Below are 111546 nucleotides of genomic sequence, written 5' to 3'. Positions count from 1 at the left end.
CCGAAGATGGCAGGCGGGATGCCGGCCAGGCCTTTGGGCAGGGCAACCAGGCCAGCGCCCAGTTCTTCATTGATGCGCAGCGGCAGGCGCAGGGCCATACCGGCAACGTTAAGGCTCAGCAGGGCGCCGTCGTTGACACCCAGGCGGTCGGCTTCGGACTTGGCCAGGGCCACGTAGGCGGCCGGGATGCGCTCCTGCACCGGGGTGGCGCGCGAGGAGGTCTCTTCGCTGCCGAACAGGTGGAAGAACGGCACTGCAGTCCAGCTGCCACGGGCCGGGTTGAAGGCGCCCGGGATGGCGTTGAACCAGTTCAGGCGATCGCCTTGCGATTCGATCAGGCGCACGCCTGGGTCACCGGCACGCAGGTGGCCACCGACCTCGTCCTGGAACTTGTTCCAGGCTTGCGGCGAGTTCCAGCCCGGCGACCAGGCGAACGGCACCTGCTGGCGCGGTTCGGCCGAACCCGAGTAGCCTTCCATGGAGAAGGCGAACGCGGTGTCCTTGTCCTGCGGGGTACGTGGCTCGTGCACGCTGATGTTGGCGCGCATGGCGGTACGGCCGGAGTAGCGCAGCGGCTCACGGGCCAGCTTCATGCCCTTGATGCGGAATGCGGCGCTTGGTGCGGCGTTGACGATGCCAGCCAGTTGCGGGGCAGCTTCGGCGCAGGCGCTGGTGACGTGGTCCAGTTGGGTCCAGTCGACCGGCTTGTTGAGCAGGGTGGCACGCAGGGCGTGCATCCAGCGCCAGCCTTCGTGCACCAGGATGCTGCTGTCCAGGTACTGCGGGTCGAACACCTGGAAGAAGCGCTGGGCGCGGCCTTCCTGGCTGACCAGGGTACCGTCGCCTTCGGCGAACGAGGCGGCCGGCAGCACCAGGTGGGCGCGGTCGACAGTGGCGGTCTTGGAGTGGTCGGCGACGATCACCACCTTGGCCGCGGCCAGGGCTGCGTCGACCTTGGCGGCCGCTACGCGGGCGTACAGGTCGTTTTCCAGCACGACGATGGCGTCGGCCTTGCCGCTGATGACGGCGTCCAGTGCGGCATCGACCGACTCGCCACCCAGCATGGCCAGGCCGAGGCTGTTGGCCTCAGGCACCACCAGGCTCAGCGAACCGTTCTTCTCGCGCAGCTTGAGGGCCTTGGCGATGTTGGCGGCGGCTTCGATCAGCGCCGGGTCGGCCAGCGAGGTACCGGCGATCACCAGTGGGCGTTTGGCGGCGACCAGGGCGTCGGCGATGCGCTGGGCCAGGGCCTTGGCTTCGTCGTCCAGGCCGGCGACTGCCGGTGCGCTCGGGTCGATGGCGTGGGCCACGGCGAAACCGATGCGGGCCAGGTCGGCGGGGGCCGCGTGCACGCATTCTTCGGCAACGTCGTCCAGCTTGGTTTCAGCCAGCGAGGCGATGAACAGCGGGTACAGCGCGTGCTGGCCGATGTTCTTCACGGCGGCATCGAGCCACGGTTGCACCTTCATGGCTTCGGCCATGGCCTCGGCCTTGCCTTTGGTGGACTGGCGCACGGCCAGGGCCACACGGGCAGCGGTCTGGGTCAGGTCTTCACCGAGCACGAACACGGCGTCGTGGTCTTCGATGTCGCGCAGGGTCGGCACTGGCAACGGGCTGTTGTTCAGCACGTTCAGGGCCAGGCGCACGCGGGCCAGTTCGCCAGCTTCCATGCCGGAGTAGAAGTAGTCGGCGCCGACCAGCTCACGCAGGCCGTAGTTGCTTTCGAGGCTGGCGCGTGGCGAGCCGATACCGACGATGGTGCGGCCGCGCAGCAGGTCGGCGGCCTTGTCCAGGGCGGCGTCCAGGCTCAGCTTGGTGCCGTCGGCCAGGTGTGGCTGGCGCGGGCGGTCCTTGCGGTTGACGTAGCCGTAGCCGAAGCGGCCGCGGTCACACAGGAAGTACTGGTTGACCGAACCGTTGAAGCGGTTCTCGATGCGACGCAGTTCGCCATAGCGCTCGCCCGGGCTGATGTTGCAGCCGCTGGAGCAACCGTGGCAGATGCTTGGGGCAAACTGCATGTCCCACTTGCGGTTGTAGCGCTCGGAGTGGGTCTTGTCGGTGAACACGCCGGTCGGGCAGACCTCGGTCAGGTTGCCGGAGAACTCGCTTTCCAGCACGCCGTCTTCGACGCGGCCGAAGTACACGTTGTCGTGGGCGCCGTACACGCCCAGGTCGGTACCACCGGCATAATCCTTGTAGTAGCGCACGCAGCGGTAGCAGGCGATGCAGCGGTTCATCTCATGGGCGATGAACGGGCCGAGGTCCTGGTTCTGGTGGGTACGCTTGGTGAAACGGTAGCGGCGCTCGTTGTGGCCGGTCATTACCGTCATGTCCTGCAGGTGGCAGTGACCGCCTTCCTCGCACACCGGGCAGTCGTGCGGGTGGTTGGTCATCAGCCATTCGACGACGCTGGCGCGGAACGCCTTGGACTCGTCATCGTCGATGGAGATCCAGGTGCCGTCGGAGGCAGGGGTCATGCAGGACATGACGATACGACCACGGGTGTCGTTCTCGTCGGTGTACTGCTTGACCGCACACTGCCGGCAGGCGCCGACGCTACCGAGCGCCGGGTGCCAGCAGAAATAAGGGATGTCGAGGCCGAGTGACAGACACGCCTGTAACAGGTTGTCCGCACCGTTGACTTCGAGCGCTTTGCCGTCTACGTGGATAGTGGCCATTGTTCAAAGTTCTTCGTTGGCCCGCGTGAGCGGGCGTGGCTAATGGAAATCGGTGAGCTTGCGACACGCCACGATCGCTCGGGCCTGCCGGCAAGCTGGCGAGTGGCACGGGCCACTCGCCTAATCATCTTGTTATGCGCCGACCACGATCGGCTTCGCCAGGTTCGGGCGCAAAGCATCACCAGCACCCGCTGGAGCGACACCTGCCTCGAACTCCGAGCGGAAGTATTTGATGGCACTGCCCAATGGCTCGACGGCACCCGGTGCGTGAGCACAGAAGGTACGGCCTGGGCCGAGGAAGTTGACCAGCCCCAGCAGCGTCTCGATGTCTTCTGCGCGGCCCTGGCCTTTCTCCAGTGCGCGCAGCATCTTCACGCTCCACGGCAGGCCGTCACGGCATGGCGTGCACCAGCCGCACGACTCGCGGGCAAAGAACTCTTCCATGTTGCGCAGCAGTGAGACCATGTTGATGCTGTCGTCGACCGCCATGGCCAAACCGGTACCCATACGGGTGCCGACCTTGGCGATGCCACCGGCGTACATCTGTGCGTCGAGGTGCTCGGGCAGCAGGAAGCCGGTACCGGCGCCGCCTGGCTGCCAGCACTTGAGCTTGAAGCCGTCGCGCATGCCACCGGCGTAGTCTTCGAACAGCTCACGGGCGGTGACGCCGAACGGCAGTTCCCACAGGCCCGGGTTCTTCACCTTGCCGGAGAAGCCCATCAGCTTGGTGCCGTGGTCTTCGCTGCCTTCACGGGCCAGCGACTTGTACCAGTCGTTGCCGTTGGCGACGATGGCCGGAACGTTGCACAGGGTTTCGACGTTGTTCACGCAAGTCGGCTTGCCCCAGACGCCAACGGCGGCAGGGAAGGGCGGCTTGGAGCGCGGGTTGGCGCGACGGCCTTCCAGCGAGTTGATCAGTGCGGTTTCTTCACCGCAGATGTAGCGCCCGGCACCGGTGTGCACGAACAGCTCGAAATCAAAGCCGCTGCCGAGGATGTTCTTGCCCAGCAGGCCGGCGGCCTTGGCTTCGTCGATGGCGCGGTTGAGGTTCTTCGCCGCGGTGGTGTATTCGCCACGCAGGAAGATGTAGCCACGGTAGGCCTTCAGGGCGCGGGCGCTGATCAGCATGCCCTCGACCAGCAGATGGGGCTGTTGCTCCATCAGCATGCGGTCCTTCCAGGTGTTCGGCTCCATTTCGTCCGCGTTGCACAGCAGGTAGCGGATGTTCATGGATTCGTCTTTGGGCATCAGGCCCCACTTCACGCCAGTGGGGAAGCCTGCGCCACCACGGCCCTTGAGGCCGGAGTCCTTGACGCTTTGCACGATGTCGTCGGCGGACATGTCGGCCAGTGCCTTGCGGGCAGCGGCGTAGCCGTTCTTCGACTGGTACTCGGCCAGCCAGACCGGCTCGCCGTCGTCACGCAGGCGCCAGGTCAGCGGGTGGGTTTCGGCCGAACGCGCGATGCGGTTGGCCGGGCCGAAGGAAGTAATGGTCATACGTAACCCTCCAGCAGTTTGGAAACGCCAGCCGGCTGCACGTCACCGAAGGTGTCGTCGTCGATCATCAGCGCCGGGGCCTTGTCGCAGTTGCCCAGGCAGCACACCGGCAGCAGGGTGAAACGCCCGTCTGCGGTGGTCTGGCCGAGGCCGATGCCCAGTTCGCTCTGGATCTGGCTGACCACCGATTCGTGGCCGCCGATGTAGCAGACCATGCTGTCGCACACGCGGATGATGTGGCGGCCAACCGGCTGACGGAAGATCTGGCTGTAGAAGGTGGCCACACCCTCGACATCGCTGGCCGGGATGCCCAGCACTTCGCCGATGGCGTGGATGGCGCCGTCCGGCACCCAGCCACGTTCCTTCTGGACGATCTTCAGGGCTTCGATGGACGCCGCGCGCGGGTCCTCGTAGTGATGCATTTCGTGCTCGATGGCCGAGCGCTCGGTTTCGCTCAGGGCGAAACGGTCTGTCTGGATAAGCGTGCTGTTCATGCTTAGCGGTCCACGTCAGCCATAACGAAGTCGATACTGCCCAGGTACGCAATGAGGTCGGCGACCATGCTGCCTTTGATCACCGAAGGGATCTGCTGCAGGTGCGGGTAGCTCGGGGTACGGATCCGGGTGCGGTAGCTCATGGTGCCGCCATCGCTCGTCAGGTAGTAACTGTTGATGCCCTTGGTCGCCTCGATCATCTGGAACGACTCGTTGGCCGGCATGACCGGGCCCCACGAGACTTGCAGGAAGTGCGTGATCAGGGTCTCGATGTGCTGCAGGGTGCGCTCTTTCGGCGGCGGCGTGGTCAGCGGGTGATCCGCCTTGTACGGGCCTTCCGGCATGTTGCGCAGGCACTGGTCGATGATGCGGATACTCTGGCGCATCTCCTCGACACGGACCATGCAGCGATCGTAGGCATCGCCGTTGTGGGCCAGCGGTACTTCGAACTCGAAGTTCTCGTAGCCGGAGTAGGGGCGGGCTTTACGCAGGTCGAAGTCGCAACCGGTGGCGCGCAGGCCGGCACCGGTGGTGCCCCATTCCAGGGCTTCCTTGGTGTTGTACGCGGCAACGCCAATGGTACGGCCCTTGAGGATGCTGTTCTGCAGGGCAGCCTTGGTGTATTCGTCGAGGCGCTTGGGCAGCCATTCGACGAAGTCCTTGACCAGCTTGTCCCAGCCGCGGGGCAGGTCGTGGGCGACGCCACCGATGCGGTACCAGGCCGGGTGCAGGCGGAAGCCGGTGATCGCTTCGATCACGGTGTAGGCGCGCTGGCGGTCGGTGAAGGTGAAGAACACCGGGGTCATGGCGCCGACGTCCTGGATGTAGGTACCCAGGAACAGCAGGTGGCTGGTGATGCGGAAGAACTCGGCCAGCATGATGCGAATCACGTCGACCTTCTGTGGCACCTGAATGCCGGCCAGCTTCTCGACCGCGAGCACGTACGGCAGGTTGTTCATCACCCCGCCGAGGTAGTCGATACGGTCGGTGTAGGGGATGAAGCTGTGCCAGGACTGGCGCTCGGCCATTTTTTCGGCACCACGGTGGTGGTAGCCGATGTCCGGTACGCAATCGACGATCTCTTCACCGTCCAGCTGCAGGACGATACGGAAGGCACCGTGGGCCGAAGGGTGGTTCGGGCCGAGGTTGAGGAACATGTAGTCCTCGTTGGCGCCCTGACGCTTCATGCCCCAGGCTTCCGGGTTGAAACGCGCCGATTCCTCTTCAAGCTGCTGCTTGGCCAGGGTCAGGCTGTAGGGGTCGAACTCGGTGGCGCGGGCAGGGTAGTCCTTGCGCAGCGGGTGACCTTCCCAGGTCGGCGGCATCATGATGCGGCTGAGGTGCGGGTGGCCGGCAAAGTCGATGCCGAACATGTCCCAGACTTCGCGCTCGTACCAGTTGGCGTTTGGCCAGATGCCGGTGACGGTTGGCAGGTTCAGGTCGCCTTCGCTGAGCGACACCTTGATCATCACGTCGCTGTTACGCTCGACCGACAGCAGGTGGTAGAACACGCTGAAATCGGCAGCTGGCAGGCCACGGCGCTGGGTGCGCAGGCGCTCGTCGACGCCGTGCAGGTCGTACAGCATGCTGTACGGTTTGGCCACGCCGCGCAGGAAGCTGAGCACTTCCTTTAGCAGGGCGCGCTTGACCCACAGCACGGGCATACCGGTGCGGGTTTCCTGGGCGACGAATGCGTCGGCGCCAAAACGGTTGTGCAGTTCGACGACCACATCCTGGTCGTCAGCCTTGTAGGGCGGAATGAAAATAGCGTTGTCCGCTGTCATGGTCTCGGTCGCTTTGGGTCAGCGTTAAGAATGAAGCCAGGCCGCCGGCTCCTTCGGGAGCGGGCGGCAGGTCGCTGGATCAGACTTCGTCGGGGCTGCGCAGGTTGGTTACCGCAATGCGCTGTTCACGACGCAAGTCTTTCTGGGCTGGCATCTCGGCACGGTAAATGCCTTGATCACCAACCACCCAGGAAAGCGGGCGTCGTTCTTGGCCGATCGACTCCTGCAGCAGCATCAAGCCTTGCAGGAAAGCCTCAGGGCGTGGCGGGCAGCCAGGCACATAGACGTCCACGGGGAGGAACTTGTCGACCCCCTGAACGACCGAGTAGATGTCGTACATGCCACCGGAGTTGGCGCACGAACCCATGGAGATGACCCACTTCGGCTCGAGCATCTGCTCGTACAGGCGCTGGATGATCGGCGCCATTTTGACGAAGCAGGTACCGGCGATGACCATGAAGTCGGCCTGACGCGGCGAGGCCCGGATGACTTCGGCGCCGAAGCGGGCGATGTCGTGGGGTGCCGTGAAGGCCGTGGTCATTTCCACGTAGCAGCAGGACAGGCCGAAGTTGTACGGCCAGAGGGAGTTCTTGCGACCCCAGTTGACCGCGCCACGCATCACATCTTCAAGCTTGCCCATGAAGATGTTCTTGTGGACCTGGTCCTCGAGCAGCTGGTCGGTGACGGTTTCCCGATCACCTACCGGGTATTGCTCGTTGGGCGCATCCGGATCGATTCTGGTGAGATTGTATTGCATTGCCAAAGCCTCATTGTTTCAGCTTCGCTTGCCGCTTGCGGCGACCTTCGGGTGCCCAGTCAAGAGCTCCGACGCGCCATAGGTAGACAAGACCAGCCAACAGAATTGCTATGAAAACGAGTGCTTCGACGAATCCGGTCCAGCCACTTTCGCGGACGGACACAGACCATGCATACAGGAATAGGGCTTCGATATCGAAGATCACGAACAGCATCGCGACCAGATAGAATTTGGCGGACAGGCGCAGGCGGGCGCTACCGACGGGCAGCATGCCGGATTCGAAGGGTTCGTTCTTGGCGCGGCCCCAGGCCTTGCTACCGAGCAGGCTGGAGAGGCCGAGCATGAAGGCACACAGGCCGACGACACCCAGAAGGAAGATGGCAAAGCCCCAGTTGTGGGCGATGAGTCCTGCCGAATCGGACATGCTAGAAATCCTTATACAGAGACCCAGCTCTGCAGTCTGAAATAAGTAGAGCGGCGACGTGGTGTCGCAGGTGCAGTGACCAAATGTCGCAGCTGAATCAATCGCGCTGATTTTATGGGTAAACCCGGTGCAAGTAAAATTTCCGTTGCAAATTTATTCGTAGGATTTAGAACAATACCCGCTCCTAACTGGCTGAAAGCCTTGAGATTCGGGCATTGCATGCGGTTTTGTTAATTATGTTTCTTGCGACTGGTAACGAATTACAAGCTTCGTAATGATAATTAATATCATTTGATCTGATGCCTCTGAATTTGGCTGTTCTGTGCCTTGTAAAGTTCATCTGCAGATGCCCCCTACTTGTAAATGCGAAAGACTCGTGTTCTAGCAGCTTCCGACGCCGCGCGCACCGCTCTGGGTCAATACTTTATCGGTTGCGCGATGACGGGCTGACGAAGCGATCGCCCACTGGCCGAGCCAGTAGGCGAGGATGATCAGGTACGGCGCGGCAGCGAACGGGCTGACGAAGCGGTCGATGCCGATCAGGCTGTCGGAGAACACGAACAGGCAGGCGCCCAATGCGGCAACACCGCCGCAGGCCAGGGCGCGCCAGAGCATGGCGCTGATCGCCAGTGCGTAGACCGACACCGGGAGCAGCAGCGGGCCAAGGCCGTGGCTGGCAAGCACGCCGAACAGGGTGATGCCGGTGATGGCGCTCAACAGCAGTGCGGGCAGGGCGAGGCGCGTGGTCTTGCCGCAATAGGCGCGCAGGTAGGCCAGGTGGGCACAGAGGAAGGCGGCCAGGCCGAATACGAACAGGTCGGCAGGGATGGCCAGGAGGATGTCGCCGAGTACCGAAAAGGCCAGGCCAAGGGTGATCCAGCGGCGATAGGGGGTGACGGGGGCTGTGTATAGCCAGGCCATCAACGCCATGACTGGAATGGGCTTGGCCAACAGGCCGAGCAGGGCGTTGTCGCTGGCCAGTGCATATATATAGAGGGCAGCGGCGGCCAGGGCGAGCATCATCAGGTGGCTTGGACGGGGCATGGGCGGTCCTTGCTGCTGGGCTGCCAGAAGCATAGCCCTTATCGCGAATTCTGCTTTGTCTATAGCCGCGAAAGGGCCGGTACAGCAAAAACAAAGGCCCGGGGCTTTCGCAAGCCCCGGGCCTCGGTCAGCAGCCCACTATCAGTGGAACTGCTCTTCCTCGGTCGAACCGGTCAGCGCAGTCACCGACGAAGCGCCACCCTGAATCACAGTGGTCATGTCGTCGAAGTAACCGGTGCCCACTTCCTGCTGGTGCGCCACGAAGGTGTAGCCCTTGCTGGCGTCAGCGAATTCCTGCTCCTGCAGCTTCACATAGGCGGTCATGTCGTTGCGGGCGTAGTCGTGCGCCAGGTTGAACATGCCGTGCCACATGTTGTGGATGCCGGCCAGGGTGATGAACTGGTGCTTGTAGCCCATCGCCGAAAGCTCGCGCTGGAACTTGGCGATGGTCGCGTCGTCCAGGTTCTTCTTCCAGTTGAACGAAGGCGAGCAGTTGTAAGACAGGATCTGGTCCGGATATTCCTTCTTGATCGCTTCGGCGAAGCGACGGGCTTCGTCGAGGTCCGGCTTGGCCGTCTCGCACCAGATCAGGTCGGCGTACGGGGCGTAGGCCAGGCCGCGGGCGATGGCCTGGTCGAGGCCGGCACGTACCTTGTAGAAGCCTTCACGGGTACGCTCGCCGATCACGAACGGCTGGTCGTACGGGTCGCAGTCGCTGGTCAGCAGGTCAGCGGCGTTGGCGTCGGTGCGGGCCAGGATGATGGTTGGCACACCCGAGACGTCGGCTGCCAGGCGCGCGGCCACCAGCTTCTGCACGGCTTCCTGGGTCGGCACCAGTACTTTGCCACCCATGTGGCCACATTTTTTCACCGAGGCCAGCTGGTCTTCGAAGTGCACGCCGGCGGCGCCCGCTTCGATCATGTTCTTCATCAGTTCGTAGGCGTTCAGCACACCACCGAAACCGGCTTCGGCGTCGGCCACGATCGGTGCGAAGTAGTCGATGTAGCCTTCATCGCCTGGGTTCTTGCCCGCTTTCCACTGGATCTGGTCGGCGCGGCGGAACGCGTTGTTGATGCGCTTGACCACGGTCGGTACCGAGTCGACCGGGTACAGCGACTGGTCAGGGTACATGGACTCGGCCGAGTTGTTGTCGGCGGCCACCTGCCAGCCAGACAGGTAGATGGCCTGGATGCCGGCCTTGACCTGCTGCACTGCCTGGCCACCGGTCAGGGCGCCCATGCAGTTGACGAAATCTTTTTCTGGGCGGAAGGACGGGTGGGCACCTTCGGTGACCAGCTTCCACAGTTTTTCTGCACCCTGGCGGGCAAAGGTGTGCTCAGGTTGCACGGAGCCACGCAGGCGAACGACATCAGCGGCGGTGTAGGTACGGGTCACGCCTTTCCAGCGCGGGTTCTCGGCCCAGTCTTTCTCGAGGGCTGCAATTTGCTGTTCGCGTGTCAGTGCCATGGAAATAAACCTCGTCGCATCGATCTTGGGTTAATTGTGCTGATGCTCGGGGCCGATCAGGGACCTGGCGGCTGTCCTGTCCGGGGGAAGGCGGCGGCGAACGCGAAGGCTCGAAGGGGAAGGTGGTGCAGGTCAGGCGCAAGTGTGCTCCGGCAGGTCGGCTCGTGGTTGCCTTGCTGCGGTGCTACGCGATTCCCAGAACTGCGGTGATGCGCTTCCGTCCCTCGGGACAACTTCTTCGTTGCAGTCGCAATCCCGTCGAACCGCCTTGTGGGCCGTATAGACACGAGGTGCCTCCAGGGGTGGCAGGAGTACGCCTCGAAGGCCCTTGCCAGGGCCCCTGATTAGCGGGAGCGAGGCCATCATGCCCTTGGGAAAAAGACCCTGTCAATTGGTTTGTAGTGCTTTTTTTCACTTACTACATCTTTGGTCTAATGCGACTTGGCGGTCAGTTTCAAGGCCTTTGGTCGAGGCCTTGAATTGCCTGGGATCAGTCCAGAAGGTCGACTTTGACGCGCAAAGTCATGTTTTCACCCCGTTGCGTGCTGTAAGTGCGGCTAGAGGGGTTGCGGTCGGCTTGGCTCTGCTGGTTGTAGCCGGCCAGGGTGATCCACTCGCCGAGCCTGCCAGTGATTGTCGTGTCGGTACTTTGCACTTTCACTACATCAGCACGTTCCTGGCTCATTCGGTCATTATTGGTGCTTATTTGCAGACGAACCGTGTCACCGCTCAGGCTTGGCGTAACGTAGAAACCCTGGGTCACATTGCGGTACTCGGTGTCGCTCTGGATGCGCCCGTAGCCGTCGGTGCTGGTACTGGTGATCGGGATGCTCTGGCCGATCTGGATCAGTGCCGGTTGACCTTCGCTGGCCTGGATTTGCTGCAAACCGCCGTCGCGGTTGCTGGTGCCGTAGCGGATGACCTGGCCGTTGCCGCGGTTGTCCTGGTAATTGCTGTCGTTGTTGTCGACGCTGATCAGCAGGCGCTTGGGCGCGGTGTCCAGCTGTTGCAGCAGGGTGCGCAGGTCATCGATGCGCTCGGGGCTGGCATTGACGATCAGCTTGTTCTCGAAGGCGCTGACCGTGCCGTCGCGGCCGATGAAGGCCTGGGCGGCGGGCAACAGTTCGGCGCTGCTGCGATGCTGCAGGGGCACCACCTCGGTGGCGGCCTGGGCAGTGAGGCTGGCGGCCAGCAGCAGGGCAGTGAAGAGGGGGCGTAGCGGCATGTCCATGATCTCCGCAGATGGAATCAACATGATGGCAAATTTGTCAGGTGTTTGCCGGGCCTGGATCACAGCTGTCCGTATGCATGGCTGCCATGGAAGGGGGAGAGGGGTGTTTTATCTCATTTTATCTTGTAGGCTATAAATTATAGTTGTGAAGATAATTTAGGATAATGGCATGTCACCCTCCCGTCCGCTGCTGCGTCGCGATCAGTTGGCCAAAGCCCTGGCCCAGGACCTCGCCGGCGAGTCGTTGGTCGATTACAGCTCGGGTATGTTCCTGGCTGCACCTCGGCGTACCGGCAAGAGCACCTTCCTCAACAACGACTTCATCCCCGAGTGCGTGCAGCGTGGCTGGCTGCCGGTGTATGTCGACCTGTGGTCGGACCGCGACGCCGCTCCGGCCGACCTGATCAGCGGCGCGATCGGCACAGCCCTGGGTAGTTTCCAGAGTGCGCTGGCCAAGGCCGCGAAGAAGGCCGGCATCGACAAGATCAACCTGCTGCGCACCCTCAGCTGGGACTTCACTCGCCCGCAACTGCCCGCCGGCACCACCCTGGCCCAGGCGCTGGCGGTGCTGCACCAGGTATCAGGGCAGATGGTGGTATTGATCATCGATGAAGCACAGCACGCGCTCAACAGCGAAGACGGCCTCAATGCGATGTTCGCCCTCAAGGCGGCGCGCGACCAACTCAATCGGGGTGCCGGCCCGGACGGCTTGCGCCTGGTGTTCACCGGCTCGAGCCGTGACAAGCTCGCCAACCTGGTGCTCAAGAGCAAGCAGCCATTCTTCGGGGCCAGCATCACGCCGTTCCCGTTGCTCGGTCGCGAGTATGTCAGTTTCATCACCGAACTATGGAACCGTCGCCTGGCCGAGAGCAACCAGTTCAAGGCCGAGGATCTGGAATATGCCTTCGAACTGGTAGGCCGGCGCCCGGAAATGCTCAACAAGTTGCTCGCCGAGGTCAGTGTCGGCTTGGGCGAGGCGGCCAACCTGGGTGAGTTGCTACGCACCGGGGCGCTCAACCACCAGGCCGGGGTGTGGAGCGACTACGAGAGTGCCTGGAACGAGCTGTCGCCCTTGCAACAGGCGGTGCTCGAAGTCATGGCCGAGCGTGCACAGGGCCGCCAGCCGTTCTCGCCGTTCACCGAGCAGACCTTGATCGATGTCGCGCGCAAGCTGGAGCAGGCCGGGGCCGACGTCAACGCCAGCACGCCCAATGTGCAGAAGGCCCTGGATGCCCTGCGCGACAAGGAACTGGTATGGAAGGCCAACCGAGGCGAGTATGCCCTGGAGGACGCGTCCATGGCGCAGTGGCTGACCCGCGCAGGCCGATGACACGCCTTTCTGTGGCCGCTGTCAGACAATTTCCGTAACATCGCGCCCCTTGTTTTTGTACCGTCCGCCCGGACAGCACCACAGGATGCCCATGAAACCCGCCCGACTACGTGCCGACCTGCTCGCCGGCCTGACCACTTCGTTCGCCCTGGTGCCCGAGTGCATCGCCTTCGCCCTGGTGGCCCACCTCAATCCATTGATGGGCCTGTATGGCGCCTTCATCATCTGCACCCTGACGGCGCTGTTCGGCGGCCGCCCAGGGATGATTTCCGGTGCTGCGGGCTCCATGGCGGTGGTGATCGTTGCCTTGGTGGTGCAGCACGGTGTGCAATACCTGCTGGCCACAGTCCTGTTGGGCGGGGTGGTGATGATCCTGTTCGGCCTGCTGCGTTTGGGCAAACTGGTGCGGCTGGTGCCGTACCCGGTGATGCTCGGCTTCGTCAACGGCCTGGCGATCGTCATCGCCCTGGCCCAGCTCGAGCACTTCAAGGACGGTGGGCACTGGCTCAGTGGCGCACCGCTGTACCTGATGATCGGCCTGGTGGCGCTGACCATGCTGGTGGTCTACGTGTTGCCCAAACTGACCCGTGCGGTGCCGCCGGCGCTGGTGGCGATTCTCGGGGTTGGCGTGCTGGTGTATATGCTCGACCTGCCGACCCGCACCCTCGGTGACATGGCGCACATTGCCGGTGGCCTGCCGCAGCTGGCGCTGCCAGCGGTGCCGTGGAACCTGGAAACCCTGAAGATCATCGCCCCGTACGCGGTGCTGATGGCCATGGTCGGCCTGCTGGAAACCCTGCTGACCCTCAACCTCACCGATGAAATCACCGAAAGCCGCGGCTACCCGGACCGCGAATGCGTGGCCCTGGGTGCCGCCAACATGATTTCCGGCCTGTGCGGTGGCATGGGCGGCTGCGCGATGATCGGCCAGACTGTGATCAACCTCAGCTCCAATGGCCGTGGCCGGTTGTCGGGGGTAGTGGCCGGGGTGATGATCCTGCTGTTCGTACTGTTCCTGTCACCGCTGATCGAGCGCATTCCGCTGGCGGCACTGGTTGGGGTGATGTTCGTGGTGGCCCAGCAGACCTTTGCCTGGGCTTCGTTGCGGGTGTTGCACAAGGTGCCGGTGAGCGATGTGCTGGCGATCATCGCAGTGACCGTGGTGACGGTGTTCACCGACCTGGCTGCGGCGGTGCTGTTCGGTATCGTCATCGCGGCCGTGAACTTTGCCTGGCAGCATGCCCGCGAGCTGTATGCCGACAGCCACGAGGACGGCGAAGGCGGCAAGCGTTACCAGGTGCATGGCACGCTGTTCTTCGCCTCGACCATGCCGTTTCTCAATCAGTTCGACCCGGCCAATGACCCGGCCAAGGTTACCCTCGATTGCCAGCATTTGAGCTTTGTCGATTATTCGGCGATTGCAGCGTTGAAGACATTGCGTGAGCGTTATGCCAAGGCGGGCAAGCACTTGCGCGTGGTGCACCTGTCGGAGCGTTGCAAGAAGCTGCTCAAGCGGGCTGGTGAGCAGCACTGAAGATGTGTGCTGCCTGTGTCGGCCTCTTCGCGGCTTTAGCCGCGAAGAGGCCGGCACAATAGAACCTCATTCCCCGCGGTTCTTCTTCACGATGGCATCAGCAATGCTCGCCGGTGCCTCGGCATAGCGGGTGAACTCCATCGAAAAGCTCGCCCGCCCCTGGGTCATCGAGCGCATCGAAGTGGCATAGCCGAACATCTCGCCCAGCGGCACTTCGGCGCGGATCACCTTGCCCGCCGGTGTTTCATCACCGTCCTGGATCATCCCGCGACGCCGGCTCAAGTCGCCGAGAATATCGCCCTGATACTCCTCCGGCGTCACCACCTCGACCTTCATCACCGGCTCCAGCAACACCGCGCCGCCTTTCTGCGACAGCTGCTTGGTGGCCATCGACGCTGCGATCTTGTACGCCATCTCGTTGGAGTCGACGTCATGGTAAGACCCGTCGAACACGGCGGCCTTGAGGTTGATCAGCGGATAACCGGCCAGCACGCCGTTCTTCATCTGCTCCTCGATGCCTTTCTGGATCGCCGGGATGTACTCGCGTGGCACCACGCCACCGACGATCTCGTTGACGAACTCCAGGCCTTCCTTGCCTTCATCGCCAGGGGCGAAGCGGATCCAGCAGTGGCCATACTGGCCGCGCCCGCCGGATTGGCGAACGAAACGGCCCTCGATTTCGCAGGTGTTGCGGATCTTTTCGCGGTAGGCCACCTGCGGCTTGCCGATGTTGGCGTCGACATTGAACTCGCGTTTCATGCGGTCGACGATGATGTCCAGGTGCAGTTCGCCCATGCCGGAGATGATGGTCTGGCCGGTTTCTTCATCGGTGCGCACACGGAACGACGGGTCCTCCTGGGCCAGCTTGCCCAGGGCGATGCCCATCTTCTCCTGGTCGCCCTTGGTCTTCGGCTCCACCGCCACCGAGATCACCGGGTCGGGGAAGTCCATGCGTTCGAGGATGATCGGCTTGTCCATGTCGCACAGGGTGTCGCCAGTGGTGACGTCCTTCATGCCGATCAGCGCGGCGATGTCACCCGCGCACACGTCCTTGATCTCGGCACGCTGGTTGGCGTGCATCTGCACCATGCGGCCAATGCGCTCCTTTTTGCCTTTCACCGAATTGAGCACGGCGTTGCCTGAGCTGAGCACGCCGGAATACACCCGGGCGAAGGTCAGGGTGCCGACGAAGGGGTCGGTTGCGATCTTGAAGGCCAGGGCGGAGAAGGGCTCCTTGTCGTCGGCGTGACGCTCCAGGTGCTTTTCTTCGTCGTCCGGGTCGGTGCCCTTGATCGCCGGGATTTCCGAGGGCGCAGGCAGGTAGTCGATCACCGCGTCGAGCATCAGCGGCACGCCCTTGTTCTTGAACGACGAGCCGAGAATGGTCGGGACGATTTCATTGGCGATGGTGCGCTGGCGCAAGGCAGCCTTGATTTCATCGATGCTCAGCTCCTCGCCTTCGAGAAACTTCATGGTCAGCTCATCATTGGCTTCGGCGGCGGCCTCGATCATGTGCGCGCGCCATTCGTCGGCCATCGCCTGCAGTTCGGCGGGAATGTCTTCTTCGCGGTAACTGGTGCCCTGATCGTTGTCGTTCCAGTAGATCGCCTTCATCTTCACCAGGTCGATCTGGCCGATGAAGTTCTCTTCACTGCCGATGGCCAGCTGAATGGGCACCGGGTGGTGGCCCAGGCGCTGGTCGATCTGCTTGACCACGCGCAGGAAGTCGGCGCCCTGGCGGTCCATCTTGTTGATGTAGGCCAAGCGCGGCACGTGGTACTTGTTGGCCTGGCGCCAGACTGTCTCGGACTGCGGCTCGACGCCGTCGGCGCCGCTGAACACCACCACCGCGCCATCGAGCACGCGCAGCGAACGCTCCACCTCGATGGTGAAGTCGACGTGGCCGGGGGTGTCGATGATGTTGAAGCGGTACTTGTCGGCAAACTGCTTGGTCGAGCCTTGCCAGAAGGCCGTGGTCGCCGCCGAGGTGATGGTGATGCCGCGTTCCTGTTCCTGGGCCATCCAGTCCATGGTCGCGGCGCCATCGTGCACCTCACCCATCTTGTGGTTGACCCCGGTGTAGAACAGGATGCGTTCGGTAGTCGTGGTCTTGCCGGCGTCGACGTGGGCGACGATGCCGATATTGCGGTACAGCTCGATGGGCGTTGTACGGGCCATGGCGGACTACCTGCGGATGGGCGGATTCCCCCACGGTAGCAGAGCGGGGGAATCCTGCCTGACCGCCGGGCCGTCAGTCAGCCTGGGCTTGCAGCATCCATTGGCCGTCGATTTCGCGGGCCAGGCCGCTGGCCGGCAGCAGGGCCAGCAGGCGCTCGTGCAGGGCGGCTTCGGTAAAGGTCTTGAGGGTGGCCAGGTCCAGCACGCCGATCAGTGCAAGGTCGGCCTTGGTGTACGACAGCCACGCCTTTTTAAGCACCTGGGCGACGTCGCTGCCGGCGGTGCTGGCAAAGCGGCGGTGCCACGGGCGGCCTTCGAAGGTGAAGTTGTGCGCGTGGCTGTAGCTGCTTTGGTCGCTGCCTTCGGCGCAGCGGTAGCAGTGGCACGGGCCTTCGCCGAAGGCGTTGCGCAGGTAGCTGTTGAAATCCACGACGGGCTTGAGGGTCAGGCGTTTGTCGACCTCGAACAGGTCGGCGATCAGGGGTTGTTCGGCGCTCACTCAGGTGTCCTCGTGTGGTGTGGCGTGCATCGGCGGGCACCCTAACAGATCGGGGCATCTTTTGCAGGCCCGGCCTCTTGCGCGTACTCTACGCGCCCATCTACCCAGACACCCTTTTGAGGTAACCCCGCTTGAGCATCAAGTACCCTTACACCGCCACCGTGACAATCAGCGCCGAAGACCGCGGGGGTGACACCGAAGCTTCGGAAAACCCGGGCATGCGCGTCGGTCTGGAAGCGGTGACCGAAACCCTGAAAAAGGTGCATTTCGTCGGTACGCTCGCGGCCCCCGAAAAAAACGCCACGCACATCTGCGTGACCCTGGAGAACGGCCTGACCTACTACGGCCCGATCGTCAACGGCCACGCCGAACTCGAAGGCGGCTGGATCGCCTTCGAGTCCGACATGCTCACCCCTGAAGAACTGGGCCTGTAAGCCTCAGTTCAGTTCAGCCAGGCACTGCTCGAGGATATCCAGCCCTTCCTCGAGCACCTCGGCCTCGATGGTCAGCGGTGCCAGCAGGCGAATGATGTGCCGCGCCTTGCCGCTGGGCATCAGCAGCAGCCCCTTGGCCCGCGCCGCTTCCATCACCTTGGCCAACTGGGCTGGCGCCGGGCTGCCGTCGGCGTTGACGAACTCGATGCCGCGCATGGCCCCGGTACCGGTCAGGCGGCCGATGTACGGGCTCAGGCCAGAGGCCTTCCAGCGGGCGTGGCGGCCAACGATCGCTTGCTCCTGGCGCTCACCCCAGGTGGCGACGTTCTCGTCGGTCATCTGTGCCAGGCTCGCCAGCGCCGCCGCGCAGGCGATCGGGTTGCCCGAATAGGTGCCCCCCAGGCCGCCCTTGGGCAGTGCCGCCATCAAGTCCTGACGCCCGACCACGGCGCCCAGCGGCATGCCGCCGGCGATGCTCTTTGCCAGCAACAGCAGGTCCGGTTCGATCCCCAGGCGCGGGAAGGCGAAGCGCTGGCCGGTGCGGCCAAAGCCGGACTGGATCTCGTCGATGATGATCAGGATCCCGCGCTCGTCGCAGAAGCGCCGCAGCGCCTGGGCAAACGCGGGGTCTAGGGCGAGGAAGCCGCCTTCGCCTTGCACCGGCTCGAAGATGAACGCTGCCACGTCCTCCACCGCCAATTCGACGCTGAACAGACGCTCCATGGCCTTGAGCGCCTGCTCGCAAGTCACGCCGGTATCGGCGCTGGGGTAGGGCAGGTGGTACACCGGCCCCGGCAATTCGCCGACCCGCTGCTTGTACGGCGCGACCTTGCCGTTGAGGTTCAGGGTGGCCAGGGTGCGGCCGTGGAAGCCGCCGTCGAAGGCGATGATGGCGCGTTTGCCGGTGGCGCCGCGGGCAACTTTCAGGGCGTTTTCTGCCGCTTCCGCGCCGCTGTTGGTGAGCATGCCGGCCAGCGGGTAGCTGACCGGGACGAACTGGCGCAGGCGCTCCATCAGCTCCAGGTAGGGGCCATGGGGCGCGGCGTTGAAGGCGTAGTGGGTCAGGCGGCTGGCCTGGGCCTGGATCGCTTCGACCACGGCCGGGTTGCAGTGGCCCAGGTTGAGCACGCCGATACCGCCGACAAAGTCGATGTAACGTTTGCCGTCGGTGTCCCAGACTTCGGCATTGCGGCCATGGGAAAGTGTGATCGGATGAACGATGGCGATGGATTGGCTGATACTTTCCAGATTCATGGGCACGCAGACCTTGTTCGAGTTTCTTACTATCCAAGCGCGCCGCGGTATTATTCCGCAAGCGAATTATTCGATTGCGGTCATTCCCTGGATTCGTGAACTCTACCGATCTTCCTCAGCCACCCGCTCGCGAATCCACTGCACGAAGGCCTTGACCTTGGGGACTTCGGCGGCATGTTCGGCATGGGCGATGAAATGCCGGCCATTGCTCGCCACCGGGTGGTCCCAGGCCACCACCAGCTTGCCTTCGCTCAATTCTTCGGCCACCAGGTAGCGCGGAATCAGGGCAATGCCACAGCCGGCGATGGCCGCGCGGATACACAGGTAGAACGTGTCGAAACGCGGCCCGTGGTAGCTGTTCTGGCTGTGCAGGCCCAAGCCCAGGAACCACTCGTGCCACGCCTCCGGCCGTGATGCGCACTGCAGCAGCCGGTGTTCGGTGAGCGCCTCGGCGCTGTCGAATCGGTGCCGGGCCAGCAACTCGGGCGCACACACCGGCACCACTTCCTCGCTGAACAGCTCGATGCAGGTGGCCCCCGGCCAGGTGCCCTGGCCGAAGAAGAACGCGATATCAGCCTTGGCCTGCACCAGGTCGAACGGTTCCAGTTCGTTGCGGATGTCCAGGTGGATGCGCGGGTGGCGGTCGCCAAAGCCCTTGAGCCTGGGCACCAGCCAGCGCGCGCCAAAGGTCGGCTGGGTAGCGATGCGCAGCACCTCGGTCTCGTCGCCGTAGCTGAGGATGTAGCGGCTGGAAATGTCGATCTGGGTAAGGATCTTGTTCACTTCGGCGAGGTACAGCGCCCCTGCCGGGGTCAGGTGCAGGCGCCGGCGAATGCGCTGGAACAGCGAATGCGACAGCATGTCCTCGAGCTGCGCAACCTGCTTGCTGACGGCGCTCTGGGTCAGGTGCAGCTCCTGTGCCGCACGGGTGAAGCTCAGGTGCCGGGCGGCGGCTTCGAAGCACTGCAGGGCGGTGGTCGAGGGCATCAGGCGTTTGGACATGGCAGGCGCGTACCGAGCAAAAAAGGATGGAGTTCATTCCGTACTGGAATCATGTGCTTCGAAAAGGTCGTTTGTTGACCTCGCCCTATAGATTAATACTGACCTCGATCAACGTTTACAACCGGTACGGCGAAGAGGAGGTAACAGCGCGACCGGCGATATAAAAAAACAAAAAACAGCACCACGACCTACAAGAATTCTGCTCCAACTTTTCAGCCGACTACGGCACGCCAGCCGCACGCCGGCCGACCCATTCGAGGGTTCTCCATGGCTTCGCTACACAACAACAAACAGCGTTCCTTGCAGCACGGCCTGACCTCGCGTCAGGTGTCCATGATTTCCATAGCCGGCATCATCGGTGCCGGCTTGTTCATCGGTTCTTCCAACGCCATCGCCACTGCGGGCCCGGCCATTCTCATCTCCTATGCCATGACCGGCCTGCTGGTGCTGCTGGTGATGCGCATGCTGGGTGAAATGGCCATCGCCAACCCTAACAGCGGTTCGTTCTCTACCTACGCCTCCGAGGCCATCGGCCCCTGGGCCGGCTTCACCATCGGCTGGTTGTACTGGTGGTTCTGGGTGCTGATCATTCCGGTCGAGGCCATCGCCGGTGCAGACATCCTGCATGCCTACTTCCCGGGTGTGCCGTCCTGGCTGTTCGCCTTCCTGATCATGGTCGTGCTGTCGGGCAGCAACCTGGTCAGCGTGAAGAACTTCGGCGCGTTCGAGTACTGGTTCGCGCTGGTCAAGGTGGTCGCGATCATCGCCTTCATCGCGGTCTGCAGCCTGGCCGTGTTCGGCTTCTGGCCGCTGGCCGAGGTGTCCGGCATCAGCCGCCTGTGGGACAGCGGCGGGTTCATGCCCAATGGCTTCGGCACCGTGCTCGGTGGCGTGCTGATCACCATCTTCTCGTTCTTCGGTGCCGAGATCGTCACCATTGCCGCTGACGAAACCGCCAACCCGAAAGACAAGATCCGCCGTGCCACCAACCTGGTGGTGTACCGCATCGCGATCTTCTACCTGGCCTCGATCTTCCTGGTGGTGTCGCTGGTGGCCTGGAACGACCCAAGCCTGAAAGCGGTGGGCTCGTTCCAGCGTGTGCTGGAAGTGCTCAACGTGCCGGGCGCCAAGTTGCTGGTCGACCTGGTGGTGCTGGTGGCGGTGACCAGTTGCATGAACTCCGGCCTCTACACGGCTTCGCGGATGCTCTATTCGCTGGGTGCCCGCGGCCAGGCGCTGAGCATGACCAAGCGCATTTCCGGTGCTGGCGTGCCGACCGTGGCGGTGATCCTCTCGACCCTGGCCGGCTTCGTCGGTTGCTTCGTCAACTATGTGCTGCCGGGCAAGGTGTTCGGTTTCCTGCTGTCCACCACTGGCGCCATCGCCTTGCTGGTGTACCTGGTGATCGCCGTGTCGCAACTGCGCATGCGCGCCCGGGCCGAACGTGAGGGGCGCCCGCTGGAACTGAAGATGTGGCTGTTCCCGTGGCTGACCTGGCTGGTGATCGGCACCATCGTCATGGTCCTGGGCTACATGCTGTTCAGCGATGCCTACCGCTACGAGACGCTGATGACCGCTGGTGTGACCCTGTTCATCCTGCTGGTGTCGCTGACCCAGAAGGGCGGCAAGGTGGTTGCCCAGCCGGCTTGAGGTTTCTGCTTTAATGGGGGCGTTTCGCGCCCCCATTCCAACAACCACAGGCAGCGTATGAACGATTACCCCCTTTCCCTCCAGGCCCTCGCCGCCCCCGAAGGCACTTGCTTCGGCTGCGGTTGTTCCCACCCCTCCGGCCTGCACCTGCAAAGCCACTGGGACGCCGACGGTATCCACCTGCTGTGCCGGCACTCACCCGACAGCACCTACATCGGCTGGCCCGGCCTGGTCTATGGCGGCCTGCTGGCGATGCTGGTCGACTGCCATTCCAACTGGACCGCGATGGCCTACCACTACCGCGCCGAAGGCCGCGAAGCGGGCAGCCTGCCGCGTATTGATTGTGTCACCGGCAGCCTCGGGCTGAATTACCTCAAACCCACCCCAATGGGCGTCGAGTTGCTGCTCAAGGCGCGCGTGGAAGGTGAAGTCGGGCGCAAGACCCGGGTCATCTGCGAGGTCTGGGCGGGCGATGTACTGACGGTCAGCGCCGACTCGGTGTTCGTGCGGGTGGACACCGAAAAGCTCAAGCTCAAGGCGCATGGCCAGGCCAGCTGATCAACGGTGGGTGATGGTCAGCCAGCCGGGATGTCTCTAGAGTGACAGGTTCCCATCCAAGCCCAAGGTTGACCATGACCGATCTGAGCGCTTTCCCCATCACCCGTAAATGGCCCGCGAAGCATCCCGAGCGCCTGCAACTCTACTCGCTGCCCACGCCCAATGGCGTCAAGGTCTCGATCATGCTGGAGGAGATCGGCCTGGCCTACGAGCCGCACAAGGTCAGCTTCGACAACGATGACCAGCTGAGTCCCGAATTCATCTCGCTCAGTGCCAACAACAAGATCCCGGCGATCCTCGACCCCAACGGCCCGGGTGGCCAAGCGCTGGCGCTGTTCGAATCGGGGGCGATCCTGCAGTACCTGGCGGAGAAGAGCGGGCGGCTACTGAGCCAGGACCCGGCCCAGCGCTACCAGACGCTGCAGTGGCTGATGTTCCAGATGGGCGGCATCGGGCCGATGTTCGGCCAGGTCGGCTTCTTCCATTTCTTTGCCGGCAAGGAATACGAAGACAAGCGCCCGCGTGACCGTTACGTCAACGAATCGAAGCGCCTGCTGGGTGTGCTGGACCGGCACCTGAAGGGGCGTGAGTGGATGGTCGATGAATACAGCATCGCCGACATCGCCATCTTCCCTTGGGTGCGCAACCTGGTGGAGCGCTACAACGCTCGCGAGCTGGTGGGCTTCGATGCGTTCAAGGACGTGCAGCGAGTGCTGGCGAAATTCCTCGAGCGGCCAGCGGTGCAACGTGGCCTGAAAATCCCCGGCTGATCAGAAAATCTGGCTCAGCAGCCAGTACAGGCTTCCGGCCAACAGCATCGCCGCCGGCAAGGTCAGCACCCAGGCCATCAGCAGGTTGATCAGCGTGCGCTTCTGAATCCCCGAACCGTTGGCGACCATGGCACCCGCCACCCCCGAGCTCAGCACGTGGGTGGTCGACACCGGCAGCCCGAACATGTCCGCCGCACCGATGGTGCACATGGCGACCACTTCCGCCGAAGCCCCCTGGGCATAGCTCAGGTGGGTCTTGCCGATTTTCTCGCCCACCGTCACCACGATACGTTTCCAGCCGACCATGGTCCCCAGGCCCAGGGCGATGGCCACGGCCACCTTGACCCACAGCGGGATGTAGCGGGTAGCGTCGTCCAACTGGGTCTTGAACAACAGCACCTGGCTGCGGGTATCGGCGTCGAACGCCACCAACTGTTTCTTCTCGATCAGGCGGATGGTTTCGCTGGTCAGGTACATGTCGTTGCGCACGTTGGCCATGGCTTCGGCCGGCACGCGCTTCAGTGAGCCGTAGCCTTTGACCTGGTCACCGATCATGCCGGTGAGCGCGGCCAGTGCCGGCACCAGTTGGGGAGTGGCCTTGGGCTCGGCGATGAATGCAGTCAGCGCCTGGCGCGGGTCGCCGGGGGCCGGCCCAGGTGCCGTGTGCACCAATGCCTGGCGGGTCACTTCGGCAACGGCGGAGAACTGCAGCGCCTGCTCGCTGGGCATGGTCTTGTTCAGTGCATAGGCCATCGGCAGGGTGCCGACCAGAATCAGCATGATCAGGCCCATGCCTTTCTGCCCGTCGTTGGAACCATGGGCGAATGACACGCCGGTGCAAGTCAGGATCAGAATCCCGCGGATCCACCACGGGGGCGGCGTGCAGCCTTCCGGCGCCTGGTACAACGCCTTGCGCTTGACCAGTGCGCGCAGCGCCAGCAGCAACAAGGCGGCACAGGCAAAGCCGATCAGCGGTGAGAACAGCAGGGCATAGCCGACCTTGCTGGCCTGGGCCCAGTCGACCCCGCTGGTGCCATCACGCCCATGCATCAGCGCGTTGGCCACGCCAACGCCGATGATCGAGCCGATCAAGGTGTGCGACGAGGACGCCGGCAACCCCAGCCACCAGGTACCGAGGTTCCAGATGATCGCCGCCAGCAGCAAGGCGAAGACCATGGCGAAGCCAGCCGTGGAGCCGACCTGTAGAATCAGCTCTGCGGGCAGCAGGGCGATGATGCCGAACGCCACTGCGCCGCTGGAAAGCAGCACGCCCAGGAAGTTGCACAAGCCGGACCAGACTACCGCCACCGGTGCCGGCAGCGAGTGGGTGTAGATCACCGTGGCCACCGCGTTGGCGGTGTCATGGAAACCGTTGACGAATTCGAAGCCCAAGGCAATCAGCAGCGCCAGGCCCAGCAGCAGGAACGGCGTGACGGTGGTCATCACCGTGCCGCTGGCGGTCACGTCCTGCTTGAGGCTCCAGGCGGTGTAGGTGATGCCGGCCAGCAGCAGGCCGAAGAACAGCACGAGGGTGGCGCGCCCGGGTTTGTGTGAAAGCTGCGGGCGAGCATCGCTGTGGACCAGTGGCTGCTGGCTGGCCAGGGACGGGGTTGCCATGGGGGCTCCGATTGGCGTCGGCGAAAGTGGCTCTGAGCATAGAAACAATTCCTCGCATGGATATGACCTTGATCAAGGAATCACCTAGTCTCGAGACAGACGGTAAGGGCAGGAGAACCCCATGATTCGTTGCAAGCGCGTCTACGACGCGCCAGAGCAGCAAGATGGCCAGCGCGTGCTGGTCGACCGCCTGTGGCCGCGCAACAAACGCAAGGACGAACTGCATGCCGAGTGGTTTCGCGACGTGGCACCATCCCCTGATTTGCGCAAGGCGTTCCACCAGGGCGAGGTGGATTTCGCCGGGTTTACCCAGCGTTATCAGCAGGAGCTGGCGGCGCATCCTGAGCACTGGTATCCGCTGTTGGACCTTGCAGCCAAAGGCAACCTCACCCTGCTGTATGCGGGCAAGGACAGGGAACATAACAATGCACGCGTGCTAGCGGACTGGCTTGAAGGTGAGGCGGATCGAAAGGAGGTGGGAAGTTCGCCGGTGTGTTACCTGCGTTACGAGTAATAGAGAGGAGGGGGTAGCTGTAAGGCCCCCCCCGCGGAGTGGAGCTGCGACGTTCCAAGGCGCGTAGAACCTGTGGAATTGCGTTTTAATCTCTGTGAAAAGGCGCTTTCAGCGGGACACTGTGAGGGTGTCGACTTGGAATGATATGGCGGCAATCCACTGGCTGCTTTCAAATGCACACTGGGCCGTGGCTATTACGCCATTGTCGTCGCGTGCAACGCATTTAAGTTTACCCTTGACAGCTTCCTGTTCTGCCTTGTCAGTCTGAGCGCTTGGGTGAATCAACAGGGCTTTGATATCTATAGGGCCTTCAGGAAATTCATATTCAACATCCACGGGGATCAGTCGGGGCATTTTGAATGCCAGGCTCAGAGACTGCTCGCTCTTTTTTGCATCGTCTTTAACTGTGAAAGTCACGCCGAAATACAATACTTGTTGTTTTGGATCGTCTGGGCCAAGAAGATACAGTGCCCCTTTCGTGGCATTGAATTCTTTTTTCTGTTGGCCTTTTATTTCATAAGTTCCGCTGGCTTTCGCACCGTTGTTCAGGAACTCGCTATTCTTTAAATGTGCCGTGGTGTTTTTCATGATTTCTTCCTGCGTGGGAAATTGCGGGCACACTTATCTTTATCGCATCGCGCGTTTTCCGAAACTGGCAAAAGTGATAGTTTTGCACCCTGGCTCAGGTAGCAGAGGGCTGCACCATGCGTGTCGAGCTAGTTCCCGCGGAGGCTACAAGCCTGGCGTTTGCCCGCGACCTCACCCGCCGTGCCATGCTGCCGTACTACCGCGAATACGGCCTGCTGTGGATCGAGGAAGCGTTCGATGAAGCCTGGGGTTGGCGTGAACAGTGGCTGATCAAGGAAGGCGAAACCGTGCTGGGTTTCTGCAGCCTGAGCCAGGATCGGCAGGCGTTGTTCATTCGTGAGTTGCACCTGGTGCCGGAACAGCGTGGGCGCGGGGTGGGCAGCCAGGTGCTGGAGACGCTGGCTGACTGGGCGGCGCAGCGGCGGCTGCCGCTGTTGAGGCTGATGGTGTTCAAGAGCAACCCGGCGCGGCAACTGTACCTGCGCCACGGGTTTGTCGAGATGGGTGAGGATGATTGTTTTGTGAGGATGCAGCGGGTTATCGGTTGACCTGTGCCGGCCTCTTCGCGGGTTTACCCGCGAAGAGGCCGGTTCAGTTAAAGCAAATGCTGGATCACTGCTGCCTCACCCGCACAGTCTCACCCTGGCGAACCGTGGCCTCGAGCAACTGGCCCTGCAACGGCAACAAATCCCCGATCAACAGGTTCTGCAACAACGGCTTGCCGTCGAAGCTATTGCCGCCCAGCACCACATCCCGCACACCCTCCACCCGCACCAGTGCCTTGCCGACCTGGCCCAGGCGGTTGCCGCTGAGCACCAGCGGCCCGGCCAGTGGCGTGGCATTGCGCACGCTGATCGCATATTCCGTGGTGTTGCCGATGCGGTTGTCGAGCAGCGCCAAGGCGCCCACCTCGCTGGCATCCACCGCGCTGCCCTGGCTGCTGGCCAGCAGGTTGTCGTCGATCACCAGCGGCGCTGCCACGGTAGGTGCCAGGTTACGCAGCTGGATGCCATTGCCGCGGCTGTCGCCTATGCGGTTGCCTGCCAGCAGTACCGCGCCCTGTTGCTCGCTGATTTCGATGGCGGCCTTGGTCGCGCCGAGGATCAGGTTGCCTTCGACCAGAGCGCGGGTCTGGCCACGCAGGCGCACGCCGCTGTTGTTGTCGATGCCGCGCAGCTGGTTACCCTGCAGCTTGACCTGACTGTTCTGCACATCGATGGCGAATTGCTGCGACTGCTCGAACTGGCTGCCGGTGATGGTCGCCTGGCTGTGCTGCAGCTCCACCGCGCTGGACATCTCGCTGAACTGGCTGTTGCGGATGATCACCGTGGCCGGGCGCGTGCTGGCCGCCTGCTGGGTGCTCAAGGCGGTGCTCAGGCCACGGGAAAGGTTGGCGTTGTAGCCCAGGCGCTTGAGCGTTGAGCCGATCACCTGGGTATGGCTGCCGGCCCAGGCCACCACGAACGGGCGCCAGGCGCGATCGGTGCTGCCCGGCGTGTCGCCGGCCATGCTCTCCAGGCTGGACTGGTTGAGCCCAAGCCAGCCCTGGTTGATCAGCGCCGTGCCAGAGAGACTCGACAGGTACAGGCTGGTGCCTTCCAGTACCAGCCCGGCGTCGCCGGCGATCATCAGCGGGTAGCTGAGCAGGTAGCCATCCTTGTAGCGCTTGAGGATGCGCGGGTCGCTCAGTGCGTCGTGCAACTGCGCCAGGGTGATGCTGCCACCGCGCAGCATCACCACCTGCGGGTGGTGTGCCTGGTAACCGGCGATGGCGCGGAACAGGCCATTATTGACGAAGGGCTCGAACGGCCAGCTGCCGGCCTGGGACGAGAACATCGGCTGCAGGCTGACGCTGGCGCGCCCGGCCGGGCGTTGCCGTTCAGCCTGCTGGAAGGCCACGGCCTGGCGTACCTGCTGGCGCAACTGGTCGGCCTTGAGCTGGCGTTGCTCACGGGGCAGGGTGTCCACGGTCTGGTTGACCGGCAGCGATTGGCTGGCGGCCTGGGCCGCGCCGGCCAGGCACAAGGCGGCCAGGCAGGTAAGGGAAAAGCGGGCGAGGGCAGCCATGGGTCAGCTCCTTGATCCGGGCAGTGGGGGATAGAACGGTTTGATCGGGCCACCGAGCTGGCTGTAGTTGTCCACCTCGCCGTCTTCGCTGTCGTACAGCTGGCGCGCCAGGGCATGGCCGGGGTTGCGTTGCAGGAACGGGATCAGCCAGGCCAGTTTGTAGGGCGCGACCTCCACCTGGGCGTTGCCGCCGAGTTCGGGCAGCTCATCGGGGGCGAGCACGCTGCGGGCGGCGAAGTTGGCCAGCAGGTCGAGGGTCTGCTGATCGTCGGCGCTCCATGGCAGGCCATTGGCGCGAGCCGATTCCGCCAGCAGCACCAGTGGTACCAACGCGTACTGGCTGTAGGTGGCGGCCAGTTTGCTGCGCTCCACTTCCAGCGGCAGATAGGCGTAGCTGGCATCACCGGAGCGCACGGCCTGGGCCAGGCCGCGGCGCAGGTTGCCGTCGGCCCACTGGATGAAGTCGTCGCGGTCGAGCAGCATGCCGGTGGCGGCTACGGCCCAGGCCGCCCAGTAGTCGTGATTGTTGAATTTGATTCCGGCAGCACCGCGGCGTGGGTCATATTCGGCGATCACCTGCTCACCCAGGCGGGTGAACCAGCTGCGCTGCGCTGCGCTCAGTTGCAGCTTGCCGTCGGCGGCGGACTGGGTCAGCAGCACGCTGCCAGCCATGGCTGCCAGGGCCCACTTGCGGGCAGCCCTGCCGGTGCCGCTGGCATCGGGGTTGAGCAGCGCACCGGCTTCGGCCCACGCCTGCAGCCATTGATCCTGGCAGGCCAGGGCCAGGTTGGCGTCCTGCGGCTTCTTCGCCCGCTGGAAGCGCTTGCTGGCGTAGATCAGGCCGCCGACGAACTGCTTGACCTGCTTTGCGACCTCTTCGCTGTTGGCATCGGGGATGCTGCGCAGGGTCGACTTGCTGGCGTCACGCTGGTCGTACTTGCTTTCCAGGCGCAGGCTACCGATGTAGGGCGCCGGCGGTTCCTGGGGGCAGGCCAGGGTCCGGTAGTCGGCGATCATGGCCGATTGTGGGGTGCTGTGGGCGGGCCAGATGGACTGGGCTGCCTGGGCCTGGGGGGTTGATAGCCCCAGGGCGAGCAGCCCCAGGCATGGCAATACAGTCTTCACAGGCACAGGCGAGTCTCCACATCGGTCGCCGCAGTTCCTGGCTTGGTCGGCTCCATGAATACCGACAACAGGTTGGCCCCGGCAAACTCCGGTGCCTTGCTCAGCTCCAGGTAGTACTGCCCACCGGTCACCACCGCGTCACGGCGGAACCACACCTTGTCCCGTGCACCGTTGTCGTAGTAGACGATGATGTAGAAGTCCTTGACGTTCTTGTCGCTCAAGCGAATGTCGAGGAAGCCCTTTGACAGCGCCTGGCGACCACTGCCGGCATTGCTCAGCAGCTCGATGCGCTCACCCACCTTCAACGCCGGGCGCTGCAGTTTCGCGCCGAGCACTTCCCGGCTTGCCGAACAACCACCCTGGACCGCCGGCACCAGCTGGCGATACATCAACGGCGAGTCGAGCCGGTAGTTGGCCGGCAGCTCCCAGACGATCAGCTTGGGCGGCGCCTTGGGCTTGTAGTCGCTCGACAACAGGTATTCCAGCAGCGAGCCATCCTCGCCCACCCCAGGCAGGGCGTAGTTGAGGATGTCGACGTTCAGGTACTGCTTCAGGTAGCCATCGAAGTTGAACTGCTTGCTCTCGTCCTCACGGGCCGCGGCGTTACTGTCGCCCACCAGGATCACTTGCGGGTCCGGCGCCTCGTCGAACAGCGCATCGGCGCTGGCAGCCGCCGGAATGGTCTGGTAGCCGCGCACATACTGGAAACCGTAGTTGTTGCCGCAGATGCTGCTCATCGCCAGGTTCAGGGTGCCGTCCTTGGGCACCATCACGCCCGGCTCGGTGCGGTACTCCTTCTTGGTCAGCCCGGCATAGAACGGCTGGCGGCGGATTTCCTCGGCCATCAGTTTCGCCGTGGCCTCGGCGCCGGCAGGCGTCCAGTGGTGGTCGCGGCGGAAGAAGTACTCGCCCTTCGGCGGTTGCTGCACCAGCTGCATCATCGGCGCCACCACTGCGCCGCCCTGGCGCAACTGGCCAAGGTAGGCACTGAGGCTGTTGCTGGCGCGGGCATAGTCGAAGCCATGCAACTGGTCGGCGAACAGCTTGTCGCGGTGCATCAGCCCGCGGGTCGGCTGGATCGCCATGGCCACATGAATGCCCTGGCGTTCGAAGGCCTGCATCAGGCGGGCGAACTCCGGGCGCATCGGCGCGGGGATGCCGAAGTCATTGGTCAGGTCGACGGCCGAACGGAACAGCCAGCGGTCCTTGCCAGGCACGATCTCGCGCATCAGTTTCATGCGCCCTTCGGCATAGCGTTGCGGGTCGCTCAAGGCCGGGCAAACCATGCACTGCAGGTTCTCGCAGCCAGGCTTGGTCGCTTGGGCCGGCTGCGCGGCCTGGCCGGGCAGGCTGAGCAAGGCCAGGGCAGCGCTCAGGCCAAAAGGTACAAGGGTCTTCATGTGCCATTCATCCTTGCAGGGCATTCATCACTCGGTCGGGTCGATGCTGTTGGCCAGGGTCATGCTGCGGTTGCCGGGCAGCAGCACGTAGCTGTATGAGCGGCCCTTCTTGAGGAACTGCTCGTCGAAGCTGGCGACCTTGGTGTCCTGTTGGTAGGCAGCGAAGTCGATCTTGATCTCGTTGACCATGCGCGTGCCGGTCTCGCCGTTGCCGAGGGCTTCGACGACTTCGTGCTTGCCATCGGCGGTCTTCAGCGCGGTCTGGTTGGTGGTCAGGTTGTAGAAGGCGATCTGCGCCTTCTTCGGCTCGTTGACGTACTTGTCGCTGATCAGTTTCAACTGCTTGCCGTCGTAGACCACGGTGCTGGCCGCATTGGCCTTGAGCTGGGGTTCGATCGACTTGCCGCCGACGGCGATCTTGTGCAGGCCGGCAGGGGTGAAGCGGTAGCCGCTGAGCTGGCCGGCGGCCACCCGCTGCGGGTTGACCTTGCCGCTGAGGCTGACGTCGATGTTGCTGTCGGACAGGTTCAGCACGCGGACGAACGCCGAGTCGGCCGGGGCCACGGCATCGTACAGGTCGGCGTTGCCTTCGGCGGCCAGGGCGGCATGGCTGGCAGCGGCCAGGGCGATGGCGGTGAACAGCTGGGTAAGTTTCATCAGGCTCTCCTTGAATGGTCAGAAATGCTGGGGCGCAGCGCTGCGGCTGAGCGAGCCGGGGCGGTGGGCGAGCAGGGTGCGCAGGGGGAATTCCCAGACCACGGTGTCGATCTGCGTGTTGGCCAGCTGGTCGCTGGCAAGGAACTGGTTCATCGCCTCGAACGGGCCGCGGGCTTCCACGGCAATGCTCAGCAGGTCGCGGTTGAGGGCCTCCTTGAGGAAGCCGACGAAGTTCCAGTCGTCGATCTTGCTGTAGCTGGTGCCGACCAGCAGCAGGCTCTGGTTTTCCTCGGCGAACAGGTCGTCGGCGCCTTGCGTGGCCTTGAGGGTTTCGTACAGGGCGATCGGGTTGGGGCCAAACTGTGGCGCCAGGCGCGCATGGTCGAACTGGATGTAGTTCATCAGGTCGCCCTTGATGTTCTTCTCACCGGCCTTGTGCGACACATACACCTGGTCACCCAGCAGTTGCGGGCGCTGGCGCGCCAGTTCGTAGGCCGACAGCCGTGCGCCTTCCGGGCTCCAGTGGGTGTCCGACTTGAGGAACAGCTGCGGGCCTTCGAGGTTGGCGAGGAACGCCGCGCGCAACGGCACCACGTCCAGCTGGCGGTTTTGCAGCTCACCGACGAAGTGGTCGTAGAGGCTGGTCACCCGCGGGTCGAAGGCATGCTGGGCATGCGCCGCGTACACATCCAGCTTCATCGGCAGTGGCAGGATCACCAGCTGCTTGCCGTGCTCGGCCAGTTGCGTGCGGACCTTGGCAATCTGCTCCAGCTGGCTCGCCACATTGGCCTCAAGGTCGTTGGGCACGCGGTATTCCTGGTTGGTGTAGAGCCAGCCATCCTTGCCCAGCACCACACCCTTGGTGCCTTCGCCGAACAGGTGGAACTGGGCATCGGCCCACATCTGCACCGACGGCTCGCGCAGGAAGAAGCGCTTGTCGTAGGCCTGCTCGAACTTGCGCAGCAGCTTGCCGTCGACGAACAGATTCCAGGTGTCGGTCGAGGTGCGGGCAAAGCTGAACACCGGCGGCAGCGAATAGACGAACATCGCCGCCAGCACCACCACGAACAGAATGCCATTGGCCTTGCTGGCCGAATTCATCACCGGGTACATGGCACGCTCCTAGAACTGGAAATACAGGAAGGGTGAGAACGAGTTGGCCGCCAGGCTGCTCAGCGCCAGCAGGAAACCGCCCCACAGCAGCACGCTGTGCAGCGTGCCGACATGGCGCATGAAGTAGCCTTCCTTGTTGCCGGCGTAGAAGCGCACGTTGTTGATCCCGGCCAGCACCAGCCAGGCCAGCGCCACCAGGGCGAAGGCCATGGCCATCTTCGAGGCGCCGAGCACGTACAGCTCCAATGAGCCGAAACCGTTGAAGCCGAACAGCGCCTTGTAGATGTCGATGCTGTGGCGCAGGTCCATGGTGAAGAACAGCGGCATGCTCAGCAGGATCAGCACCCCGGTGCGCAGGTTGCGGCCCAGGTGGTAGGGCGTGGTGACCTTGGTCGCCAGGTTGAACTTGCGCTCGATGACCATGCCCACGCCGAAGAACAGGCCCCAGCAGATGAAGGCGAAGCTCGCGCCGTGCCACAGGCCCGACAGCAGCATGGTCCAGATCAGCGCGGGCAGGGCGCCGGCCACGCGTTTACGCACCAGCGGCATGTACACGTAGTCGCGCAGGAAATGCGCCAGGGTCATGTGCCAGCGTGCCCAGAACTCGGTGATGCTTTGCGCCACGTAGGGCTGGTTGAAGTTCTCCGGGAAGCGGAAGCCCATCATCAACGCCAGGCCCAGGGCCATGTGGCTATAGCCGGCGAAGTCGAAGTACAGCTGCAGGGTCGAGATCACCAGGCCGAACCAGGCGTCGCTGAACTGCAGCGCGCCTTCGCTGACGAACAGCATGTTGATCGGCGCCAGGCGGTCGGCGATCAGCACCTTCATGATGAAGCCGAGCATGAAGCGGCACACGCCCAGCGAGAACAGCTCCAGCGAATGGGTGCGTTCGCGCAGCTGCGGCGCCAGCTGGCTGTAGCGCAGGATCGGCCCGGCCACCAGGTGCGGGAACAGCGCGACGAAGGCGGCGAAGTCGATGAAGTTGCGCGTGGGCGTAGCGTCCTTGCGGTAGATGTCGACGATGTAGCTCAGGGCATGGAACACGTAGAACGAAATGCCCAGCGGCAGGAAGATGTTCTCCAGCGTCCAGGTGTTGATGCCCAGCGGCGCCAGCAGCATGGCCAGCACCTCGGCGCCGAAGTTGGCGTACTTGAAGTAGCCCAGGGTCGACAGGTTGCCGGCCACGCCGATCCACAGAAGGCGCAGGGCCAGGCGCTTGTCGCCAGCATCCAGGCGTGCCTTGATACGCAGGCCGAACCAGTAGTTCCAGTAGGTGATGCCGACGAACAGCAGCAGGAAGTCCGGCCGCCACCAGGCGTAGAAGATGTAGCTGGCGGCCACGATCACCGTCGAGCGCCACTGCGCCTTGGCCAGGAAATACACGGCCAGGAACAGCGGCAGATAAAGGAACAGGAACACATTGGAGGCGAAGATCATGGCACGGCCCTTCCTTAGTAACTGATCACCACGCCGACGCTCAGCTGGTAGTCATCGCCGGTTTCCAATGCACTGCCGGCATTGAGGTAACTGGCGCTGACCAGCGCGTTGACATCCAGGTGCTTGCCATCGATAGCCACCGGAAACATCTTCCAGTAGTAGTTGAGGTCGATCATCTGCCCGACGTTGCGCCCGTTGCCGTTGGTGCCCTGGTTGATGGCGCGGTTGCGCGCTGAGCGCTGGTCGCCGTTCATGCGGATCGGCAGGGTGCCGTCGGCGTCGCGCAATTCAAGCTGGGTTACCCGCAGGTCCAGCGCGCTGCGCGGGGTGGGGCGGGTCTCCACGGCAAAGCCGTAGTAGCTCAGGTTGCGCAGGTCGAGGGCGACGAACGAACTGGTCAGGCGGGTGCTGTAGGAGCCGGTGCGGGTGATGCGGTCGGACTGGATGGCGTTCAGGCGGAAGCCATCATTCTCGTCGCTGGGCTTGTCGGTCAGGCCGCCGCGCAGCGCCACGCGCGGGGTCCACGCCAGGCTGTCGAAGCGCTTGCCGACTTCGCCCAGCACTGCCCAGCCGTTGCTGCTGTGGCCGGTGGTGGTGACGCCGTTGCCGTCGGTGTTGTCCATCTTGCCGTCCAGCGCCGCCAGTTCCAGGTGGTAGTCGCTGAGCACCGGGTAGGCGAGGTTGTCACCCTTGAAGAACAGCCCGTAGCGCATGCCCTTGAAGTCGTAACGGTCGCCGGCGTCGTGGCCGCTGTGGTCGTTCTCGTGCATCAGGCGCACACCGACCTGGTTGTTCTGGCTCCAGCGGTAGGCGTACTGGCCCATCAGGTAGGTGGTGCGTTCTTCGCTGTCGGCCAGGCGATTGACGTCGGTGTTGTAGTTGTGGAACTTCTGGCCGACGGCGAAGAACGCCTCGCTGAAGGTGTCCTGGTAGTTGAAGCGCAGCGACTCGAGGCTGTCATCCCACCAGATGCCGTAGTCGTCATAGAAGCGCTGGCGGCCGAACGAGGCGGAGAAGCGCGGGTCGTCGCCGATCAGGTTGCGCTTGACGTACAGCTCGCGCAGTTCGGCGTACCAGCCTTCGGGCTGCTCGCGTTCGTTGGCGTTGGACGCTTCGTTGGTCAGGTTGCTCGATTGGCTGGAATCGTAGTTCAACCACAGGCGGCCGTAGACCATCCATTTGGCCCAGCGCTTTTCCGGCGAGTACCAGGCGAACGACGGCTCGTAGCGCAGGCTGTAGAACATCTCACGGTCGCTGCCGACCTGCGAGTCCTCGGGGCCGTAGCCGGTCTGCACGGTGAGCTTGTTGAACACTTCCGAGGTGATCACCGGCTCGCTGCCATCCAGTGCGGCGACGCGCACCGGTGCGTTGCTGTCGGCTTCGGGGCCGGTGATTTCTTCTGCGGCGAGGGCCGCTGGCAGCGGCGCCAGGGCCAGCAGGGCGCCGAACAGAGGGTGATGCGCTTTCACAGGGTGGCCTCCTTGAATAGCCCGTTGCGAGCGGCCAGGGCGCGCTCGATGTCATCCTTTGGCAGGGTCTTTTCCAGGCGCTTGATCAGGCTGCGCGCGCTGCGTTCGCCCAGGTCGAGGGCGACGCGGGCGTAGGTGTAGGCCTTGACCGGGTCGTGGCACAGGGCACGGCCATAGGCGTGCAGGGTGGCCATGCGGTACCAGGCGGCGGTGTTGCCCTTGTCGGCTTCGGCCTGGAACAGCGCCAGGGCCTTTTCCTGGTCAGGTTGGTCTTCCACGCCCTTGCTGTAGTACTCGCCCAGCAGCAGGCCGGCACCGGGGTAGCCGCTGGCACGCAGCTCGTCGATCAAGGCGCGGGCCTTGTCCGGGTCCATCGTCAGCCAGTTGTTGACCATGTAGAACTGCGCTTGCAGGGCCTTGGCCCGGGTCGGTTCGCGCTCGCGCACATGGTCGATCAGCGCCTGGGTTTCCTCGGCGTTGTGCTCGGTCGGGTTGGAGATCATGTAGTTGGCCTTGGACACCATGGCCGGCACGAAGCCACGGGCCACGGCCACATCGCGCCAGCGCTGGACGCGGGCAGTGGCCAGGTTCAGCGCGTCGTCCTGGGCTTTTTCGCGGGCCAGTTGCTCGGGTGTTGGCGGCAGCTTTTCGGCAGCCGGTGCAGCGGCCTGGTTCTCGTAGCGGTCGGCGTCCAGTTCGGCGCGCTGCACGTTGGTGATGCTGTCGAGCAGCGCGGCGACGCGGTGGATGATCTCCACCGGCAACTGCTCGCGCTCAGGTTCGAGCTGGTCGGCGAAGGGCGGGAACAGGCGGTCCTGCTGCTCGCCGAGGAAGGCGTAGTAGCGGTCCAGGGCGCGCACGTCCACGCGCACGGCCTGGCGATACCAGCGCTCGGCGCTGGCGCGGTCGCCCTGGCGTTCGGCAAGCACGGCGTGGTACAGCTCGGGACGGCAGTTGAGCAGGCAGGCCTGTTCGTACAGGGCCAGCAGTTGGGTCGCCTGGGCGGTGTCGACCAGCTCCGGGTAGGTCAGGAACACTTCCAGCGTGGTGCTGGTGTTGCGTGGGTCGAGGTTGGCCGGGTAGCGCGTCAGTGCCTGCGCCATCCACGGCCGCTGCGCCTCGCGCAGGTTCGGGGTGCGGTCGATCAGGCGGGCCAGCGAAGCCAGTGCCGGGACCATGCCATGGCCGTCGGCAAAGGCCTTCTGGTACAGCGCCACCACTTCCGCGCGGCTGGCATCTTCGCGCCCGGCCAGTACATCGCCAAGCAGCAGGGTACTGGCCAGGTCGCCACGGGCAGCCAGTTCGCGCAGGTCGGTGGTGACCTCGGCCGACGGGTCCTTGTACAGCGCGTAGCGGATCTGCTCCAGGCTCTGCCCGGCACTGGCCGTGCTGGCGCAGGCCAGGGCCAGGCCGGCCAGCAGCAGGCGGGGGGGCATATTGGCGGTCATGGCGTCATCGTCCTCGGCCGTTTAGCGCGCTGCGCCGAACGGCAGGCCCATGAACAGGTCGACTGCCACCGCTTTCTGGTAGGCCGCGGCCGGCAGTGGGCTGTCAGGCTGGATGGTCAGCGCCAGGTTGCGGTTGACCTCGTCGACTCGGGCGTCGACCACCTTGCCGCTGTAATGCTGGTCGAGGCCGAACACCTGCATGTCCACCGACTTCACCCGGTCGACATCGGCGAGCTTGTCGAACGGCACGTTGGCGCGCACGAACAGGCCCTGGTCCTTGGGCAGCAGGTGCAGCAGCGGGGCGTCCTTGTAGCCGTAGCCATCCAGGCGCTGGCTCGGGTAGTAGACCGTGCAGTCGCACGGGCTGTTGATCACCGTCTCGATGGTGGCGCGGCCGAGCAGGGTTTGCAGGTCACCCGGCGACAGGTCGGCAACCGCCTTCATGTCGGCCGGGCTGGTGAAGCTGGTGGCCAGCTGCGTGGAGATGCTGGCCAGCGGCTGGCCGGCCTGCACTTCGGTGGCGCCGGCGGGCAGCAGGTACTTCACATAGCCGTTGTCGGGCATGCTGATGACCTGGGCGTTGGTCGCCACCTGGGCCTGCAGCGCCGGGATGCGGAAGAACAGCAGGTAGCCCTTGTAGCCGACGAAGGCCAGTGCGGCGACGCCGGCGGCGGTGTACAGCAAGGTGCCGGTCAGGGCCTTGAGGCGGGCGCCCGGGGTACGTGCGCTGACGTGCTTGTGCTTGCGCTCCTTGATGTAGTTCTCGCGCTGCATGACATTGAACAGGCCATTGATGTCGGCGATCTCGCCGGACATGTAGGCACTGATCAGGTAGCGCAGGATGTCGCGCTTCTGTGCATCGAGCTCGACGAACTGCGCCCCCACTTCGCTGCCACGCTGGGAGACGATGCGGATCTTGCTGTCGATGTTCAGGTCGACCTGGTTCAGGCGCAGGCGGATCGAGGCGTCGTACAGCGTGCCGACTTTCAGCGGTGCGTCGTGGGTCAGGCCCAGGCCACCCAGCGAAATGTCCTGCAGGGCCACTTCGAACGGGGCCTGGCCGGCACTGGACAGGCGCACCCTTGCGTTCATCCGGGTGCGCACGTACTGGCGCTCGTCGACCGCCTCGTGGACGATGTTGGCCGCTGTCTTGCCCGGGGCCGCGGGAATGTTCGTGGTACTCATGTGCAGGCGCCTTTCCTTAACGTTGCGAGAGTTCTAGAAGAACGGTGATGACCCCGAAGAAGATCGCAATCGACGAGCACAGCATCGCCTTCGAGGACCAGCGGTTGAGGCTGGCGTCGAAGTCGACGCTGCCAGTGGCCAGGGTGGTCTTCTGCCGCGTCCAGCTTTGCTGGTCCATGTGGAACATCGCGTAGACCTTCATCAGCGAACCGACGATCTGGTTGTAATAAAGAACGAAGGGGTACATCGGGCTGACCGGGTGGCCGGCGAAGACGAACAGCACCGTCACCAGGCTGCGCGAGATCAGTACCCAGAACAGGTACACCAGCAGGTACTGGATGCCGAACACCAGGCCAGCCACCACCGAGGCGGTCAGGCCCATCAGGCAGGTCCACATCGATACGCGCTGGTCGAGCAGCACGTACAGGGTGAACAGCCCCAGGCGGGCGCGGCCGAGCAGGGCGGTGGCGCGGAAGTTCTGCCGCAGCGAGTTGCCATACCAGCGGAACATCAGCTGGCGGGTGGCGACCAGGAAGCTGTCGCTGGGCGGGTGCTCGACGGTCAGGGTGTGGCTGTCGGGCACGTAGAAGGTGTTCCAGCCGGCGCGCATCAGGCTCAGCCAGCTCGACTTGTCGTCGCCGGTGAGGAACTGGAAGCGGCCCAGGCGCCAGTGTTCGAGGAAGTCGGCCTCGACGTCGCGGATGAATTCGGGGTCGGTCATCACCTCGGCGCGGAAGAACGACAGCCGCCCGGTCAGGGTCAGCACCCGGTGCGACAGCGCCATCGAGCACATGTTGATGTGGCGCTGGACGAAGCGCATCGAGTGCCACTGGCGCATCCAGCGGCTGCCTTCGACTTCGCAGAATTCGTTGGTGGTCAGGCCGCCCACGTCCGGCAGCACGGCGAACAGCTTGACCGCACGCTCGACGCAGCCAGGCAGCATCATGGTGTCGCCGTCGACCACGCCGACCACTGCGTCATTCAGCGGCATCTGCCGCGACAGCGCGCGGAAGGCATGGGCCAGGCCGTCACGCTTGCCGGTGCCCCGGGCGCGGACGATCACCAGCTTGATGTCGTCGCGGTCCTTGACCTCGTTGCGCATGATGTCCTTGATGAACGTCTCGTCGCCTTTCTCGACGATCGAGGCGATCACCGTGCACGGCACTTTCAGTCGCTGTACTTCCTGGAACACCGACTGGTAGACCTTGAACGTGGTCGTGGTGGGGATGCGGAAGCTGGTCACCACCATGAACATGTGCGAGGGCAGCGCGGCATCGCCCAGGCGCTCGACCTGCCGGCGCAGTCGCGGGAATTTCCAGTGCAGGAAGTACATGCCGCGCAGGTAGTGGACAATGGCGTTGCCATAACGCCACATGCCCAGCGTGCCGATGATGAAGATGAACAGGTGGTGGTTCGGGTCCAGGTACTGCGGCGCGACCATCTCCGACGCCAGCGCGATCAGCCCGGCGAGGCATGCCCAGCCGAAGAAGCTGGCGGCTGCGCGCAGGTAGCCGGGTGCCACGAAGGGTGGTTGCTGTCGATCCATGTCGGCTTGACTCCTGTTTTTGCGGTGCCCGCGCGCCACACCGCCCAGGCGTGAGCCTGTGGCGGGTGGAGCGCGGTGGGTGCCGGGTCGGTTACCAGCAGATGCCTTGGGTGCGGCTGTCGCTCAGGCCGGGCATGAAGCCGACCAGGTCGATCACCTGTTTGCCGTGGCCGGCTTGCAGGGCGCTGGCGAAGCGCGGGTCGTTGTTGCCCAGGACGATCACCTCGGCGTCATCGATCACCTGCTGCAGGTCGCTGTGCAGCAGCGACGAAACGTGCGGGATCTTCGCTTCGATGTATTCCTTGTTGGCCCCGTGCACGCGGGCGTACTCGACGTTCTCGTCGAAGATGTTCAGCTGGTAGCCCTTGCCGATCAGGCGTTCGGCCAGTTCCACCAGCGGGCTTTCGCGCAGGTCGTCGGTGCCGGCCTTGAAGGCAAGGCCGAGCAGGGCGATCTTGCGTTTGTCCTGGCGCTCGATGAGGTCGAAGGCGTTCTGCACCTGCGAGACGTTGCTGGCCATCAGCGAGTCGAGCAGCGGCGCCTTCACATCCAGGCTGGCGGCGCGGTAGGTGAGGGCACGCACGTCCTTGGGCAAGCACGAGCCGCCGAAGGCGAACCCCGGGCGCAGGTAGTAGCGCGACAGGTTGAGCTTGTGGTCCTGGCAGACCACATCCATCACCTCGCGGCCATCGACGCCGGCAGCCTTGGCGATGTTGCCGATCTCGTTGGCGAAGGTGACCTTGGTCGCGTGCCAGACGTTGCAGGTGTACTTGATCATCTCGGCGACTTCGATCGACTTGCGGATCACCGGGGCATCAAGGCCGTTGTACAGCGACTCGAGCAGGTCGCCGGACTGGCTGTCCAGTTCGCCGATCACGGTCATGGCCGGGAAGTCGTAGTCCTGGATCGCCGTGCTTTCGCGCAGGAATTCCGGGTTGACCGCCACGCCGAAGTCGACGCCAGCCTGTTTGCCCGAGTACTGCTCAAGGATCGGCACCACCACGTTCTTTACCGTGCCTGGCAGCACGGTGCTGCGCACCACCACGGTGTGACGGTTGCCCTTGTCGCGCAGGGCGGTGCCGATTTCCCGGCAGACCGCTTCCATGTACACCAGGTCCAGGTCGCCGTTCTTCTTGCTCGGGGTGCCGACGCACAGCAGCGACAGGTCGGTGGCGAGGATCGCCGCCTGCACGTCGGTGGTGCCGCGCAGGCGGCCCATGCTGACGCCTTCCTGCAGCAGCTGCTCCAGGCCCGGTTCGACGATCGGCGACTTGCCTTGGTTGATCAGGTCGATTTTGGCCGGGGAAATGTCCACCCCCAGCACATTGTGGCCGCGGGCCGACAGGCAGCCCGCGCAGACTGCGCCAACATAGCCAAGTCCAAAGATACTGATGTTCATAGGTCCCTCTCCCTGGGGCACGGCAAAGCCGGCCGAGATACATCGTTCATGAAGTTGTCAAAATGGCAGACGCGCAGAAGTAAGCCGCGCTCGGAAGTGGCGTTGCAGGCTGTTTCTAGTTGGTCTTTTTACAGCCTAATGGCGTTCTTATTTTTATTGCAAGCTTTGATATTCGCTGGTTTGAAAATAACTTGCATGTTCTCTGTGAAAGTTTAAAAACCGTTACAAATCAACGACTTAAAGTTGTTGTTAGTTGGGCGTCAAAAAAATGATAACCCTGCGACTGGCAATAAAGTGGCGCCAAAGGTGTGGCGCCATGCGGGTTTTCCCCTTGCGCTGTTGGGCCTCAGTGGCGCGGCTGGGGCGTATAAAACCCCTGTAAATCAAGGCCTCGCAGGTAGGGTGATGGCGCAATACTGGCTTGCGACGCTGGCCGCCGATGGGCATAGTGACCGCACAGTCTGCAACTGCTCACAGGATTGTGAGCAGCCCCCATGACGGCAAAGGAACCAGGAGAAACGTCATATGAAAGGACTCGGTCCACGGCTGCGCGAAGAGCGTGAACGGCTGGGCATGACCCAGCGGGTATTTGGTGATATCGGCGGCGTCGAACCCAACGCCCAGGGCAAATACGAAAGTGGTGAGCGTACGCCTCGGGCGGATTACCTGGCGGCGTTGGCGAGCAAGGGCGTGGATGCGCTGTATGTGCTCAGCGGTGAGCGCACGCCGCCAGCGCTGGAAAGCCTGTCGGCGGATGAAACCGGTCTGCTGGGCGCGTTTCGGCGTTTGCCGGCGGCCGACAAGGCGGCTTTGTGGCATCTGCTGGGGCGCCTGGTGGGTGAGGGCAGCGGGGGTGAATTGGCACGGCAGCCCCACCATGAGCGTCAGACGTTTCTGAAGGAAGTTTTACGCTAGGTCCGCCATGAAAAATTTTGTTAAGGTGGCGGGATCCAATCGCCCCTGTTGACGAGGTGTCTGCTTGATTAGGGTCCTAGTGGTCGACGATCACGATCTGGTTCGAACCGGTATTACTCGCATGCTGGCCGATATCGACGGCCTGCAGGTGGTGGGTGAGGCGGATTCGGGCGAGTCGGCGCTGAAACTCGCCCGGGAACTGAAGCCTGACGTCGTGCTGATGGACGTGAAGATGCCTGGGATCGGCGGCCTGGAAGCCACCCGCAAGCTGCTGCGCAGCCACCCCGACATCAAGGTGGTGGCGGTTACCGTATGTGAAGAAGACCCGTTCCCCACCCGCCTGATGCAGGCCGGCGCCGCCGGTTACCTGACCAAGGGCGCCGGGCTGGACGAAATGGTCCAGGCCATTCGCCTGGCTTTTGCCGGCCAACGCTATATCAGCCCGCAGATCGCCCAGCAGCTGGCGCTCAAGTCGTTCCAGCCGCAAGCGTCGCCGTTCGATGCGCTGTCGGAGCGGGAAATCCAGATCGCCCTGATGATTGTCGGCTGCCAGAAAGTGCAGATCATCTCCGACAAGTTGTGTCTGTCGCCCAAGACCGTCAATACTTATCGTTATCGGATCTTCGAAAAACTCTCGGTCACCAGCGACGTCGAACTGACCTTGCTGGCCGTTCGCCACGGTATGGTTGACGCAAGCCTGTAAACCCTCATGTCACAAGTCTTTGATGCCAGCGCGTTCCTGGCGACCTGCAGTGGTCGCCCGGGCGTATACCGGATGTTCGACGCCGAGGCGCGGCTGCTCTATGTGGGCAAGGCCAAGAACCTCAAGAAGCGCTTGGCCAGCTATTTCCGCAAGACCGGCCTGGCGCCGAAAACCGCCGCGCTGGTGGGGCGCATCGCCCAGGTCGAAACCACCATCACCGCCAACGAGACCGAGGCGCTGCTGCTGGAGCAGAACCTGATCAAGCAGTGGCGCCCGCCGTACAACATTCTGTTGCGCGACGATAAGTCCTACCCGTACGTGTTCCTGTCGGACGGCGAATTCCCGCGCCTGGGCATTCACCGGGGGGCGAAGAAAGCCAAGGGGCGTTACTTCGGGCCGTACCCCAGTGCGGGCGCCATTCGCGAGAGCCTCAGCCTGCTGCAGAAGGCTTTTTCCGTGCGCCAGTGCGAAGACAGCTACTTCGCCAACCGCACCCGGCCGTGCCTGCAATACCAGATCAAGCGCTGCAAAGGCCCATGCACCCTGTTGGTCACCGCCGAAGAGTATGCCGAGGACGTGCGTCACTCGGTGATGTTTCTGGAGGGCCGCAGCCAGCAGTTGGGCAACGAGCTCAACGAAGCCATGGAAAAGGCGGCGATGGCCCTCAACTTCGAGAAGGCCGCCGAGCTGCGTGACCAGATTGCCCTGTTGCGCCGGGTCCAGGACCAGCAGTACATCGAAGGTGGCTCCGGCGACGTCGATGTGGTGGCCGCCTTCGTCAACCCGGGTGGTGCCTGCGTGCACCTGATCAGCGTGCGCGGCGGCCGGGTGCTGGGCAGCAAGAACTTCTTCCCGCAGGTGGGCATCGAGGAGGAGGTGGCCGAAGTCATGGCCGCGTTCCTGTCGCAGTACTACCTGGGCAATGCCGAGCGCGAACTGCCTGGCGAGCTGATCGTCAATGTGGTGCACGAAGACTTCGAGGCCATCACCGAAGCGGTGCAGAGCCTGCGTGGCCGCGAGCTGACCATCAGCCACCGCGTGCGCGGCACCCGTGCGCGCTGGCAGCAACTGGCGGTGACCAATGCCGAACAGGCACTCAATGCCCGCCTGGCCAACCGCCAGCACATGGCTGCACGCTTCGAGGCCCTGGCCGAAGTGCTCGGCCTGGATGAAGTGCCGCAGCGCCTGGAATGCTATGACATCAGCCACTCCAGCGGCGAAGCCACGGTCGCCAGCTGCGTGGTGTTCGGCCCGGAGGGCCCGATCAAGTCGGATTACCGCCGCTTCAACATCGAAGGCGTCACCGCGGGCGACGATTATGCTGCCATGCACCAGGCCCTGACCCGTCGCTACGGGCGGATCAAGGACGGCGAGGGCAAGTTGCCCGATGTGTTGCTGGTGGACGGTGGCAAGGGCCAGCTGAACATGGCCCGCGAAGTGATGCAGGAGCTGGCCTTCACCGACCTGACCCTGCTCGGCGTGGCCAAGGGTGTGACCCGCAAGGCCGGCTTCGAGACCCTTTACCTCAACGACGTGGCCCACGAGTTCACCCTCAAGGGCGACAACCCGGCGCTGCACCTGATCCAGCAGATCCGCGACGAAGCCCACCGCTTTGCCATTACCGGCCACCGTGCCCGGCGCGGCAAGGCCCGCCGCACATCAAGCCTGGAAGACGTCGCCGGGGTAGGGCCCAAGCGCCGCCGCGACCTGCTGAAACACTTCGGCGGCCTGCAGGAGCTCAACCGCGCCAGCATCGATGAGATCGCCAAAGCCCCCGGCATCAGTAAAAAGCTTGCCGAGTCGATTTATGCCAGCCTGCATAGCGAGTAGAATGCCGGGCTCAACCCGCAGCCAGTCGTACCGATGAATATTCCAAACCTGCTCACCGTTCTACGCGTCCTGCTCATCCCGATCTTCATCCTGCTGTTCTATGTGCCCTATCACTGGAGCTACATGGCCGCCAGCACGGTGTTCGCCATCGCTGCCGCCACCGACTGGCTGGACGGCTACCTGGCGCGTCGCCTGCAGCAGAGCACCCCGTTCGGCGCCTTCCTCGACCCGGTGGCCGACAAGCTGATGGTGGCCGTGGCCCTGGTGCTGCTGGTGCAGGTGCACGCCAACTTCTGGCTGACCCTGCCGGCGGCAGTGATCATCGGCCGTGAAATCGTCGTGTCGGCGCTGCGCGAGTGGATGGCCGAACTGGGCGCGCGGGCGCATGTGGCGGTGTCCAGCCTGGGCAAGTGGAAGACTGCGGCGCAGATGCTGGCACTGGTGATCCTGCTGGCCAACCCGCCGGTGGTGAGCTTCTGGGTGGTGCTGGGCTACGGCCTGCTGCTGGTGGCGGCTGCGCTGACCCTGTGGTCGATGGTGCACTACCTGCTGGCCGCCTGGCCGCACCTGCGCGAAGGCTCCGAGCAAAAATAAAAGTTTTTTTGAATCAAGGGGTTGACGCCGTTTCAGATATCGCTAGAATGGCACCCATCACGACGCGGGAATAGCTCAGTTGGTAGAGCACGACCTTGCCAAGGTCGGGGTCGCGAGTTCGAGTCTCGTTTCCCGCTCCAAATTGGCCTTATCGAATACTTTCGGCAAGGCAAGAAAGAAGGCCCTTAGGGGCCTTTTTTCGTTTCTGTCATATGCCCATTGGCCTCCGCCGCCACGCCTGTCTGCTTGACCGAGCCCATGCTAAGATTTGGGGGTGAATGGAGACCTGAGATGACCCGATCTTCTGATGTCAGTGTTGCCACTGAAGTACGAAAGCTGGCCAAAAAGCACAACGTTACCGCCGAGCGTGACGGGGTGAGTGGCATGGCTGTGACTATTAGTCGTCTAGCTGGCGATATGATCAACTTGGACGTTGTCGAACAGTTGCTGGTGAACCTTAAAAGAAAAGGCGTGCTCAGCAAGGTTGAGATCATGACACTTCAAGGGCGCTATCTCGCTGAAAAACGGCGTACCAGCAAACCGATCAGCGCATGACCTTCGACCCGTTCGGAGATTTCGAGACGGCAGGTTATCTGCAGAACGCGCTGCAGCTAAAAGATCCTATCGAGGTTAAAGAGTCGGAGCATTTGTCGTTCGAGGCCAGTATCGAAGATGCGCTCGCGTTTCTCCAGAATGAGCCTTTGATCGACTATGGCGCTGTGCTCAAGGTCCATGAAATTCTCTTTTCAGCCTTTTACCACTGGGCGGGTAGAGACCGGAACGAACTGGTGCCGCATCTTGCCGTTTTCAAAGGCATGCATGGTGATCCCGGCAGTACGGTATTTGAGCATCCTGCACAGGTTAGGCGGGCTGTGGATTACGCGCTCCAATTGGCGGGCAATAGTGGACGCTTTCGGGACCGCCCTGGCGAGGTCATGGGGCAACTGGCATTTGCTCACCCATTTCTGGACGGTAATGGGCGCACTATCTTGCTGGTGTTCATGGAGCTCTCGTTCCGAGCAGGTTTTGCCATCGATTGGTCGAAAACACAGAAAGACCTGTACCTGCGTGCTCTCAGTGACGAAATTCGCGAGCCGTCGACCGGCCATCTTGATCGCTATCTGCAGCCGTATGTGATCGACATTTGCAGCCGGGATGAGTGGCCGGGGGGCATCAGTGATATCAAAGGGCTGGATGGAATGGACAAAGAGGGGATTACGTACGAAAGCCTCGATGATCCAGAAGTTCAGCAGATCTACAAAACCTATCGTACAGCTGCACACGCCCCTATGACGGGTGAACCGAAAACCGAAATTGAGCCGTGAGTTCGAGTCTCGTTTCCCTCTCCAAATTGGCCTTGCCGAAGTATTTCGGCAAGGCAAGTAAGAAGGCCCTTCGGGGCCTTTTTTCGTTTCTGCGAAAAATTTCTGCAATCCGCACATTCCAAGCTGTTCAGGTCGATTCGGCAGGCGTGGCCGAGGACGACGGCGACGCGCCGGGGTGGGTTTCCGGCAGCGCCACCAGCACCAGCACGAAGGCGACTGCGGCAATTGCCGCCAAGGCAAGAAACGCAGCATCGTAGCCAGCGGCCTGCAGCACCAGCCCAGCGAGACCAGGGCTCAGCGCCGCGCCCAGCCCGAACATCGTCGTCAACGCGCCGAGGCTGACATTGAAGCGCCCGCTGCCTTCGGTCAGATCCTTGACCACGATCGGTAACAGGGCACCGAAAATGCCGGCGCCGATGCCGTCGAGCAATTGCACGCCGACCAGCCAGAACGGGTTGTCGGAAACCACGTAGAGCGCACCCCGTATCGGCAGGATGAGAAAGCCGGCCAGCAGGAACGGCTTGCGCCCCCACTGCTCGGCCTTGGCCCCCACCAGCATGGCCATCGGTACCATCACCAACTGCGCCGCGACGATGCAGGCAGAGGTAAGCGGTGTGGCCAGGCGCAGGTCGATCTGTGACAGCTTCTGGCTGACCAGCGGCAGCATCGCCGCGTTGGCAAGGTGAAACAACGCGCAGCACACTGCGAATATCAATAGGGTGCGGTTGTGCAGCAGCACCCTCAGCCCGGCAGGGTGGTCAGCCGCCATCGGGCCATGGCCAAGGCCGCGAGCCAGCTGGTGGTCGATGGCCGCAGCGGGTACCCGGACCGTGGCCACGATGCTGGCCACGGTCATGACCGCCATCAGGTAGAACACCACCACCGGGCCGAACAGGTACGCCAGGCCGCCGGCCAGCAGCGCCGAGCAGGCATTGCCGGCATGGTTGAACGTTTCGTTGCGGCCGACCCGGCGGGTGAATGCCTTGGGGCCGGTGATGCCGAGCGATATGGCGGCAATCGCTGGCGCGAACACCGAGCCTGCCAGGGCCGCGACCGTCTGGGTCAAGGCTACCCCGGCGAACGACGAGATCCACGGTAGCAGCAGGCAACTGCCGGTCACCAGCAGGGCGGCGATCACCACCACCGCGCGCTTGGCCCTGGTGCTGTCGATCAGCGCTCCGGCCGGCGTTTGCGCCAGCAGCGCGACGATGCCCGCCAGGCTCATCACCAGGCCGATGCTCGCTGGTTGCCACTGGTGCACGGCAAGCAGGTAGATGGCCAGGTACGGCCCCAGGCCGTCGCGTACGTCGGCGAGGAAGAAATTCAGCCAGTCCAGGGCACGGTGATGTGAGGCGAGGGGCTTTGAAGAGGTCAAGGATGCAATCTCGTAAACGCCATGGGGTGCAATCAGCAGCCGGCATGCGGGGCGTGGCCCGCTCTGGTTAAAGGACTGCCAGGGTGGGCGATAGGTTCCTGGCCCAGGCGCTCGTACCTCGCCGGGCACAAGTCAGGGCTGGCGACCGCTCGCCCTGGCACGGCCTGCGGCCTGATGCTTTACGGGGCATGCGTATCAGGCCCCGACGCTGGCGCGCACCATCGCGTAAGCCTGGCGCACCAGCGGGTTGGCACTGTTGGCCCGCACCCACAGGTAGTAAGTCACGTCAGGCAGCGCCGGCAGGCCATCGCTTTGTCCGAGCACGCGCATGTCGGGGCCGACCATTTCCTGGCTGCGCGCAGTAATGCCCAGGCCGGCACGCACCGCTGCCTTGACGCCGATCAGATTGGATGCCAGGTAGGTCTGGCGCCAGGCGATGCCGGCGTGCTCCAGCGCTTCGAGCGCCAGCTTGCGGTACAGGCTGGGTTCGTCCACCAGCACCAGTGGCAAGGGCTCCCCTGGCAGGTGCTGATAGTGGGCCGCACATATCCACCACACCGGCGAGGCACGCAGTGCGAAGCCTTCCAGGCCCGGCGCGGTACGGGTGGAGATGACCATGTCGACTTTGCCGCGCTGCAGGTCATCCATCAGGAACGGGCTGCGGCCAACGTCGATCTCCAGGCGCAGGTTGGGCGCCGAGCGGGCGATGTGGCTGAGCAGCGGAGGCAGGATGGTGTCGGCGATGTCGTGGGGCGAGCCGATACGCAGCACGCCGCTCAGGCTGTCGTGACGCAGGCCGGCCAGTGCCTCGTCGTTGAGCGCGAGCATCTGCCGGGCGTGGCGTAGCAACTGACGGCCTGCATCGGTAAGGGATTTCTGCCGGCCCTGCTTGCGCAGCAGCGCCACGCCCACCTGCTGCTCCAGGCGCTGCATGTGCTGGGTCACCGAGGCCTGGGTGCGGCCCAGATGGCGGCCGGCCTCGGCGAAGCTTGTGTGGTCGGCGATGGCGACGAAGGTGCGCAGCAGGTCGAGGTCCAGAGCAGGTGTGGTCATGGGCAGGCATCTTTGCATCAAGGGCTGACGAAAAAAGATAAAGAATCATTATGTTTAGAGTGCCAGGGATAGAAGTGCTCGTCTACAGGAGCCCGTATTTACTGGCTTATTCCATTTTTTAAGCGTTTCTATATCGTCTGAGTTATAAGGATAGTCAATATTTGAATTTCCCCTCACCTCGGCAACTTCCTAGCATGCGCCCTCACTGGCCGGGCGTTCCGGCTGCCGGGATGAGGAGCTCCACCATGTCGCTGTCCACCGTCGCCCGTCGCGGGTTGTTTGCATCATTGCTGGCCACTGCCACCCTGGCCGCCAGCGGCATGGCCCAGGCCGACGCCACCCTGGACAAGATACAGCAACGCCACAAGCTGTCGGTGGGGGTGGTGCTGTCCGGGGGCCCGTTTGGTGCCATCGACCCGGTCAGCCGCCAGCCCATCGGCTTCAGTGTCGACCTGGCTCGCGACCTGGCTCGCCAGCTGGGCGTCGAAGTGGACCTGGTGGCCGTACAGCCAGCCAACCGCGTGCAGTTCCTGCAGCAGGGCAAGGTCGACCTGCTGATCGCCAACATGGAATGGACTGCCGAGCGCGACAAGCTGCTGGGCCACGTGCCCACCCCCTTCTACCGCGTCGGCGGCACCGCCGTGCTGGCCGACGGCAGCCCGGTCAAGGCCTGGGCCGACCTCAAGGGCCAGCCGGTGTGCACCAGCCAGGGCAGCAGCTACACCCAGGCCCTGGTAAACCTGGGCGCCGACATCAAGGCCTTCAAGACCTCCGCCGAATCGCTGCTGGCCCTGCGCGGCAACAATTGCGTGGCCGCCGTGCACGACGCCACGCTGATCAACCCGCTGCTGGCCAAGGGCGGTGAATGGAGCGGCTACCGAGCCCTCACCCCCGAGCTCAACCCGGCGCCTTCGGTGATCTGGACACGCCTGGGCGAGACCGATACCCAGCAGCGCCTGGACCCTTTCGTCAAGCAGTGGCACCGCAGCGGCTGGCTGATCGAGCGTGAGCAGGCCAACCACATTACCCCGGCTTCGCCCGCGCTGGTGGAACTGCGCGCCAAGCTGCAGGGTGAAGGCGCTTGATGAGCGATGTCCTGCACTGGCTGGTCGGGCAGCTTGCCCGACTTGGTCTGGACTACAGCTTTGTGTTCGACGCCTACGCCAGCGGCAAGTTGCTGGATGGCGCGCTGACCACGCTGTGGCTGTGCCTGTGCGGCATCGCCGGCAGCCTGCTGGTGGGTGTGCTGCTGGCTGCGGCGGTGACCACCGGACGCCGCTGGCTGGCCTGGCCGGCGCGGGCCTTCATCGAGGTCACCCGCAACACCCCGACCCTGGTGCAGCTGTACTGCGCCTTCCTGGTGCTGAACATGCTGATCAACCAAAGCCTGGGCAGCGCCAACCCCATGACGCCATTCGCCTGGGTGGTGCTGGTGATCTCGCTGCACAAAGGTGCCTTCCATGCCGAGGCCCTGCGTGCCGGCATTGAGGCTGTGCCGGTGGTGACCCTGGAGGCGGCCTGCTCGCTGGCCTTCAGCCGCCGCCAGCAACTGCTGCAGGTGCAATTGCCGCTGGCGCTGCGCTTTGCCTTGCCGGCGTTGGTCAACAACCTCATCGACCTGGTGAAGATGACCGCCGTGGCTTCAGCCATCGCCGTCAACGACATCACCTACGCCGCGATCATGATCTGGACCCAAGGTGACAATGTCATCGAGCTGATGATCCTGATCCTGGCCTTCTTCGGGCTGCTGAGCCTTGCAGTCAACTGTGCCGGCCGCGCCCTGGAGGCGCGCCTGAGGATGCCTGGCTATGGCCATTGAGAACCTTGCCACCCTGTGGCACTGGTCGCCGACCCTGGGCGCAGGGCTTGTGCAGAATATCCAGATCAGCGTCGGTGCCATCGGCCTAGGCACGTTGCTGGGGCTGGTGGTGGGCACCTTGCTGCTGTCGCCCTTGGCACCGTTGCGTGTGCTGGCGCGGCTTTGGGTGCAAGTGTTTCGCAACGCGCCCTGGCTGGTGCTGATCTATTTCACCTCTTATGTATTCCCCTTCGACATTCAGGTGGCTGGCACCTGGGTGGCATTTCCCGACTGGCTGAAGGTCACCGTCGGTCTGGCCCTGCCGGCCAGCGCCAACGTGGCCGAGATCTTCCGCGGCGCGGTCGCGTCGATCCCGGGCACCCAGTGGGAGGCGGCGCGCTCGCTGGCCTTCAGCCGCGGGCAGATTTTTCGTTCGATCATCCTGCCGCAGTGCCTGCGGCGCATGCTGCCGCCGTGGATGAACCTGTATGCGGTGGTAACCATGGGCACCGCGCTGGCTTCGCTGGTGGGGGTGCGCGACCTGATCGACAGCGCGCAGATTGCCGCCAACACGGTCAACCGCAGCGGTTTTACGGTGCTGGTTTACTTCAGCGTGCTGGCGCTGTTCTTCGCCTATTGCTACCCGATTGCCCGCCTGACCCAACGCCTGGAGCGCCGTTATGCCTTCTGAACCCCTGATCCAGTTGCGTGACGTGCACCTGGCTTTTGCCGACACCCCGGTACTGCGGGGCATCGACCTGGACGTGCAGGCCGGCCAGGCGGTGTCGATCATCGGCCCGTCCGGCTCTGGCAAGTCGACCATCCTGCGCTGCATGACGGGCCTGCTGCGGCCCCAGCACGGCAGCATCCGCATCGGCGGCACCCAGGTCGAGCGACTGCGCGGCGAGGCCGGGCTGATTGCCCTGCGCAAGCAGGTGGGCTTCGTCTTCCAGCAATACAACCTGTTCCCGCACCTGAGCGTGCTGGACAACCTGATGATCGCGCCGACCAAGGTACTTGGCCGTGACCGCGCGCTGGCCCGCGAACAGGCCCTGGCGCTGCTCGAGAAGGTGCGCCTGGGGCACAAGGCTGCTACCTTCCCGGGCGAGCTGTCGGGCGGGCAGCAGCAGCGGGTGGCCATTGCCCGCGCCCTGGCCATGCGTCCCAGGCTGATCCTGTTCGACGAGGTGACCTCGGCGCTGGACCCGGAGATGGTCGGCGAGGTGCTGGCAGTGATTCGCGAGCTGACCGAGGAGGGCATGGCCTGCGTGCTGGTCACCCATGAAATGCGGTTTGCCGAGGAGATCAGCGACCAGGTGTATTTCACCGAGCACGGTCGCATTGTCGAGCATGGCAGCGCAGAGCAGGTGTTTCGCGCCCCCACCCACGAACGCACCCGCGCGTTCCTCCAGCATGCGCTGGGCGAGGGCGGCCACCGCCCCAGCCGACCGGCGCCCGATGTGTTGAGCAACCTGGGGCGTTACAGCCTCAGTGTGTGATGCCCGTTTTCCCAGAAGAGAGACCGACCATGTTACGTGATTCCGTGATCGAGCCGTTCCTCGCGCAAGTGCGCGCCATCCATGAACACGGTGTCGACCGCGCCGCGCTGCAGCAGATTGTCGTGCTGCTCGAAGGCCTGGCGGAGCGCCGCGAGCTGTTCAACTTCGAGCGCTTCCCGGCGCCTGATGCAGCCACCGGTGAGACCCAGTTCCGCTACCGCCTGAATGACGACGGAGAAGCGCCGACGCTGTACGTCAACTCGCTGTTGCCGGGCAAGGCGACCCTGCCGCACAACCATGAAACCTGGGCGATCATCGTCGCCGTCGAGGGCCAGGAGCTCAACCGCGTGTACCGCCGCGAGGACGACGGCAGCGACCCGCGCCGTGCACGCCTTGCGCTGGAACGCGAGATCGTGGTGCAGCCGGGTACATCCGTGGCGTTCCTCGGTGAAGACCTGCACGGCATTCGCGTGGAGGGCGACAGCCCGACCTTGCATTTTCACCTGTACGGCCGCCCGCTGGAGTCGCTGGAGAACCGCTACGGGGTCAAGGACGACGGCAGCGTGGTGAACTACAACAAGTCGCAGATGACGCCTTCGATCCAGGCCTACGGCCTTTGACAGGTGCTGCCTGCCCGCCAGAAGGCGGCTGGCAGGCCAGCGCTCCCCTTCAGAAAACGACCACGGACTGCGTCCCATGATTCCCAGCATCACCCCAGCGCTGCTGCACACCTGGCTGTTCGACGGACGGGAAATCGCCCTGTTCGACCTGCGCGAGCATGGTCAATATGGTGAGGCCCATCTGTTCCACGCCGTCAACCTGCCTTACAGCCACCTTGAGATCGAAGCCCCGCGCCTGGCGCCGAACCCGGCAGTCAGGGTGGTGGTATATGACGAACGCGGCGGCGAGTTGGCCCAGCGCGGAGCCCGGCGCTTGCAGGCCTTGGGTTACAGTGCCGTGCACTGCCTGGAGGGCGGCAGCCTGGGCTGGCAGGGCGCAGGCTTCGAACTGTTCGCCGGGGTGCACCTGCCGTCCAAGGCGTTCGGCGAGTTGGTCGAGCACACCTGCCACACCCCGTGCATCACCCCGCGGGAGCTGGCGGACTGGCAGCGCCAGGGCAGGCCGCTGGTGCTGCTCGACGGCCGGCCGTTGGACGAATTCGCCAAGATGAACATCCCCGGCGCCACCTGCTGCCCCAATGGTGAGCTGAGCTATCGCCTGGAAGACCTGGTCAGCGACCCGCATACGCCGGTGGTGATCAACTGTGCCGGCCGCACCCGCAGCATCATCGGCGCGCAGACCCTGATCAACCTGGGCATAGACAACCCGGTGTATGCCCTGGAAAACGGTACCCAGGGCTGGTTCCTGGCGGACCTGCCGCTGGAGCATGGCGCCCAGCGACATTATCCACCGCACAGCGGTAGCGCACTCAAGCAGCAGCACGCCCGCGCCGAAGCCCTGGCCCGCAAGGCAGGGGTCCGCAGGGTATCGGCGGCGCAGGTGCGCCAGTGGCAGCAAGACCCGCAGCGCAGCCTGTTCCTCTGCGACGTGCGTACCCCCGAGGAATACGCTGCGGGCAGCCTGCCCGGCGCCCAGCATTGCCCAGGTGGCCAGCTGATCCAGGGCACCGACCTGTACATCGGCGTGCGCCATGCGCGGGTCGTGCTGTTCGATGACGACGGCGTGCGCGCTCCGGTAGTGGCCAGCTGGCTGCGGCAGATGGGGCATGACGCCCATGTGCTTGAAAACGGCCTGGCCAGCGGCCTGGCGTTGTCCGGCCCGGCTGCTGTGCCACTGACCCTGGCCGAGGTCGACGCCTCCGGGCTGGACGGCGCCCTGTTGCTCGACCTGCGCCCGAGCAGCGCCTACCGCAAGCGCCACCTGCACGGCGCGAAGTGGGCGATCCGCCCGACCCTGGCCGAGCAGGTGAGGGCAGAGCGCCGCCCCCTGGTGTTCATCTGCGACGATCCACGCATCGCCGAGCTGGCCGCCAGTGAACTGCCCGCCGCCCAGCGCCAGAGCGCAGGGCTGTTCCCCCAGGCATTGCTGGGCGAATGGCCGCAGGTCGACGGCGACAGCAGCCTGGCCGACGCCGACTGCATCGATTTCCTGTTCTTCGTTCACGACCGCCACGCTGGCAACAAGGACGCGGCCCGTCGTTACCTCGCCTGGGAGACCGGCCTGATCGCGCAGATGCACCCGGCCGAGATCGCCAGTTTCACCCCGCTGACCCACAGCGACCCGTCGGCCACCCGGCTGGTGCATGGCGGACGCGGCGAGCCAGGCCCTGGTGCCCATGGCGTCAACCCGCCGGTCAGCCGCCTGAGCACCGTGCTGTTCGACAGCGTCGCCGAGCAGCGTGCGGCCCGTGGCAAGCGCGACCAGCAGCGGGTGCTGAGCTACGGGGCGCGGGGCAACCCCACGGCTTTCGCCCTGGAGGACCTGGTCAGCGAACTGGAGGGCGGCTACCGCTGCAAACTGTTCGCCACCGGCCTGCAGGCGATCAGCCAGACTTTTCTCGCCTACCTGCGCCCGGGTGATCATCTGCTGCTCAGCGATGGTGTCTATGGCCCGGTGCGGCGCCTGGCGCGTGAACTGTTGCAGCCGTTCGGCATCGCGGTGGAGTACTTCGCCGCCGATGGCCAGGGGCTGGAAGCGGCGTTGCAACCGAATACGCGCATGGTCTACAGCGAAAGCCCCAGTTCGCTGCTGTACGAGCTCAACGACCTGCCGGCCATGGCCGCCTTGTGCAAGCCGCGCGGGATCCTGCTGGCGGTGGACAATACCTGGGGCTCGGGCTACCTGCACCAGCCGCTGGCCCTGGGGGCGGACATCTCGGTGATGGCCCTGACCAAGTACTTCGCCGGCCACAGCGACGTGATGATGGGCAGTGTCTGCACCACCCGCGAGGCCTTCGCCGCGCTGTCGCGCAGCAGCGATACCTGCGGCTGCACGGTCAGCCCGGATGACGCCTGGCTGGTGCTACGGGGTGCCCGCAGCCTGGCCAGCCGCATGGCGGTGCATGAACGTCAGGGCCTGGAAATCGCCCGCTGGCTGCAAGCCCACGAGGAGGTGGCGCAGGTGTACCACCCAGGGTTGCCGGAGCATCCTGGTCATGCCTTGTGGCAGCGGGACTTCAAGGGCAGCAACGGGCTGCTCAGCCTGCTGTTGAGCGATGGCAGCCTGGGCCGGGCAGAGGCGTTCGCCGATCGCCTGCGGCTGTTCGGCATCGGCGCTTCCTGGGGTGGCTACGAAAGCCTGGTGACGCTTGGCGACCTCGGCGATCGGCGCTTTGCCACGCCGCTGCAGGGCACGCTGGTGCGTTTGCATGTCGGGCTGCAGGATGTCGGGTCGCTGCGCCGGGATCTGCAGCAGGCCCTGCAAGCACGCTATTGAACCGCGCCAATCGGCCTGCGTAGCTGCGGCTGGCCTAGGTAATCAACCGGGTCTTGTAACGTCCACTACCGGCAAGCCCCCACGTCGTGCGGCCTGCAACCCTTGCTCGCTGTCCTCGAACACCAGGCACCGCGCAGGTGTCAGCCCCAGTTGCCGGGCGGCTTGCAGATGGATGGCGGGATCGGGCTTGGCCTTGCCGACATCGTCGAAGGTGACAATGGTGTCGAACAACTCGGCCAAGCCCAGGGCGGCCAGTGAGCTCAGGACGATCTGCCGAGAGCCGCTGGACGCCACCGCCATCGGCTTGACCCCGGTGAACCGCCTGGCGATTGCCGTCACCCAGGTAATCTCCCGCACCTGCCGCGACAGGTTGGCCAGGTAGTGCTGGCGCATGGTCGCCACCACCCTGGGGCGATCCAGCGTGACCTGATAAGTGTGTTCGAATTGTGCCATCAGTTGCGTCTCGCACAGGCCGCAGTGGGCGGCGTGCCATGCGCCGTCCATGATTTTGCCAGACCCGGCGAAGCCCTCGCGCCAGGCAGCAGCATAGGCGGGCAGGCTGTCGATCAGGGTGCCATCGCAGTCGAAGATCAAGCCGTCGGCGGCCTGCAGCAGTGCTTCCAGCGCGGCGTCGGACAGGCCGTTCATGGCGCCTCGCCCTGGCCGGGATAGCGGGTTTGTAACACCACCGCGAGCGCATCCGGGCGCCAGAACTCCTGGTCGAATTCGACCGGCTGGCCGCGTTCGCCGAAGCTCAGGCGCTCCAGGTAAAAGCTGCTCGAGCCTGGGGAAACCTGCAGCAGGTCAGCCTGAAAGTCGTTCATCGTCTCGGGGTGCATGCACAGCTCGCTGCGCGACTGCACGCGGCCGAAACGTTCGCGCAGCAGGGCGGTCAGCGAGGTGTTGAGGTCGGCGTCGAGCAACCTGGGGCACCAGTCAGCCACCAGCACGTTGCACTCCAGCAGTACCGGACGCTGGTCGACCCAGCGGCGGCGCTGCAGGTAGAACACCGGTTCCTCCGGGTGTTCCAGGCCCATGCGCTTGGCCAGCCAGGCCCCGGCCGGGCGGCGTTCGGCGTGCAGGCACTCGGTGCGTGGCGTGCGCCCCTGGGTGGCGACGTATTCCATGAAGCCGATGATGCCGGTCGGGTCGTAGCGGATGCGTGGCGGGCTGACGTACCAGCCGCGGCGGTCCTGGCGGTAGATGACGCCGTCGGTTTCCAGCAACTGCAGGGCCTGGCGAAGGGTCACGCGGGTGCAGCCGAAGCGCTCGGCCATGTCCCGTTCCGCGGGTAGTTTGCTGTCGGCAGGCAGGCAGCACTGGGCCAGCTCGCTGGCCAGTTGATCGCGGATGCGCAGGTAATGGGGCTGGGAGGCGCGCCAGGTGGCTGGCGGCTGCGACTCGCTGACGAACGAGGTCCGAAACGGGTTCATTGCACCCCCTCGACGCCCACAGGCAGTGGCCGTTGCCGGGCCAGCAGCTCGTTGCGCCAGGCCAACAGGCCGTAGCCGGCCAGTACCACGAAACCGGCGTACAGGGCGGCCGTGAGTTGCAGGTCCTTGGACAGGAACAGCCCGACATAGGCGCTGTCGAGCACGATCCACAGCCCCCAGCTGGCGACATACTTGCGTGCCGCCCAGAAGCTCGCCACCAGGCTCAGCGAACTCAGCAGCGCGTCGATCCAGGGCGATGAAGCATCGGTGTAGCGCTGCATGAGCGCCCCCAGCACTACCGCACCGGCAAGCCCGGTCGCCAGGCTGGTGATGGCTTCGCGGCGTGGCAAGCGTTGTACCCCGACCTTGCCGGCGGCGCTGTAGCCCTGGCTCCAGCGCCACCAGCCGTAGCCCTGCAGCACGGCGAAGACCAGTTGCAGCAGCATGTCGCAATACAGCTTCACCTCGAAGAAGATCCAGGCATAGAGCAACACGGCAACCACGCTGACCGGCCAGCACCAGCGAATGCGCTGGGTGGTCAGCCACACGCCGAGGACATTGAACAGCACGGCGACAGTTTCCAACGGTGACATAGGCGCCTCCAGGGCAACTCAGAAATTCACGGTCGCGGACAGGCGGGCGGTGCGCGGTGCGCCCTGGAACAGGTAGCCGTCGCCCATGTACTCGCCCACATCGCGCCAGTAGCGCTTGTCGAACAGGTTGTCCACGGTCAGGCGCACTACCGTTTCATAGCCCTCCAGGTCGAGGGTGTAGCGTGCGCCGGCATCGAACACGGTGTAGCCCTCGACCTTCACGTTGCCGGCCTGGCTGGCATACTTGCTGGCGCTGTAGCGCAGGCCGCCGAGCAGGGCCAGGCCCTTGACGCTGGCGATGCTGTAGTCGGCGTGCAGGCTTGCGCGCACCTTCGGCACGTTGATCGCCTGATGGCCTTCGTAGCGGTCGGTGCCGCTGTCCTCGACCCGGGCGCGGATGGCCGCGGCACTGGCCGCCACCTGCAACTGCTCGGTCAGGCGGCCATTGGCGGAAAGTTCAAGGCCGATGTTCTCCTGGTCGCCTTGTTGCACGTAGGTGAAGCTGCCGTCGTCATTGGGGCGTGAGTACTGATAGGCCTTGCTGATGCGAAACAGCGCGGCGCCGAAGCTCAGGCCCTGCCAGTCACGCTTGGCGCCGAGCTCCAGTTGGCGTGACACCGTGGGCGGCAGGATCTCGTAGGCATTGGTGGTGAACCAAGCCGCTTCGCCGCCCAGGGACAAGCCCTTGCTGTAGCTGGTGTACAGGGAAATGTCCGGGCTGGGTTTGTAGATCAGTGCCACATTGGGCAGGAACTCCGAGCGCTGGGTATGGCGCGTGGTATTGCCGTCGATGTCGAAGGTTTTCTCGTCGAGGCGGACCTGGCGGCCGCCGAGAATGGCCTGCCAGTGTTCGCCGTAGCTCAGCCGGTCGGTGAGGAACAGGCCGTACTGGCGGCTGTCCAGGCGTCGATAAGTATGCCCCGGCGATGCGCTGCTCGGCGCAAAGTCGGGTACGGGCTGGTAGATGTTGGCGCTGCCCACCCATTCGTTGACCGCGTCGCGGCGGTCGACGAGCCGGCGCAAGGCGCTGCTGCCGAGGGTCAGCTCATGCTGCAAGGGGCCACTGTCGAAGCGCCCGCTCAGGCTCGCCTGGAGCTCGTCGTTGCGGCGGGTGTCGTCGGGGCTGCGGAAGTCATACACATCGTAGTCGCCCTCGGGGCTGAAGTAATTCGGCACGGCGGAGCTGGCGCAGCTCGGGGCGCCATAGCAGCCCCAGGCGAAGGCACTGTAGTCGTCGATCACCACCCGACTGCGCGAAGCGCTCAGGTTGGCACTCCAGTTATCGTCAAAGCGGTACTCGAAGCGGCTGCCAAGGTTGAGCGAGTCGATACCCACCGGTTTCGACCAGTGCTGGTCGGCCAGGCGGTCCTTGGGGTCGATGCCGCTGGGCACCACGTTACCGCCAAGCAACTGGTAGCCCGGTACCGAGCGCTGCTCGCGGGTCTGGTATTCGGCATCCAGTTGCAGCAGGGCGGCATCGCTGATGTTCCAGTCCACGGCCAGGGAGGCGAAATCACGTTTGCCGTCGGAGTTGTCCACATAGGAGCGGATGTCTTCATGGGCGAAGTTGGCGCGCACGCCCAGGCGCTGCTCGCTGTCGAGCCAGCCGCCAAGGTCGGTGGCCATGTAGCGTTCGCCCGATTCATTGCTCGCCACGGTGACCGAACGCACATTCTGCGGGCGCTTGGTGACGTAGTTGACCAGGCCGCCTGGCTCGGAAACACCGCTCTGCAGGCCAGAGAGGCCTTTGAGCAGCTCGACCTGCTGTTTGTTTTCCAGCGCCACGTTCTGCTCGCCGGTGATGGTGCTGCCGTTGATCTTGTAACTGTTGGCGGCGTTCAGGGAAAACCCTCGAACCACGAAGTTCTCGTAGTAGCCGATGGGTGCATAGCTTTCGCCAGTCGAGGCATCGTTGCTGAGCACTTCGCTGAGCAGCCGGGCCTGGCGATCCTTGAGCAGTTGCTCGGTAAACACCGCGACCGAGGCCGGGGTATCGAGCAGGGGCGCCTCGCCGAAACCACTCACGGCGGCAGTGCTGGCGCGGTAGCTGTCGGGTTGCTCGGCGGTGACCGTGACGGCCTCCAGCAGGGTGCTGTCCGCCCATGCCAGGGCCGGGCTCATTGACAGACTCAGCAGCCCTGACAAGAGGCCGTGGCGGTGTTGCAGGGACAGGGATGAAGCCATGGACAAACTCCTGGGTGACCAGCGGCGTGGCACCGAAAAACGGGTAGATGTGTGCAGGGGTGAAGCCTTAGTGCGCAGTTGCTCCGCTGGTCATTGGCAACGCAGGGTCGGCGGCCCATTCCTGGAGCGAGCCGTCGTAGATCGAAACGTTCTGGCGCCCCAGGCGCGTGAGGGCCAGGGCAGTGGCGGCGGCGGAAATGCCGCCACCGCAATAGAGAATCAGCGGTTGATCGCCTTCGAGCAGCGCTGAGCCGAGGGTTTTGGCCAGCGCCTGCGGTGGCAGGTAGCGGCCCTGTTGATCGAACAGTTCGCGGGCTGGCCGGTTGAGGCTGCCGGGGATATGGCCGCGTCGGGCATAGCGGCTCACCGCGCTGCCCTCGAACAGCCCTTTACCGAGCGCGCAGACCAGCGTGCCCGGGGCTTGGCCCTCGAGCACGGCCAGCACGTCTTCGCGGCTTGCCCAATGCCCGGGCTGAATGGTCAGGGCCACGGCTGAGCCCGGCGCCGCGCCCTGGGTCTGCTGGCCTTGGGCGAGCGCCAGGTTGGCCTGGCGCCAGGCCTTCAGGCCGCCGTCGAGTACCGAGGCGGCAATGCCCATGCTGCGTAACATCCACCAGAGGCGCGCCGCCCAAAAGCCGTCGTGCCGGTCGTAGATCACGATCTGCCGTGCCTCGGCGATGCCCAGGCGTGCCAAGGCATCCTGGGCAGCCGCTGGCGAGGGCAGGGCAAAGCTGTAGGGTGCCGAGGTATCGGCCAGCTCGCGCGTCAGGTCGGCATGCCGTGAGGTCGGAATATGTCCGGCCAGCCAGGCCGCATGCCCGCTGGCCACGCGATAGTCGCCATCGAAGCGCGCGGCGGCCAGCTCCACGCTGGCGTCGAGTACCGCCAGCCCCGGCTGCTGCAGGCCCTGTTGCAAGGCATGGGGTGAAATGAGGATGTCGGGCATGGCGGGCTCCTGTCAGCGCGTGCGGGCGATGCGGTCGAGGTGATCGAGCAGGCGCACGCCTTCGCTGTCGCCAAACCAGCGGCCATGGCCGATCAGGAAGTTGTGGTAGGCGATGTCGGCGTTGCTCCGGGAGCCGACGATGCCCTGGAAGTAGTCGATTTCCGAAAGGGCGAAATCCACATGCACCAGCGGCAGCAGCGCTTTCAGCGTAAGCAGGTCGGCTTGGGTCAGCGCGCGCTGACTGTTGTAGCCCTGCAGCAGCGCATCGACTGCGTCGAGGTCGGCGCTGGCGCGACCGCCGGCATCGAGCTCAAGCCAGGGGATACAATTGCGCTCCAGTGCGGTGGCCAGGTCGAACATGGCGAAGGTCAGGTCGCTCAGGCCGAAGTCAAGGATGCTGTGCACCTGGGCGCTGCTTCCTGGTTCGGTCCACAGCAGGTTGGAGGCATGCCAGTCGTTGTGGGTCCACAAGGGGGCCTGCTGCCCGAGCAGCGGCAGCAGGGCCTGGTGGTGGGGCAGGTAGAGTTCGCGTAGTGCCTGCTGCCAGTGCTTGCCCGCGAGGTATTGGCTCAGCGCCGGCTGCTGCGCCAGGGCCTTTTCGATCGACGCCAGCGGGGCGCTGCTGCCAAACAGGCGCAAGTTGGCGACCAGCACCGGGGTGCGCCGGGCTCGCGCGCCAAAGCCTTCTGCAGCCTGGTGCAGGCGAGCGAGGGCCGCGCCCGCCGCGTGGGCATGGGCCAGGGTAAGGAACGGGGTCCACGACAGCGCATCACGGTACAGGTCCTGGCCTTGGGCGAGCGGCAACACTTCGTAGGTCCATTCCCCCAGGGCGATGGCGCTGCGCCGGTTGCGGTCGAGCAATGGCGTGACAACCGGTGCACCACGCTGTTCGAGGTAGTGAACGAAGCGGTGTTCCTCCAATAGCCAGGAGGGCTGGCGGACACGGCGGTGGTGGCGCTTGACGAACACTTCCCCGTGCGCCGTGCGCACCTGGGCGGCAGCCGAGAAGGGGCGTGGGCTGTGCCAGTGCAGCGAGTGCACGGCGCCCACCTGCGGGAAGTGCTGCAGCACGTCTTCCACAGCCTGTTGTGTCAAGGCAGGCCAGTCGGCTTGCACAGGTTGCAAGCCCATGCCGTGGGCGATACGCAAGGGCTCGGTCATGCCTGCGGCTCCGTCAGGTAGCGGTTGCTGGTGGCGCCGCGCCAGGCGTCGGCATCGGCCAGTACGCCATGGCAGTGCAACCATTGGGCGTAGGGTGCGATCAGTTCTTCGCGTTGCTGGCCCCAGCGCCCTTGGTGCAGCCAGGTCGGTGCGATGTGCTGTAGCGACTGGCTGAGCAGTTCCCCCGGAAAGTAAGGCGTGGCGGCCTCATAGGCGGCCAGGGCGCTCTGCGGGTCTTCGGCTGCCGCGCGAAAACCACGCTCGGTGGCGGCGAGGAAGGCGCGGGCAGTCTCGGGATTGTCCTCGAACCAGCGTTGCTGGCCGCCAAGCAGGTAGCTGTGGTAACGCGGTGCGCCGATCTCATCGACCGGCCATACGACGCGGCGCTCGGCCGGAATCGGGCTGTCCATCAGCGCTTCCCAGGCCCAGTAGCCGCCGAAACTGGCGTGGGCAGTGCCCGCAGCCAGGTCCTCGGGACGCAGCTCGCGCACCTTGCTGTCGACGATGATGACGGCATCCGGGTCGCCACCATCCTTGGCCACCAGATGGCGGACCATCGCCAGGCCACGGGGCGTAGGGTTGAGCGCCAGGCGTTTGCCCGCAAGGTCTCTGGGGCGGCGAATGCCGAAGTCGGTGAGCGTCTGGATTGATTCGAGCCCTTGGTGGTTGATGGCCGCGACGCCCAGCAGCGGCTGGCCAAGGCTGCGTCTGACCAGCAAGCGGTTGCTGGGGAACACGCCGACATCGGCCTGGCCGTGGAGCAGGTGTTCCAAGGTGTCGCCGTGGAACGGGTCCGGCACAGCAAGGTGTACCGACAAGCCAGCCTCCTGATACCAGCCGCGCTCCCTGGCGAGGTAAAAACCTGCCGAATTGGGCCAGGGGTGAAAATATTCCAGCATTACCCGTACTGCGATCATCCTGTCGTGCTCCTTGGTGCCCTCAGGGCTCATGGAGCGATTTAACGGGGAGGTGTCTGGTATATACCAATATCCGTGAGCTATACGGTTATTCCTGCTGGGCATAAATAGAAATATTTTAATTTCTTTATGTTCGTTAAACCTGTGACGCTTCCGATGCATGCCAGGGGGCGGCCGGTGAGGCTTTTCGCCTCCCAGGGCAAAGGGCAATCTTCGCATATTGTTATTCTTAAATATTATTACAAATAATTTTTATATTCCTACTTAATATTTAAAAGCTCTCTGCCTGGCTGGCGCTGACACCCGTTATTACAGGAATCCTCATGTCCGATCCGAAACCCCTTTTGTTCGCGCTCTACGAGCAGGCCAGTGTTGGCTGTGGCGGCGCACCGAGCCTGTGGACACACCCGGCTGATGAGCGCCTGGCCGCCAATACTTTCCAGTTCTGGGCAAACCAGGCGCGCATCGCCGACCAGGCCAACCTCGACATGTTGTTCTTCGCCGATGTGCTGGGCTTCTACGATGTGTTCGGCGGCAATGCTGAGGCCGCCGTGAAGTGGGCAGTGGAGGCGCCTGCCAACGACCCGCTGATGATCATTCCGGGCCTGGCTGCGATCACCCGCAACCTGGCGTTCGGCGCCACCGTGTCGACGACCTACGAACACCCGTTCAGCCACGCCCGGCGGTTCAGCACGCTCGACCACATGAGCAATGGCCGGATCGGCTGGAACATCGTTACCTCTTATCTTTCCAGCGCAGCGCGCAACTTTGGCCTGGAACAGATGATCAAGCATGACGACCGCTATGAACGGGCCGAAGAGTTCATGGACGTGGCCTACAAGCTTTGGGAAGGCAGCTGGGCGGACGACGCCGTGGTGGCGGACAAAGCGCGGCGGGTGTATGCCCGGGGGGAGGGCGTGAAGCCGATCAACCACACGGGTGAACGTTATCGTGTGGCCGGGCCGCACCTCACCGCACCTTCGCCACAGCGAACGCCGCTGCTGATCCAGGCTGGCTGGTCTGGCAGGGGACGCGAATTCGCGGCCAAGCATGCCGAGCTGATCTTCATCGCCAAGTCGAACCCACACGAGATCCGCCAGGGCCTGGAGGAAATCTGGAGCATGGCCGAAGCGCGTGGGCGTGCGCGGGCTGATGTGCAGTCGCTGACCGTGTTGCGGATCGTCACGGGCAAAACCGAGATCGAGGCCCAGCGCAAGTACGACGCGTTGCAGAGCCACTATCACCTGGAGGCTCAATTGGTCAGCTATGCCGGCGATACCGGTATCGACTTGAGCCGTTATGCCGACAGCGATGCCTTGGCGACCCATACCGAAGGCCTCACGTCCTACATGATGCGCCCCGATGGCAGCGGCAAGCCGTTGACGGCAGGTGATGTCCGGCAGCGCTTTGCCAACGTCACGCGGGGCACCGACCTGATCCTGGTGGGTACGCCGGCGCAGGTGGCCGATCGCATTGAAGAGCATGCGCGTATTTCCGGCACCAGTGGCTATATGCTCAACCCGCTGACCAGCCCAGGTACGCTGGAGGATTTCGTCGAATGGGTGGTGCCAGAGTTGCAAAAGCGAGGGCTCTATCGCACCCAGCCGCAAAGCGGCACGCTGCGTTCCCGGTTGAGAGCAGACGGCGCCAGCCGCTTGCCGTCAAGCGCATATGGCGCTACGTTCCGCCCGGCAAGCACCGGCTGACCCTGCGCGAGACCTATCGACACTGATGCAATAGCAGCATGGCAGATTGAGACTATAGTAACGTCTAAAAACCAGGTCAGTGGGTGCCATGTCTACGATCGATCTGTCGTCCTCGCAAAGTCTTCGCAAACGCGTGTTGTTGGCTGGGGCACTGAATATCGGCTCCATCGTGGCCTCCCAGGTCATTCGCCTGGGCGGCAACCTGATCATCACCCGCTTGCTGCTGCCGGAAATGTTCGGCCTCATGGCCATTGCCACCACGGTGTCGGTGTTGCTGCTGTTACTGTCCGACGTGGGCCTGCGGCAGAACATCATCCAGAGCCCGCGCGGCGACGAGCCGCTGTTCCTCAACACCATCTGGTCGCTGCAGATCATTCGCGGCCTTGGGCTGTTTGTGGTGATGCAACTGGTGGCGCTGGCCTCCTGGGTGTCCCAGCACTTCGAAATGTGGCCAGCGCATTCCACCTACGCCGCCCCGGAGTTGCCTGCGGTGCTGGCCGTCACTGGCTTTTTCGCGATCATCTTCGCCTTCCAGTCGACCAAGATCGATGTGGCCATCCGCACCTTCCAGCAGAAGAAAGTGGTGCTGGTCGAGCTGATTTCGCAAATCGCCGGCCTGGTGGTGATGCTGGTGATCGGCTACCTCACCCGCTCCATCTGGGCGCTGGTGGCTGCCGGCCTGGTCTCCACCCTGGTCACCACGGTGCTCAGCCACCTGATTTTCCCGGGGCACAAGGACCGCCCGCAATGGGACCCGGCAGCGCTGCGCGAAATCGTCAACTACGGCCGCTGGGTGTTCCTGTCGTCCGCGGTCGGCGTGCTGGCCATGCAGGGTGACCGAATCTGGTTCGGCGGCAGCATGACGGTGGCGCAGCTGGGGGTGTATTCGATTGCGGTGGGCATTCTGGCGGCCTTCCAGCTCAGCCTGCAGCGGCTGGCCGGGGCGGTGGCTTTGCCGGCCTTCAGCGAGGCGGCCAGGACCGGTGACATGGAGCGCCTGCGCAACCTGTATTTCCGCTTCAGGCTGATCTTCGATGTGCTGACCCTGTTCACCTGCGGCTTCCTGTTCACCGCCAGCCCGCTGATCATTCATTGGCTCTATGACGCCCGCTACCAGGACGCCGGGCAGATGATGGCGATCCTGTCGTTGTCGCTGTTCACCTTGCGCTACGGCCTGACGCAACAGATATGGATGGCCCTGGGGCTGACCAAGTACATGGCCATGGACAACATCATCCGGGTGGTGGCGCTATTCACCCTGATGCCGCTGCTGCTGGCCATTGGCGGGGTGACCTATGCGTTGTGGGGGGTGGCCCTGCATACCTTCTTCACGCTGTTCCTGATCTTCAAGGTCAGCCACCAGCTGGGCATGCTGAGTATCAAGCGCGAGCTGGTGGTGCTGCCCGTCATGCTGTTCGGTGCCCTGTGTGGCCAGTTCATCAGCCATCTGTTTGCCTTCTGATCGGCTGTACCAAGGACCTGAACGATGAATGTGATCGACTTTTTTGATCGGACCCGAATCATCAATATCCCGTCCAGAACGGACCGCCGCGAAGAAACCGAAGCCGAATTCGCCCGCAACGGCTTTCACATCGATGACGAAAAGATCGGCTTTTTCCCTGCAGTGACGCCTACTGACCAACAGGGCTTCCCCAGCATTGGCGCCCGGGGCTGCTTCATGAGCCACATGCAGATACTGGAAGAAGCCGTGCGCCTGAATGTCGACAACATCCTGATCATGGAAGACGACATCCAGTTTTCCCGGCGCATTGGCCCGTTTGGCAAAAAGGCCATCGAGTCCCTGCAAGGCATGGACTGGGACATTGCCTACCTTGGCCATTCCTGCGAAGGCAATTCCGATACGCCTGGCTGGGTACCGGTCGATCGCCCCATCCACCTGTCGCATTTCTATGCGGTTAATGGCAAGAGCGTAGGCAAGCTGCGGGACTTTCTCGCGCAGATACTGCAACGCCCGCCCGGGCACCCCGACGGCGGCCCGATGCACTATGACGCTGCCCTCAACACGCTGATCCACACCGACAAGAACATCCAGGCCTACTACTTCACCTGGAACCTGGGTTACCAGAGGCCTTCGCGCACCGACCTGCATGCCCTGTCGATATTTGACCGGCTGGCCATGCTGCGGCCGCTGATGGCGCTCTATCGGCGCCTGAAGGCAGAAAAACTCAGGAGAACCCGCTAGCGCACGGTGCGCTTTTATCAGAGGTGATCGGCATCCACCACGGCCTTGGCGAATGCTTGCGGCGCTTCTTGCGGCAGGTTGTGGCCGACACCCCCGCTGATCAGCCGGTATTCGTATTTGCCGGTGAAGCGCTGCGCGTAGGCATCCGCTGAGGGGTGTGGTGCTCCGTTAGCGTCGCCTTCAAGGGCGATGGTCGGCACACCGATGCTGGGCAGCTTGGCCAGCCTGGCTTCCAGTGGGTCGTACTGGGTTTCGCCCTGGGCCAGGCCCAACCGCCAGCGGTAGTTGTGCACGGTAATGGCGACCTGGTCCGGGTTGTCCAGTGCCTTGGCGCTGCGCTCGAAGGTCGCGGCGTCGAAGTCCCATTTGGGGGATGCGGTCTGCCAGATCAGCTTGGCGAAGTCGTGGCGGTTCTTGTCGTAGCCGGCCTTGCCACGTTCGGTGGCGAAGTAGTACTGGTACCACCACTGCAACTCTGCACTGGGAGGGAGTGGCGCCTTGGCGGCTTCCTGGCTGCTGATCAGGTAGCCACTGACCGAAACCAGTGCCTTGACCCGCTCCGGCCACAGAGCCGCCACGATATCGGCAGTGCGCGCCCCCCAGTCGAAGCCAGCCAGGACGGCGTGCTTGACCTGCAGTGCGTCCATGAAGGCGATCACGTCGCTGGCCAGCGCCGAAGGTTGGCCGTTTCGAGGTGTATCAGGCGAGAGGAAGCGGGTTTCGCCGTAGCCACGCAGGTAGGGCACCAGTACCCGATAGCCTTTGGCGGCCAGGGTGGGAGCGACATCCTCGAAACTGTGGATGTCGTAGGGCCAGCCGTGCAGCAGAATCACCACGGGTCCGTTGGCCGGGCCTTGCTCGACATAGGCGACATCCAGTACCCCAGCCTTGAGGTGTTTCAGCGGGCCGAAGGGATCGCTGGCCTGCACCGCTGGCTGTGGCTGTGCCTGCGCCGTATGTGGGCTGCCGGCGGCTGCGAGGGCTAATGGCAGCAGTGTGCAGGCAAACAGGGTGGAACGGCTGAAGCGGCGTGGTACGGCGGATACTTGGCGGGCTTGCATGGGGCGTCTCCTTGGCTAGGCCATCGGCGCTATGGGTTGCAAGTCATTCAAGTCGATCGCTGTATCGAGGATGTGTCCATTGGCGTAACGGTGGGTGTTCTTGTGTATTCGGTCTCAATTCCTACACATTGAGATACATACGCTACCTCAGCACAGTCCAGGATCAGGCGACGGTCGGAGAACCCGGCGCACCATCTGATCCGCTTTTTTTACGCGAACCTGACTCTGTAACCGTATCAGCCTGAGGCCGACAATGCTCTTCGTCCCTGCTATCACACTGAAGAGGTTCCGATGGGCAAGCTCGCGCTGTTTCTGGGTGGCTTTTTGCTGTTGACCGTTCTGATCGGCCTGCTGGGCACCATTCCGCCAAGCTGATTCTCCTCACGCCCTCCGGCCTGTCTACTTCGCTAGATGGGCCAAATTCCTGCCGGCCCCTGGCAGTTTCCCGTGGCGCTACCGCTGGACTAGCGGTAGGTGCAAGTCGTACTCAAGTGTAAAAGCCTCGTGTAGTCTCCCCCTGCGTCATAATGGGTCGTACATAACGAACCCAGTCTTTTGCTTTGGGAGTTCGCACATAGATGGAATGCAAGAAGGGCACTTCAGCCATGCTGGAGTGGCGTAGCCGTTATCTCAGCGAAGGCAGCCTCGAAGAGGATCAATACGATCAGGCGCTGCGTTGTGCCGAGTCCCTGGAACAAACCGGGGTGATCAGCGCGCAGGAATGGATCGAGCTGGTCAAGGCGGCGAATGTCGCACTGCTGAGCGTGCGATAAGTCCTTCATTGCTTGGGGAAATCTGTCCACAAAAAACGTGGGTAGGTCTGTGGATAAAGTTCTGCAGGCCAGGTAATTTGCGGGCTCTGTTAGATTGAGCAGAATTTGAACAGCATTTAGCCGGCCCGTTCAGAGGCGGCTTTGCCAGCCTGGCGCAAGGCCAGCAGCAACTCACGCACGCGGGCCGGCAGCTCGCCGGAAGGGTACACCGCGTGCATCTGCGGGTCCTGGCCGGTGCTTGAGGTCAGCCGGTAATCCGCGCACACCCGCACCAGGCGTCCAGCCTTCACCTGTGCTTGCGCCACCCAGTCCGCCAGGCGTGCGATACCGGCACCGGCCAAGGTGCTGTGGTACACCGCGTCGCCAGAGCCCAGGCGCAAGCGTGGGTGCGGGCGCAGGCGGGTGATCTGGCCGTCACGGTAGAAGTACCAGGCTTTGAGGATGCGCGGGGCGGTGTGCAGGATCAGGGCGTGCTGGTCCAGCTGCTCCGGTTGCTCGGGCATGCCGAAGCGGGCTACATAGGCCGGGCTGGCATACAGGTGGCGGTGGTAGCGCCACAGTGGATAACCAATCAGCTCGCTGGACTGCGCAAAGGCGCCGCGGACCACGAAATCCAGCTTGCCTTGCAACGGGTCGAGGGCCGCATCGCTGTACTGCACGTCGAGGGTCACTTGCGGGTGGCGCTGGCTGAAGCTGGCCAGCACGCCAGGCAATATGTGCTCGCCGAGCAGTTGCGGCGCGGCAAATCGCACCCAACCTTGCGCGCTGCCGGTGAGTGCAGCCAGTTCATCAGCAGCGTCGCGTTGCACATCCAGCAAGCGTTCGGCGTGGGGCAGCAGGCGCTCACCGGCTTCGGTGAGGGTCACCGCGCTGGCGTTGCGGTTGAGCAGCTTGCACCCGCTGTTGTCTTCCAGGGTTTGCACCGCACGGGTTACCGCGCTGGGTGAGCGGCCCAGGGCGCGTGCGGCGGCGACGAAACTGCGCTTGTGCGCAACACTGACGAACGCCTGGATTTCGCGCAGCATGTCCAATGCCATCTAGGGCTCCTTGTTGCAGTTTTCGCAATATGGCATTTCAACACACGCGCGCCGTTTTGATTAGCCTTGCCGTCTGTTTTCACTGCCCGGAACCGCGCCATGATGGATATCGCCGTACTTTCCCTGTTCGCTTTCGCTGCCGGCCTGATCGATGCCGCCGTCGGCGGTGGCGGGCTGATTCAGATCCCGGCGCTGTTCAACGTGCTGCCCACGGCGCAGCCGGCGGCATTGTTGGGCAGCAACAAGCTGGCTTCGGTATGCGGCACGGCCTTTGCCGCTCGCTCGTTCATTCGCAAGGTGACGTTGGACTGGGGCTTGATCGTGCCGGCGGCGCTCAGCGCCTTTGTCATGTCGTTCGCCGGAGCGGCCACGGTTTCACGGGTGCCACCCAGCGTGATGCGCCCGGCGGTGCTGGTGCTGATTGTGCTGATGGCGATCTACACCTTCTGCAAGAAAGACTTCGGCACCTTGCACAAGCCGGCCAGAATCGGCCGCCGGGAGCAGTGCCTGGCAGTGCTGATCGGCGGGGCGATCGGCTTCTATGACGGCTTGTTCGGCCCGGGCACCGGCAGCTTCCTGATCTTCCTGTTCATCCGCTTCTTTGCCCTCGACTTCCTGCATGCCTCGGCGTCGGCGAAGGTGGTCAACATTGCCACCAACCTGGCAGCCCTGGTGTTCTTCGTGCCGTCGGGCAATGTGCTTTACGCCATCGCCCTGCCGATGGCCGCGTGCAATATCCTCGGTGCCCTGACCGGGACCTGGCTGGCGGTGCGCAAGGGCGCAGGCTTCGTGCGCGGGCTGTTCCTGATCCTGCTGTGCGTACTGATCGCCAAGCTGTCCTGGGACCTGCTGGCCTGACTCAGATTGCCTGGCGCTGCGCCTCGGCCTGCTCGACGCGATTGCGGCCATGCGCCTTGGCCCGGTACAGCGCCTGATCGGCGCGTGCCAGCAGTTCGTCCAGGCTGGGCGCGGTTTCGTCCGCGGCGCAGCCGGCCAGGCCAATGCTGACGGTGATCTGCAGGCGCGCATCGCCCTGGGCCGCGTGCAGGTCCTGCACGGCGCGGCGCAGGCGCTCGGCGGTGAACTTGGCCTGCTCCGGTGGCAACCCCGGGAGCACGACCACGAACTCTTCGCCGCCCAGGCGAGCCAGCAGTTCTTCGTCGTGCAGCTGGTCCTGCAGCGTGCGGGCGAACTGGCGCAGGACCTGGTCGCCAACCGCATGGCCATGGCGGTCGTTGATCGATTTGAAATGATCGATGTCGAGCATCATCAAGGTCAGCGGCAGCGCCTGCTGCTGACGGCTGTCGAGCAGGGCATTGGCGCGGCGGGTGAAGGCGCTGCGGCTGAGCAGTCCGGTGAGATGGTCGATGGTGGCCTGGTGTGCCAGGCGCGCCAACAGGCTGCGATTGGCCTGGCTGACGCAGGCGACCACCAGCGGGCCGAGTACCAGCATGGCGATACCCAGGCGGGCCGACATCAGGGTGGTGACCCCGGGTTCGCTCTGCGGCACGCTGAAGTGCATGAGGTTTTGCGCCACCGCCACGATCAGCGTGCTGCCCGCAGTGAGTGCCAGCAACGACACCAGGAAGGGCGAGTACGTCCAGGCACACCACAGCAGCGCGGCAATCGGGAAGGCGATGGCGCCTGGGCCGCCGAAGGCGATGCTGAAGGCCAGTGAGGCCAGCAGCACCAGCAAGGGCGCCAGGCGGATGGCCTGGGCGCCGCTGCGCATCAGTACGCGCGCCGAAGGCGCAGTGAGCAGCACCGGCAGCACCAGCACACTGGTCGAGAACTGTTCGCTGAACCAGGCCAGCCAGGTGGCTTGCAGCGACTTCTCGAACCACGGTGCGGCCATCACACAGGCCATGCTGGCCGCCACCACGGCACCCGCCGCGCAGGCACCGAACACACTGAGCACGCCATGCGGGGTACGCATGCGCCGATGCGGGCGGGGCAGGCGTGACAGCAGCCACCACACCGTCACCACCACGCTGAGGTTGCACAGGTTGAACCACAGGGCTGGCGCCCAGGCGCTGCCACAAGCCAGGTCGGCGGCGACCATCGCCAGCCACACCAGGGCAAGGCCGACGAAGCTGGCCTGGCGGGGGTAACGCAAGAGCACGCCGGCCAGCACCGCATTGACCGGCCAGAACAGCGATAACGATTCGATCGGCCGGGCTAGGATCCCGCCGAGGGTCAGGGCAAAGGTGAGGCCGAACAGGGCAAGGTAGGGCAACAAGCGCGACTGTGCTGGAAAAACCATAGGCTCGACCGACAAGCGGAAACGAAATCCAGGACAACGGCTATAAGCACCTGGGACATTGACGCGTCAGTGTGTTGGCACCGGGTGCTTGATGTCAATCTGCCGTAATCGTGCAAGTTGATGTCAAATAGCCTCCATTCCTTGCCAGATTGCCTAAAGACCGAAGAACCAGGGCACCATCAGCACGGTCACCAGCATCACCAGCACGGTAAAGGGCACGCCGATTTTCACGAAGTCGCCAAAGCGGTATTGGCCCGGGCCGAGCACCAGGGTGTTGACGGGTGAAGACACCTGCGTCATGAACGCCGCCGATGCCGCCAGGGCCACGGTCATGGCAAACGGGTAGGGCGACATGCCCAGCTGCGTTGCCGTGCTGATCGCCACCGGAGCCATCAGCACGGCGGTGGCGGTGTTGGAAATGAACAGGCCGATGACAGCCGTTACCGCGAACAGGCAGGCCAGCATGGCCAGCGGCCCGGCACCGCCCAGCAGGCTGACCAGGCCGCCCACGGCCAGGTCGATGCCGCCGGTTTTCTGCAGCGCCTGGGCGAACGGCAGCATGCCGACGATCAGCACCAGGCTCTGCCAATGAATGGCCCGGTAGGCGCTGTTCATGTCGATGCAACGCCCGGCGCCCATCAGCAGGCAGCCGATCAGCGCGGCGATGACATTGGGGACCGCACCGCTGACCATCAGCCCGACCATCACCGCCAGGCTGACCAGGGCATGCGGGGCACGGGTGCGGGCTGGCGCAACCTGATCGATTTCGGCCGGCAGGCTCAAGACCAGGAAGTCCTTTGGCTGAGTCTGCAGCTGGCGCACAGCCTTCCACGGGCCGACCACCAGCAGGGTATCGCCGAGGCGCAGCTTCTCTTCCACCAGTTGCTCTTCGATGGCCGCCTGTTCGCGGCGCAGGCCGACCACGTTGAGGTCGTAGCGGGTGCGGAAGGCCAGTTCCAGAATGCTTTTGCCGATCAGTTGCGAGCCCGGCGGCAGCGACACTTCCGCCATGCCCAGATCCTGGGACTGGTCGATGAAGTAGGCCGCCTTGAAATGCAGCGGCTCCAGTTGCATGGTCTGGCACAGGGTGCGCAGGTCGTCGCGCTTGGCGAACAGGTCGAGCAGCAGCACATCGCCCTGGTGCAGGACGGTGCCTGAGTCGGCGGCGATCACCCGGGTGGTGAACTTGTGCTGGCGCTCGATGCCGATGACGTTGGCGCCGTGCCGGGTGCGCAGCTCCAGTTCGCCCAGGGTATGGCCGATCAGTGGCGAGTGCGGGCGGATGCGCAGGCGCCGTTCGCGGCCGTTGAGCTTGTAGTCAAGCACCAGGTCGAGCAGCGTGCGGCGGCTTTCCACGCGGCCGTCCTTACGCACTTCGCCATTGAGCCAGTGGCGGGTCAGCAGCATGTAACCGATGCCCAGCACCAGTACCACCAGGCCGAACGGGGTGAAGCTGAAAAAGCTGAAACCGGGCGCGCCATGGCGTACCAGTTCACTGTGCACCACCACGTTGGGGGGCGTGGCCACCAGGCTGAGCATGCCGCTGATCAGGCCGGCGAAGCTAAGCGGCATCATCAGCCGGCTGGGTGACAGCTTCAGGCGTGCGGCAATGCTGAGCACCACCGGGATGAAGATCGCCACCACGCCGGTCGAGCTCATCACCGAGCCCAACCCGGCCACCGAAACCATCAGCAAGACCAGCAGCCGTGCCTCGCTGTTACCGGCCCGTTCGCTCATCCATTCACCGATACGGTAGGCGATGCCGGTGCGCACCAGCCCTTCGCCGATCACGAACAGCGCGGCGATCAGCACCACGTTGGGGTCGCTGAAACCGGCCAGGGCCTGTTCCACGGTGAGGATGCCCGACAGCGGCAGGGCGAGGATCACCAGCAGGGCGACCACGTCCATGCGCGGGCGGTTGATGACGAAGAGGATGACGACGACAGCCAGCAGGCCGAGTACCCAGAGCAATTCCTGGTTCATGGGGCGGGGGTGTTCCTTCACTCAAGGGGGCACGAAAGACAGTAGCAGCCAGTGTGGCAGCTTGCGGTGAAGGTGGTGTTGATGTGCTGCAGGGTTTGCACCCGTGGGGAAATGAAAAGGGCCGCACGAAGCGGCCCTTTCCTTGTCGTCACTCAGTGGCGACGGTGATGGTGGTGCTTGTTGCTGCCACCGTTGTCGCCCATGTGGTTGCCCAGGGCACCACCGGCCGCGCCGCCCAGGCCGGCACCGATGGTGGAGCCGGTCTTGCCGCCAACCGCGCCGCCCAGCAGCGAGCCACCGGCCGAGCCCAGGCCACCGCCGATGGCGGCTTCGGTACGGTTGCCTTTCTTCGCCGCTACTGCACTACCGGCTGCACCGCCGACGCCGGCGCCGATGGCTGCGCCAGTGCGGCCACCCATTTGCTGGCCGACAACGTTGCCCAGAACACCACCCAGGCCACCGCCAATGGCGGCAGTACCGTCACCGGCGAAAGCGCCCTGGCACAGCAGCAGGCCAAGAGCAAGGGAAGGTAGAGTCAGACGCATGATTGGAACCTCAAAGGAATCATCAGGTTAAGGTGCCGCACGGTTGGGCGGCGGGTCAGGGTAGGGGAGACGCTTCAGCGATCGTAACGGTCACCGCGCCATTGGCGGTCGTCGTCATCGTCGCGATCATGGCGGTGGTGGTGACGGTGGCCGCGGTCATCATCGCGCCAGCCATCGTCATCACGGTAGTGGTGGTGATAGCAGCCCGACAACAGCAGGAAGGCGGCGATCAGCGAAAAGCTTGCAAGGCGGGTCATCTCGATTTAGGTCCTTGATCCGCATAGGTTTACGGGACACTTATTGAGACTGGGATCGATCCATTTGGTTTCCTTGACCCGCAAGATTTTGCTGCGTGAGCGATGAATGGCGCTCAGGACGCAGGGTGGATGGCAAGCACTACGCCATTAGTGGTCTGAACCAGCACATAGTGATCCCCCATGCGCACCCAGTGGCTTTCTTTTTCCGGTGCGGGCAGGCCCTTGGCTTTCCAGTCACTCAGGGCCGCGTCGTCGCGTTTGTACTGGTCGGGCGCCTTGTCGCCGACCTTGAGTTCGCGGTTGTGGGTTTCCGGTGCCTTGACGCTTTCTTCGGCCGAAGGGGCAGCCAGGGTCATCATCGGCAGGCTGGCGAGCAGCAGTGCTGGCAGAAGGTGGTTGGCTTTCATGGCAATCTCCTTGAGGTGGTATGCACTAGATGCGACAGCAGCCAGCTTGGGACAATTCATTTGCGGTGCTAGAGTCGCTTTCTTTTTTGCCCCGAGGATGGAACATGCGAGCAATTCTGCCGATGGCTGCGGCGCTGGTGTTGGTCGGTTGCGCGAGCGCGACCATGGATGCGGCGCGGGGTGGCAAGCCGACAGCCCAGCTCGACTCGCGCAAGGCGCCGGAGCTGGTGGCCCAGTGCATCCAGTTCAGCTGGCAGAAAGAGGATGTGTTCGGCGACGACGCCAGTGGCTACCTGGAGCCGCGCAAGCAGGGCGGGTTGACTGTTTATACCCGCGAGGCGGAGTCGTTCGTGGATGTGTATCCGCAGGCGGGTGGGACGCGGGTGGATTACTACGCGCAGAAGAATGACGGCGTGGCCTTGCAGCGCCGGGCGGCGGCGGCCACCTGTTTGTAATAGGTTTGCAGTACCGGCCTCTTCGCGGGTAAACCCGCGAAGAGGCCGGCCAGCCATGATCAGGAAAGGAAGCCACCATCGACATTCAGCGCGGTGCCGGTGGTATAGCTGGAAGCATCGCTGGCCAGGTACAGCACGGCGCCCGCCATTTCCTTCGGGTCAGCCACGCGCTTGAGCGGGATCTGCTGCAGGGCGGCATTGAGGATGGCGTCGTTCTTCACCAGGGCCGAGGCGAACTTGGTGTCGGTCAGGCCCGGCAGCAAGGCATTGCAGCGAATACCGAACTGCGCGCATTCCTTGGCGAACACCTTGGTCATGTTGATCACCGCGGCCTTGGTCACCGAATAGATGCCCTGGAACAGGCCCGGCGACACGCCGTTGATCGAGGCCACGTTGATAATGCTGCCGCCACCGTTTTCACGCATCAGCTTGCCGGCTTCCACCGACATGAAGAAGTAGCCGCGGATATTCACGTCGACAGTCTTCTGGAAGGCATTCGGGTCGGTGTCGAGCACGTTGCAGAACTGCGGGTTGGTGGCCGCGTTGTTGACCAGGATATCCAGGCGCCCGAACTGTTCGCGGATGCCGGCGAATACCTGCTGGATCTGCTCCAGTTCGCCAATATGGCAGGCGACCGGCGTGGCCTTGCCGCCTGCTGCGATGATGGCCTCGGCCACCTGCTGGCAACCCTCCAGCTTGCGGCTGGAGACGATCACGTGGGCACCCTGCTGGGCCAGCAGATGGGCAATGGCTTCACCGATGCCACGGCTGGCGCCGGAGACGAAAGCGATCTTGCCGTCGAGGTCGAACAGTTGGGTCTTGGACATGCTGTTTTCCTTGTTGTCTGGCGTCAGAGCGTGGACTTGCCGATGACCTGCAGGCTCATTTGCTCCAGCAGCCGGTTCATGTGAATGAACTGGGCGAAGCGTTTGTCCTGGGTCTGGCCGTGGTAGTAGCGGTAGTAGATCTGCTGGACGATGCCGGCCAGGCGGAACAGGCCGTAGCAATAGTAGTAATCGAAGTTGTCCAGGCGGATGCCGGCGCGCTCGGCGTAGTAGTCGACGAACTGGCGGCGGGTGAGCATGCCCGGGGCATTGCTCGGCTGGCGGCGCATCAGTTGCACCGGCGCCGGGTCGCTGGCCTCGATCCAGTAGGCGAGGCTGTTGCCCAGGTCCATCAACGGATCACCAATCGTAGCCATCTCCCAGTCCAGCACACCGATGATGCGCATGGGGTTGTCGGCGTCGAGGATCACGTTGTCGAAGCGGTAGTCGTTGTGCACGATGCCAGGGCGCGGGTGGTCGGCGGGCATCTTCTCGTGCAGCCAGGCGATCACCTGCTCCCAGCGTGGCGCATCGGGGGTCAGGGCTTTTTCGTAGCGGCTGGTCCAGCCCTCGATCTGGCGCTGCACATACCCTTCCGGCTTGCCCAGGTCGGCCAGGCCACAGGCGTGGTAATCCACCTGGTGCAGCTCGACCAGGCGGTCGATGAAGCTTTTGCACAGGGCCTCGGTGCGGTTGGCGTCCAGGCCCAGCTCGGTGGGAATGTCCGAGCGCAGAATCACGCCCTTGACCCGCTCCATCACGTAGAACTCACCACCGATCAGCGACGCGTCGGTGCAGTGGGCATAGGCCTTGGGGCAATACGGGAAACCGCTGTTGAGCTGGTTGAGGATGCGGAACTCGCGGCCCATGTCATGGGCCGACTTGGCCTTCTGGCCGAACGGTGGGCGGCGCAAGACAAACTCACGGCCCGGGTAGCTGACCAGGTAGGTGAGGTTGGACGCGCCACCCGGGAACTGGCTGATGGTCGGCGAGCCTTCGAGGCCGGCGATGTGGCCTTTCAGATAAGGATCGATGACGGCCGCATCGAGTTCTTCGCCGGGGCGTACCTGGGTGGACTGGTCGGTGAGCGTCATGCGTTTTCCTTATTATCTGGCGCAAGGATTATTGGCTAATCTAATGGCCTGGCGGCTGTGGAACAAGCGTGCCAGGCGCCATATAGGTGCGGGTGTTGCTGGTCGATCACCGCACCGAATGCCGGGCAAAAAAAAACCGAAGCCGGTCAGGCTTCGGTTTCTCATCGTGCGTTGTGCCCTTCACTCAGGAAGGGAACAGCTCGCTGAGCTTCATCGACAGCATCATGTCGCCTTCGACGCGCAGCTTGCCGCCCATGAAGGCCTGCATGCCGTCGGTTTCACCCGAGACGATGCCCTTCAGGGTTTCGCTGTCCAGCACCAGGGTGCAGTTGGCATCCGGGTTCTCGCCTTCCTGAATTTCGCAGGTGCCGTCCTTGACCAGCAGCGCATAGTGCTTGTCTTCGTCAGTGATGTTGAAGCCGAACACCAGGTCCAGGCCTTCAGCAGCCGCTGGGTTGAATTTTGCTTTCATCGCTTCGACGGCTTTAGCTACATCGCTCATGGTGTTTTCCTTGTTAAGTGATATTCGCGTCCGCAAGGACACAACGGGCCGGGCTCATCGGTAGGTGATGAGCTCCGGCGCCCTCAACAGCTGCACATGGGCTTGGCTGTTGAAGGAAGCCAGTGCCACGTCGCGGCCGCGGAACTTCAGCTGGCTGAGCGACGTGTTGATGATCTGCCAGTTCAGCGCAAAGGCCTGACTGGGGGTGATTCGGGTAACCAGGTGGAGCAGGGCGGCGATGGTGCCACCGGAGGTGAACACGGCGACATTGTCGCCACTGCCAGCAGTGCCCAGCACACGTTGCAGGCCGGCGTCGACCCGTGCGGTGAAAGCCTGCCAGGTTTCCAGGCCGTCATCGGCATGGTCGCCGGCGTGCCAGCGCTGCACCATCAGGGCGAACAGGCGCTGGAACTCGCTGCGGTTCTGCGCGCCGTTGCGCAGGATGTCCCGGGCATGCGGCTCTTCAGCCAGCAGGCCGGGCAGCAGGGCGCGGATTACACCATCGGCATCGAACTCATTGAACGCCGGGTCGGTCTCAATCGCCGGTACCGCACACCCCCCGGCGTTCAGCGCCTGCAGGGCGTGCCGGGCAGTGTCCTGCTGTCGGCGCAGATCACCGGCCACGCAGCGGTCCAGGCGCAGGCCGAGCTGGGCGAGGTGTTCGCCCAGGGCCTGGCTCTGGCGCACACCAACGGGCGAGAGGACGTCGTAGTCGTCTGCACCGAAGGAAGCCTGGCCATGTCGGATCAGGTAGAGATTGCCCACTGAGGTATCCGGCGTTGAGGGTTGCTGCGAGGTTAGGATGCGCCAGACAGGCTGTCAACGAAAAAACATACAAGCGTTTGAAAAGGTTGTTTGAACTGTGTTGCCAGCGTTTACCTCGGCTGGCGAGGGCACGGGAGCAACGGTATGCTTGCATCAGTTTCGCGCCGATCTGGCGCAGGTTCATAAGGAGTCAACGTGGAGTTTCTTGCCGAATACGCAAGCTTTCTCGCCAAAACCGCCACCCTGGTGATTGCCATCCTGGTGGTGTTGTCCGCCATTGCCGGTTTGCGCGGCAAGGGGCGGCGCAAGGCCGGTGGGCAGTTGCAGGTCACCCGCCTCAACGAATTCTATAAAGAGTTGCGCGAGCGCCTGGAAAGCGGCTTGCTCGACAAAGCCCAGCTCAAGGCCCTGCGCAAGCAGCAGGCCAAGGCGGAAAAACAGCAGAAGAAGGGCAAGGCCGAAGAAAAGGACCGAGTGTTTGTGCTCGACTTCGACGGTGACATCAAGGCCTCCGCCACCGAAAGCCTGCGTAACGAGATCACCGCACTGCTGACCCTCGCCACCCCACGCGATGAAGTGGTGCTGCGTCTGGAAAGCGGCGGCGGCCTGGTGCACAGCTATGGCCTGGCCGCCTCGCAACTGGCGCGCATCCGCCAGGCCGGCATCCCGCTCACGGTGTGCATCGACAAGGTCGCGGCCAGCGGCGGCTACATGATGGCCTGCATCGGCGAGAAGATTGTCAGCGCACCATTCGCCGTGCTGGGTTCGATCGGCGTGGTGGCACAGCTGCCCAACGTCAACCGCCTGCTGAAGAAGCACGACATCGATTTCGAAGTGCTGACCGCCGGCGAGTACAAGCGTACCCTGACCGTCTTTGGCGAGAACACCGAGAAGGGCCGGGAAAAGTTCCAGGAAGACCTGGACATCACCCACCAGCTGTTCAAGGACTTCGTCGCCCGCTACCGCCCACAGCTGCACATCGACGAGGTGGCCACCGGTGAAGTCTGGCTCGGGGTTGCCGCATTGAACCGCAAGCTGGTCGATGCACTGCAGACCAGTGACGAGTACCTCAGCGACCGCGCCCGCACGGCCAACCTGTTCCACCTGCACTATGCCGAGCGCAAGAGTTTGCAGGAGCGTATCGGCATGGCGGCCAGCGGCACTGTTGAGAACACCGTGGTAGGTTTGTGGAGTAAACTCGGGCGCTTGCGCTAACACCTTGAACCCGTTGAAATTTTTTTTCGTTCAGGGGGTTGCAAGGTGAAAGGAATGCGGACATAATGGCGCCCATCGAAACGCAGCAAACTTTGAAAAAGGTGCAGTGTTTCAAGGAGATAGTGAAGCGCAAGCTGCTAGATCCGAACTTTGAGGCCGAGTAGCAAAGTGGTTATGCTCCGGATTGCAAATCCGTCTACGCCGGTTCGATTCCGACCTCGGCCTCCACCATTCGAAAGCCCCGCAGATTAACGTCTGCGGGGTTTTTATTTGCGCGTCAGAAAAGCCAAGAGTTCGCCTTCACCCTGGCTTCCTCTCGGGCATCTGCCCATCGATTGCGCAACATCGGCCAGCTCATGCGATAAGCGATCTGTAAAGGCTCTATAGTCGGCTATAAACCAGAGCTGGCGGGCAGCGCCGGAGGGGCAGGCGGCTTTGCGCGGCCTGGGTAAATTCAACTTCAGGCCTTCATCGCGCCGTTAAATACGTCGAAGGTCTCATACACAACCAGCCCTCCCTCGGTTGCCGCGCCTTTGTTGTCGATCACATAGGCACCGGCCTTGAAGAAGAACGGTAGTTTCTTCCAGGAGCTGCTCACTGCTGAAACGCTAAGCAGTTCGTCGAGAGCAACACTCAGTTCCCCGAGCTCATCCACCTGCACGCTGTAGTCGAAGGGCTGGCCCAGTGGGACCGCTTTATCAATCAGCGTTCGTGCGCTCCCGAGCGGCACATTGCGTGACTCGATTCGCACCGCTCCGCTCCACCAGGTCACCATGAGGAATGGGTTAGGCGAGTTGACTGCATGAACCTGTCCGATGATGACCTTACCGCTCGATGGCGCGGCTTCAACGCGTACCCGGCCTGCCATGGAGTGCCTTGCGCTCCCTGGCACCCAGTTGAACGATGCTGAGGAGTCAGGCAGCGTTTGCCGGCCCTCTGTGCGCGGATAGTTGGAGCTACCCGTTGTGTCGTCCTGGACTGAACACCAGTAGTTGGTGTGGCCGTTCTGGTCTATCCAGAGCCGATCTGCTGGCGCCTCAGCTGGATAAAGATAGACCTTTCCGTTCGCGGTGATATTGCCAAAAGTCTTCATGGTTTTCTCCAGAGTAGGCGCCGCCCTTGCCGGGTAGCGTTCATCGTGGATACTTAATCCGTCTACGCCGATTCGATTCCGACCTCGGCCTCCACCATTCGAGAAACCCCGCAGATGAAAATCTGCGGGGTTTTTCATTTTGCCTGCCATTCAGCCATGGCTGAGCGACAGCTCGCTGATGATGCACACCGAACCGTCATCAGCCGGCGTAGCATCGGTGTAGTCAACCTGGTTGTAGATCCCGCCATGGAATTCGAACAGGCGCGTGTCCCAGGTGTCATCGAGTTGCAGTTCAGGCGATGACTTGGAGACGCCGTTGCACCTGGCGGTTACCTTGACCACGCCCGCAGAGGTGGCGTGAATGATCACGTCGAATTTCGTACCGAGCGGCACGCCTTGCAGGAGGGTGCTGTTCACCGGGTTGGTCTGGTTGTAGGACGCCCGGAAGCCCATGGTAATGTTGCCCTTGTTCCAGAACACTTTCACCGGAGGGCTGTCATCCCCCCTGACGTGCATCTGGCTGACGACTACCTTCTGCGCCAAGTTGACCTTGGTCAGGGTCATTGTCTGGCGATTCCAGTGGTCCGGGGCGCTGCCGAGCGTCCAGCTCTGTGTCTCCGACCACTCGCAACGGGTTCTGTGGGTGCTCTTGCTCGAGGCTCCTTTGGTCGGTGCCGTGAACTGAACCGACCCGTCGCTGAGCACTTTAACCACGCTAGGGAACTCAGCGATGGCCTCGGCGCCATTGAGCTCAAGCGCGACGGGGTTTGTCGAAGAGACTGCCACCGGGGTGGCGATCGTTAGATTGCTGATGTTTACGGTCATAAATACTCCTGACGATAAAATCATTGGCCTGGCAGGATTGCCTTCCGGCCGAGGTGTGTTCCTCCGCGTCCGGCTGGGCACTCGTAAGTGCACAGGAGGAGGATTTGGAGTTCATGAATGCTGTATGGATATACAGTATCTCGGGGTGATCTTTTTTCAACCCCTGCAATCATGTAAAGCGTGATGACGGGTAAGAAAGTGGCTCAGGTCTGTGGCTGGCGGGCAAAGAAAAGCCCGGCTCAGGGCCGGGCTGTGTTCAGGTTCTACTGGCGATGATGATTTCGCCTGGGTGCGGTCAGGCAAATGATGCGTCAACCTTCCGTACACATTTCAGATACCCGAAAAAAGAAAAACCCGCCAACCAGTGGCGGGTCTAAAGAACATAAGGAGCAGGGTCAGATTGCCAAAGTGGATGTCATAAACTCGTGAAGTTCACGTTGACGGCGTGTCGATACCCTTGATGAGCACAAAAAAAGCCCGCCATGAAGGCGGGCAACGAACGTTTTGAAGGGAGAGATTACAGCCTCAGGCCTGCTGGTTAAGTCAGCATTAACCGCCATCCATTGACCACGGCCAACGATACGCCTATACAGGCGTGCCAGATTTCCAGGAGCCACCATGCGCGACGAAGACGACCTGCACGAACCCGAGCACGATCACCTGCTCGATCACGAATTCCTCTATGAGGGCTTCGACCCTGAAGCAGATGCCCAGGGCGCCGAGGACGAAGTCGAGGAGGACGAAGCGCTGCTGGATGACCTCGATGACGAAGAGCGCGATCACCCCGCCTGGCACGACGACCTGGACGACTGAGTCAGCGCCCGTCGACCGAGAAGCGCCCAGGGCCGCTGACTGCCAGCACCAGCAGACCGCCGCAGATGCTTAGATTTTTCAGGAACTGGGTCATGTTGGCGGCGCGCTCGGGGTCGACCATGTTCCAGAACGGATGGCCAAGCAGCCCGGTCCCCAGCACGAACAGGGCAAACAGGAAGGCCAGCGGTCGGGTGTAGAAGCCCAGGATCAGCAGGATGCCGACAACGAATTCCATGATCACCGCAACCGCTGCCGCCAGCATCGGGGCAGGGGCGCCCAGTGAGGTCATGTAGCCGACCGTGCCTTCGAAGCCGGTCAGTTTGGCCCAGCCGGAAAGGACGAAGAGGATCATGAGCAGCACGCGGGCGATCAGGAGGATGATGTCGCGTTGACCATCGAACAGGGAGTAGCGCATGGCGGCGTACCGGTGGCTGGGGACAAGCTCCACTTTAGCAGTTGCGCAGAAGGTTGCTGCCGGGCAGCAAAAGGGCATCGCAAGCTGCCAAGCTGTCCAGGCGGACGCACTGATCGTTTTTTGGCGCCTAAGCGCATGCCAAGGCCTTAAGGCTTAGTCGCGAGAGAAAGATCAGATGGAGTGTGGCGCTGAAGGCCAGAGGGAGGGGGTGCGCAATGCTTGGTGCCCCGAGCCGGACTCGAACCGGCACACCTTGCGGCGGCGCATTTTAAGTGCGATGTGTCTACCAATTTCACCATCGGGGCACGATAGCAAGTTGCGCATTAGACACGAAAATTATGCGGAAATCAACGGTTTAGAAGCTGTGCAGAAATGTGCCTTTGGCTTTGAACATTAATCTTACAAAGCACGCACTTCGCGAGCTGGTTTGCCCTGAGGGCAAGTCTGAAATCTGGAGTTGTAAGGGGGGGCGGCCTGTTTGCCTCTTTCGCACATCATCAATATTGCTGGCAGCGACACGCCTTACCACTTTGCAGAGGGGGCTTTACTTGGGAACAATGTGCTTGTTAGCTAACACTTTCTTTTTGCTTTATATGCGCCCGAAAAATCTGCACAGCTTGACCCGTACAACTATCCGTTTACCGAAAAGCGACAAGAGAAAAGCCTGAACTCAGGCGCGCTGCCCAGCTTCCAGGTTGTGCTTGCGCTGTATGGGGCGAATCTTGAACCAGATCGAATACATCGCTGGCAGAAACACCAAGGTCATGATCGTGCCCACGAAGGTGCCCCCGATCAGGGTGTAGGCCAATGTGCCCCAGAATACTGAGTGGGTAAGAGGGATGAACGCCAGGATGGCCGCCAATGCCGTCAGCAAGACGGGGCGTGCTCGTTGCACGGTTGCTTCAACCACGGCGTCGAAAGGCTCAAGACCTTCGGTTTGGTTGTGGTGAATCTGTCCAATAAGGATCAGCGTGTTGCGCATCAGAATTCCCGAAAGCGCAATCAGTCCGACCAGTGCGTTGATCCCGAACGGTTGCCCGAATAGCAGCAATACTGGCACTACACCAATCAACCCCAGTGGGGACGTCAGGAACACCATGGCCATTGCGGAGATCGAGCGCACCTGCAAAATGATGGTCAGCAAGGTCAGGGCAATCATGATCGGCAAGAGTGGAACTATTGCCTGGCTGGCCTTGCCCGACTCCTCGATGGAACCTGCCATTTCGATTTTGTATCCAGGTGGCAGCGATGTGATGATTGGCTGCAACTCCTTCCAGATCGCAGTGGAAACATCGGGCGGCTGGAGCCCTTGCGCGATATCACCGCGCACTGTCATGGTGGGCGTGCGGTCTCGGCGACGCAGGATCGGATCCTCCATGCGAATACTCACCTTGCCGACCTGTGAAACAGGAACACGCTGGCCGTTTGAGCCTGCCAAGGTAAAGTTTTCGATCTGGGCAGGGTCCAGTCTGGCTCGACCAGCGGCACGGCCTACGAGCTGAACAGACCGGATATCTTCCCTGACTGAAGTGATCGGCACCCCGGTCAGCAAGAATTGCAGTTGCTGCGATACCGAGGTGGAAGTCAGCCCCACCGCCTGCAGGCGATCTTGATCCAGTGCGAAGTGAAGGGTCGGTACAAGCGGACCCCAGTCAGTATTGACAGTCTTCATCATCGGGCTTGCCTGCAGCACGCCCCGAACTCGCGCAGCGATCTGGCGCAGTTGCGCAGGGTCGGGGCCCATGACGCGATAAGCGACCGGATAAGGAGAGTAGGGGCCGAAGACCAGTTGGGTTACACGCACTTGAGCTTCGGGCGCCAGGCCTTCGGCAGCGGCTTCCCGCAGACGGTACTTGAGGACCTCACGAGCCTCTTGGTTTTGGGTCAGAACGACAATCTTGGCGAAAGATGGATCTGGCAATTCCGGAGCCATTGCCAGGAAGAAGCGCGGCGGGCCTTGGCCGATGTAAGTGGTGACAATTTTTGCCTCCTCTTGCTGGCGCAACCAGGACTCCACCTTGATGGCGGCGGCATTCGTCTGTTCGATGGATGTGCCGTAGGGCATCTGCAACTCCACCAGAACTTCAGGGCGATCAGAAGTTGGGAAGAACTGTTTCTTCACCAGCCCCATACCCAGCACCGCAGCCACAAATGTCGAAACAACTGTGCCTGCCACAAGCCATTTGTATGAGATCACCCAGCTCAACAGAGAGCGGAAGCGGTTGTAATGACGGGTGTTGTAAATGGCGGCATGGCCGCCTTCGATGGTCTTGATGTGAGGCAATAACTTCACGCCCAGATAAGGGGTGAACGCTACAGCCACCACCCAGGACGCGATCAAGGCGATGCCAACGACCCAGAACATGTTGCTCGTGTATTCGCCTGCGGTGGACTGGGCAAAACCGTTAGGCATGAAACCGATGGCGGTTACCAGGGTGCCAGCAAGCATTGGCGCAGCTGTATGGCTCCAGGCATAGGCGCATGCCTTGATACGGTCGTAACCTTCTTCCATCTTCACTACCATCATCTCGATGGCGATGATCGCATCGTCGACCAGCAGGCCCAGCGCCAGGATCAGTGATCCGAGTGTTATACGGTCGAAGTTCTTGCCAGTGGCAGCCATGACGACGAAGACGATCGCCAAGGTCAAGGGCACTGCTGCGGCAACGACGACCCCCACACGCCATCCCATGCTGACAAAACAAACCAGCATCACAACCAGCAAGGCAACGAAGAACTTCACCATGAACTCATCGACGGATGACGTGATGTTCACCGCTTGATCCGTCACCTTGCTGAGTGTCATGCCCAAAGGCATGTTTGCGTTGATGCCTGCAGTTTCAAGCTCCAGGGCTTTGCCGAGGTCGAGCCCGTTCCAACCCTCACGCATGACGATGCCAAGCAGCAGCGCAGGCTCGCCACCATTGCGTACCAGGAATGTCGCGGGGTCTTCATAGCCCCGTTCGACGTCCGCAATGTCCGAGAGCTTCAGCGTGCGGCCTTTCGTGAACACGGGCGTATCGCGGATTTTTTCCAGTTGATCAAAGGCACCCTCGACCCTGATCACTACCTGGGGGCCGCTTGTCTCAACCGATCCGGCCGGAGACAGGGCGTTCTGGTTGTCCAGAGCGGAGAAAATATCCTGCGGTGTAATGCCCAGCGTAGCCAGCCGGTCGTGGGAAAAGGAAACGAATATCCGTTCAGATTGTTCTCCGAGGATGTTGACCTTTTTGACGCCGGGCACGTGCAGCAGTTGCTGGCGCAGTGTTTCAGCATCACGTACCAATTGTCGCTGGGGTTCCCCTTTGGCTTTGAGGGCGTACACGGCAAACGTGACGTCCGAGAACTCGTCATTGAGCATTGGGCCAATCACGCCCTGTGGCATCAGCTTGGCTTGATCACCCGCTTTCTTGCGGGCTTGGTAGAACTCTTCCTGAACAGCTGACGGCGGGGTCTTGTCCTGCAGCGAAACCATCGTGAAAGCCAGCCCAGGCCGTGTATAGGTTTCGGTACGGTCATACCAGCGCAGTTCTTGCATGCGCTTTTCCAGCGGCTCTGCCACCAGGTTCTGCATCTCCTGCGCGGTAGCGCCAGGCCAGGCACTGATGATGGTCATCTGCTTTACGGTGAAAGGCGGATCTTCCGCTCGGCCCAGTTTGAAGAAGGCCAACGTACCGGCCAGCGTGATAAGCAAAATCAGGAACAGGGTGATCGAGCGCTCACGTACCGCTAACGCAGACAGGTTAAAACGGCGTTCACTCATGGCTGCCGCTCCGTGGTCTGAGCGGTCTGAATCTGTTCCATGACCTCAGCACCCTCGCGGAGCAAATGCGCACCCAAGGCGACAACCCGATCCCCGGTGTTGATGCCGCCCTTTACCACAGCTACCTCGTCACTGACGCTCAATACCTCTACCGGGCACCAGGCCACCTTGGCCGGCCGGCCGCTAATTACCCACACACCCGTACCGTTGCCAGGGTCAAAAAGTGCGCCTATCGGTACTTGCCTGGCTTGGGAGTCCTGACTGTGTTCAGCAATATCAACAGTCACGGTTGAACCCAACGGGGCGCTCGCTAAAGCGCCTGTCAGCACGTATCTGGCCTCGAACGTGCGGGTGGCTGGGTCGGCTGCCTCTGAAAGCAGTCGCAGTTTTGCGGGCACGGCCTGTGAACCTTGGCCAAACAGCCTGGCGAAAGCTGTCGAGCCAGGGGCAGGGCGGAGGGTTTCTGGCAAGTGGACGACAGCTTCTCGTTGGCCAGCTCTCGCCAGTCTCACAACCGCCTGGCCTGCACTGACTACCTGGCCCGGTTCGGCCAACGTGTCCATCACGACACCCTCGGCATCGGCCAGCAAGACTGCATACCCGGTGGCGTTCCTGGCAACGTCGGCCTGAGCCTGCGCGGCGCTGAGCTGTGCCTTTGCGGAATCAGCTGCAGCTTTGATCTGATCGTAGAGCGATGCCGAAACCGCGCCCTCGGCCACTAACCTTCGATAACGAGCTTCATCATCAGCGGTTTGCTTGGCCTTCGCCCTGGCCGAAGTAACAGCCTCCTGCTGCGCGCGTGCCTGCAGAGTCAGATCGACCGGGTCCAGGCGCATCAGAGGCTGCCCGCGTTCAACTGTTTCTCCGGCATCCACCAGGCGCTGCAGGATCTTTCCAGATACACGAAAGCCGAGGTCACTCTGGGTGCGAGCGACCACTACCCCGGAAAACGACCGCGCAGGATCCACTGCGTTCAGTACCGCGATTGCTTTTACAACCGGCGGCTTGTCACGCGGGTCTTTTTCAGGTGAAGAGCCCCCGCAAGCGACCAGGGCGAGTGGGAGTAGACAACCGACTAAGGCGGCAGGGCGCAGGCGCATGGGATCCCGTTCTCAAAAGGCGACATAGGAACCCAATTTTTATACTGGTGACCAATATTGTCAATGGTCACAACTGTTATGGCGCAAGGCTCCTCAAAATCAGGGCGGGCAGTTGGATGACCGCATCCTCGAGGGTGTCCAGGTTGTGCTGAAGCAGCGCGGCATTTATGTAAGGCCTCATGACCAGAAAAATGGCCAAGGTCGATTCGTCGATTGGCGTCTTTCGCTCAAACTCTCCTGTGTCGCGCCCTTCAGACAGGATCGCCTGAATGACCTGGTTGACCTTGGCTTCGTGGGCCTTGACTGATGGCCATAGATCGCGCGATGCCACTGCAGCTATGTCATAGAGCTTACGTTCATGGAAGAAGAGATCGGCGCCGCCCTCTGCAATCGTTCGGAATAGACGCCTGAGCTTTTCCGATGCGCTAGGGGCTTCGCTGATAGCCGTCTCAATGCGCTGCATGATGAGCGCAAGCCGGCCGGAGCAAATGACCTCACCGATCGCTTGTTTGGATTCGAAGAATTTATAGACGTAGGCCTTCGAAAAGCCGATTGCCTTGGCCAGGTCCGAGACGGTGGTCTTGTCATAGCCGTAGTGGGCAAAGTGCTCCATGGCAGCCTGGATGATCTGATCCCTCACATCGTGGTCGGCTGGCCCGCGTGCCGGGGCGGGTGGAGAAGATTTCGTCATGTGTGAAGCGTCCTGAAACGGGTGACAGGTTGTGACCAAAATATAACATGGTCACATTCCCTCTTGGTCTATGTGAATCCTTGTGCCTCCCTACCGAACGACTGCTCGGCTGTTGAGCCAGCCTCAATTGCAGGGTGCATGCAAGTGCGTTTTATAACCCATTGTTATAGTTGAGCGCATCGCAGCACCTATGATCAAAGGAATGAGGGCGTCGATCGATTGGGCAATTGACACCTTGCCATCATTAAGCCACTGTTGCCCACTTCATTGGATCCAATGAGTGTGACGCCATGTCTCAGGCCAATACCGCGGCTCTTCCCGGGCGTACTGTCCGCCCTCGGTTGTTCTGGCGCCTGCTGTTCGCGCAGGTGTTGCTGCTGGGCGCTTTTCTGTACCTCAGCCTGATCACCCTCGCGGGCTACCTCCTGCTGCTCGGTTTCGATGCTGAGCAGCAGCAATCGCAACGCTTGATGGCGTTGGCGGGTGGCGGCCTGATACTGCTGGTGGGCCTGTGGTTGCTGAAAGTGGCGATGCCGCGACGAATCAGCCCGCTCATGGTCGAACCCGAGCGTTGATAATCCGTTGCAGCGCGTGCTGTTGCAGAAGGGTACGCTTGGCTAAGCTATCCAGATCCCTCCTGCAGTACCTGTGGAGTTTGCATGGTTTCAGCCCACTGTATCGATCACCCTGTCATGCCCGCCAGCCGCTATGAGCAGCTGGTGCAGTCGGTGGTGGATTACGCCATCTACATGCTTGACCCGTCTGGCCACGTGGTGTCCTGGAACGCAGGCGCCCAGCGGATCAAGGGCTACCGCGCCGATGAAATCATTGGCCGGCATTTTTCGTTGTTCTTCACCCCTCAGGATTGCGTCGAAGGGCGCCCGGAGCGCCTGCTCAAGCAGGCCCTGGAGCAAGGCGTGGCGCAGGACGAAGGCTGGCGCGTGCGCCAGGACGGCACGCAGTTCTGGGCCTTGGCCGCGCTGGATGTGATCCGCGACGAACAGGGGCAGATCGTCGGCTTGGCCAAGGTCACCCGTGATATCACCGACCGGCGCGAATCGGCGCTGCAGCTCGACGCCGTGCGCGCCCAGTTGTTCCAGGCGCAGAAGCTCGAAGCGCTGGGCCAGCTCACCGGTGGCTTGGCGCATGACTTCAACAACCTGCTGACCATCATCATCAATTCGGCGCGCCTGGCACAAACCAGCCAGGACCCGGCGCGGTTGCAGCGCATGCTTGAGCACATCCTCGATGCCGGGCATCGCGGAACCGAGCTGACCCAGCAACTGCTCAGCTTCGCCCGCTACCGGCAACTCGATGTCTCGCTGGTCGCCCCGGCCAGGCTTTTAGAGGCCACCCGTGGCCTGCTGGAGCATGCGCTGCCGCGTGAAATCGTGTTGCAGGCGTACTTGCAGCCCGATCTGCCACTGATCGAGGTGGATACCGGGCAGCTGCAGATGGTGCTGCTCAACCTGCTGTTCAACGCGCGCGATGCGATTGGCGAGAAGGGTACGATCGACCTGGCAGTGCTCACGGTTGATCTGGCAGGCGAAGTCGAGGGCCTGCATGGCACGTTCGTGTGCTTCGAAGTACGTGACAGCGGCGATGGTATCGACCCTCAGATTTTGCCGCGCATCTTCGAGCCGTTCTTCACCACCAAGCCTTTCGGCAAGGGCACCGGCCTTGGCCTCAGCCAGGTATACGGTTTTGCCAAGCAGAGCAATGGCGCCATCCATGTCGGCAGCACACTCGGCCAGGGCACGTGCATGCGCCTGTATCTGCCGGCCTATCAGCCCGATGCGGGGGCACAAGACGACAGGTAGCCACCATGGTGCAGGCACTCAAACGGCTGGTCACGGGGATCGAAGGGCTCGATGCGCTGCTCAAGGGCGGGCTGGTAGCAGGCGCTTCCTATATCGTTCAGGGGCCGCCCGGTGCGGGCAAGACCATCCTGGCCAACCAGTTGGCCTGCGGCCATGTGCGTGACGGTGGCAAGGTGCTGGTGGCGACCTTGCTCAGCGAGTCCCATGAGCGCTTGTTCCAGTACCTGGCGACCCTGGAGTTCTTCGACCCAGGCATGGTGGGTGACCAGATCCAGTTCGTCAGCGCCTTCGATACCCTCGAGCAGGAAGGGCTGGACGCGGTGGTCAAGCTGCTGCGCCAGGAAATCGGCAAGCAGCAGGCGAGCCTGCTGATCGTCGATGGCGTGCTCAATGCCCGGGTTCGTGCAGAAACGGCGCTGGACACCAAGAAGTTCGTCTCGGAATTGCAGGGCCATGCGGCGTTCGCCGGTTGTACCGTGCTGCTGCTGACCAGTGCCCGCCTGGATGACAACAGCCCGGAACATACCATGGTCGATGGCGTGATCGAGTTGGGCGAGCAACTGGTCGGCAGCCGCGCGGTGCGCCATGTACAGCTGCGCAAGACGCGGGGCAGCGGGGCGTTGTCCGGGCGCCACGAGTGCCTGATCGATCAGGCGGGGATGCACGTTTACCCGCGCCTGGAGTCGCTCTACAGCCACCCCAGCCAGCTGGGCTCCGCCTCTTTGCACCGGGTGTCCACGGGGGTCGAGGCGTTGGACGAAATGCTGGGCGGTGGCCTGACGCTGGGTTCGGTCAGCCTGCTGATGGGCCCCTCCGGCATTGGCAAGACCTCGATTGGCCTGGCTTTTCTGGCGGCAGGCAGCGTGGAGCAGCCTGCACTGCACTTCGGCTTTTACGAAACGCCCGCCCGGTTACGCCTGAAGGCTGCAGCGCTGGGCTACGACTTGGCCGCCCTCGAGCATACCGGCGCCTTGCAGCTGTGCTGGCAACCGACTACCGAAGGCCTGCTGGACCAGGTAGGTGCGCGTCTGCTCAAGCACGTCGAGCAGCAGGGCAGCAAGCGTGTGTTGATCGACAGCCTGGGCGCGTTCAGCCGCTTGGCGATCGACCCGGCGCGGCTCAATGCGTTTTTCCGTGCCTTGGTTGGCGAACTGCGGGCGCGTGATGTCAGCGTCATGCTCACCTGGGAGATGCGGGATATTTTCGGTTCGGAAATCACTGCCCCGGCGCCAGACCTGTCGAGCATCGTCGACAACCTCATGCTGATGCGCTTCGTCGAGCTGGACTCGCAGCTGCGGCGCATGCTGTCGATCCTGAAGGTGCGCGACAGCCATCACGACCCGGCGCTGCACGAACTGCGCATCGGCCCGCAGGGCATCCATCTGCGCAAGGCGTTCGAAGGCGCCACAGGCGTACTCTCGGGTACTCCGGTGCCGCAAGGGGGTGGCTGACGGGGCCTGCCGATGAACACCATCCTGATTGTCGATGACGAATACCTGATCGCCGATATCCTCGGCTTTGCCCTGGAGGACGAAGGTTTTCTGGTGGAAAAGGCCAGCAACGGGCGCAAGGCCCTGGAGGCGCTGAAGGAAAGGCGTGTGGACCTGGTGATTACCGACTACATGATGCCGGTGCTCAATGGTGAGGAACTGGTGCGGGCGATTCGCGACGAACTGCAACTGCTGGACCTGCCGGTGATCCTGATGAGCGGCGCCCAGGCCAGCCAAGGGCGCCCGGAGCTGTTCGCTGCGGTCTTCGACAAGCCGTTCGACATGGACAGGATGATCGCCAAGGTGCGCGAACTGCTCGGCACCTGAGGTTCAGGTTGCGGCTTGCGCCGGCCCTTCGATCAAGCGCGTCCGTGCGGCTTGAAGCGAGGCGCTCAGGTCAGTGTTGGTCGTCGTGCTTTTCCGGAGCCGGGCTGCCGGCCTGGATGCGCTTGAAGATCTCTTCACGGTGCACCTGGACATCCTTTGGTGCATCGATGCCAATCCTCACCTGCATCCCTTTTACGCCCAGAATGGTGACTTTGATGTCATCGTTGATGACGATACTTTCGCCAACCTTACGGGTGAGTATCAGCATGTAGTTCTCCTTGGTAATGTAGAAATCCGTCGGGCCATTGGGCCGCAGCGGTGGGAGCGTGTCCCTCTTCCTTCTCATTAAAGACGCTTTCGGCGGATAGTAATTCCCCGAAAGACAAATTCTGTTGCGTGTCTTTAGTCGCAGGTGCCGAGGTAAATGCTGTCAAGCGTTTCGGCGAGGTGCTCGGTGGCAAGAATAGGGGGCTTCGGCCTTTATGGGAAATTTCTCTGCATGATGGGCTGAATAGTTCGACTCAATCATCGGCTGTTGTTTCCAGGGCCTGAAGAAATAGCAACAGGGCCACCTCTTCGGCATCCAGGCCCTTGCGCACCCGGCGCCTGGGCAAGTCGGCCAGGCGCCCGAGGGCATAATGTTCGAGCACGGCCGGGTGGATATAGCAGCGCCTGCACACCGCCGGCGTGTTGCCCAGGCGTGTTGCCACCTGCTTGACGATGGCCGCGACCTGGCGCTTGGCTTCGCTCTCCGGCTCCCAGGCCAGCGGCCGTAGCAGGCTCAGCGCCAGGCTGCTGCCGGCCCAGGTGCGGTAGTCCTTGGCGGTGAAGTCGGCGCCGGTCAGTTGCTGCAAGTACTGGTTGACCTCGCTGGAGCCGACGCTGTGCCGCTGGCCGTCTTCATCCAGGTACTGGAACAGCGCCTGCCCAGGCAGTTCCATGCAGCGCTTGAGCAGGTTGGCCAGGCGCCGGTCGCGCAGCGTGACATTGTGCTCCACGCCGCGCTTGCCGCGGAACTGGAAGCGCACGGTGCTGCCCTGCACCTTGACGTGACGGTTGCGCAGGGTGGTCAGGCCGTAGGACTGGTTGTCGCGCAGGTAGCGTTGGTTGCCGATGCGGATCAGCGTGTGGTCGAGCAGGCTCACCACCAGCGCCATGACTTTCTCCCGGTCCAGGCCCGGGCGGGCCAGGTGCGCTTCCAGTTGCGCACGCAGTTTTGGCAGTGCCTGGGCAAAGGCCAGCATGCGCCCGTACTTGTGCTGGTCGCGCAGTTCGCGCCACTGGGCGTGGTAGCGGTACTGCTTGCGGCCGCGGGCATCGCGGCCGGTGGCTTGCAGATGGCCTTGCGGGTCGGCGCAGATCCACACATCGCTGTAGGCCGGCGGGATTACCAGGGCGGCGATGCGTGCCAGGGTTTGTGGGTCGCGGATGCGCAGCCCCTGGGCATCGAGGTAGATGAAACGGTCGCGCCAGCGGCGCCGGGTCAGGCCCGGCTGGCTGTCGTCGACATAGTGCAGGCTGGGTGGCAGAGGGCAGTCGAGCATCGGCGGCGGGCCTCGATCAGGTCACTGATCAATGGACAACGGCCGCTTCGAGGATGCTCAACCCAGCAGTGCCACCGACTTGATCTGCGCGAACAGCGCCTGGCCGGCATGCACGCCAAGCTGGTCTGCCGAGAACCGCGTGATGCGCGCCAGCAAGGCGTTGCCGCCGGCATCCAGGCTTACCAGCACATGCGCCGGGTTGTCCGCAGGGCGCGTTTCGCGCACCCGCACCGGCAAGCGATTGAGAATGCTCGAGGTACTGTCGGCGCGCAGTGCCAGGCTCACATCCCGGGCCTGCACCTTGACCCGCAAGGTACTGCCCATGCTGTGTGCCGGGTGGGCGATACGCAGCAATGGCGCTTCATTGCCGGGCAGGCGCAGGTCGAGCAGGTCGTAGTGCGGATCGTGGCCGACCACAATGCCCTCGAAGACCACCCCGGCATCCTCGCCTTGGGCCAGTGACAGGTCGAGGCGGGCCAAGGTCTCGCCGATCGGTCCGCTGGCCATGGCCCGGCCTTGCTCCAGCAGCACCAGATGGTCAGCCAGGCGCGCCACTTCGTCCTGGGCATGGCTGACGTACAACAGTGGGATATCCAGTTCCTCGTGCAGGCGTTCCAGGTATGGCAGGATCTCGCGCTTGCGCGGCCCGTCGAGTGCGGCCAGCGGTTCGTCCATCATGAGCAGCCGCGGGCTGCTGAGCAGTGCGCGGGCAATGCCGACCCGTTGGGCCTCGCCGCCCGACAAGGTGGCCGGCTTGCGTGCGAGCAGGTGGCCGATGCCGAGCAGCTGGCATGCCTGGTCGAGGCTGACCTTGCGCTCGGGCGGGGCGATGCGCCGCCAGCCGAATTCCAGGTTGCCGCGCACCGACAGGTGCGGGAACAGGCTGGCCTCCTGGAATACGTAGCCCACCGGGCGCAAGTGCGGTGCCAGGAAGTGGCCACGGGCGCTGTCCTCCCAGACCTCACCATTGACCTCGATATACGCGCTGGCCGCCCGCTCCAGCCCGGCCAGGCAGCGCAGGCACGAGGTCTTGCCCGAGCCCGAGTGGCCGAACAGCGCGCTGATGCCGCGGCCAGGCAGGTTCAGGTCGACGTCCAGGGTGAAGTCGTCGCGGGCCAGCTTCAGGCGCGCCACTATCGATCCGCTCATTTCAGCTCCAGCCAGCTTTGCTACGGCGCCCGGCATAGAGCAGGAGCAGCACCAGGAACGAGAACACCAACATGGCACCGGCCAGCCAGTGGGCTTGCGCATACTCCATGGCCTCGACGTGATCGAAGATTTGCACCGAGACCACGCGGGTTTTGTCGGGGATGTTGCCACCGATCATCAGCACCACGCCGAACTCGCCAACGGTATGGGCAAAGCCGAGGATGCTGGCGGTGACGAAGCCGGGGCGGGCCAATGGCAGCACCACGTGGACGAATGTGTCCCAGGGGCTGGCGCGCAGGGTCGCGGCCACTTCCAGCGGGCGCTGGCCGATGGCGCCGAAAGCGTTTTGCAGCGGCTGTACCACGAAGGGCATGGAATACACCGTCGAGCCGATCACCAGGCCCGTGAAGCTGAACACCACGGTGCCCAAGCCCATGGCCTGGGTCGCCTGGCCGAGCCAGCCGTGCGGGCCGAGGGCGATCAGCAGGTAGAAGCCGATCACCGTCGGCGGCAGCACCAGTGGCAGCGCCACCACCGCGCCCACCGGCCCGCGCAGCCACGAGCGCGTGCGCGCCAGCCACCAGGCGATGGGCGTGCCGACAATCAGCAGGATCAGCGTGGTCAGGCTGGCCAGCTTGATGGTCAGCCAGACTGCGCCGAAGTCACTGGCGTCCAGTGGCATCAGATTTCATAACCGTAGGACTTGATCAGCGCAGCGGCTTTCGGGCCCTTGAGGTAGTCGATCAGGGCCTTGGCAGCCGGGTTGTCCTTGCCTTTGTTGAGGATGACCGCATCCTGCAGGATCGGCGCGTGCAGGTTGGCCGGGACGATCCAGGCCGAACCACTTGCGAGCTTGCCGTCCTTGTAGACCTGCGACAGGGCGACGAAGCCCAGCTCGGCGTTGCCGGTGGAGACGAACTGGTAGGCCTGGGTGATGTTCTGGCCTTCGACGATCTTGGCCTTGGTGGCCTCGGTCAGCTTCAGCGTGTCCAGCACCTGGGTGGCGGCCAGGCCGTAAGGGGCGGCTTTCGGGTTGGCGATGGCCAGGTGCTGGAACCGGTTCTTCTTCAGCACCTCACCGTTGTCATCCACATAGCCCGGCTTGGCCGACCACAGGGCCAGGGTGCCGGTGGCGTAGGTGAAGCGCGAGCCCGGGACGATCTCCTTTTCCTCTTCCAGCTTCTTCGGGGTGCTGTCGTCGGCGGCGAGGAACACTTCGAACGGTGCGCCGTTCTTGATCTGCGCGTAGAACTGCCCGGTGGCGCCATAGGCGGCGACCAGTTTGTGGCCGGTGTCCTTCTCGAAGTCCTTGGCGATGGCCTGGATCGGCGCGGTGAAGTTCGCGGCGACCGCAACCTGCACCTCATCGGCCCAGGCGCTGTTGAGCGCGATCAGGCTGGCCAGGGCAGTGACGGCCAAGTGGGGCAGGCGGATACGCATGAAGGCAGCTCCTTGAGGTGGTTATCGTTATGGTGTGAACTATATAGCGATAGGCCAATGGTCGGGAAGGGGCTGGAGCAGGGGTTATAACCTCTGGGTCGTCTACTGCCGGCGATTGGGCAGACGCGAGGGTGTGTTTAGCGCATGATCCGCGCCAACGCGTTGTCAGCAATCTCCCGGGTCAGCTGTTCAGCCGGCATATGCCTGCCCAGGCGCAGTGCCTGCCCCGACCACAGGTTACTGAAATCGCTGTTGCCCTGCGCCTCGGTAATCGCCCGCAACGGCATCAATGCGCCCCCGGCCAGCGGGAAGCGCGGGGCCAGTTCGCTCATCGGCCCCAGTTCACGCATGATGCGGTTGTTGATGCCACGTGCCGGGCGCCCGGTGAACAGGTTGGTCAACGCGGTGTCGCTGGCCGCAGCGGTGTCCAGTGCGCGACGGTGGGCAGGGGAGACCTTGGCCTCCGGGCAGAACAGGTAGGCGGTGCCGATCTGCACTGCACTGGCGCCCAATGCCAGGGCCGCCACCAGGCCGCGGTGGTCGCCAATGCCGCCGGCGGCGATCACCGGCAGGCGCACGGCATCGGCAATCTGCGGCACCAGGGCGAAGGTGCCGATCTGGCTGGTGATGTCGTTGCTGAGGAACATGCCGCGATGGCCGCCGGCTTCATAGCCCATGGCGATGATCGCGTCGCAGCCATTGGCTTCGAGCCACAGCGCTTCTTCCACCGTGGTGGCGCTGGACAACACCTTGGCGCCGGTGGCCTTGACCCGCTGCAGCAGTGCAGCTTGCGGCAAACCAAAGTGGAAACTCACCACCTCCGGGCGCAACTGCTCGACCAGCAGGCAGCTCTGTTCATCGAAGGGTGCGCGGTTGGAAACAGGCGTAGGCGCATCGAAGTCGGCGCCGACTTCGGCGTAGTACGGTTGCAGTGCCTGCTTCCAGCGGGCGTCGCGCTCCGGGTCGGGCGCTGGCGGCTGATGGCAGAAGAAGTTCAGGTTCAGCGGCCGGCCAGGGCAGGCCGTGCGGAAGGCCTCGATCTCAGCGCGCACCTGGTCGCCGGTGAGCATGGCGCAGGGCAGGGCACCCAGGCCACCTGCGCTGGCCACGGCAATGGCCATGGCCGAACCCGAGGCGCCGGCCATCGGCGCCTGGAGAATGGGCAACTCGATGCCCAGCAGATCGAGGATACGACGGTCGGGCCAGTTGCTCATGCGCTTCTCCTTGCCGCTGCTGCCTTACAGTGCTTTGCTCACCTGGATGTCGATGATCTTCTCGGCGTCTTCACCGTGAATCTTGCGCAGGGCTTCCATGGCCTGTTCGTGCGAGGCGTCGGCCATCACGGCGAAGTCCCAGCGGCGCTGGCCGTCGAGCTTGTACTTGATGACGTATTTGATGTTCTGGGTCATGGTGGGCCTTATCCGAGTTTCGACGACGAGCGGCGGATGATCTTGATCTTGTGGGTCAGGGTCGGTTTGCGCGTTACCGAGATCGGGCGGGTGGTCACGGTATCGATGGTGATGTTCCAGAAACCGGTGCTCGGCACGGTGATCTTGGCCGGGAAGCGCTCGAAGTGGCCACCGTGGTAGGTGTGCCGGCCGCCGTTCTTGAAGCTGCGGAAATTAGCGTCGTTCATCAGGCGGATGTTGCAGCGCTGGGAGCACTCGATGACGACGATATCGTCCTCGTTGAGGTGCTCGCGCTGGTGTACGAATTTCATGGGGTGCTCCGCAAGGATTGGTTCTGCAAAGGCGAACGATACCACGATGTCGGCTTGCGCTGCCGCGCCTGGATGGCACTTGGCAGATAAAACGGCCAAAGCGGGGAGCAAAACCGCCTGGCTGTTGTCCTAGGCTCTCTGGTCATTCGAGGTGCAGGAAATGAAGTGGATGGTGGCGGCGTTGTTCCTGGCGCTGGGGGGGTGTGTCAGTGTGGCGGAACTTGAGCAATCCCATGAAACCATGGATGTCATGTCTGGCAAGACGCCGCGTGAATACGCCGATTGCGTCAAGGCGCACCTGGCCAAAAGCCGTGATCCTTTGGTGGAGGAACAGCACGATGAGGGCTTGCGCCTGATCGTGCCGCAAAAACTCACGGCAGGTTCCGGGCCGGCAGCGTTGCTCGACATCCGCAAGCGCGGCAGCGGCAGCAGCATCAAGCTGCATGAGCGGCTGAACAACTTTCCGCTGCGCCCGGGCGATGTACGCCAGGCAACGACCGAGTGCATCTCTGGCAGTTGATCTGGCTCAACGGATCGGCCCTTAGCAGGCCAATTGCCAGCCGGTGGTCGGCTTAGGCGTTGTTGCGAATTCCCCTACAGGGCTAGTATCCATTTGCTTATGTTTTTTAAGCCTAAGCTTATAACAAAAGAAATGGAGATTCGTGATGACACCGTTGAGTCGCGTCGTGATCGGCAGCCTGCTGATCCTGGCCTGGCCCGCGGCGCATGCCGCCGATGGCCAGAAAGTCTTTACCCAGGGCGGGGCCAACCCCGCCGCCATGGCCTGTCTGAGCTGCCATGGCCCGGACGGCAAGGGCATTGCCGCCGCAGGGTTCCCTCGCCTGGCTGGCCTGCCGGCCGGTTACCTGAGCAAGCAGCTGCGTGACTGGCAAAGCGGCAGCCGCCAGCAGCCGGTCATGGCGCCGTTGGCCAAAGCCCTGAGCGCAGATGAGATCGAGGCCGTCAGCCGTTACCTGGCCGCGCTGCCGAGTGATCCTGCCCCAGACGGGCGTCGCCAGCAGATGGCGAGCAACCCCACCCAACGCCTGGCCCTCTACGGCGACTGGAGCCGACAGATCCCCGGCTGTGTGCAGTGCCATGGCCCAGGCGGCAGCGGTGTCGGCGAGCACTTCCCGCCGCTGGCCGGGCAGCCCGCCGCCTACCTGATCGCACAGCTCAACGGCTGGCGCGACGGCAGCCGCAGCAATGACCCCAACCAGTTGATGGCAGGCGTGGCCAAGGCCATGACCGACGCCGAAGTCAAGGCGATTGCCGAGTACTTCGCCCACCCCGCCAGCCCGGAGGTCAAGCCATGAAAACCTTGATGCCAACGTTACTGCTGCTGGCCACGGGCGCTGCCTTTGCCAATCAAGCGCCGATCGCCATGGAAGACCAGTCGCAACTGAAAGTCCCCGGTGCCCAGGCCGCGCCACAATTCGCCCCGCCCGCCGAAAGCGAGTTGTCGGACAATGCATTCGGCAAAATGGTCCGCGAGGGCCACGCACTGTTCGTCGATACCCGCCGGTTGATGCCCGAGGCCGTGGGCAATGGCATGAACTGCAGTAACTGCCACCTCGACCAGGGCCGCCTGGCGCATTCCGCGCCGCTGTGGGGCGCTTATCCGATGTACCCGGCCTACCGCAAGAAGAACGACAAGGTGAACACCTTCGCCGAGCGCATCCAAGGGTGCTTCCAGTTCAGCATGAACGGCAAGCCGCCGGCCGCTGACAGCCCGCAGATGACGGCGCTCGCCGTATATTCGTACTGGCTTTCGACCCAGGCGCCCACCGGTGTGGAAATCGCCGGTCGCGGTTACCCCGAGGTGCCGCAGCCAAAAGGTGGCTATGACTTCAAGCGCGGCCAGCAGGTCTACCGCGAACAGTGCGCCATCTGCCACGGCGACAACGGTGAGGGGCAGAAGGTAGCCGGTGAATATGTGATGCCGCCGCTATGGGGTAAAGACTCCTACAACTGGGGTGCCGGCATGCACCGGATCAATACCGCGGCATCGTTCATCAAGTACAACATGCCACTGGGCAAGCCGGGCAGCCTGAGCGATCAGCAGGCCTGGGACGTGGCCGCCTGGGTCAACCGCCACGAACGCCCTCAGGACCCGCGCCTGGTGGAGGGCTCCATCGAAAAAACACGGCTGAAGTTCCATGCCAACGACGGTGTCAACCTGTATGGCCAGCAGGTTGACGGGGTGCTGATCGGGCAGGGCACTGGCAGCTGAGCGGGGCGTTGAGCCGGCCCTTTCGCGGTGTTACGGGAGGGCCGGATGACGGGATTTTCACGAACTTTTTGGAACTATCTACACTGGGTTATCTCTATGATGGCAGCGGTCGTCACAGGCAAGGCATTGTAAGCTGCATGCCGCCTGATTAGACTGCGCCGAATTCCACAGGCCTCGCCTATGTTTAAGGATGTTTATGATCAAGAAATGCTTGTTCCCGGCAGCCGGCTACGGCACTCGCTTCCTGCCTGCTACCAAAGCCATGCCCAAGGAAATGCTGCCGGTGGTCAACAAGCCACTGATCCAGTATGGCGTTGAAGAAGCATTGGATGCTGGTCTGAACGAGATTTCCATCGTCACCGGCCGCGGCAAGCGCGCGCTGGAAGACCACTTCGATATCAGCTACGAGCTGGAAAACCAGATCAAGGGCACCGACAAGGAAAAGTACCTGGTCGGTATCCGTCGCCTGCTCGACGAGTGCTCGTTCGCCTACACCCGCCAGACCGAAATGAAAGGCCTGGGCCACGCCATCCTGACCGGCCGCCCGCTGATCGGTGACGAACCGTTCGCCGTGGTGCTGGCGGATGACCTGTGCGTCAACCTCGAAGGTGAAGGTGTGCTCGCGCAAATGGTCGCGCTGTACAAGAAATACCGCTGCTCGATCGTCGCCATCCAGGAAGTCGACCCGCAGGAAACCAACAAGTACGGCGTCATTGCCGGTGAAGAAATCAAGGACGGCATCTTCCGTGTCGACTCGATGGTCGAGAAACCGAAGCCGGAAGACGCACCGTCCAACCTGGCGATCATCGGTCGCTACATCCTGACCCCGGACATCTTCGAGAAGATCGAACAGACCGAACCAGGCAAAGGAGGCGAGATCCAGATCACCGACGCGCTGATGAAACAGGCTGCCGAAGGCAACGTGATCGCCTACAAGTTCAAGGGCCAGCGTTTCGACTGCGGTGGCGCCGAAGGCTACATCGAGGCGACCAACTTCTGCTTCGAGCACTTCTACAAGACCGGCAAGGCGTACTGATACGCCAACGCGGGTTCAAGGAGCCACCCTTCGGGGTGGCTTTTTTGTGTGCGCCAGGCAACGGCGGTATGCTGGGCGCCTGCCTAGGAGAGTGAATACATGGCCTACGATTTTGATCTGTTCGTGATTGGCGCCGGTTCCGGCGGTGTGCGTGCGGCGCGCTTCGCTGCGGGCTTCGGTGCAAAAGTGGCTGTGGCCGAGAGCCGCTACCTGGGGGGCACCTGCGTCAACGTCGGTTGCGTACCGAAGAAGCTGCTGGTGTACGGCGCCCACGTTGCCGATGAGCTGGAACAGGCCGCCGGTTTTGGCTGGACCCTGGAAGAGGGCCACTTCGACTGGGGCACGCTGATCGCCAACAAGAACCGCGAGATCGAGCGCCTCAACGGCATCTACCGCAACCTGCTGGTGAACAGCGGCGTGACCTTGCTGCAGGGCCACGCCCGCATCACCGGCGCCAACGAAGTGGAAGTGGACGGCCAGCGCTTCAGCGCCGAGCACATCCTGATTGCCACGGGCGGCTGGCCGCAGGTGCCGGACATTCCGGGCAAGGAACTGGCCATCACCTCCAACGAAGCGTTCTACCTCAAAGCGCTGCCACGCCGCGTGCTGGTGGTTGGCGGTGGTTACATCGCCGTGGAGTTCGCCGGCATCTTCCAGGGCCTGGGCGCCGACACCACCTTGCTGTATCGCGGTGACCTGTTCCTGCGCGGCTTCGATGGCTCGGTGCGTACCCACCTCAAGGAAGAGCTGGAAAAACGCGGAATGAACCTGCAGTTCAACGCCGACATCCAGCGCATCGACAAGCTTGAAGACGGCAGCCTGAAAGCCACCCTCAAGGACGGCCGCGAGCTGGTCGCCGATTGCGTGTTCTACGCCACCGGCCGCCGCCCGATGCTCGACAACCTGGGGCTGGAAAACACCGGCGTGGAGCTGGACGCCCGTGGCTTCATCCGCGTCGACGAGCAGTACCAGACCACCGCACCGTCGATTCTCGCCATTGGCGACGTGATTGGCCGCGTGCAGCTCACCCCGGTGGCCCTGGCCGAAGGCATGGCCGTGGCGCGGCGCCTGTTCAAACCAGAGCAGTACCGCCCGGTGGATTACCAGAACATCCCGACCGCGGTGTTCAGCCAGCCGCCGATCGGCACTGTTGGCCTCACCGAGGAACAGGCACTGGCAGCCGGGCACAAGGTGCAGATCTTCGAGAGCCGCTTCCGCGCCATGAAGCTGACCCTTACCGACATCCAGGAAAAGACCCTGATGAAGCTGGTGGTGGACGCCGAGACCGACAAGGTACTGGGCTGCCACATGGTCGGCCCGGATGCCGGCGAGATCATCCAGGGCCTGGGTATTGCCCTCAAGGCCGGTGCCACCAAGCAGCAGTTCGACGATACCGTTGGCGTGCACCCGACTGCCGCTGAAGAGTTCGTCACCATGCGCACAGTGACCCGCTGATGCCGCTGGCCTCATTGCCGGCTTGCCGGCGATGAGGCTCATGAATACCCCCGCAATCCTTTGCTCAGCCCATTCCCTTCTATTAATTATCTGCGGTTATAGCCAAAACCAATCACAAGCATGAGCTTTGCCAATGAGCCTTTGTCGGGACCAGCGGTTAGGATTCTCTCCATCAACTGATTCCAACCCCATGAAGGAGCGTCTCTCATGCCAATCATCAACAGCCAGGTCAAACCGTTCAACGCCACCGCCTACCACAAAGGCGAGTTCGTTCAGGTCAGCGAAGCCGACCTGAAAGGCAAGTGGTCCGTCGTGTTCTTCTACCCGGCCGACTTCACCTTCGTCTGCCCAACCGAGCTGGGTGACCTCGCCGACAACTACGCCGAGTTCCAGAAGCTGGGCGTGGAAATCTACGGCGTGTCGACCGACACCCACTTCACCCACAAAGCCTGGCACGACACTTCGGAAACCATCGGCAAGATCCAGTACCCGCTGATCGGTGACCCGACCCACGTCATCTCGCGCAACTTCGACGTGCTGATCGAAGAAGCCGGCCTGGCCGATCGCGGTACCTTCGTGATCAACCCGGAAGGCCAGATCAAGATCGTCGAACTGAACGACGGTGGTGTTGGCCGCGACGCAGCCGAGCTGCTGCGCAAAGTGAAGGCTGCCCAGTACGTAGCTGCTCACCCAGGCGAAGTGTGCCCGGCCAAGTGGAAAGAAGGCGAAGCCACCCTGGCTCCATCGCTGGACCTGGTCGGCAAGATCTAATTTTCGCCCGATAAGCGCCTGCGCGACGATCATGCTGCGCAGGCACTTCTCGAACGAAAATCCGCCGATGTGTCTGTCGCGGGCGGTGAGCAGCCGCCAAAGCTGAAGCACCTACCGCCCCGTAAAAAGCGCCCGGGCGACCTCGCCTGGGCGTTTTTGTATCCGAGTTTTGAAAAAGGAATCGCCCGTATGTTGGACGCCACGCTTAAATCGCAACTGAAAACCTACCTGGAGCGGGTCACCCAGCCGATCGAGATCGTTGCCTCCCTCGACGACGGCGCGAAGTCCCGCGAATTGCACGACCTGCTGGTGGAAATCGCCGGCCTGTCGAACCTCATTACCTTCAGCGCGGACGGCAGCGATGCCCGTCGTCCTTCGTTTTCGCTGAACCGCCCGGGTGCCGACATCAGCCTGCGCTTCGCCGGCATCCCCATGGGCCACGAATTCACCTCCCTGGTGCTGGCATTGCTGCAAGTTGGCGGCCACCCGTCCAAGGCCAGTGCCGAGGTGATCGAGCAGATCCAGGCGCTGGAAGGCGAGTTCACCTTCGAAACCTACTTCTCGCTGTCGTGCCAGAACTGCCCGGACGTGGTCCAGGCGCTGAACCTGATGGCGGTGCTCAACCCCAATGTGCGCCACGTGGCCATTGATGGCGCGCTGTTCCAGGATGAAGTCGAGTCGCGCAAGATCATGGCGGTGCCGAGCATCTACCTGAACGGCGAAGTGTTCGGCCAGGGCCGCATGGGCCTGGAAGAAATCCTCGGCAAGATCGACACCAACGCCGGCAGCCGCCAGGCTGAGAAGATCAACGCCAAGGACGCCTTCGATGTGCTGGTGGTCGGCGGTGGCCCTGCAGGCGCCGCAGCGGCCATCTATGCCGCACGTAAAGGCATCCGCACCGGTGTCGCTGCCGAGCGTTTCGGCGGCCAGGTGCTCGACACCCTGGCTATCGAGAACTTCATCTCGGTGCAGGAAACCGAAGGGCCGAAGCTGGCCACGGCGCTGGAAGAGCACGTCAAGCAGTACGACGTCGACATCATGAACCTGCAGCGCGGTGAAGCGCTGATCCCGGCCACCGACGGCGGCCTGCACGAAGTGCGCCTGGCCGGCGGTGCCTCGCTCAAGGCCAAGACGGTGATCCTCGCCACGGGCGCGCGCTGGCGCGAAATGAACGTGCCGGGCGAGCAGGAATATCGAGCCCGCGGCGTGGCCTACTGCCCGCACTGCGACGGCCCGCTGTTCAAGGGCAAGCGTGTGGCGGTGATCGGCGGCGGCAACTCGGGTGTGGAAGCGGCCATCGACCTGGCCGGTATCGTCGCCCAGGTGACGCTGATCGAGTTCGACAGCCAGCTGCGTGCCGACGCGGTGCTGCAGCGCAAGCTGCACAGCCTGCCGAACGTCAAGGTGATCACCCGCGCGCTGACCACCGAAGTGGTCGGCAATGGCGAGAAAGTGACGGGCTTGCGTTACAAGGATCGCAGCACCGATGAGGTGCATGACCTGGCGCTGGAAGGCATCTTCGTGCAGATCGGCCTGCTGCCGAACACCGATTGGCTCAAGGGTACCGTCGAGCTGTCGCCGCGGGGCGAGATCATCGTCGACGCCAAGGGCCAGACCAGTGTGCCGGGCGTGTTTGCCGCAGGTGACGTGACCACGGTGCCGTACAAGCAGATCGTCATCGCGGTAGGCGAGGGCGCCAAGGCCTCGCTGGCAGCGTTCGATCACCTGATCCGTACTTCGGCACCGGCGTAAGCTTGTACCGGCCCCTTCGCGGCTTTAGCCGCGAAAGGGCCGGCACTGGCAAAACAGAACTTGAGGGTGTCTATGCTTAGCGCAGACACCCTCAGGAGCGTCACCATGACCCTGATCAGCCGCGAACCCTGGTGGCTAGTCCCGCCCAAACCCGGGCAGAAAGAGCAGGACCTGCACTGGGGCTACCTCGAAATCTATGCTGACGGCCGCACCGTGTTCGTCGACCAGCGCCCCAGTGACCGGGAGCTGGCCGAGCGCAAGAGCTGTCGCAACTTCCCCGACCCTGAACCTTAGCCTTCCAGCTCGGCCAGGCGTGCCTCCAGCGCTGCGATCCGCGCCTCCAGGGCTTCGATCCGCTCTTCCGAAACACTGCCGCCACTGCTGCGAGCGCCACCTTCCTGCTGCCGTGCCGCGAGAATCGCCTCGATTTCCGCCGGGTCACCGAGGGCATGGGTGTAGCGATCTTCCCGCTGCCCGGCCTGGCGTGGCAGGTGCAGGGCCAGGTCGCGCGAAATCAGACGCTCCAGCTGGTGCTGGATCTGCTCGGTGTCGTCGAAGTCGTGCAGGCGGTTGCTGCGGGTCAGCAGTTCGTTGAGGGTCTGCGGCCCACGCAGGAACAACAGGCCCATCAGCACCAGCTGCGCCGGTACCAGCTCCAGCGCCTTGTCCACCCGCTGTTCCCAGCGGTCGGCGCGGCTGCCCATCTGCAGGCGGGTCATGCCCTGGCCCTCCAGCGCACGCAGGGCCTGGCCGACTTGGCCTTGAGTGAGGTTCATGACCGGTTCCCGGCTGGTCTTCTGGTTACAGGCCAGGACCAGGGCGTTGAGGGTCAGCGGGTAGCTTTCCGGGCTGGTGGCCTGCTTCTCGATCAGCGCGCCGAGAATACGGATCTCGATACTGCTGAAGCGGCCTTCGCCTGCGGTTTGGTGTTCTGACATGGCCCTGTCTCATTGCTGGGGGAAGGCCACTAGCGTAGGTAATGCCGCGGTGTAAGGCAATTGGGGCCGCACAGCGGCCCCGGCCATCTCAAGCGCTACGCTGCGCTTCGGCTTGGCACGCCGCTGCGGTAAACAGCACATCGGTCGAAGAATTCAGCGCCGTCTCCGCCGAATCCTGCAGCACGCCAATGATGAAGCCCACCGCCACCACCTGCATGGCAATCTCGCTGGGGATGCCGAACAGGCTGCACGCCAGCGGAATCAGCAGCAGCGACCCACCCGCGACCCCGGAAGCACCGCAGGCACAGATCGCCGCCACCAGGCTCAGCAGCACCGCGGTCGGCAAGTCGACCGGAATGCCCAGGGTATGCACCGCCGCCAGGGTCAGCACGGTGATGGTGATCGCCGCGCCGGCCATGTTGATGGTCGCCCCCAGCGGGATCGACACCGAGTACGTATCCTCATGCAGCCCCAGGCGCTCCGACAGCGCCAGGTTGACCGGAATGTTGGCCGCCGAACTGCGGGTGAAGAACGCGGTGATGCCGCTTTCGCGCAGGCACAGCAAGGTCAGTGGATAAGGGTTGCGGCGGATCTTCCAGAACACGATCAGCGGGTTCATCACCAGCGCCACGAACAGCATGCAGCCGATCAGCACGCCCAGCAGGTGCAGGTAGCCGAGCAGGGCGCTGAGGCCAGACTGCGCGAGGGTCGAGCTGACCAGCCCGAAGATGCCCAGCGGGGCGAAGCGGATGACTACACGCACGATCAGCGTCACGCCATTGGACAGGTCCTCGACCACGGTGCGGGTGGTCTGGCCGGCATGGCGCAGGGCCACGCCCAGGCCGATGGCCCAGGTCAGCACGCCGATGAAGTTGGCGTTGAGCAAGGCGTTGATCGGGTTGTCGACCGCGCTCAGCAGCAGGTTCTGCATCACCTCGCCGATACCGCCCGGCGCGCTCAGGGTCGCCTCGCTGGTACTCAGGGCCAGCTGCGACGGGAACAGCATGCTGGCGGCCACGGCCACCACGGCGGCGGCGAAGGTACCCAGCAGGTACAGCCAGAGGATCGGGCGGATGTGGGTTTCCTGGCCATGACGGTGGTTGGCGATCGACGCCATCACCAGAATGAACACCAGCACCGGCGCGACGGCCTTGAGCGCGCTGACGAACACTTTGCCAAGGAAGGCCAGGTCGCGGGCGAGGGTGGGGGCCAGCAGGGCAATGGCGATGCCGGCGACCAGGCCGATGACGATCTGGGTGACCAGGCTGGTGCGGTTGAGCAGATGGAAAACGGGCGTCATGTGCAGCGGATTCTCGGAATCTTCAAAGGGCGGGACTTTAGCACAATCAGGCCCCGCCCTTTCGCGGGTAAACCACCGTCACCAATGAAACAGCTCCCGCCGCGCCCCCTCGGTAATTGCCACGATCCCCGGATGCTTGACCTTGCGCTCCACCGAAATGGCATAGAACGACTCATGCACCGCCTCGGTCTGGCCAATCAGCTCGACGCCATACAGCCGGCACACTTCCTCGGCTATCACGCTGGGCGCAACGAAAACCCCGCTGCCAGATTGGCCAAACGCCTGCATCAGCGCACTGTCATCGAACTCGCCAACGATCCGGGGCTGCACGTGCTGCTCACCCAGCCAACGCAACAGGCGGCTGCGCACCACGGTTTCCGGGCCGGGAATCAGCAGCGGGGCATCCTGCAGGCAAGCCGGGAAGGGGCCGGCATGCTGCCTGGCCAGGGCCGGGGTGGCGAAGAAACTCAGGCCGCATTCGCCAAGCTTCTGGCTATAACCCTTGATGTCCAGGTGGCTGGGCATCGGGCTGTCGGAAATCACCAGGTCCAGGCGCTGGATCGCCAGGTCCGCCAGCAGCCGTTCGAGCTTGTCTTCGCGGCAATTGATGCGCAGCACTTCGTCCAGCTCCATGGTCGGCGCCAGCAGGCGATAGACGATCGACTTCGGCACCACGTCGGCCACCCCCACGCGAAACAGGATCTGCTCCTGCGGGCCGGCCCTGAGCATGGCCTCCAGCTCGCCGCCAATCTGGAACATCTGCTCGGCGTAGGCTAGCGTCTGACGGCCGGTTTCGGTCAGCTCCAGTTGCCGGCCGACACGCTGGAACAGTTCCAGCCCGTAGGTCTGCTCGAACAGGCTGATCTGCCCGCTGATGGTCTGTGGCGTCAGGTTCAGCTGCTCGCTGGCGCGGGCGATGCTGCCGGTCTTGGCTACGGCCCAGAAGTAGTGGAGCTGGCGATAGTTGAGCACGCACGCGGGTCCCGATTCGAAAAAACCGAAGTATACACACTGGAAATACGAATTTTCCTGAAGTATTGGCGTCTTTAGAATGCGACCCCATCAGGCGCTTCGCGCCGCCGGGCTTTTTCAAGCGAGGACACCATGCTGCAATTCAAATCCATTGGCACACCGCTGGTGCTGGCCCTGGCGCTGTTCAGCCTGGCCGGTTGCGACCAGGCCGAGAAGTCTGCCCAGCAGATGCTCGACCAGGCCGCGAAGTCGGCCAAGCAGGCCATCGACGACACCAACAAGGCCGCCCAGCAGGCGTTGAGCGATGCCATCGGTCACGAGGGCCAAAAGCCCAAGGGCGCCGAGAAGAAAGAACACACCCAAGAAATCTGACCCCAATTGCCGCATCAGGATTTGAACAATGGAATACTTGCTGGAACTCGCCGCTAGCCCTACTGCCTGGGTCGCCCTGGCAACCCTGGTGGCCATGGAAGTGGTACTGGGTATCGACAACCTGATCTTCATCTCGATCCTGACCAACAAGCTGCCTGTGGAGTACCGCTCCAAGGCACGCCGTATCGGTATCAGCATGGCCCTGGTGATGCGCCTGGCCCTGCTCAGCACCGTGGCCTGGATCGTGCAGTTGACCGACCCGGTGTTCGAAGTGTTCGGCAACGCCTTCTCCTGGAAGGACGTGATCCTGATTGCCGGCGGCCTGTTCCTGCTGTGGAAGGCCACCAAGGAGATTCACGAAAACGTCGACCCGCACGGCGCCAAGGAAGAAGCCAAGGTGTCCAACACGGTCACCCTGGGCTTTGCGGCGGCGATCTTCCAGATCCTGTTGCTGGACATCGTCTTCTCGGTCGACAGCATCATCACTGCCGTGGGCATGACCGAGCACCTGCCGATCATGATCATTGCCGTGATCACCGCAGTCATTGTCATGATGGTGGCCGCCGACCCGCTGGCCAACTTCATCAACGACAACCCGACGGTGGTGATGCTGGCCCTGGGCTTCCTGATCATGATCGGCATGACGCTGATCGCCGAAGGTTTTGGCGCCCATGTACCGAAAGGGTATGTGTATGCGGCGATGGCCTTCTCGACGGCGATCGAGATCCTCAACATCCTGGCTCGCCGAGCACGGCTAAAGCGTGAAGCCGCTGAAGGCTGATAAAAAACAACGGGGCGCTTGGCGCCCCGTTTGCATTCAGGTGAAAAACCTCAGTGCACCCCGGCATGCCGCCGCGCCCTGCGCGCAGGCTGCGCCTTGGCCGGGGCCTGCGGTGGCAGGTGGTGAGGCTGGGAATGACGCCGCAGGATACGCAGAACACCCCACAGCATGGCGGCCGCGACGCTCAGCCACATACCCACCAGCATGAGGATTGCCATGGTCAGGCTCATGTGTGCCTCCTTCTCTTGGGCCGACCTGCGGTTTGCCCTCCAGACACAGCTTTAGTCTAGCTGCCCGGCCGTGACGTTCCATTGACCAAAGGTCGATTGCTTAAGCCGATTGGTTCCGGTGTCTTGTCGGACTATACCCGCGCAACGCGGCACCCTATGATCGGGGGTCAGAGCCGGGCGCTGCCTGCCTGGCATCGGAACAAGCGAGTGTCCATGGAGCAACATTCCTGCAAGAGCTGGGCGACCGTCCCGCGTCGGCTGTTGGTCGCCTGCCTGGTGGCCGCGACCCTGGGCGGCTGCGCCAGCGCACCACCTGCAAGCCTCAAGGGCATGCCGCAGCGGGTCGAGATCAGCAGCGTGCCGTTCTACCGCGGCAATGCCAACCACAGCGGGGCGATGGCCCTGGCCGCGCTGCTCTCGCAGCAAGGTGCGCCGATTACCCCCGGGTTGCTGGACAAACCGCTGAATCTGCCGAAGGGGGCCGATGCGCTGGAAACCAGCATCCCGCGTGTGGCGCGAGAGTACGGCATGGTGGTGTACCCGTTGGACAAGCAGCTGGATGCCTTGCTGGCCCAGGTGGCCGCTGGCAATCCGGTGCTGCTGCGGTACGAGGAGGGTTCGGCGTGGTGGAGCGAGCCGCGTTACGCGGTGCTGATTGGTTATGACAGCTTCAAGAAGCGCGTACTGTTGCGCTCAGGGATGAATCGGCGCCAGCTGATGGCGTTTGGCGATTTCGCCTCGGCGTGGGCGAAGGAGGGGAGTTGGGCGGTGCTGGTGCAGCCTCCGCGCCAGCTGCCGGCCCAGGTGGACCGCCAGCGTTGGCTGCAGGCTGCCGACGAACTGGCCCGGGCGGGCCAGGAAGTTGCGGCGAAGCAGGCTGTGCGTAGCCTGAATAAATAGCGGTATCTGCACCGGCCCTTTCGCGGGTAAACCCGCACCCACAGGTGCTGCATCAAACCTGTAGGAGCGGGTTTACCCGCGATGAGGCCAGGCCTGCCTACATCAGAAGCCCAGGCGATCGCGCAGGCTGTAGTACCAGGCACCCAGGGCGCTGAACGGTACACGCAGCATCTGGCCACCCGGGAACGGGTAGTGCGGCAGGCCGGCGAAGGCGTCGAAACGCTCGGCCTGGCCACGCAGGGCCTCGGCCAGCACCTTGCCCGCCAGGTGGGTGTAGGTCACGCCGTGGCCCGAGCAACCCTGCGAGTAGTAGATGTTGTCGCCGATACGGCCGACCTGAGGCAGGCGCGACAGGGTCAGCAGGAAGTTGCCGGTCCAGGCGTAGTCGATCTTGACGTTCTTCAGTTGCGGGAAGGCCTTGAGCATCTTCGGGCGAATGATCGCTTCGATGTTGGCCGGGTCACGCGCGCCGTACACCACGCCACCGCCGAAGATCAGGCGCTTGTCGCTGGTCAGGCGGTAGTAGTCGAGTAGGTAGTTGCAGTCTTCCACGCAGTAGTCCTGCGGCAGCAGGGTGCGGGCCAGTTCTTCGCCCAGCGGCTCGGTGGTGATCACCTGGGTGCCGCACGGCATCGACTTGGCGGCCAGTTCCGGTACCAGGTTACCCAGGTAGGCGTTGCCGGCAACGATGATGAACTTGGCGCGGATCTTACCTTGCGGGGTGTGCACCACCGGGTTGGCACCACGCTCGATGCGGATGGCCGGGGTCTGCTCATAAATGATGCCGCCCAGCGATTCGACCGCGGCCGCCTCGCCCAGGGCCAGGTTCAGCGGGTGGATGTGGCCGCCGCTCATGTCGAGCATGCCGCCGATATAGCTGTCGCAGGCAACCACTTCACGGATGCGCTTCTGGTCCATCAGCTCCAGCTGGGTGTGGCCGAAGCGTTCCCACAGGCGTTTTTGCGATTCCAGGTGGCCCATCTGCTTGGCGGTCAGCGCGGCGAACACGCCGCCGTCCTTCAGGTCGCACTGGATGTTGTACTTGGCCACGCGCTCACGGATGATACGGCCGCCTTCGAAGGCCATCTTGCCGAGCAGCTGTGCTTCTTTAGGGCCGACGGTGCGCTCGATGACGTCGATGTCGCGGCTGTAGCTGTTGACGATCTGGCCACCGTTGCGGCCCGAAGCACCGAAGCCGACCTTGGCCGCTTCGACGATGCTCACCTTGAAGCCGTTTTCCAGCAGGAACAGCGCGCTGGACAGGCCGGTGTAGCCGGCGCCAATGATGCAGATATCAGTCTCCACCTCACCCTGCAGCGCCGGACGTGGCGGCACCGGGTTGGCCGAGGCGGCGTAGTAGGACTGGGGGTAGGGGGTGTTAGCCATGCTGCAGGAACCTCTGTGTTTTATATTTTTAACGAATGTACCGATGCTATCAATAATAATAAACACCCGCTAGTCGTCCGTTGAAAATCCTTTACTGGTCTCCCGCCGGCCCTTCTCTATAAACAGTTTAAGATTCAGTAAGTTAGCGCGAAAAAAAGTGTTGACAGGGTTTTTGGATTGCGTAGAATGCGCACCACACGACAGGCACATAGCTCAGTTGGTTAGAGCACCACCTTGACATGGTGGGGGTCGTTGGTTCGAGTCCAAT

Annotated in this window: 108 protein-coding genes and 3 tRNA genes (1 of these 111 only partly in view); 45 read left to right on the top strand and 66 right to left on the bottom strand. The window is 63.2% G+C overall.

Features of this window, described 5'->3' with window-relative positions; all coding sequences use genetic code 11:
- From nuoG to F6X59_RS16555, 9 genes are all read right to left on the bottom strand, one after another.
- Window positions 1-2678, bottom strand: the 5' portion of a protein-coding gene (gene nuoG, locus F6X59_RS16595) for an NADH-quinone oxidoreductase subunit NuoG (protein ID WP_152957152.1). 37 nt of this gene lie to the left of the window's left edge; only the first 2678 of its 2715 coding nucleotides appear in the window; the start codon lies at window positions 2676-2678; its stop codon lies beyond the left edge, outside the window.
- Between the two features lie 132 nt (window positions 2679-2810).
- Window positions 2811-4175 carry an NADH-quinone oxidoreductase subunit NuoF gene (gene nuoF / locus F6X59_RS16590; RefSeq protein WP_152957151.1) on the bottom strand — a complete coding sequence of 455 codons (1365 nt, stop codon included), beginning with the start codon at window positions 4173-4175 and terminating at the stop codon, window positions 2811-2813.
- Window positions 4172-4669, bottom strand: coding sequence for an NADH-quinone oxidoreductase subunit NuoE (gene nuoE / locus F6X59_RS16585; RefSeq protein WP_003251433.1), 498 nt, complete (start codon window positions 4667-4669; stop codon window positions 4172-4174). The genes nuoF and nuoE overlap by 4 nt, the downstream gene beginning before the upstream one ends.
- A gap of 2 nt (window positions 4670-4671) precedes the next feature.
- Complete coding sequence (gene nuoC / locus F6X59_RS16580) at window positions 4672-6453, bottom strand: NADH-quinone oxidoreductase subunit C/D (RefSeq protein WP_152957150.1); 1782 nt, start codon at window positions 6451-6453, stop codon at window positions 4672-4674.
- Between the two features lie 79 nt (window positions 6454-6532).
- The gene (locus F6X59_RS16575) at window positions 6533-7210 is read right to left on the bottom strand and encodes an NADH-quinone oxidoreductase subunit B family protein (RefSeq protein WP_027920598.1); all 678 of its coding nucleotides are present in this window, start codon (window positions 7208-7210) and stop codon (window positions 6533-6535) included.
- Window positions 7211-7220: 10 nt separating this feature from the next.
- The gene (locus tag F6X59_RS16570; protein ID WP_011534614.1) at window positions 7221-7634 is read right to left on the bottom strand and encodes an NADH-quinone oxidoreductase subunit A; all 414 of its coding nucleotides are present in this window, start codon (window positions 7632-7634) and stop codon (window positions 7221-7223) included.
- 381 nt (window positions 7635-8015) lie between these two features.
- The gene (locus F6X59_RS16565) at window positions 8016-8678 is read right to left on the bottom strand and encodes a lysoplasmalogenase (protein ID WP_152957149.1); all 663 of its coding nucleotides are present in this window, start codon (window positions 8676-8678) and stop codon (window positions 8016-8018) included.
- A 141-nt stretch (window positions 8679-8819) separates the two neighbouring features.
- Window positions 8820-10145, bottom strand: coding sequence for an isocitrate lyase (aceA, locus tag F6X59_RS16560; RefSeq protein ID WP_009684219.1), 1326 nt, complete (start codon window positions 10143-10145; stop codon window positions 8820-8822).
- Between the two features lie 490 nt (window positions 10146-10635).
- Window positions 10636-11400: a secretin N-terminal domain-containing protein gene (locus F6X59_RS16555; RefSeq protein ID WP_178120101.1), complete on the bottom strand. Its 765-nt coding sequence runs from the start codon at window positions 11398-11400 to the stop codon at window positions 10636-10638.
- A gap of 145 nt (window positions 11401-11545) precedes the next feature.
- Here F6X59_RS16555 and F6X59_RS16550 point away from each other — a divergent pair, with 145 nt between their 5' ends.
- Complete coding sequence (locus F6X59_RS16550) at window positions 11546-12706, top strand: hypothetical protein (protein ID WP_152957147.1); 1161 nt, start codon at window positions 11546-11548, stop codon at window positions 12704-12706.
- Window positions 12707-12797: 91 nt separating this feature from the next.
- Window positions 12798-14240, top strand: a complete 1443-nt coding sequence (locus tag F6X59_RS16545; protein ID WP_152957146.1) for a SulP family inorganic anion transporter — start codon at window positions 12798-12800, stop codon at window positions 14238-14240.
- Window positions 14241-14306: 66 nt separating this feature from the next.
- Here F6X59_RS16545 and fusA read toward each other — a convergent pair whose 3' ends face one another.
- Both fusA and F6X59_RS16535 read right to left on the bottom strand, forming a co-directional pair.
- Window positions 14307-16418 (bottom strand): elongation factor G, encoded by a 2112-nt coding sequence (gene fusA / locus F6X59_RS16540; protein ID WP_152957145.1) that lies wholly within the window; start codon window positions 16416-16418, stop codon window positions 14307-14309.
- A gap of 73 nt (window positions 16419-16491) precedes the next feature.
- Window positions 16492-16917, bottom strand: a complete 426-nt coding sequence (locus F6X59_RS16535) for a hypothetical protein (RefSeq protein WP_346651810.1) — start codon at window positions 16915-16917, stop codon at window positions 16492-16494.
- 131 nt (window positions 16918-17048) lie between these two features.
- Between F6X59_RS16535 and F6X59_RS16530 the strand changes: the two genes are divergently transcribed.
- Entirely contained in the window at window positions 17049-17351 is a 303-nt protein-coding gene (locus F6X59_RS16530) for a hypothetical protein (RefSeq protein WP_152957144.1), read from the top strand.
- Window positions 17352-17354: 3 nt separating this feature from the next.
- Here the strand turns inward: F6X59_RS16530 and F6X59_RS16525 are convergent, their stop codons facing one another.
- Together F6X59_RS16525 and gcvA are read right to left on the bottom strand one after the other, a co-directional pair.
- Window positions 17355-18605 (bottom strand): aspartate aminotransferase family protein, encoded by a 1251-nt coding sequence (locus tag F6X59_RS16525; protein ID WP_152957143.1) that lies wholly within the window; start codon window positions 18603-18605, stop codon window positions 17355-17357.
- Window positions 18606-18707: 102 nt separating this feature from the next.
- Complete coding sequence (gene gcvA / locus F6X59_RS16520) at window positions 18708-19607, bottom strand: transcriptional regulator GcvA (protein ID WP_152957142.1); 900 nt, start codon at window positions 19605-19607, stop codon at window positions 18708-18710.
- Window positions 19608-19874: 267 nt separating this feature from the next.
- Between gcvA and F6X59_RS16515 the strand changes: the two genes are divergently transcribed.
- The 3 genes from F6X59_RS16515 (at window position 19875) to F6X59_RS16505 (ending at window position 22585) form a co-directional block, all read left to right on the top strand.
- Entirely contained in the window at window positions 19875-21257 is a 1383-nt protein-coding gene (locus tag F6X59_RS16515; RefSeq protein ID WP_152957141.1) for an amino acid permease, read from the top strand.
- Window positions 21258-21314: 57 nt separating this feature from the next.
- Entirely contained in the window at window positions 21315-21815 is a 501-nt protein-coding gene (locus F6X59_RS16510; protein ID WP_152957140.1) for a PaaI family thioesterase, read from the top strand.
- 74 nt (window positions 21816-21889) lie between these two features.
- A complete protein-coding gene (locus tag F6X59_RS16505) occupies window positions 21890-22585 on the top strand; it encodes a glutathione S-transferase N-terminal domain-containing protein (protein ID WP_152957139.1) in 696 nt (231 codons plus the stop codon).
- Here the strand turns inward: F6X59_RS16505 and F6X59_RS16500 are convergent, their stop codons facing one another.
- Window positions 22586-24202, bottom strand: a complete 1617-nt coding sequence (locus F6X59_RS16500; protein WP_152957138.1) for an inorganic phosphate transporter — start codon at window positions 24200-24202, stop codon at window positions 22586-22588.
- A gap of 121 nt (window positions 24203-24323) precedes the next feature.
- On the opposite strand from F6X59_RS16500, the gene F6X59_RS16495 reads away from it, so the two are divergent.
- A complete protein-coding gene (locus F6X59_RS16495) occupies window positions 24324-24716 on the top strand; it encodes a DUF488 domain-containing protein (RefSeq protein ID WP_152957137.1) in 393 nt (130 codons plus the stop codon).
- A 108-nt stretch (window positions 24717-24824) separates the two neighbouring features.
- Here F6X59_RS16495 and F6X59_RS16490 read toward each other — a convergent pair whose 3' ends face one another.
- Entirely contained in the window at window positions 24825-25304 is a 480-nt protein-coding gene (locus F6X59_RS16490; protein ID WP_152957136.1) for a hypothetical protein, read from the bottom strand.
- A gap of 116 nt (window positions 25305-25420) precedes the next feature.
- On the opposite strand from F6X59_RS16490, the gene F6X59_RS16485 reads away from it, so the two are divergent.
- A complete protein-coding gene (locus F6X59_RS16485) occupies window positions 25421-25852 on the top strand; it encodes a GNAT family N-acetyltransferase (protein ID WP_152957135.1) in 432 nt (143 codons plus the stop codon).
- Window positions 25853-25916: 64 nt separating this feature from the next.
- Here F6X59_RS16485 and F6X59_RS16480 read toward each other — a convergent pair whose 3' ends face one another.
- The 11 genes from F6X59_RS16480 to F6X59_RS16430 all read right to left on the bottom strand — a co-directional run bounded on the left by F6X59_RS16480 (window position 25917) and on the right by F6X59_RS16430 (window position 40150).
- Window positions 25917-27371, bottom strand: a complete 1455-nt coding sequence (locus F6X59_RS16480) for a right-handed parallel beta-helix repeat-containing protein (RefSeq protein ID WP_152957134.1) — start codon at window positions 27369-27371, stop codon at window positions 25917-25919.
- Window positions 27372-27374: 3 nt separating this feature from the next.
- The gene (locus tag F6X59_RS16475; protein ID WP_346651817.1) at window positions 27375-28502 is read right to left on the bottom strand and encodes a polysaccharide lyase; all 1128 of its coding nucleotides are present in this window, start codon (window positions 28500-28502) and stop codon (window positions 27375-27377) included.
- Entirely contained in the window at window positions 28493-29896 is a 1404-nt protein-coding gene (locus F6X59_RS16470; RefSeq protein ID WP_152957133.1) for an alginate biosynthesis protein AlgX, read from the bottom strand. The genes F6X59_RS16475 and F6X59_RS16470 overlap by 10 nt, the downstream gene beginning before the upstream one ends.
- A 27-nt stretch (window positions 29897-29923) precedes the next feature.
- Complete coding sequence (locus F6X59_RS16465; protein ID WP_152957132.1) at window positions 29924-30553, bottom strand: alginate O-acetyltransferase AlgF; 630 nt, start codon at window positions 30551-30553, stop codon at window positions 29924-29926.
- 18 nt (window positions 30554-30571) lie between these two features.
- Complete coding sequence (locus tag F6X59_RS16460) at window positions 30572-31666, bottom strand: alginate O-acetyltransferase (protein WP_152957131.1); 1095 nt, start codon at window positions 31664-31666, stop codon at window positions 30572-30574.
- Between the two features lie 9 nt (window positions 31667-31675).
- Complete coding sequence (locus tag F6X59_RS16455) at window positions 31676-33103, bottom strand: MBOAT family protein (RefSeq protein ID WP_152957130.1); 1428 nt, start codon at window positions 33101-33103, stop codon at window positions 31676-31678.
- A 14-nt stretch (window positions 33104-33117) separates the two neighbouring features.
- Window positions 33118-34572, bottom strand: a complete 1455-nt coding sequence (locus tag F6X59_RS16450) for an alginate export family protein (protein ID WP_372240413.1) — start codon at window positions 34570-34572, stop codon at window positions 33118-33120.
- Window positions 34569-36020, bottom strand: coding sequence for a tetratricopeptide repeat protein (locus F6X59_RS16445; protein WP_152957129.1), 1452 nt, complete (start codon window positions 36018-36020; stop codon window positions 34569-34571). The genes F6X59_RS16450 and F6X59_RS16445 overlap by 4 nt, the downstream gene beginning before the upstream one ends.
- 21 nt (window positions 36021-36041) lie before the next feature.
- Window positions 36042-37205, bottom strand: a complete 1164-nt coding sequence (locus F6X59_RS16440; protein WP_152957128.1) for a PilZ domain-containing protein — start codon at window positions 37203-37205, stop codon at window positions 36042-36044.
- Window positions 37206-37221: 16 nt separating this feature from the next.
- Window positions 37222-38751: a glycosyltransferase gene (locus F6X59_RS16435; RefSeq protein WP_178120100.1), complete on the bottom strand. Its 1530-nt coding sequence runs from the start codon at window positions 38749-38751 to the stop codon at window positions 37222-37224.
- A gap of 91 nt (window positions 38752-38842) precedes the next feature.
- Entirely contained in the window at window positions 38843-40150 is a 1308-nt protein-coding gene (locus tag F6X59_RS16430) for a nucleotide sugar dehydrogenase (RefSeq protein ID WP_152957127.1), read from the bottom strand.
- A 525-nt stretch (window positions 40151-40675) separates the two neighbouring features.
- Here F6X59_RS16430 and F6X59_RS16425 point away from each other — a divergent pair.
- The 7 genes from F6X59_RS16425 (at window position 40676) to F6X59_RS16395 (ending at window position 45517) form a co-directional block, all read left to right on the top strand.
- Window positions 40676-41065, top strand: a complete 390-nt coding sequence (locus F6X59_RS16425) for a helix-turn-helix domain-containing protein (protein WP_152957126.1) — start codon at window positions 40676-40678, stop codon at window positions 41063-41065.
- Between the two features lie 64 nt (window positions 41066-41129).
- Window positions 41130-41768, top strand: coding sequence for a UvrY/SirA/GacA family response regulator transcription factor (gene uvrY / locus F6X59_RS16420; protein ID WP_054884910.1), 639 nt, complete (start codon window positions 41130-41132; stop codon window positions 41766-41768).
- 6 nt (window positions 41769-41774) lie between these two features.
- A complete protein-coding gene (gene uvrC, locus F6X59_RS16415) occupies window positions 41775-43598 on the top strand; it encodes an excinuclease ABC subunit UvrC (protein WP_152957125.1) in 1824 nt (607 codons plus the stop codon).
- Between the two features lie 33 nt (window positions 43599-43631).
- Window positions 43632-44192 (top strand): CDP-diacylglycerol--glycerol-3-phosphate 3-phosphatidyltransferase, encoded by a 561-nt coding sequence (pgsA, locus tag F6X59_RS16410; RefSeq protein WP_027920568.1) that lies wholly within the window; start codon window positions 43632-43634, stop codon window positions 44190-44192.
- Window positions 44193-44256: 64 nt separating this feature from the next.
- Window positions 44257-44332 (top strand) — tRNA-Gly (locus F6X59_RS16405).
- A 151-nt stretch (window positions 44333-44483) separates the two neighbouring features.
- A complete protein-coding gene (locus tag F6X59_RS16400; protein ID WP_152957124.1) occupies window positions 44484-44747 on the top strand; it encodes a hypothetical protein in 264 nt (87 codons plus the stop codon).
- Entirely contained in the window at window positions 44744-45517 is a 774-nt protein-coding gene (locus tag F6X59_RS16395) for a Fic family protein (RefSeq protein ID WP_152957123.1), read from the top strand. Before F6X59_RS16400 ends, F6X59_RS16395 begins: the two co-directional genes overlap by 4 nt.
- Before the next feature lie 127 nt (window positions 45518-45644).
- Here F6X59_RS16395 and F6X59_RS16390 read toward each other — a convergent pair whose 3' ends face one another.
- Window positions 45645-46892 carry an MFS transporter gene (locus F6X59_RS16390; RefSeq protein ID WP_152957122.1) on the bottom strand — a complete coding sequence of 416 codons (1248 nt, stop codon included), beginning with the start codon at window positions 46890-46892 and terminating at the stop codon, window positions 45645-45647.
- 195 nt (window positions 46893-47087) lie between these two features.
- The gene (locus tag F6X59_RS16385; protein WP_178120099.1) at window positions 47088-47945 is read right to left on the bottom strand and encodes a LysR substrate-binding domain-containing protein; all 858 of its coding nucleotides are present in this window, start codon (window positions 47943-47945) and stop codon (window positions 47088-47090) included.
- 245 nt (window positions 47946-48190) lie between these two features.
- Here F6X59_RS16385 and F6X59_RS16380 point away from each other — a divergent pair, with 245 nt between their 5' ends.
- From F6X59_RS16380 to metC, 6 genes are all read left to right on the top strand, one after another.
- Window positions 48191-49030, top strand: coding sequence for a transporter substrate-binding domain-containing protein (locus F6X59_RS16380; RefSeq protein ID WP_152957120.1), 840 nt, complete (start codon window positions 48191-48193; stop codon window positions 49028-49030).
- Complete coding sequence (locus F6X59_RS16375) at window positions 49030-49764, top strand: amino acid ABC transporter permease (protein ID WP_152957119.1); 735 nt, start codon at window positions 49030-49032, stop codon at window positions 49762-49764. The genes F6X59_RS16380 and F6X59_RS16375 overlap by 1 nt, the downstream gene beginning before the upstream one ends.
- Window positions 49754-50434, top strand: a complete 681-nt coding sequence (locus F6X59_RS16370; RefSeq protein WP_152957118.1) for an amino acid ABC transporter permease — start codon at window positions 49754-49756, stop codon at window positions 50432-50434. Before F6X59_RS16375 ends, F6X59_RS16370 begins: the two co-directional genes overlap by 11 nt.
- Window positions 50424-51242, top strand: a complete 819-nt coding sequence (locus F6X59_RS16365) for an amino acid ABC transporter ATP-binding protein (protein ID WP_152957117.1) — start codon at window positions 50424-50426, stop codon at window positions 51240-51242. The genes F6X59_RS16370 and F6X59_RS16365 overlap by 11 nt, the downstream gene beginning before the upstream one ends.
- Before the next feature lie 29 nt (window positions 51243-51271).
- On the top strand, window positions 51272-51862 hold the full coding sequence (locus tag F6X59_RS16360; protein ID WP_152957116.1) for a cysteine dioxygenase family protein: 591 nt from the start codon (window positions 51272-51274) through the stop codon (window positions 51860-51862).
- Between the two features lie 76 nt (window positions 51863-51938).
- The gene (gene metC, locus F6X59_RS16355) at window positions 51939-54638 is read left to right on the top strand and encodes a cystathionine beta-lyase (protein ID WP_152957115.1); all 2700 of its coding nucleotides are present in this window, start codon (window positions 51939-51941) and stop codon (window positions 54636-54638) included.
- A gap of 42 nt (window positions 54639-54680) precedes the next feature.
- Here metC and F6X59_RS16350 read toward each other — a convergent pair whose 3' ends face one another.
- The 7 genes from F6X59_RS16350 to F6X59_RS16320 all read right to left on the bottom strand — a co-directional run bounded on the left by F6X59_RS16350 (window position 54681) and on the right by F6X59_RS16320 (window position 61854).
- On the bottom strand, window positions 54681-55286 hold the full coding sequence (locus F6X59_RS16350) for an HAD family phosphatase (protein ID WP_152957114.1): 606 nt from the start codon (window positions 55284-55286) through the stop codon (window positions 54681-54683).
- Entirely contained in the window at window positions 55283-56071 is a 789-nt protein-coding gene (locus F6X59_RS16345) for a GntR family transcriptional regulator (protein ID WP_152957113.1), read from the bottom strand. Before F6X59_RS16345 ends, F6X59_RS16350 begins: the two co-directional genes overlap by 4 nt.
- Window positions 56068-56664, bottom strand: coding sequence for a nicotinamide riboside transporter PnuC (pnuC, locus tag F6X59_RS16340; RefSeq protein WP_152957112.1), 597 nt, complete (start codon window positions 56662-56664; stop codon window positions 56068-56070). The genes F6X59_RS16345 and pnuC overlap by 4 nt, the downstream gene beginning before the upstream one ends.
- Window positions 56665-56682: 18 nt before the next feature.
- Window positions 56683-58848, bottom strand: a complete 2166-nt coding sequence (locus F6X59_RS16335) for a TonB-dependent siderophore receptor (protein WP_152957111.1) — start codon at window positions 58846-58848, stop codon at window positions 56683-56685.
- 67 nt (window positions 58849-58915) lie between these two features.
- A complete protein-coding gene (locus F6X59_RS16330; RefSeq protein WP_152957110.1) occupies window positions 58916-59794 on the bottom strand; it encodes a sulfurtransferase in 879 nt (292 codons plus the stop codon).
- 12 nt (window positions 59795-59806) lie between these two features.
- On the bottom strand, window positions 59807-60955 hold the full coding sequence (locus tag F6X59_RS16325) for a phosphotransferase enzyme family protein (RefSeq protein WP_152957109.1): 1149 nt from the start codon (window positions 60953-60955) through the stop codon (window positions 59807-59809).
- Complete coding sequence (locus F6X59_RS16320) at window positions 60952-61854, bottom strand: ABC transporter substrate-binding protein (protein ID WP_256669361.1); 903 nt, start codon at window positions 61852-61854, stop codon at window positions 60952-60954. The genes F6X59_RS16325 and F6X59_RS16320 overlap by 4 nt, the downstream gene beginning before the upstream one ends.
- 341 nt (window positions 61855-62195) lie before the next feature.
- On the opposite strand from F6X59_RS16320, the gene F6X59_RS16315 reads away from it, so the two are divergent.
- The 3 genes from F6X59_RS16315 to F6X59_RS16305 all read left to right on the top strand — a co-directional run bounded on the left by F6X59_RS16315 (window position 62196) and on the right by F6X59_RS16305 (window position 65781).
- Window positions 62196-63578 carry an LLM class flavin-dependent oxidoreductase gene (locus F6X59_RS16315; protein WP_152957107.1) on the top strand — a complete coding sequence of 461 codons (1383 nt, stop codon included), beginning with the start codon at window positions 62196-62198 and terminating at the stop codon, window positions 63576-63578.
- Between the two features lie 88 nt (window positions 63579-63666).
- The gene (locus F6X59_RS16310) at window positions 63667-65040 is read left to right on the top strand and encodes an oligosaccharide flippase family protein (RefSeq protein WP_152957106.1); all 1374 of its coding nucleotides are present in this window, start codon (window positions 63667-63669) and stop codon (window positions 65038-65040) included.
- Between the two features lie 24 nt (window positions 65041-65064).
- Entirely contained in the window at window positions 65065-65781 is a 717-nt protein-coding gene (locus F6X59_RS16305) for a glycosyltransferase family 25 protein (RefSeq protein ID WP_152957105.1), read from the top strand.
- 17 nt (window positions 65782-65798) lie between these two features.
- Here the strand turns inward: F6X59_RS16305 and F6X59_RS16300 are convergent, their stop codons facing one another.
- On the bottom strand, window positions 65799-66842 hold the full coding sequence (locus F6X59_RS16300; protein ID WP_152957104.1) for an alpha/beta fold hydrolase: 1044 nt from the start codon (window positions 66840-66842) through the stop codon (window positions 65799-65801).
- A 578-nt stretch (window positions 66843-67420) separates the two neighbouring features.
- Here F6X59_RS16300 and F6X59_RS16295 point away from each other — a divergent pair.
- The gene (locus tag F6X59_RS16295; protein ID WP_152957103.1) at window positions 67421-67615 is read left to right on the top strand and encodes a hypothetical protein; all 195 of its coding nucleotides are present in this window, start codon (window positions 67421-67423) and stop codon (window positions 67613-67615) included.
- Between the two features lie 116 nt (window positions 67616-67731).
- Here the strand turns inward: F6X59_RS16295 and F6X59_RS16290 are convergent, their stop codons facing one another.
- Complete coding sequence (locus tag F6X59_RS16290) at window positions 67732-68652, bottom strand: LysR family transcriptional regulator (RefSeq protein ID WP_152957102.1); 921 nt, start codon at window positions 68650-68652, stop codon at window positions 67732-67734.
- A 99-nt stretch (window positions 68653-68751) separates the two neighbouring features.
- On the opposite strand from F6X59_RS16290, the gene F6X59_RS16285 reads away from it, so the two are divergent.
- A complete protein-coding gene (locus F6X59_RS16285) occupies window positions 68752-69510 on the top strand; it encodes a TSUP family transporter (RefSeq protein WP_152957101.1) in 759 nt (252 codons plus the stop codon).
- 1 nt (window position 69511) lies between these two features.
- Here F6X59_RS16285 and F6X59_RS16280 read toward each other — a convergent pair whose 3' ends face one another.
- From F6X59_RS16280 to F6X59_RS16260, 5 genes are all read right to left on the bottom strand, one after another.
- Window positions 69512-70930, bottom strand: a complete 1419-nt coding sequence (locus F6X59_RS16280) for a diguanylate cyclase (RefSeq protein WP_152957100.1) — start codon at window positions 70928-70930, stop codon at window positions 69512-69514.
- Window positions 70931-71068: 138 nt separating this feature from the next.
- Window positions 71069-72898 carry an SLC13 family permease gene (locus tag F6X59_RS16275; protein ID WP_152957099.1) on the bottom strand — a complete coding sequence of 610 codons (1830 nt, stop codon included), beginning with the start codon at window positions 72896-72898 and terminating at the stop codon, window positions 71069-71071.
- Between the two features lie 152 nt (window positions 72899-73050).
- Window positions 73051-73443, bottom strand: coding sequence for a glycine zipper domain-containing protein (locus F6X59_RS16270; RefSeq protein ID WP_152957098.1), 393 nt, complete (start codon window positions 73441-73443; stop codon window positions 73051-73053).
- A gap of 74 nt (window positions 73444-73517) precedes the next feature.
- Window positions 73518-73700: a hypothetical protein gene (locus F6X59_RS16265; protein ID WP_152957097.1), complete on the bottom strand. Its 183-nt coding sequence runs from the start codon at window positions 73698-73700 to the stop codon at window positions 73518-73520.
- Between the two features lie 113 nt (window positions 73701-73813).
- The gene (locus F6X59_RS16260; RefSeq protein ID WP_152957096.1) at window positions 73814-74107 is read right to left on the bottom strand and encodes an RcnB family protein; all 294 of its coding nucleotides are present in this window, start codon (window positions 74105-74107) and stop codon (window positions 73814-73816) included.
- A 104-nt stretch (window positions 74108-74211) separates the two neighbouring features.
- Between F6X59_RS16260 and F6X59_RS16255 the strand changes: the two genes are divergently transcribed.
- A complete protein-coding gene (locus tag F6X59_RS16255) occupies window positions 74212-74562 on the top strand; it encodes a hypothetical protein (RefSeq protein WP_152957095.1) in 351 nt (116 codons plus the stop codon).
- A gap of 59 nt (window positions 74563-74621) precedes the next feature.
- On the opposite strand, the gene F6X59_RS16250 is transcribed toward F6X59_RS16255, so the two are convergent.
- The 4 genes from F6X59_RS16250 to F6X59_RS16235 form a co-directional block, all read right to left on the bottom strand.
- Entirely contained in the window at window positions 74622-75389 is a 768-nt protein-coding gene (locus F6X59_RS16250) for an SDR family oxidoreductase (RefSeq protein WP_152957094.1), read from the bottom strand.
- Window positions 75390-75412: 23 nt separating this feature from the next.
- The gene (locus F6X59_RS16245; protein WP_152957093.1) at window positions 75413-76480 is read right to left on the bottom strand and encodes a phosphotransferase family protein; all 1068 of its coding nucleotides are present in this window, start codon (window positions 76478-76480) and stop codon (window positions 75413-75415) included.
- Window positions 76481-76664: 184 nt separating this feature from the next.
- Window positions 76665-76982 (bottom strand): SCP2 sterol-binding domain-containing protein, encoded by a 318-nt coding sequence (locus F6X59_RS16240; protein WP_152957092.1) that lies wholly within the window; start codon window positions 76980-76982, stop codon window positions 76665-76667.
- A 54-nt stretch (window positions 76983-77036) separates the two neighbouring features.
- Entirely contained in the window at window positions 77037-77747 is a 711-nt protein-coding gene (locus F6X59_RS16235; RefSeq protein WP_372240411.1) for a histidine phosphatase family protein, read from the bottom strand.
- Between the two features lie 195 nt (window positions 77748-77942).
- Here F6X59_RS16235 and sohB point away from each other — a divergent pair, with 195 nt between their 5' ends.
- Both sohB and F6X59_RS16225 read left to right on the top strand, forming a co-directional pair.
- Window positions 77943-78962 (top strand): protease SohB, encoded by a 1020-nt coding sequence (gene sohB / locus F6X59_RS16230; RefSeq protein WP_372240410.1) that lies wholly within the window; start codon window positions 77943-77945, stop codon window positions 78960-78962.
- A gap of 154 nt (window positions 78963-79116) precedes the next feature.
- A tRNA-Cys gene (locus F6X59_RS16225) sits at window positions 79117-79190 on the top strand.
- Window positions 79191-79422: 232 nt separating this feature from the next.
- Here the strand turns inward: F6X59_RS16225 and F6X59_RS16220 are convergent.
- The gene (locus tag F6X59_RS16220) at window positions 79423-80055 is read right to left on the bottom strand and encodes a polysaccharide lyase family 7 protein (RefSeq protein WP_178120098.1); all 633 of its coding nucleotides are present in this window, start codon (window positions 80053-80055) and stop codon (window positions 79423-79425) included.
- A 150-nt stretch (window positions 80056-80205) separates the two neighbouring features.
- On the bottom strand, window positions 80206-80880 hold the full coding sequence (locus F6X59_RS16215) for a polysaccharide lyase family 7 protein (RefSeq protein ID WP_152957090.1): 675 nt from the start codon (window positions 80878-80880) through the stop codon (window positions 80206-80208).
- A gap of 618 nt (window positions 80881-81498) precedes the next feature.
- Here F6X59_RS16215 and F6X59_RS16210 point away from each other — a divergent pair.
- A complete protein-coding gene (locus tag F6X59_RS16210; protein ID WP_152957089.1) occupies window positions 81499-81693 on the top strand; it encodes a hypothetical protein in 195 nt (64 codons plus the stop codon).
- A gap of 1 nt (window position 81694) precedes the next feature.
- Here F6X59_RS16210 and F6X59_RS16205 read toward each other — a convergent pair whose 3' ends face one another.
- From F6X59_RS16205 to F6X59_RS16185, 5 genes are all read right to left on the bottom strand, one after another.
- Window positions 81695-82108: a DoxX family protein gene (locus F6X59_RS16205; RefSeq protein WP_152957088.1), complete on the bottom strand. Its 414-nt coding sequence runs from the start codon at window positions 82106-82108 to the stop codon at window positions 81695-81697.
- Window positions 82109-82328: 220 nt separating this feature from the next.
- A tRNA-Leu gene (locus tag F6X59_RS16200) sits at window positions 82329-82413 on the bottom strand.
- Window positions 82414-82778: 365 nt separating this feature from the next.
- Entirely contained in the window at window positions 82779-85871 is a 3093-nt protein-coding gene (locus tag F6X59_RS16195; RefSeq protein WP_152957087.1) for an efflux RND transporter permease subunit, read from the bottom strand.
- Entirely contained in the window at window positions 85868-86971 is a 1104-nt protein-coding gene (locus F6X59_RS16190) for an efflux RND transporter periplasmic adaptor subunit (protein WP_152957086.1), read from the bottom strand. The genes F6X59_RS16195 and F6X59_RS16190 overlap by 4 nt, the downstream gene beginning before the upstream one ends.
- A 76-nt stretch (window positions 86972-87047) precedes the next feature.
- On the bottom strand, window positions 87048-87662 hold the full coding sequence (locus F6X59_RS16185; RefSeq protein ID WP_152957085.1) for a TetR/AcrR family transcriptional regulator: 615 nt from the start codon (window positions 87660-87662) through the stop codon (window positions 87048-87050).
- Window positions 87663-87952: 290 nt separating this feature from the next.
- On the opposite strand from F6X59_RS16185, the gene F6X59_RS16180 reads away from it, so the two are divergent.
- From F6X59_RS16180 to F6X59_RS16165, 4 genes are all read left to right on the top strand, one after another.
- Window positions 87953-88237 carry a hypothetical protein gene (locus tag F6X59_RS16180; protein ID WP_152957084.1) on the top strand — a complete coding sequence of 95 codons (285 nt, stop codon included), beginning with the start codon at window positions 87953-87955 and terminating at the stop codon, window positions 88235-88237.
- 84 nt (window positions 88238-88321) lie between these two features.
- Window positions 88322-89482, top strand: a complete 1161-nt coding sequence (locus tag F6X59_RS16175) for a nitrogen regulation protein NR(II) (protein ID WP_152957083.1) — start codon at window positions 88322-88324, stop codon at window positions 89480-89482.
- A 5-nt stretch (window positions 89483-89487) separates the two neighbouring features.
- Window positions 89488-90933, top strand: coding sequence for an ATPase domain-containing protein (locus tag F6X59_RS16170; protein ID WP_152957082.1), 1446 nt, complete (start codon window positions 89488-89490; stop codon window positions 90931-90933).
- A gap of 12 nt (window positions 90934-90945) precedes the next feature.
- On the top strand, window positions 90946-91299 hold the full coding sequence (locus F6X59_RS16165; protein ID WP_152957081.1) for a response regulator: 354 nt from the start codon (window positions 90946-90948) through the stop codon (window positions 91297-91299).
- Between the two features lie 70 nt (window positions 91300-91369).
- On the opposite strand, the gene csrA is transcribed toward F6X59_RS16165, so the two are convergent.
- The 8 genes from csrA to F6X59_RS16130 form a co-directional block, all read right to left on the bottom strand.
- On the bottom strand, window positions 91370-91567 hold the full coding sequence (gene csrA, locus F6X59_RS16160) for a carbon storage regulator CsrA (RefSeq protein WP_012315047.1): 198 nt from the start codon (window positions 91565-91567) through the stop codon (window positions 91370-91372).
- Window positions 91568-91820: 253 nt separating this feature from the next.
- The gene (locus F6X59_RS16155) at window positions 91821-92843 is read right to left on the bottom strand and encodes a DNA topoisomerase IB (protein ID WP_152957080.1); all 1023 of its coding nucleotides are present in this window, start codon (window positions 92841-92843) and stop codon (window positions 91821-91823) included.
- Between the two features lie 57 nt (window positions 92844-92900).
- On the bottom strand, window positions 92901-93992 hold the full coding sequence (gene modC / locus F6X59_RS16150) for a molybdenum ABC transporter ATP-binding protein (protein WP_152957079.1): 1092 nt from the start codon (window positions 93990-93992) through the stop codon (window positions 92901-92903).
- Window position 93993: 1 nt separating this feature from the next.
- Window positions 93994-94674: a molybdate ABC transporter permease subunit gene (modB, locus tag F6X59_RS16145; protein WP_152957078.1), complete on the bottom strand. Its 681-nt coding sequence runs from the start codon at window positions 94672-94674 to the stop codon at window positions 93994-93996.
- A complete protein-coding gene (gene modA / locus F6X59_RS16140) occupies window positions 94674-95432 on the bottom strand; it encodes a molybdate ABC transporter substrate-binding protein (RefSeq protein WP_152957077.1) in 759 nt (252 codons plus the stop codon). Before modA ends, modB begins: the two co-directional genes overlap by 1 nt.
- A 137-nt stretch (window positions 95433-95569) precedes the next feature.
- Window positions 95570-96646, bottom strand: a complete 1077-nt coding sequence (locus F6X59_RS16135) for a nitronate monooxygenase family protein (protein WP_152957076.1) — start codon at window positions 96644-96646, stop codon at window positions 95570-95572.
- 24 nt (window positions 96647-96670) lie between these two features.
- Window positions 96671-96841 (bottom strand): hypothetical protein, encoded by a 171-nt coding sequence (locus F6X59_RS28420; RefSeq protein WP_178120097.1) that lies wholly within the window; start codon window positions 96839-96841, stop codon window positions 96671-96673.
- Between the two features lie 8 nt (window positions 96842-96849).
- A complete protein-coding gene (locus F6X59_RS16130) occupies window positions 96850-97152 on the bottom strand; it encodes a DUF1883 domain-containing protein (protein ID WP_008090281.1) in 303 nt (100 codons plus the stop codon).
- A gap of 160 nt (window positions 97153-97312) precedes the next feature.
- Here F6X59_RS16130 and F6X59_RS16125 point away from each other — a divergent pair, with 160 nt between their 5' ends.
- The 8 genes from F6X59_RS16125 to F6X59_RS16090 all read left to right on the top strand — a co-directional run bounded on the left by F6X59_RS16125 (window position 97313) and on the right by F6X59_RS16090 (window position 104693).
- On the top strand, window positions 97313-97672 hold the full coding sequence (locus F6X59_RS16125) for a hypothetical protein (protein ID WP_152957075.1): 360 nt from the start codon (window positions 97313-97315) through the stop codon (window positions 97670-97672).
- A gap of 145 nt (window positions 97673-97817) precedes the next feature.
- A complete protein-coding gene (locus tag F6X59_RS16120) occupies window positions 97818-98468 on the top strand; it encodes a cytochrome c (protein ID WP_152957074.1) in 651 nt (216 codons plus the stop codon).
- Window positions 98465-99385 (top strand): c-type cytochrome, encoded by a 921-nt coding sequence (locus F6X59_RS16115; protein WP_152957073.1) that lies wholly within the window; start codon window positions 98465-98467, stop codon window positions 99383-99385. Before F6X59_RS16120 ends, F6X59_RS16115 begins: the two co-directional genes overlap by 4 nt.
- 196 nt (window positions 99386-99581) lie before the next feature.
- A complete protein-coding gene (gene galU, locus F6X59_RS16110) occupies window positions 99582-100421 on the top strand; it encodes a UTP--glucose-1-phosphate uridylyltransferase GalU (RefSeq protein WP_152957072.1) in 840 nt (279 codons plus the stop codon).
- Window positions 100422-100520: 99 nt separating this feature from the next.
- Window positions 100521-101876 (top strand): glutathione-disulfide reductase, encoded by a 1356-nt coding sequence (gene gorA, locus F6X59_RS16105; protein ID WP_152957071.1) that lies wholly within the window; start codon window positions 100521-100523, stop codon window positions 101874-101876.
- A 207-nt stretch (window positions 101877-102083) separates the two neighbouring features.
- Window positions 102084-102647: an alkyl hydroperoxide reductase subunit C gene (gene ahpC / locus F6X59_RS16100; protein WP_054884952.1), complete on the top strand. Its 564-nt coding sequence runs from the start codon at window positions 102084-102086 to the stop codon at window positions 102645-102647.
- A gap of 189 nt (window positions 102648-102836) precedes the next feature.
- Window positions 102837-104399 carry an alkyl hydroperoxide reductase subunit F gene (gene ahpF, locus F6X59_RS16095; protein ID WP_152957070.1) on the top strand — a complete coding sequence of 521 codons (1563 nt, stop codon included), beginning with the start codon at window positions 102837-102839 and terminating at the stop codon, window positions 104397-104399.
- A gap of 105 nt (window positions 104400-104504) precedes the next feature.
- Window positions 104505-104693, top strand: coding sequence for a hypothetical protein (locus tag F6X59_RS16090; protein WP_041166543.1), 189 nt, complete (start codon window positions 104505-104507; stop codon window positions 104691-104693).
- On the opposite strand, the gene F6X59_RS16085 is transcribed toward F6X59_RS16090, so the two are convergent.
- The 3 genes from F6X59_RS16085 to nhaR form a co-directional block, all read right to left on the bottom strand.
- A complete protein-coding gene (locus F6X59_RS16085) occupies window positions 104690-105337 on the bottom strand; it encodes a YceH family protein (RefSeq protein ID WP_152957069.1) in 648 nt (215 codons plus the stop codon). The genes F6X59_RS16090 and F6X59_RS16085 overlap by 4 nt on opposite strands.
- Window positions 105338-105425: 88 nt before the next feature.
- Entirely contained in the window at window positions 105426-106637 is a 1212-nt protein-coding gene (gene sstT / locus F6X59_RS16080; protein WP_152957068.1) for a serine/threonine transporter SstT, read from the bottom strand.
- 78 nt (window positions 106638-106715) lie between these two features.
- Window positions 106716-107609, bottom strand: coding sequence for a transcriptional activator NhaR (gene nhaR, locus F6X59_RS16075; protein ID WP_372240409.1), 894 nt, complete (start codon window positions 107607-107609; stop codon window positions 106716-106718).
- Window positions 107610-107741: 132 nt separating this feature from the next.
- Here nhaR and F6X59_RS16070 point away from each other — a divergent pair, with 132 nt between their 5' ends.
- Together F6X59_RS16070 and F6X59_RS16065 are read left to right on the top strand one after the other, a co-directional pair.
- On the top strand, window positions 107742-107981 hold the full coding sequence (locus tag F6X59_RS16070) for a hypothetical protein (protein WP_152957067.1): 240 nt from the start codon (window positions 107742-107744) through the stop codon (window positions 107979-107981).
- 28 nt (window positions 107982-108009) lie between these two features.
- Window positions 108010-108762, top strand: a complete 753-nt coding sequence (locus F6X59_RS16065) for a TerC family protein (RefSeq protein ID WP_152957066.1) — start codon at window positions 108010-108012, stop codon at window positions 108760-108762.
- Between the two features lie 50 nt (window positions 108763-108812).
- Here F6X59_RS16065 and F6X59_RS16060 read toward each other — a convergent pair whose 3' ends face one another.
- Window positions 108813-108992 (bottom strand): hypothetical protein, encoded by a 180-nt coding sequence (locus F6X59_RS16060; protein WP_152957065.1) that lies wholly within the window; start codon window positions 108990-108992, stop codon window positions 108813-108815.
- A 156-nt stretch (window positions 108993-109148) separates the two neighbouring features.
- Between F6X59_RS16060 and F6X59_RS16055 the strand changes: the two genes are divergently transcribed.
- Window positions 109149-109892, top strand: a complete 744-nt coding sequence (locus F6X59_RS16055) for a peptidase C39 family protein (protein ID WP_152957064.1) — start codon at window positions 109149-109151, stop codon at window positions 109890-109892.
- 102 nt (window positions 109893-109994) lie between these two features.
- Here the strand turns inward: F6X59_RS16055 and F6X59_RS16050 are convergent, their stop codons facing one another.
- A complete protein-coding gene (locus F6X59_RS16050; RefSeq protein ID WP_152957063.1) occupies window positions 109995-111278 on the bottom strand; it encodes an FAD-binding oxidoreductase in 1284 nt (427 codons plus the stop codon).
- Window positions 111279-111546 lie beyond the last annotated feature (268 nt).

Source organism: Pseudomonas sp. MN1F, from assembly GCF_009391885.1.
GTDB lineage: Bacteria > Pseudomonadota > Gammaproteobacteria > Pseudomonadales > Pseudomonadaceae > Aquipseudomonas.
This window is presented reverse-complemented; position numbering and strand designations above follow the sequence as displayed.

Excerpts from the sequence above, each read along its gene's own strand:
- nuoF (WP_152957151.1), bottom strand. The coding sequence starts at position 4,175 with ATGACCATTACTTCCTTCGGCCCGGCCAACCGCATCGCGCGTTCGGCC.
- nuoE (WP_003251433.1), bottom strand. The coding sequence starts at position 4,669 with ATGAACAGCACGCTTATCCAGACAGACCGTTTCGCCCTGAGCGAAACC.
- nuoC (WP_152957150.1), bottom strand. The coding sequence starts at position 6,453 with ATGACAGCGGACAACGCTATTTTCATTCCGCCCTACAAGGCTGACGAC.
- F6X59_RS16575 (WP_027920598.1), bottom strand. The coding sequence starts at position 7,210 with ATGCAATACAATCTCACCAGAATCGATCCGGATGCGCCCAACGAGCAA.
- F6X59_RS16570 (WP_011534614.1), bottom strand. The coding sequence starts at position 7,634 with ATGTCCGATTCGGCAGGACTCATCGCCCACAACTGGGGCTTTGCCATC.
- F6X59_RS16565 (WP_152957149.1), bottom strand. The coding sequence starts at position 8,678 with ATGCCCCGTCCAAGCCACCTGATGATGCTCGCCCTGGCCGCCGCTGCC.
- aceA (WP_009684219.1), bottom strand. The coding sequence starts at position 10,145 with ATGGCACTGACACGCGAACAGCAAATTGCAGCCCTCGAGAAAGACTGG.
- F6X59_RS16555 (WP_178120101.1), bottom strand. The coding sequence starts at position 11,400 with ATGTTGATTCCATCTGCGGAGATCATGGACATGCCGCTACGCCCCCTC.
- F6X59_RS16550 (WP_152957147.1), top strand. The coding sequence starts at position 11,546 with ATGTCACCCTCCCGTCCGCTGCTGCGTCGCGATCAGTTGGCCAAAGCC.
- F6X59_RS16545 (WP_152957146.1), top strand. The coding sequence starts at position 12,798 with ATGAAACCCGCCCGACTACGTGCCGACCTGCTCGCCGGCCTGACCACT.
- fusA (WP_152957145.1), bottom strand. The coding sequence starts at position 16,418 with ATGGCCCGTACAACGCCCATCGAGCTGTACCGCAATATCGGCATCGTC.
- F6X59_RS16525 (WP_152957143.1), bottom strand. The coding sequence starts at position 18,605 with ATGAATCTGGAAAGTATCAGCCAATCCATCGCCATCGTTCATCCGATC.
- gcvA (WP_152957142.1), bottom strand. The coding sequence starts at position 19,607 with ATGTCCAAACGCCTGATGCCCTCGACCACCGCCCTGCAGTGCTTCGAA.
- F6X59_RS16515 (WP_152957141.1), top strand. The coding sequence starts at position 19,875 with ATGGCTTCGCTACACAACAACAAACAGCGTTCCTTGCAGCACGGCCTG.
- F6X59_RS16510 (WP_152957140.1), top strand. The coding sequence starts at position 21,315 with ATGAACGATTACCCCCTTTCCCTCCAGGCCCTCGCCGCCCCCGAAGGC.
- F6X59_RS16505 (WP_152957139.1), top strand. The coding sequence starts at position 21,890 with ATGACCGATCTGAGCGCTTTCCCCATCACCCGTAAATGGCCCGCGAAG.
- F6X59_RS16500 (WP_152957138.1), bottom strand. The coding sequence starts at position 24,202 with ATGGCAACCCCGTCCCTGGCCAGCCAGCAGCCACTGGTCCACAGCGAT.
- F6X59_RS16495 (WP_152957137.1), top strand. The coding sequence starts at position 24,324 with ATGATTCGTTGCAAGCGCGTCTACGACGCGCCAGAGCAGCAAGATGGC.
- F6X59_RS16490 (WP_152957136.1), bottom strand. The coding sequence starts at position 25,304 with ATGAAAAACACCACGGCACATTTAAAGAATAGCGAGTTCCTGAACAAC.
- F6X59_RS16485 (WP_152957135.1), top strand. The coding sequence starts at position 25,421 with ATGCGTGTCGAGCTAGTTCCCGCGGAGGCTACAAGCCTGGCGTTTGCC.
- F6X59_RS16480 (WP_152957134.1), bottom strand. The coding sequence starts at position 27,371 with ATGGCTGCCCTCGCCCGCTTTTCCCTTACCTGCCTGGCCGCCTTGTGC.
- F6X59_RS16470 (WP_152957133.1), bottom strand. The coding sequence starts at position 29,896 with ATGAAGACCCTTGTACCTTTTGGCCTGAGCGCTGCCCTGGCCTTGCTC.
- F6X59_RS16465 (WP_152957132.1), bottom strand. The coding sequence starts at position 30,553 with ATGAAACTTACCCAGCTGTTCACCGCCATCGCCCTGGCCGCTGCCAGC.
- F6X59_RS16460 (WP_152957131.1), bottom strand. The coding sequence starts at position 31,666 with ATGTACCCGGTGATGAATTCGGCCAGCAAGGCCAATGGCATTCTGTTC.
- F6X59_RS16455 (WP_152957130.1), bottom strand. The coding sequence starts at position 33,103 with ATGATCTTCGCCTCCAATGTGTTCCTGTTCCTTTATCTGCCGCTGTTC.
- F6X59_RS16445 (WP_152957129.1), bottom strand. The coding sequence starts at position 36,020 with ATGACCGCCAATATGCCCCCCCGCCTGCTGCTGGCCGGCCTGGCCCTG.
- F6X59_RS16440 (WP_152957128.1), bottom strand. The coding sequence starts at position 37,205 with ATGAGTACCACGAACATTCCCGCGGCCCCGGGCAAGACAGCGGCCAAC.
- F6X59_RS16435 (WP_178120100.1), bottom strand. The coding sequence starts at position 38,751 with ATGGATCGACAGCAACCACCCTTCGTGGCACCCGGCTACCTGCGCGCA.
- F6X59_RS16430 (WP_152957127.1), bottom strand. The coding sequence starts at position 40,150 with ATGAACATCAGTATCTTTGGACTTGGCTATGTTGGCGCAGTCTGCGCG.
- F6X59_RS16425 (WP_152957126.1), top strand. The coding sequence starts at position 40,676 with ATGAAAGGACTCGGTCCACGGCTGCGCGAAGAGCGTGAACGGCTGGGC.
- uvrC (WP_152957125.1), top strand. The coding sequence starts at position 41,775 with ATGTCACAAGTCTTTGATGCCAGCGCGTTCCTGGCGACCTGCAGTGGT.
- pgsA (WP_027920568.1), top strand. The coding sequence starts at position 43,632 with ATGAATATTCCAAACCTGCTCACCGTTCTACGCGTCCTGCTCATCCCG.
- F6X59_RS16400 (WP_152957124.1), top strand. The coding sequence starts at position 44,484 with ATGACCCGATCTTCTGATGTCAGTGTTGCCACTGAAGTACGAAAGCTG.
- F6X59_RS16395 (WP_152957123.1), top strand. The coding sequence starts at position 44,744 with ATGACCTTCGACCCGTTCGGAGATTTCGAGACGGCAGGTTATCTGCAG.
- F6X59_RS16385 (WP_178120099.1), bottom strand. The coding sequence starts at position 47,945 with ATGACCACACCTGCTCTGGACCTCGACCTGCTGCGCACCTTCGTCGCC.
- F6X59_RS16380 (WP_152957120.1), top strand. The coding sequence starts at position 48,191 with ATGTCGCTGTCCACCGTCGCCCGTCGCGGGTTGTTTGCATCATTGCTG.
- F6X59_RS16375 (WP_152957119.1), top strand. The coding sequence starts at position 49,030 with ATGAGCGATGTCCTGCACTGGCTGGTCGGGCAGCTTGCCCGACTTGGT.
- F6X59_RS16370 (WP_152957118.1), top strand. The coding sequence starts at position 49,754 with ATGGCCATTGAGAACCTTGCCACCCTGTGGCACTGGTCGCCGACCCTG.
- F6X59_RS16365 (WP_152957117.1), top strand. The coding sequence starts at position 50,424 with ATGCCTTCTGAACCCCTGATCCAGTTGCGTGACGTGCACCTGGCTTTT.
- F6X59_RS16360 (WP_152957116.1), top strand. The coding sequence starts at position 51,272 with ATGTTACGTGATTCCGTGATCGAGCCGTTCCTCGCGCAAGTGCGCGCC.
- metC (WP_152957115.1), top strand. The coding sequence starts at position 51,939 with ATGATTCCCAGCATCACCCCAGCGCTGCTGCACACCTGGCTGTTCGAC.
- F6X59_RS16350 (WP_152957114.1), bottom strand. The coding sequence starts at position 55,286 with ATGAACGGCCTGTCCGACGCCGCGCTGGAAGCACTGCTGCAGGCCGCC.
- F6X59_RS16345 (WP_152957113.1), bottom strand. The coding sequence starts at position 56,071 with ATGAACCCGTTTCGGACCTCGTTCGTCAGCGAGTCGCAGCCGCCAGCC.
- pnuC (WP_152957112.1), bottom strand. The coding sequence starts at position 56,664 with ATGTCACCGTTGGAAACTGTCGCCGTGCTGTTCAATGTCCTCGGCGTG.
- F6X59_RS16335 (WP_152957111.1), bottom strand. The coding sequence starts at position 58,848 with ATGGCTTCATCCCTGTCCCTGCAACACCGCCACGGCCTCTTGTCAGGG.
- F6X59_RS16330 (WP_152957110.1), bottom strand. The coding sequence starts at position 59,794 with ATGCCCGACATCCTCATTTCACCCCATGCCTTGCAACAGGGCCTGCAG.
- F6X59_RS16325 (WP_152957109.1), bottom strand. The coding sequence starts at position 60,955 with ATGACCGAGCCCTTGCGTATCGCCCACGGCATGGGCTTGCAACCTGTG.
- F6X59_RS16320 (WP_256669361.1), bottom strand. The coding sequence starts at position 61,854 with ATGCTGGAATATTTTCACCCCTGGCCCAATTCGGCAGGTTTTTACCTC.
- F6X59_RS16315 (WP_152957107.1), top strand. The coding sequence starts at position 62,196 with ATGTCCGATCCGAAACCCCTTTTGTTCGCGCTCTACGAGCAGGCCAGT.
- F6X59_RS16310 (WP_152957106.1), top strand. The coding sequence starts at position 63,667 with ATGTCTACGATCGATCTGTCGTCCTCGCAAAGTCTTCGCAAACGCGTG.
- F6X59_RS16305 (WP_152957105.1), top strand. The coding sequence starts at position 65,065 with ATGAATGTGATCGACTTTTTTGATCGGACCCGAATCATCAATATCCCG.
- F6X59_RS16300 (WP_152957104.1), bottom strand. The coding sequence starts at position 66,842 with ATGCAAGCCCGCCAAGTATCCGCCGTACCACGCCGCTTCAGCCGTTCC.
- F6X59_RS16295 (WP_152957103.1), top strand. The coding sequence starts at position 67,421 with ATGGAATGCAAGAAGGGCACTTCAGCCATGCTGGAGTGGCGTAGCCGT.
- F6X59_RS16290 (WP_152957102.1), bottom strand. The coding sequence starts at position 68,652 with ATGGCATTGGACATGCTGCGCGAAATCCAGGCGTTCGTCAGTGTTGCG.
- F6X59_RS16285 (WP_152957101.1), top strand. The coding sequence starts at position 68,752 with ATGATGGATATCGCCGTACTTTCCCTGTTCGCTTTCGCTGCCGGCCTG.
- F6X59_RS16275 (WP_152957099.1), bottom strand. The coding sequence starts at position 72,898 with ATGAACCAGGAATTGCTCTGGGTACTCGGCCTGCTGGCTGTCGTCGTC.
- F6X59_RS16270 (WP_152957098.1), bottom strand. The coding sequence starts at position 73,443 with ATGCGTCTGACTCTACCTTCCCTTGCTCTTGGCCTGCTGCTGTGCCAG.
- F6X59_RS16265 (WP_152957097.1), bottom strand. The coding sequence starts at position 73,700 with ATGACCCGCCTTGCAAGCTTTTCGCTGATCGCCGCCTTCCTGCTGTTG.
- F6X59_RS16260 (WP_152957096.1), bottom strand. The coding sequence starts at position 74,107 with ATGAAAGCCAACCACCTTCTGCCAGCACTGCTGCTCGCCAGCCTGCCG.
- F6X59_RS16255 (WP_152957095.1), top strand. The coding sequence starts at position 74,212 with ATGCGAGCAATTCTGCCGATGGCTGCGGCGCTGGTGTTGGTCGGTTGC.
- F6X59_RS16250 (WP_152957094.1), bottom strand. The coding sequence starts at position 75,389 with ATGTCCAAGACCCAACTGTTCGACCTCGACGGCAAGATCGCTTTCGTC.
- F6X59_RS16245 (WP_152957093.1), bottom strand. The coding sequence starts at position 76,480 with ATGACGCTCACCGACCAGTCCACCCAGGTACGCCCCGGCGAAGAACTC.
- F6X59_RS16240 (WP_152957092.1), bottom strand. The coding sequence starts at position 76,982 with ATGAGCGATGTAGCTAAAGCCGTCGAAGCGATGAAAGCAAAATTCAAC.
- F6X59_RS16220 (WP_178120098.1), bottom strand. The coding sequence starts at position 80,055 with ATGAAGACTTTTGGCAATATCACCGCGAACGGAAAGGTCTATCTTTAT.
- F6X59_RS16215 (WP_152957090.1), bottom strand. The coding sequence starts at position 80,880 with ATGACCGTAAACATCAGCAATCTAACGATCGCCACCCCGGTGGCAGTC.
- F6X59_RS16210 (WP_152957089.1), top strand. The coding sequence starts at position 81,499 with ATGCGCGACGAAGACGACCTGCACGAACCCGAGCACGATCACCTGCTC.
- F6X59_RS16205 (WP_152957088.1), bottom strand. The coding sequence starts at position 82,108 with ATGCGCTACTCCCTGTTCGATGGTCAACGCGACATCATCCTCCTGATC.
- F6X59_RS16195 (WP_152957087.1), bottom strand. The coding sequence starts at position 85,871 with ATGAGTGAACGCCGTTTTAACCTGTCTGCGTTAGCGGTACGTGAGCGC.
- F6X59_RS16190 (WP_152957086.1), bottom strand. The coding sequence starts at position 86,971 with ATGCGCCTGCGCCCTGCCGCCTTAGTCGGTTGTCTACTCCCACTCGCC.
- F6X59_RS16185 (WP_152957085.1), bottom strand. The coding sequence starts at position 87,662 with ATGACGAAATCTTCTCCACCCGCCCCGGCACGCGGGCCAGCCGACCAC.
- F6X59_RS16180 (WP_152957084.1), top strand. The coding sequence starts at position 87,953 with ATGTCTCAGGCCAATACCGCGGCTCTTCCCGGGCGTACTGTCCGCCCT.
- F6X59_RS16175 (WP_152957083.1), top strand. The coding sequence starts at position 88,322 with ATGGTTTCAGCCCACTGTATCGATCACCCTGTCATGCCCGCCAGCCGC.
- F6X59_RS16170 (WP_152957082.1), top strand. The coding sequence starts at position 89,488 with ATGGTGCAGGCACTCAAACGGCTGGTCACGGGGATCGAAGGGCTCGAT.
- F6X59_RS16165 (WP_152957081.1), top strand. The coding sequence starts at position 90,946 with ATGAACACCATCCTGATTGTCGATGACGAATACCTGATCGCCGATATC.
- csrA (WP_012315047.1), bottom strand. The coding sequence starts at position 91,567 with ATGCTGATACTCACCCGTAAGGTTGGCGAAAGTATCGTCATCAACGAT.
- F6X59_RS16155 (WP_152957080.1), bottom strand. The coding sequence starts at position 92,843 with ATGCTCGACTGCCCTCTGCCACCCAGCCTGCACTATGTCGACGACAGC.
- modC (WP_152957079.1), bottom strand. The coding sequence starts at position 93,992 with ATGAGCGGATCGATAGTGGCGCGCCTGAAGCTGGCCCGCGACGACTTC.
- modB (WP_152957078.1), bottom strand. The coding sequence starts at position 94,674 with ATGCCACTGGACGCCAGTGACTTCGGCGCAGTCTGGCTGACCATCAAG.
- modA (WP_152957077.1), bottom strand. The coding sequence starts at position 95,432 with ATGCGTATCCGCCTGCCCCACTTGGCCGTCACTGCCCTGGCCAGCCTG.
- F6X59_RS16135 (WP_152957076.1), bottom strand. The coding sequence starts at position 96,646 with ATGAGCAACTGGCCCGACCGTCGTATCCTCGATCTGCTGGGCATCGAG.
- F6X59_RS28420 (WP_178120097.1), bottom strand. The coding sequence starts at position 96,841 with ATGACCCAGAACATCAAATACGTCATCAAGTACAAGCTCGACGGCCAG.
- F6X59_RS16130 (WP_008090281.1), bottom strand. The coding sequence starts at position 97,152 with ATGAAATTCGTACACCAGCGCGAGCACCTCAACGAGGACGATATCGTC.
- F6X59_RS16125 (WP_152957075.1), top strand. The coding sequence starts at position 97,313 with ATGAAGTGGATGGTGGCGGCGTTGTTCCTGGCGCTGGGGGGGTGTGTC.
- F6X59_RS16120 (WP_152957074.1), top strand. The coding sequence starts at position 97,818 with ATGACACCGTTGAGTCGCGTCGTGATCGGCAGCCTGCTGATCCTGGCC.
- F6X59_RS16115 (WP_152957073.1), top strand. The coding sequence starts at position 98,465 with ATGAAAACCTTGATGCCAACGTTACTGCTGCTGGCCACGGGCGCTGCC.
- galU (WP_152957072.1), top strand. The coding sequence starts at position 99,582 with ATGATCAAGAAATGCTTGTTCCCGGCAGCCGGCTACGGCACTCGCTTC.
- gorA (WP_152957071.1), top strand. The coding sequence starts at position 100,521 with ATGGCCTACGATTTTGATCTGTTCGTGATTGGCGCCGGTTCCGGCGGT.
- ahpC (WP_054884952.1), top strand. The coding sequence starts at position 102,084 with ATGCCAATCATCAACAGCCAGGTCAAACCGTTCAACGCCACCGCCTAC.
- ahpF (WP_152957070.1), top strand. The coding sequence starts at position 102,837 with ATGTTGGACGCCACGCTTAAATCGCAACTGAAAACCTACCTGGAGCGG.
- F6X59_RS16090 (WP_041166543.1), top strand. The coding sequence starts at position 104,505 with ATGACCCTGATCAGCCGCGAACCCTGGTGGCTAGTCCCGCCCAAACCC.
- F6X59_RS16085 (WP_152957069.1), bottom strand. The coding sequence starts at position 105,337 with ATGTCAGAACACCAAACCGCAGGCGAAGGCCGCTTCAGCAGTATCGAG.
- sstT (WP_152957068.1), bottom strand. The coding sequence starts at position 106,637 with ATGACGCCCGTTTTCCATCTGCTCAACCGCACCAGCCTGGTCACCCAG.
- F6X59_RS16070 (WP_152957067.1), top strand. The coding sequence starts at position 107,742 with ATGCTGCAATTCAAATCCATTGGCACACCGCTGGTGCTGGCCCTGGCG.
- F6X59_RS16065 (WP_152957066.1), top strand. The coding sequence starts at position 108,010 with ATGGAATACTTGCTGGAACTCGCCGCTAGCCCTACTGCCTGGGTCGCC.
- F6X59_RS16060 (WP_152957065.1), bottom strand. The coding sequence starts at position 108,992 with ATGAGCCTGACCATGGCAATCCTCATGCTGGTGGGTATGTGGCTGAGC.
- F6X59_RS16055 (WP_152957064.1), top strand. The coding sequence starts at position 109,149 with ATGATCGGGGGTCAGAGCCGGGCGCTGCCTGCCTGGCATCGGAACAAG.
- F6X59_RS16050 (WP_152957063.1), bottom strand. The coding sequence starts at position 111,278 with ATGGCTAACACCCCCTACCCCCAGTCCTACTACGCCGCCTCGGCCAAC.